At 66.0% G+C, this 110397-nt stretch carries 112 protein-coding genes, 2 rRNA genes and 1 pseudogene (1 of these 115 only partly in view); 59 read left to right on the forward strand and 56 right to left on the reverse strand.

Going from position 1 to position 110397, the window contains the following annotated elements; all coding sequences use genetic code 11:
- The 10 genes from IB255_RS14980 to IB255_RS15025 all read left to right on the forward strand — a co-directional run.
- Window positions 1–224, forward strand: a 23S ribosomal RNA gene (locus IB255_RS14980); the annotation flags it as partial.
- 134 nt (window positions 225–358) lie between these two features.
- A 5S ribosomal RNA gene (gene rrf, locus IB255_RS14985) occupies window positions 359–474 on the forward strand.
- A 77-nt stretch (window positions 475–551) separates the two neighbouring features.
- Entirely contained in the window at window positions 552–785 is a 234-nt protein-coding gene (locus tag IB255_RS14990) for a hypothetical protein (RefSeq protein ID WP_081515131.1), read from the forward strand.
- Between the two features lie 233 nt (window positions 786–1018).
- On the forward strand, window positions 1019–1990 hold the full coding sequence (gene pstS, locus IB255_RS14995) for a phosphate ABC transporter substrate-binding protein PstS (protein WP_024762034.1): 972 nt from the start codon (window positions 1019–1021) through the stop codon (window positions 1988–1990).
- A 395-nt stretch (window positions 1991–2385) separates the two neighbouring features.
- Window positions 2386–4419 carry an ABC transporter permease subunit gene (locus tag IB255_RS15000; protein ID WP_139791457.1) on the forward strand — a complete coding sequence of 678 codons (2034 nt, stop codon included), beginning with the start codon at window positions 2386–2388 and terminating at the stop codon, window positions 4417–4419.
- A 25-nt stretch (window positions 4420–4444) separates the two neighbouring features.
- Window positions 4445–6121, forward strand: a complete 1677-nt coding sequence (pstA, locus tag IB255_RS15005) for a phosphate ABC transporter permease PstA (protein ID WP_081515133.1) — start codon at window positions 4445–4447, stop codon at window positions 6119–6121.
- A gap of 52 nt (window positions 6122–6173) precedes the next feature.
- Window positions 6174–7010, forward strand: a complete 837-nt coding sequence (pstB, locus tag IB255_RS15010) for a phosphate ABC transporter ATP-binding protein PstB (protein WP_081515134.1) — start codon at window positions 6174–6176, stop codon at window positions 7008–7010.
- A gap of 85 nt (window positions 7011–7095) precedes the next feature.
- Window positions 7096–7839: a phosphate signaling complex protein PhoU gene (phoU, locus tag IB255_RS15015; RefSeq protein ID WP_045217747.1), complete on the forward strand. Its 744-nt coding sequence runs from the start codon at window positions 7096–7098 to the stop codon at window positions 7837–7839.
- 133 nt (window positions 7840–7972) lie between these two features.
- Window positions 7973–8866, forward strand: a complete 894-nt coding sequence (locus IB255_RS15020) for a response regulator (protein WP_081515135.1) — start codon at window positions 7973–7975, stop codon at window positions 8864–8866.
- Window positions 8867–8989: 123 nt separating this feature from the next.
- A complete protein-coding gene (locus IB255_RS15025) occupies window positions 8990–9889 on the forward strand; it encodes a peptidoglycan DD-metalloendopeptidase family protein (RefSeq protein ID WP_081515136.1) in 900 nt (299 codons plus the stop codon).
- Window positions 9890–10063: 174 nt separating this feature from the next.
- On the opposite strand, the gene IB255_RS15030 is transcribed toward IB255_RS15025, so the two are convergent.
- From IB255_RS15030 to phoB, 3 genes are all read right to left on the reverse strand, one after another.
- Entirely contained in the window at window positions 10064–11404 is a 1341-nt protein-coding gene (locus IB255_RS15030) for a hemolysin family protein (protein WP_081515137.1), read from the reverse strand.
- Window positions 11405–11496: 92 nt separating this feature from the next.
- Window positions 11497–12801 carry a phosphate regulon sensor histidine kinase PhoR gene (phoR, locus tag IB255_RS15035; RefSeq protein ID WP_081515138.1) on the reverse strand — a complete coding sequence of 435 codons (1305 nt, stop codon included), beginning with the start codon at window positions 12799–12801 and terminating at the stop codon, window positions 11497–11499.
- A 39-nt stretch (window positions 12802–12840) separates the two neighbouring features.
- A complete protein-coding gene (gene phoB / locus IB255_RS15040; RefSeq protein WP_054910046.1) occupies window positions 12841–13530 on the reverse strand; it encodes a phosphate regulon transcriptional regulator PhoB in 690 nt (229 codons plus the stop codon).
- Window positions 13531–13843: 313 nt separating this feature from the next.
- Between phoB and IB255_RS15045 the strand changes: the two genes are divergently transcribed.
- Window positions 13844–14209, forward strand: coding sequence for a hypothetical protein (locus IB255_RS15045; protein ID WP_081515139.1), 366 nt, complete (start codon window positions 13844–13846; stop codon window positions 14207–14209).
- A gap of 75 nt (window positions 14210–14284) precedes the next feature.
- On the opposite strand, the gene ubiA is transcribed toward IB255_RS15045, so the two are convergent.
- Both ubiA and IB255_RS15055 read right to left on the reverse strand, forming a co-directional pair.
- The gene (gene ubiA / locus IB255_RS15050; RefSeq protein ID WP_081515140.1) at window positions 14285–15175 is read right to left on the reverse strand and encodes a 4-hydroxybenzoate octaprenyltransferase; all 891 of its coding nucleotides are present in this window, start codon (window positions 15173–15175) and stop codon (window positions 14285–14287) included.
- 27 nt (window positions 15176–15202) lie between these two features.
- A complete protein-coding gene (locus IB255_RS15055; protein WP_167523300.1) occupies window positions 15203–15742 on the reverse strand; it encodes a chorismate lyase in 540 nt (179 codons plus the stop codon).
- Between the two features lie 235 nt (window positions 15743–15977).
- Between IB255_RS15055 and IB255_RS15060 the strand changes: the two genes are divergently transcribed.
- The 5 genes from IB255_RS15060 (at window position 15978) to IB255_RS15080 (ending at window position 18756) form a co-directional block, all read left to right on the forward strand.
- A complete protein-coding gene (locus IB255_RS15060) occupies window positions 15978–16145 on the forward strand; it encodes a rubredoxin (protein WP_015479573.1) in 168 nt (55 codons plus the stop codon).
- Window positions 16146–16343: 198 nt separating this feature from the next.
- Window positions 16344–16511, forward strand: coding sequence for a rubredoxin (locus tag IB255_RS15065; protein WP_017520693.1), 168 nt, complete (start codon window positions 16344–16346; stop codon window positions 16509–16511).
- Between the two features lie 84 nt (window positions 16512–16595).
- Window positions 16596–17750 carry an NAD(P)/FAD-dependent oxidoreductase gene (locus tag IB255_RS15070; protein ID WP_192210536.1) on the forward strand — a complete coding sequence of 385 codons (1155 nt, stop codon included), beginning with the start codon at window positions 16596–16598 and terminating at the stop codon, window positions 17748–17750.
- Window positions 17751–17946: 196 nt separating this feature from the next.
- Window positions 17947–18219, forward strand: coding sequence for an HU family DNA-binding protein (locus IB255_RS15075; protein WP_017520695.1), 273 nt, complete (start codon window positions 17947–17949; stop codon window positions 18217–18219).
- Window positions 18220–18354: 135 nt separating this feature from the next.
- Window positions 18355–18756, forward strand: coding sequence for a helicase (locus IB255_RS15080; RefSeq protein WP_081515143.1), 402 nt, complete (start codon window positions 18355–18357; stop codon window positions 18754–18756).
- 81 nt (window positions 18757–18837) lie between these two features.
- On the opposite strand, the gene IB255_RS15085 is transcribed toward IB255_RS15080, so the two are convergent.
- From IB255_RS15085 to IB255_RS15095, 3 genes are all read right to left on the reverse strand, one after another.
- Window positions 18838–20244, reverse strand: a complete 1407-nt coding sequence (locus tag IB255_RS15085) for an aminoacyl-tRNA deacylase and HDOD domain-containing protein (RefSeq protein WP_151188734.1) — start codon at window positions 20242–20244, stop codon at window positions 18838–18840.
- A 91-nt stretch (window positions 20245–20335) separates the two neighbouring features.
- Window positions 20336–22411 (reverse strand): ATP-dependent DNA helicase RecG, encoded by a 2076-nt coding sequence (gene recG / locus IB255_RS15090; RefSeq protein ID WP_151188733.1) that lies wholly within the window; start codon window positions 22409–22411, stop codon window positions 20336–20338.
- Entirely contained in the window at window positions 22408–23340 is a 933-nt protein-coding gene (locus IB255_RS15095; RefSeq protein ID WP_081515145.1) for a hydrogen peroxide-inducible genes activator, read from the reverse strand. The genes recG and IB255_RS15095 overlap by 4 nt, the downstream gene beginning before the upstream one ends.
- Before the next feature lie 95 nt (window positions 23341–23435).
- Between IB255_RS15095 and IB255_RS15100 the strand changes: the two genes are divergently transcribed.
- From IB255_RS15100 to IB255_RS15110, 3 genes are all read left to right on the forward strand, one after another.
- The gene (locus IB255_RS15100) at window positions 23436–24305 is read left to right on the forward strand and encodes an NAD-dependent epimerase/dehydratase family protein (protein ID WP_192210537.1); all 870 of its coding nucleotides are present in this window, start codon (window positions 23436–23438) and stop codon (window positions 24303–24305) included.
- A gap of 9 nt (window positions 24306–24314) precedes the next feature.
- A complete protein-coding gene (locus IB255_RS15105; RefSeq protein ID WP_151188731.1) occupies window positions 24315–25115 on the forward strand; it encodes a helix-turn-helix transcriptional regulator in 801 nt (266 codons plus the stop codon).
- 67 nt (window positions 25116–25182) lie between these two features.
- The gene (locus IB255_RS15110; protein ID WP_151188730.1) at window positions 25183–25806 is read left to right on the forward strand and encodes a LysE family translocator; all 624 of its coding nucleotides are present in this window, start codon (window positions 25183–25185) and stop codon (window positions 25804–25806) included.
- Between the two features lie 33 nt (window positions 25807–25839).
- Here the strand turns inward: IB255_RS15110 and IB255_RS15115 are convergent, their stop codons facing one another.
- The 6 genes from IB255_RS15115 to IB255_RS15140 all read right to left on the reverse strand — a co-directional run bounded on the left by IB255_RS15115 (window position 25840) and on the right by IB255_RS15140 (window position 31100).
- Window positions 25840–26574 carry a hypothetical protein gene (locus tag IB255_RS15115; RefSeq protein WP_081515149.1) on the reverse strand — a complete coding sequence of 245 codons (735 nt, stop codon included), beginning with the start codon at window positions 26572–26574 and terminating at the stop codon, window positions 25840–25842.
- Window positions 26575–26634: 60 nt separating this feature from the next.
- A complete protein-coding gene (locus tag IB255_RS15120; RefSeq protein WP_017520704.1) occupies window positions 26635–27015 on the reverse strand; it encodes a RidA family protein in 381 nt (126 codons plus the stop codon).
- Between the two features lie 22 nt (window positions 27016–27037).
- Window positions 27038–29146: a bifunctional GTP diphosphokinase/guanosine-3',5'-bis pyrophosphate 3'-pyrophosphohydrolase gene (gene spoT / locus IB255_RS15125; protein WP_151188729.1), complete on the reverse strand. Its 2109-nt coding sequence runs from the start codon at window positions 29144–29146 to the stop codon at window positions 27038–27040.
- Between the two features lie 60 nt (window positions 29147–29206).
- Window positions 29207–29473 carry a DNA-directed RNA polymerase subunit omega gene (gene rpoZ, locus IB255_RS15130; RefSeq protein WP_045217709.1) on the reverse strand — a complete coding sequence of 89 codons (267 nt, stop codon included), beginning with the start codon at window positions 29471–29473 and terminating at the stop codon, window positions 29207–29209.
- A 99-nt stretch (window positions 29474–29572) separates the two neighbouring features.
- The gene (gmk, locus tag IB255_RS15135) at window positions 29573–30184 is read right to left on the reverse strand and encodes a guanylate kinase (RefSeq protein WP_045217706.1); all 612 of its coding nucleotides are present in this window, start codon (window positions 30182–30184) and stop codon (window positions 29573–29575) included.
- 52 nt (window positions 30185–30236) lie between these two features.
- Window positions 30237–31100, reverse strand: coding sequence for a YicC/YloC family endoribonuclease (locus IB255_RS15140; RefSeq protein WP_081515151.1), 864 nt, complete (start codon window positions 31098–31100; stop codon window positions 30237–30239).
- 166 nt (window positions 31101–31266) lie between these two features.
- Here IB255_RS15140 and rph point away from each other — a divergent pair, with 166 nt between their 5' ends.
- Both rph and IB255_RS15150 read left to right on the forward strand, forming a co-directional pair.
- Window positions 31267–31986 carry a ribonuclease PH gene (gene rph / locus IB255_RS15145; protein WP_015479557.1) on the forward strand — a complete coding sequence of 240 codons (720 nt, stop codon included), beginning with the start codon at window positions 31267–31269 and terminating at the stop codon, window positions 31984–31986.
- Between the two features lie 49 nt (window positions 31987–32035).
- Window positions 32036–32407 carry a DUF4870 domain-containing protein gene (locus IB255_RS15150; RefSeq protein ID WP_045217702.1) on the forward strand — a complete coding sequence of 124 codons (372 nt, stop codon included), beginning with the start codon at window positions 32036–32038 and terminating at the stop codon, window positions 32405–32407.
- A gap of 73 nt (window positions 32408–32480) precedes the next feature.
- Here the strand turns inward: IB255_RS15150 and IB255_RS15155 are convergent, their stop codons facing one another.
- Window positions 32481–33260 (reverse strand): exodeoxyribonuclease III, encoded by a 780-nt coding sequence (locus IB255_RS15155; RefSeq protein ID WP_045217700.1) that lies wholly within the window; start codon window positions 33258–33260, stop codon window positions 32481–32483.
- 81 nt (window positions 33261–33341) lie between these two features.
- On the opposite strand from IB255_RS15155, the gene pyrE reads away from it, so the two are divergent.
- Together pyrE and IB255_RS15165 are read left to right on the forward strand one after the other, a co-directional pair.
- Window positions 33342–33983: an orotate phosphoribosyltransferase gene (pyrE, locus tag IB255_RS15160; RefSeq protein WP_081515152.1), complete on the forward strand. Its 642-nt coding sequence runs from the start codon at window positions 33342–33344 to the stop codon at window positions 33981–33983.
- A gap of 20 nt (window positions 33984–34003) precedes the next feature.
- Entirely contained in the window at window positions 34004–34624 is a 621-nt protein-coding gene (locus IB255_RS15165; protein ID WP_081515153.1) for a DUF4124 domain-containing protein, read from the forward strand.
- A gap of 18 nt (window positions 34625–34642) precedes the next feature.
- Here IB255_RS15165 and IB255_RS15170 read toward each other — a convergent pair whose 3' ends face one another.
- From IB255_RS15170 to coaBC, 5 genes are read right to left on the reverse strand one after another with little or no spacing between them, the layout of a single operon-like run.
- Entirely contained in the window at window positions 34643–35089 is a 447-nt protein-coding gene (locus tag IB255_RS15170) for an acyl-CoA thioesterase (protein WP_081515154.1), read from the reverse strand.
- 59 nt (window positions 35090–35148) lie between these two features.
- Window positions 35149–36054 carry an acetylglutamate kinase gene (gene argB, locus IB255_RS15175; protein ID WP_024762065.1) on the reverse strand — a complete coding sequence of 302 codons (906 nt, stop codon included), beginning with the start codon at window positions 36052–36054 and terminating at the stop codon, window positions 35149–35151.
- 20 nt (window positions 36055–36074) lie between these two features.
- A complete protein-coding gene (locus tag IB255_RS15180; RefSeq protein ID WP_081515155.1) occupies window positions 36075–38699 on the reverse strand; it encodes a phosphomannomutase/phosphoglucomutase in 2625 nt (874 codons plus the stop codon).
- A gap of 40 nt (window positions 38700–38739) precedes the next feature.
- Window positions 38740–39195 carry a dUTP diphosphatase gene (gene dut / locus IB255_RS15185; protein WP_081515156.1) on the reverse strand — a complete coding sequence of 152 codons (456 nt, stop codon included), beginning with the start codon at window positions 39193–39195 and terminating at the stop codon, window positions 38740–38742.
- Window positions 39196–39202: 7 nt separating this feature from the next.
- Complete coding sequence (gene coaBC / locus IB255_RS15190) at window positions 39203–40411, reverse strand: bifunctional phosphopantothenoylcysteine decarboxylase/phosphopantothenate--cysteine ligase CoaBC (protein WP_045217692.1); 1209 nt, start codon at window positions 40409–40411, stop codon at window positions 39203–39205.
- Between the two features lie 142 nt (window positions 40412–40553).
- On the opposite strand from coaBC, the gene radC reads away from it, so the two are divergent.
- On the forward strand, window positions 40554–41228 hold the full coding sequence (radC, locus tag IB255_RS15195) for a RadC family protein (protein ID WP_081515157.1): 675 nt from the start codon (window positions 40554–40556) through the stop codon (window positions 41226–41228).
- Window positions 41229–41238: 10 nt separating this feature from the next.
- On the opposite strand, the gene IB255_RS15200 is transcribed toward radC, so the two are convergent.
- Window positions 41239–42810: an ABC transporter substrate-binding protein gene (locus tag IB255_RS15200; RefSeq protein ID WP_081515158.1), complete on the reverse strand. Its 1572-nt coding sequence runs from the start codon at window positions 42808–42810 to the stop codon at window positions 41239–41241.
- Between the two features lie 366 nt (window positions 42811–43176).
- On the opposite strand from IB255_RS15200, the gene rpmB reads away from it, so the two are divergent.
- Both rpmB and rpmG read left to right on the forward strand, forming a co-directional pair.
- Window positions 43177–43413: a 50S ribosomal protein L28 gene (gene rpmB, locus IB255_RS15205; RefSeq protein ID WP_009614118.1), complete on the forward strand. Its 237-nt coding sequence runs from the start codon at window positions 43177–43179 to the stop codon at window positions 43411–43413.
- Window positions 43414–43425: 12 nt separating this feature from the next.
- On the forward strand, window positions 43426–43581 hold the full coding sequence (gene rpmG / locus IB255_RS15210; protein ID WP_017520721.1) for a 50S ribosomal protein L33: 156 nt from the start codon (window positions 43426–43428) through the stop codon (window positions 43579–43581).
- Window positions 43582–43708: 127 nt separating this feature from the next.
- Here the strand turns inward: rpmG and IB255_RS15215 are convergent, their stop codons facing one another.
- Window positions 43709–44071: a cupin domain-containing protein gene (locus tag IB255_RS15215; RefSeq protein ID WP_081515159.1), complete on the reverse strand. Its 363-nt coding sequence runs from the start codon at window positions 44069–44071 to the stop codon at window positions 43709–43711.
- A 300-nt stretch (window positions 44072–44371) separates the two neighbouring features.
- Here IB255_RS15215 and IB255_RS15220 point away from each other — a divergent pair, with 300 nt between their 5' ends.
- Both IB255_RS15220 and IB255_RS15225 read left to right on the forward strand, forming a co-directional pair.
- Window positions 44372–45865 (forward strand): aldehyde dehydrogenase, encoded by a 1494-nt coding sequence (locus IB255_RS15220; protein WP_192210538.1) that lies wholly within the window; start codon window positions 44372–44374, stop codon window positions 45863–45865.
- Window positions 45866–46179: 314 nt separating this feature from the next.
- Window positions 46180–47349, forward strand: coding sequence for an MFS transporter (locus IB255_RS15225; protein ID WP_081515160.1), 1170 nt, complete (start codon window positions 46180–46182; stop codon window positions 47347–47349).
- Here IB255_RS15225 and IB255_RS15230 read toward each other — a convergent pair.
- From IB255_RS15230 to dadR, 3 genes are all read right to left on the reverse strand, one after another.
- Entirely contained in the window at window positions 47346–48899 is a 1554-nt protein-coding gene (locus tag IB255_RS15230) for a phospholipase D family protein (protein ID WP_081515161.1), read from the reverse strand. The two genes, IB255_RS15225 and IB255_RS15230, sit on opposite strands and share 4 nt — an antisense overlap.
- 69 nt (window positions 48900–48968) lie before the next feature.
- A complete protein-coding gene (locus IB255_RS15235; RefSeq protein ID WP_192210539.1) occupies window positions 48969–50288 on the reverse strand; it encodes an NAD(P)/FAD-dependent oxidoreductase in 1320 nt (439 codons plus the stop codon).
- Window positions 50289–50438: 150 nt separating this feature from the next.
- Window positions 50439–50927, reverse strand: coding sequence for a transcriptional regulator DadR (gene dadR, locus IB255_RS15240; protein WP_015479539.1), 489 nt, complete (start codon window positions 50925–50927; stop codon window positions 50439–50441).
- A gap of 172 nt (window positions 50928–51099) precedes the next feature.
- Here dadR and IB255_RS15245 point away from each other — a divergent pair, with 172 nt between their 5' ends.
- The 9 genes from IB255_RS15245 to IB255_RS15285 all read left to right on the forward strand — a co-directional run bounded on the left by IB255_RS15245 (window position 51100) and on the right by IB255_RS15285 (window position 60730).
- Window positions 51100–53664, forward strand: coding sequence for a YdbH domain-containing protein (locus IB255_RS15245; protein WP_192210540.1), 2565 nt, complete (start codon window positions 51100–51102; stop codon window positions 53662–53664).
- Between the two features lie 18 nt (window positions 53665–53682).
- A complete protein-coding gene (locus tag IB255_RS15250) occupies window positions 53683–53874 on the forward strand; it encodes a YnbE family lipoprotein (protein ID WP_081515164.1) in 192 nt (63 codons plus the stop codon).
- A 14-nt stretch (window positions 53875–53888) separates the two neighbouring features.
- Entirely contained in the window at window positions 53889–54233 is a 345-nt protein-coding gene (locus IB255_RS15255) for a YdbL family protein (protein WP_081515165.1), read from the forward strand.
- Window positions 54234–54594: 361 nt separating this feature from the next.
- Window positions 54595–55890, forward strand: coding sequence for a D-amino acid dehydrogenase (gene dadA, locus IB255_RS15260; RefSeq protein ID WP_192210541.1), 1296 nt, complete (start codon window positions 54595–54597; stop codon window positions 55888–55890).
- A complete protein-coding gene (locus tag IB255_RS15265; RefSeq protein WP_081515166.1) occupies window positions 55865–56218 on the forward strand; it encodes a RidA family protein in 354 nt (117 codons plus the stop codon). Before dadA ends, IB255_RS15265 begins: the two co-directional genes overlap by 26 nt.
- A gap of 80 nt (window positions 56219–56298) precedes the next feature.
- The gene (gene alr, locus IB255_RS15270; RefSeq protein ID WP_192210542.1) at window positions 56299–57378 is read left to right on the forward strand and encodes an alanine racemase; all 1080 of its coding nucleotides are present in this window, start codon (window positions 56299–56301) and stop codon (window positions 57376–57378) included.
- A gap of 163 nt (window positions 57379–57541) precedes the next feature.
- A complete protein-coding gene (locus IB255_RS15275) occupies window positions 57542–58090 on the forward strand; it encodes a cupin domain-containing protein (RefSeq protein ID WP_024762080.1) in 549 nt (182 codons plus the stop codon).
- Window positions 58091–58262: 172 nt separating this feature from the next.
- Window positions 58263–58691 (forward strand): c-type cytochrome, encoded by a 429-nt coding sequence (locus IB255_RS15280; protein ID WP_081515168.1) that lies wholly within the window; start codon window positions 58263–58265, stop codon window positions 58689–58691.
- Between the two features lie 197 nt (window positions 58692–58888).
- Window positions 58889–60730 carry an acetyl-CoA hydrolase/transferase C-terminal domain-containing protein gene (locus IB255_RS15285; protein WP_318652761.1) on the forward strand — a complete coding sequence of 614 codons (1842 nt, stop codon included), beginning with the start codon at window positions 58889–58891 and terminating at the stop codon, window positions 60728–60730.
- 282 nt (window positions 60731–61012) lie between these two features.
- Here the strand turns inward: IB255_RS15285 and IB255_RS15290 are convergent, their stop codons facing one another.
- Window positions 61013–61588 carry a xanthine phosphoribosyltransferase gene (locus IB255_RS15290; protein ID WP_081515169.1) on the reverse strand — a complete coding sequence of 192 codons (576 nt, stop codon included), beginning with the start codon at window positions 61586–61588 and terminating at the stop codon, window positions 61013–61015.
- Window positions 61589–61892: 304 nt separating this feature from the next.
- Complete coding sequence (gene rep, locus IB255_RS15295) at window positions 61893–63902, reverse strand: DNA helicase Rep (protein ID WP_192210543.1); 2010 nt, start codon at window positions 63900–63902, stop codon at window positions 61893–61895.
- 294 nt (window positions 63903–64196) lie between these two features.
- On the opposite strand from rep, the gene IB255_RS15300 reads away from it, so the two are divergent.
- Entirely contained in the window at window positions 64197–65873 is a 1677-nt protein-coding gene (locus tag IB255_RS15300) for a putative bifunctional diguanylate cyclase/phosphodiesterase (RefSeq protein ID WP_192210544.1), read from the forward strand.
- Here IB255_RS15300 and IB255_RS15305 read toward each other — a convergent pair.
- The gene (locus IB255_RS15305) at window positions 65870–67264 is read right to left on the reverse strand and encodes a NorM family multidrug efflux MATE transporter (RefSeq protein ID WP_192210545.1); all 1395 of its coding nucleotides are present in this window, start codon (window positions 67262–67264) and stop codon (window positions 65870–65872) included. The two genes, IB255_RS15300 and IB255_RS15305, sit on opposite strands and share 4 nt — an antisense overlap.
- A 139-nt stretch (window positions 67265–67403) precedes the next feature.
- Between IB255_RS15305 and IB255_RS15310 the strand changes: the two genes are divergently transcribed.
- Complete coding sequence (locus IB255_RS15310; protein WP_192210546.1) at window positions 67404–68324, forward strand: LysR substrate-binding domain-containing protein; 921 nt, start codon at window positions 67404–67406, stop codon at window positions 68322–68324.
- 18 nt (window positions 68325–68342) lie between these two features.
- Here the strand turns inward: IB255_RS15310 and IB255_RS15315 are convergent, their stop codons facing one another.
- Together IB255_RS15315 and rclC are read right to left on the reverse strand one after the other, a co-directional pair.
- Window positions 68343–68561: a DUF2790 domain-containing protein gene (locus IB255_RS15315; protein ID WP_081515174.1), complete on the reverse strand. Its 219-nt coding sequence runs from the start codon at window positions 68559–68561 to the stop codon at window positions 68343–68345.
- 26 nt (window positions 68562–68587) lie between these two features.
- On the reverse strand, window positions 68588–69160 hold the full coding sequence (gene rclC / locus IB255_RS15320; RefSeq protein ID WP_081515175.1) for a reactive chlorine resistance membrane protein RclC: 573 nt from the start codon (window positions 69158–69160) through the stop codon (window positions 68588–68590).
- Between the two features lie 229 nt (window positions 69161–69389).
- On the opposite strand from rclC, the gene IB255_RS15325 reads away from it, so the two are divergent.
- From IB255_RS15325 to IB255_RS15340, 4 genes are all read left to right on the forward strand, one after another.
- The gene (locus IB255_RS15325; protein ID WP_081515176.1) at window positions 69390–70298 is read left to right on the forward strand and encodes an AraC family transcriptional regulator; all 909 of its coding nucleotides are present in this window, start codon (window positions 69390–69392) and stop codon (window positions 70296–70298) included.
- A 184-nt stretch (window positions 70299–70482) separates the two neighbouring features.
- Complete coding sequence (locus tag IB255_RS15330) at window positions 70483–71535, forward strand: phosphorylcholine phosphatase (RefSeq protein ID WP_081515177.1); 1053 nt, start codon at window positions 70483–70485, stop codon at window positions 71533–71535.
- 594 nt (window positions 71536–72129) lie between these two features.
- A complete protein-coding gene (locus tag IB255_RS15335; RefSeq protein WP_192210547.1) occupies window positions 72130–72606 on the forward strand; it encodes a Bro-N domain-containing protein in 477 nt (158 codons plus the stop codon).
- A gap of 426 nt (window positions 72607–73032) precedes the next feature.
- Entirely contained in the window at window positions 73033–75009 is a 1977-nt protein-coding gene (locus IB255_RS15340) for a methyl-accepting chemotaxis protein (protein ID WP_192210548.1), read from the forward strand.
- Window positions 75010–75022: 13 nt separating this feature from the next.
- Here the strand turns inward: IB255_RS15340 and IB255_RS15345 are convergent, their stop codons facing one another.
- Complete coding sequence (locus IB255_RS15345; protein WP_192210549.1) at window positions 75023–75826, reverse strand: TlpA disulfide reductase family protein; 804 nt, start codon at window positions 75824–75826, stop codon at window positions 75023–75025.
- A gap of 82 nt (window positions 75827–75908) precedes the next feature.
- The gene (locus IB255_RS15350; protein WP_081515181.1) at window positions 75909–77357 is read right to left on the reverse strand and encodes a PLP-dependent aminotransferase family protein; all 1449 of its coding nucleotides are present in this window, start codon (window positions 77355–77357) and stop codon (window positions 75909–75911) included.
- 185 nt (window positions 77358–77542) lie between these two features.
- On the opposite strand from IB255_RS15350, the gene IB255_RS15355 reads away from it, so the two are divergent.
- Window positions 77543–77773, forward strand: coding sequence for a DUF1127 domain-containing protein (locus tag IB255_RS15355; protein WP_081515182.1), 231 nt, complete (start codon window positions 77543–77545; stop codon window positions 77771–77773).
- Between the two features lie 28 nt (window positions 77774–77801).
- Window positions 77802–78290 (forward strand): RidA family protein, encoded by a 489-nt coding sequence (locus tag IB255_RS15360; RefSeq protein WP_081515183.1) that lies wholly within the window; start codon window positions 77802–77804, stop codon window positions 78288–78290.
- Here the strand turns inward: IB255_RS15360 and IB255_RS15365 are convergent.
- A complete protein-coding gene (locus tag IB255_RS15365; protein WP_081515184.1) occupies window positions 78287–79777 on the reverse strand; it encodes a YifB family Mg chelatase-like AAA ATPase in 1491 nt (496 codons plus the stop codon). The genes IB255_RS15360 and IB255_RS15365 overlap by 4 nt on opposite strands.
- A 39-nt stretch (window positions 79778–79816) precedes the next feature.
- On the reverse strand, window positions 79817–80104 hold the full coding sequence (locus IB255_RS15370; protein ID WP_081515185.1) for an accessory factor UbiK family protein: 288 nt from the start codon (window positions 80102–80104) through the stop codon (window positions 79817–79819).
- Between the two features lie 403 nt (window positions 80105–80507).
- On the opposite strand from IB255_RS15370, the gene glnK reads away from it, so the two are divergent.
- From glnK to sutA, 4 genes are all read left to right on the forward strand, one after another.
- Window positions 80508–80846: a P-II family nitrogen regulator gene (gene glnK / locus IB255_RS15375; RefSeq protein WP_003457590.1), complete on the forward strand. Its 339-nt coding sequence runs from the start codon at window positions 80508–80510 to the stop codon at window positions 80844–80846.
- Between the two features lie 42 nt (window positions 80847–80888).
- Window positions 80889–82223 carry an ammonium transporter gene (locus tag IB255_RS15380; RefSeq protein WP_081515186.1) on the forward strand — a complete coding sequence of 445 codons (1335 nt, stop codon included), beginning with the start codon at window positions 80889–80891 and terminating at the stop codon, window positions 82221–82223.
- Between the two features lie 107 nt (window positions 82224–82330).
- Entirely contained in the window at window positions 82331–82756 is a 426-nt protein-coding gene (locus tag IB255_RS15385) for a secondary thiamine-phosphate synthase enzyme YjbQ (RefSeq protein WP_081515187.1), read from the forward strand.
- 78 nt (window positions 82757–82834) lie between these two features.
- Window positions 82835–83167, forward strand: a complete 333-nt coding sequence (gene sutA, locus IB255_RS15390; RefSeq protein ID WP_045215410.1) for a transcriptional regulator SutA — start codon at window positions 82835–82837, stop codon at window positions 83165–83167.
- A gap of 141 nt (window positions 83168–83308) precedes the next feature.
- Here the strand turns inward: sutA and IB255_RS15395 are convergent, their stop codons facing one another.
- The 6 genes and pseudogenes from IB255_RS15395 to lptM form a co-directional block, all read right to left on the reverse strand.
- Complete coding sequence (locus tag IB255_RS15395; RefSeq protein ID WP_081515188.1) at window positions 83309–84001, reverse strand: HAD family hydrolase; 693 nt, start codon at window positions 83999–84001, stop codon at window positions 83309–83311.
- Window positions 83998–84903: a tyrosine recombinase XerC gene (gene xerC / locus IB255_RS15400; protein WP_081515189.1), complete on the reverse strand. Its 906-nt coding sequence runs from the start codon at window positions 84901–84903 to the stop codon at window positions 83998–84000. The genes IB255_RS15395 and xerC overlap by 4 nt, the downstream gene beginning before the upstream one ends.
- A gap of 96 nt (window positions 84904–84999) precedes the next feature.
- A complete protein-coding gene (locus IB255_RS15405) occupies window positions 85000–85701 on the reverse strand; it encodes a DUF484 family protein (protein ID WP_081515190.1) in 702 nt (233 codons plus the stop codon).
- Between the two features lie 11 nt (window positions 85702–85712).
- Window positions 85713–86543 carry a diaminopimelate epimerase gene (gene dapF, locus IB255_RS15410; protein WP_081515191.1) on the reverse strand — a complete coding sequence of 277 codons (831 nt, stop codon included), beginning with the start codon at window positions 86541–86543 and terminating at the stop codon, window positions 85713–85715.
- A gap of 13 nt (window positions 86544–86556) precedes the next feature.
- Window positions 86557–86733, reverse strand: a pseudogene (locus IB255_RS15415) (diaminopimelate decarboxylase); the annotation flags it as partial.
- 145 nt (window positions 86734–86878) lie between these two features.
- Complete coding sequence (gene lptM, locus IB255_RS15420) at window positions 86879–87019, reverse strand: LPS translocon maturation chaperone LptM (protein WP_081515193.1); 141 nt, start codon at window positions 87017–87019, stop codon at window positions 86879–86881.
- Between the two features lie 153 nt (window positions 87020–87172).
- Here lptM and IB255_RS15425 point away from each other — a divergent pair, with 153 nt between their 5' ends.
- From IB255_RS15425 to rnk, 4 genes are all read left to right on the forward strand, one after another.
- Window positions 87173–88234 (forward strand): AraC family transcriptional regulator, encoded by a 1062-nt coding sequence (locus tag IB255_RS15425; protein ID WP_081515194.1) that lies wholly within the window; start codon window positions 87173–87175, stop codon window positions 88232–88234.
- Complete coding sequence (gene cyaY, locus IB255_RS15430) at window positions 88231–88566, forward strand: iron donor protein CyaY (protein WP_024762102.1); 336 nt, start codon at window positions 88231–88233, stop codon at window positions 88564–88566. The genes IB255_RS15425 and cyaY overlap by 4 nt, the downstream gene beginning before the upstream one ends.
- On the forward strand, window positions 88544–88750 hold the full coding sequence (locus tag IB255_RS15435; protein WP_081515195.1) for a DUF1289 domain-containing protein: 207 nt from the start codon (window positions 88544–88546) through the stop codon (window positions 88748–88750). Before cyaY ends, IB255_RS15435 begins: the two co-directional genes overlap by 23 nt.
- A 181-nt stretch (window positions 88751–88931) precedes the next feature.
- Complete coding sequence (rnk, locus tag IB255_RS15440) at window positions 88932–89336, forward strand: nucleoside diphosphate kinase regulator (protein WP_081515196.1); 405 nt, start codon at window positions 88932–88934, stop codon at window positions 89334–89336.
- Window positions 89337–89379: 43 nt separating this feature from the next.
- Here rnk and IB255_RS15445 read toward each other — a convergent pair whose 3' ends face one another.
- The 3 genes from IB255_RS15445 to IB255_RS15455 form a co-directional block, all read right to left on the reverse strand.
- Entirely contained in the window at window positions 89380–92229 is a 2850-nt protein-coding gene (locus IB255_RS15445) for a class I adenylate cyclase (RefSeq protein ID WP_081515197.1), read from the reverse strand.
- Window positions 92230–92321: 92 nt separating this feature from the next.
- A complete protein-coding gene (locus IB255_RS15450) occupies window positions 92322–92555 on the reverse strand; it encodes a TIGR02647 family protein (RefSeq protein ID WP_081515198.1) in 234 nt (77 codons plus the stop codon).
- 81 nt (window positions 92556–92636) lie between these two features.
- The gene (locus tag IB255_RS15455) at window positions 92637–92918 is read right to left on the reverse strand and encodes a hypothetical protein (RefSeq protein WP_081515199.1); all 282 of its coding nucleotides are present in this window, start codon (window positions 92916–92918) and stop codon (window positions 92637–92639) included.
- Window positions 92919–93007: 89 nt separating this feature from the next.
- Here IB255_RS15455 and IB255_RS15460 point away from each other — a divergent pair, with 89 nt between their 5' ends.
- Window positions 93008–93973 carry a magnesium transporter CorA family protein gene (locus tag IB255_RS15460; RefSeq protein ID WP_081515200.1) on the forward strand — a complete coding sequence of 322 codons (966 nt, stop codon included), beginning with the start codon at window positions 93008–93010 and terminating at the stop codon, window positions 93971–93973.
- Window positions 93974–94213: 240 nt separating this feature from the next.
- Window positions 94214–95095, forward strand: a complete 882-nt coding sequence (ppk2, locus tag IB255_RS15465) for a polyphosphate kinase 2 (RefSeq protein WP_225594891.1) — start codon at window positions 94214–94216, stop codon at window positions 95093–95095.
- A gap of 4 nt (window positions 95096–95099) precedes the next feature.
- Here the strand turns inward: ppk2 and IB255_RS15470 are convergent, their stop codons facing one another.
- The 3 genes from IB255_RS15470 to IB255_RS15480 all read right to left on the reverse strand — a co-directional run bounded on the left by IB255_RS15470 (window position 95100) and on the right by IB255_RS15480 (window position 97539).
- Window positions 95100–95858, reverse strand: coding sequence for a hypothetical protein (locus IB255_RS15470; protein ID WP_081515202.1), 759 nt, complete (start codon window positions 95856–95858; stop codon window positions 95100–95102).
- A 289-nt stretch (window positions 95859–96147) separates the two neighbouring features.
- A complete protein-coding gene (locus tag IB255_RS15475; protein ID WP_081515203.1) occupies window positions 96148–96645 on the reverse strand; it encodes an outer membrane beta-barrel protein in 498 nt (165 codons plus the stop codon).
- 204 nt (window positions 96646–96849) lie between these two features.
- On the reverse strand, window positions 96850–97539 hold the full coding sequence (locus tag IB255_RS15480; protein WP_081515204.1) for a Crp/Fnr family transcriptional regulator: 690 nt from the start codon (window positions 97537–97539) through the stop codon (window positions 96850–96852).
- A gap of 74 nt (window positions 97540–97613) precedes the next feature.
- Here IB255_RS15480 and IB255_RS15485 point away from each other — a divergent pair, with 74 nt between their 5' ends.
- Window positions 97614–98138, forward strand: coding sequence for a DUF962 domain-containing protein (locus IB255_RS15485; RefSeq protein WP_081515205.1), 525 nt, complete (start codon window positions 97614–97616; stop codon window positions 98136–98138).
- 6 nt (window positions 98139–98144) lie between these two features.
- On the opposite strand, the gene IB255_RS15490 is transcribed toward IB255_RS15485, so the two are convergent.
- Window positions 98145–98948, reverse strand: coding sequence for a helix-turn-helix domain-containing protein (locus IB255_RS15490; RefSeq protein WP_081515206.1), 804 nt, complete (start codon window positions 98946–98948; stop codon window positions 98145–98147).
- Between the two features lie 128 nt (window positions 98949–99076).
- Here IB255_RS15490 and IB255_RS15495 point away from each other — a divergent pair, with 128 nt between their 5' ends.
- Window positions 99077–99478 carry a hypothetical protein gene (locus IB255_RS15495; protein WP_081515207.1) on the forward strand — a complete coding sequence of 134 codons (402 nt, stop codon included), beginning with the start codon at window positions 99077–99079 and terminating at the stop codon, window positions 99476–99478.
- Window positions 99479–99588: 110 nt separating this feature from the next.
- Here IB255_RS15495 and IB255_RS15500 read toward each other — a convergent pair whose 3' ends face one another.
- Window positions 99589–100179: a 2-hydroxychromene-2-carboxylate isomerase gene (locus IB255_RS15500; RefSeq protein ID WP_081515208.1), complete on the reverse strand. Its 591-nt coding sequence runs from the start codon at window positions 100177–100179 to the stop codon at window positions 99589–99591.
- 170 nt (window positions 100180–100349) lie between these two features.
- The gene (locus IB255_RS15505) at window positions 100350–101078 is read right to left on the reverse strand and encodes an SDR family oxidoreductase (protein WP_081515209.1); all 729 of its coding nucleotides are present in this window, start codon (window positions 101076–101078) and stop codon (window positions 100350–100352) included.
- A 107-nt stretch (window positions 101079–101185) separates the two neighbouring features.
- Here IB255_RS15505 and IB255_RS15510 point away from each other — a divergent pair, with 107 nt between their 5' ends.
- A complete protein-coding gene (locus tag IB255_RS15510) occupies window positions 101186–101749 on the forward strand; it encodes a TetR/AcrR family transcriptional regulator (RefSeq protein WP_081515210.1) in 564 nt (187 codons plus the stop codon).
- 101 nt (window positions 101750–101850) lie between these two features.
- Here the strand turns inward: IB255_RS15510 and IB255_RS15515 are convergent, their stop codons facing one another.
- The 7 genes from IB255_RS15515 to IB255_RS15545 form a co-directional block, all read right to left on the reverse strand.
- On the reverse strand, window positions 101851–102600 hold the full coding sequence (locus IB255_RS15515; protein ID WP_081515763.1) for a sulfite exporter TauE/SafE family protein: 750 nt from the start codon (window positions 102598–102600) through the stop codon (window positions 101851–101853).
- A 124-nt stretch (window positions 102601–102724) separates the two neighbouring features.
- Window positions 102725–103714, reverse strand: a complete 990-nt coding sequence (locus IB255_RS15520; RefSeq protein WP_045215470.1) for a sulfate/molybdate ABC transporter ATP-binding protein — start codon at window positions 103712–103714, stop codon at window positions 102725–102727.
- A gap of 14 nt (window positions 103715–103728) precedes the next feature.
- The gene (gene cysW / locus IB255_RS15525; protein ID WP_081515211.1) at window positions 103729–104601 is read right to left on the reverse strand and encodes a sulfate ABC transporter permease subunit CysW; all 873 of its coding nucleotides are present in this window, start codon (window positions 104599–104601) and stop codon (window positions 103729–103731) included.
- A 10-nt stretch (window positions 104602–104611) separates the two neighbouring features.
- On the reverse strand, window positions 104612–105430 hold the full coding sequence (gene cysT / locus IB255_RS15530; RefSeq protein WP_017520777.1) for a sulfate ABC transporter permease subunit CysT: 819 nt from the start codon (window positions 105428–105430) through the stop codon (window positions 104612–104614).
- Window positions 105431–105554: 124 nt separating this feature from the next.
- The gene (locus tag IB255_RS15535; RefSeq protein ID WP_081515213.1) at window positions 105555–106565 is read right to left on the reverse strand and encodes a sulfate ABC transporter substrate-binding protein; all 1011 of its coding nucleotides are present in this window, start codon (window positions 106563–106565) and stop codon (window positions 105555–105557) included.
- Between the two features lie 168 nt (window positions 106566–106733).
- On the reverse strand, window positions 106734–106916 hold the full coding sequence (oscA, locus tag IB255_RS15540) for a sulfur starvation response protein OscA (protein WP_017520779.1): 183 nt from the start codon (window positions 106914–106916) through the stop codon (window positions 106734–106736).
- A gap of 140 nt (window positions 106917–107056) precedes the next feature.
- Window positions 107057–109330: a putative bifunctional diguanylate cyclase/phosphodiesterase gene (locus IB255_RS15545; RefSeq protein WP_081515214.1), complete on the reverse strand. Its 2274-nt coding sequence runs from the start codon at window positions 109328–109330 to the stop codon at window positions 107057–107059.
- A 178-nt stretch (window positions 109331–109508) separates the two neighbouring features.
- Between IB255_RS15545 and desA the strand changes: the two genes are divergently transcribed.
- Window positions 109509–110397, forward strand: partial view of a delta-9 fatty acid desaturase DesA gene (desA, locus tag IB255_RS15550; RefSeq protein ID WP_081515215.1) — the 5' portion only. 293 nt of this gene lie beyond the right edge of the window; only the first 889 of its 1182 coding nucleotides appear in the window; it begins with the start codon at window positions 109509–109511; the stop codon falls past the right edge of the window.

Genomic DNA, 110397 nt, shown 5'->3' on the forward strand with positions numbered 1-110397 from the left:
CTCTGGTGTTCCGGTTGTCACGCCAGTGGCATTGCCGGGTAGCTATGTTCGGAATAGATAACCGCTGAAAGCATCTAAGCGGGAAACTAGCCTCAAGATGAGATCTCACTGGGAACTTGATTCCCCTGAAGGGCCGTCGAAGACTACGACGTTGATAGGTCGGGTGTGTAAGCGCTGTGAGGCGTTGAGCTAACCGATACTAATTGCCCGTGAGGCTTGACCATATAACACCCAAACAATTTGCGTGTTGTACGGTGAAGACGTAACGAACCGAAAGTTCGTGTGAACCGCAAATACCTGTCACATACCCGAATCTGGATGAGCGTGTGCACTTGCCACGAGCGTCCATAAAGAATTGCTTGACGACCATAGAGCGTTGGAACCACCTGATCCCATCCCGAACTCAGTAGTGAAACGACGCATCGCCGATGGTAGTGTGGAGTTTCTCCATGTGAGAGTAGGTCATCGTCAAGCTCCTATCCCAAGACCCCTGGTCAGCATCGCTGGCCGGGGGTTTTGCTTTTTTGGCGCGAAAAAGGACGCCGTTCGACATGGAAACGTTGATTTCTACCTTCATCCTGCTGGGTGTTCTGAGCCTGAGCGTCGGTCAGCTGCTCGCCTTCTGCCTGCTCGTGGCGCGGGCAGGGCCAGCTGCGATTCTCGCCCTGATCATCCCGGGTTTCGGCTTCTTTCTAGGGCGCCGGCACGGTATCTATAAATGGCTTCTGCTGCCTTACCTGGTGTGCATGGGCTGCTTCCTAGTCGCCATGATCATGGCCGGATGAGCGCCTGCAAATACTTGCCGCCTTAGCTGAGGGCAGGGCTCATAGCCCTCTAGAACAGCCATTTCAGCGTTATTCTCCCTTTCCTGCGGGTAGCGGTGTTCCTGTTACAAAGCCTCTGCTGCCACACTGATGGCATTTCATCCAACTGTCACATTCCAGTCATAGAGTCTTCATGCGGCCTGCCGATACTGGCCCCCGTTCCATCCAACCCCATTCTCCTTAAGGAGCAAGGCATGAAACTCAAGCGTTTGATGGCGGCCCTGACTTTTGTCGCTGCAGGCGTAGGCACCGCCAGTGCGGTAGCCGCGATCGATCCGGCCCTGCCGGACTACCAGAAAGCCAGCGGTGTGTCGGGCAACCTGTCGAGCGTCGGTTCCGACACTCTGGCCAACCTGATGACCATGTGGGCGGAAGAGTACAAGCGCCTGTACCCGAACGTTAACGTGCAGATCCAGGCCGCCGGTTCCTCCACCGCGCCGCCGGCTCTGACCGAAGGCACCGCCAACTTAGGTCCCATGAGCCGCAAGATGAAGGACGTCGAGCTGCAGGCCTTCGAACAGAAGTACGGCTACAAGCCGACCGCTGTTCCGGTTGCCGTGGATGCCCTGGCGATCTTCGTGCACAAGGACAACCCCATCAAGGGTCTGACCATGCAACAGGTCGACGCCATCTTCTCCTCCACCCGCCTGTGCGGCGGCAAGTCGGAAGTGAAGACCTGGGGTGACCTGGGCCTGACCGGCGACTGGGCCAACAAGCCCGTCCAGCTGTTCGGTCGCAACTCCGTCTCCGGCACCTACGGCTACTTCAAGGAAGAAGCCCTGTGCAAAGGCGACTACAAGCCGAACGTGAACGAGCAGCCGGGTTCGGCTTCCGTGGTTCAGTCGGTCAGCCAGTCCCTGAACGGCGTTGGCTACTCCGGTATCGGTTACAAGACCGCTAGCGTGAAGACCGTTGCCCTGGCCAAGAAGGAAGGCGGCGAGTTCATCGAAGACAACGAGGCGAATGCCCTGAACGGCACCTACCCGCTGTCGCGTTTCCTCTACGTCTACGTCAACAAGGCGCCAAACAAGCCGCTGAACCCGCTGGAAGCCCAGTTCCTGAAGATGGTGCTCTCCAAGACCGGCCAGCAGGTTGTCGTGAAAGACGGCTACATCCCGCTGCCGTCCAAAGTCGCCGAAAAAGCGATCAAGGACCTGGGTCTGTAATCAGCCCTTCAACCGGGCGGAGATCTCCGCCCGGCATGGGCTGACGCTTACTCGACCGAGCCCGCCAGCATGGCTCTGCTGGCGGGCTTTGTCGCGTCACCTCCATGTCATCTTTCTGTCATATAGGGCCGCTAGGGTGTCACTCCATGAACGACATGGCCAACTCCCCGATGACTTCTTCTCTCCCCGAGCGGATCGATTTCAATACGCCTGCCCTGCAGCGCAAGCGCCGTATCCGGGCGCTCAAGGATCGACTGACCCGTTGGTACGTCCTGGTCGGCGGGCTCGCCGTGCTGGCTGCCATTACCCTGATCTTCTTCTACCTCGCCTACGTCGTGCTGCCGCTGTTCCGCGGCGCCGAACTGGAGGCGCGTGACCCCCTCGCTCCGACCTGGCTGAAAACGGCCCAGGCGCCGCTGCTGCTGAGCATCGAAGAGCAGAACATGGTGGGCATGCGCGTCGCCGCCAACGGCGAAGTGGTGTTCTTCGACGCCAAGAAAGGCGACGAGATGGACCGCGTTTCGCTGAAGCTGCCCGCCGGCACCAGCGTCACCTCCATCGCCGAGGACCAGCCGGGTCATCCGACCGTCGCGCTGGGCCTGTCCAACGGCCAGGTGCTGGTGTTCAAGCACAACTACAAGGTCACCTACCCGGACAACAAGAAGACCATCACCCCGCACATCGACTATCCCTACGGCGAAGCGCCGATGAACCTGGATCCCCAGGGCCGTCCGCTGGAGCACGTGGCGATCGTCTCGGGTGACGACAGCCTGTTGCTGGCCGCGTCCACCGGCAGCGAGATGCTCCTGCTCGGCCTGACTCAGCAGGAAAACATGCTGACCGGCGAGAGCACCCTGCAGGAAGAACGCATCAACCTGCCGCAGATCGCCGATCCGGTGAAGGCCATCTACATGGACCCGCGCAAGCAGTGGCTCTATGTGCTCAATGGCCGCGCCCAGGCCGACGTGTTCGACCTGAACTCCCACCAGCTCAACGGCCGCTACAAGCTGCTGGATGACGCGTCCGCCGAAGTGACTGCCAGCAGCCAGCTGCTGGGTGGCATCTCGCTGATGGTCGGCGACTCCAAGGGCGGCATCAGCCAGTGGTTCATGGCCCGTGGCGAAGACGGCGAACCGCGCCTGTCCCACGTGCGTGATTTCAAGCTGGGCGACCAGCCGATCTCCAGCATCGCGCCGGAGCAGCGCCGCAAGGGCTTCCTGGCCATCGACAAGCAGGGCAACCTGGGCATTTTCCACAGCACCGCGCACCGTACGCTGCTGGTGGAGAACGTCGCGCCCTCCGCCGGCCCGATGGCCCTGTCGCCGCGCGCCAACCGACTGATCCTCGAGCAGGGCGGTGAGCTGCGTCGCTTCAGCCTGAGCAACCCGCACCCGGAAGTGTCATTCAGCGCGCTGTGGGGCAAGGTCTGGTACGAGAGCTACGACAAGCCGTCCTACGTTTGGCAGTCCACCGCCGCGACCACCGACTTCGAGCCCAAGCTGAGCCTGTCGCCGCTGACCTTCGGTACCCTGAAGGCCGCGTTCTACGCGATGATCCTCGCTGCGCCCCTGGCCATCGCCGCCGCCGTCTACACCGCCTACTTCATGGCTCCGGGCATGCGCCGCAAGGTGAAGCCGGTGATCGAGCTGATGGAAGCGCTGCCGACCGTGATCCTCGGCTTCTTCGCCGGCCTGTTCCTGGCGCCGTACGTCGAAGGCCACCTGCCGGGCATCTTCAGCCTGCTACTGCTTACCCCGCTGGGTATCCTCGCTGCCGGCCTGATCTGGAGCCGTCTGCCCGAGCGCATCCGCCTGAGTCTGCCGGCCGGGTGGGAGGCAGCGATCCTGATCCCCGTGGTCCTCGCCACCGGCGCCTTCGCCCTGTGGATGAGCCCGCACCTGGAGACCATGTTCTTCGGCGGCGACATGCGCCTGTGGATCAGCCATGACCTGGGCATCACCTACGACCAGCGCAATGCTCTGGTAGTGGGCCTGGCCATGGGCTTCGCGGTGATTCCGAACATCTTCTCCATCGCCGAAGACGCCATCTTCAGCGTGCCGCGCAGCCTGACCTACGGCTCCCTGGCCCTGGGCGCCACGCCCTGGCAGACGCTGACCCGCGTGGTGATCCTGACCGCCAGCCCGGGCATCTTCTCCGCGCTGATGATCGGCATGGGCCGCGCCGTGGGCGAGACCATGATCGTGCTGATGGCCACCGGCAACACCCCGGTCATGGACGTGAACATCTTCCAGGGCATGCGCACCCTCGCGGCGAACGTCGCGGTGGAAATGCCCGAGTCGGAGGTGGGTGGCACTCACTACCGCGTGCTGTTCCTCTCGGCACTGGTGCTGCTGTCCTTCACCTTCGTGATGAACACCCTGGCAGAGCTGATCCGTCAGCGCCTGCGCAAGAAATACGCGTCGCTCTAAGCGACGCCCGACGAGGCTACGTTCCGTGAAACAGAAACAGGAATCCGTCAAAGCGTGGTTTGCCAGCGGTTCTCCCTGGGTGTGGATGAACGCGGGTGCGGTGTCCATCGCCGTGATCATGACCATCGGCCTGCTCGCCGTGATCGCCGTGCGCGGTCTCGGCCACTTCTGGCCGGCGGACGTGATCGAAGCGACCTACACCGTCCCCGGTGAAGCGCCCAAGACCCTGATCGGCGAAGAAGTCCAGATCGAGCAGGTGCCGCGCGAACGTCTGCGCGGCGCCGGTCTGCCGGTGCCGGACAATGGTCCGGAGTTCATGACCCGCGAACTGCTCAAGCTGGGCAACCGCGACCTCTACGGCAGCGACTTCTCCTGGGTGATCGGCGAATGGCTGACCGACCGTCGTCACCCGGCAGACCTGGTCACCCTGGAGCGCCGCGAGTGGGGCAACTTCTATGGCTACCTGCTGAGCGTGAAGGAAAACGGCAAGGTGGTTGCCGAAGGTCCGAGCGCCATGGCCGAGCTGCAGACCCGTCTCAAGCGCGTCGATGAGCTCTACAGCAAGCTGTACCGGCTGGAGAAGAAGGACATTGGCGGCATCAACCATGGTCTGGAGCGCCTGCGCCTCAAGGAACGTGGCCTGCAGCTGAACAACAAGCTGGATGCCACCGCCGAGGCCGACATCGCCGCCGGCCGCGCCGAGCTGAACGCCCAGTACAAGGTGCTGGAAGAGCAGCTCAACGGCCTGCACCAGGAGTTCAACCGCGACAGTATCGTCATGCGCGACGCCACCGGCCAGCAGACCGAAATCAGCGTCGGCAAGCTGGTGCATGCCTACCAGCCGAACCAAATGGGCGTGGCCACCAAACTGAGCTTCTACTTCAAGAAGCTGTGGGAATTCCTCAGCGATGACCCGCGTGAAGCCAACACCGAGGGCGGTATCTTCCCGGCCATCTTCGGCACCGTGATGATGACCCTGGTGATGGCCGTGATCGTCACACCGTTCGGTGTGATCGCTGCCGTCTACCTGCGCGAGTACGCCCGTCAGGGCCTGCTGACCCGCATCATCCGCATCGCGGTGAACAACCTCGCGGGTGTTCCGGCGATCGTCTACGGCGTGTTCGGCCTGGGCTTCTTCGTCTACGTGCTGGGCGGCTCGCTCGACCGGATGTTCTTCCCCGAAGCCCTGCCGGCGCCGACCTTCGGCACGCCGGGGCTGTTCTGGGCCTCGCTGACCCTCGCCATCCTCGCGGTGCCGGTGGTGATCGTGGCCACCGAAGAAGGCCTGGCGCGCATCCCGCGGGCCACCCGTGAAGGCTCCCTCGCCCTGGGCGCGACCAAGGCCGAGACCCTGTGGAAAGTGGTCCTGCCGATGGCCAGCCCGGCGATGATGACCGGCCTGATCCTCGCCGTGGCCCGTGCCGCCGGTGAAGTGGCGCCGCTGATGCTGGTGGGCGTGGTGAAGCTGGCTCCGGCGCTGCCGGTGGACGGCAACTACCCGTACGTGCACCTGGACCAGAAGATCATGCACCTGGGCTTCCACATCTATGACGTCGGCTTCCAGAGCCCGAACGTCGAGGCCGCGCGCCCGCTGGTGTACGCCACCGCGCTGCTGCTGGTGATGGTGATCGCCCTGCTGAACTTCTCGGCCATCGCCATTCGTAACCGCCTGCGCGAAAAGTACAAGGCGCTGGAAAACTGATTCTGCAGGCGGCGGGCCGTGCCCGCCGCCTGGCCTCCCAAGGAGACTGAACATGCAACATGACACCGCATCCCACGGCATCGATATCGGCGCGCTCGGCCGCGGCGACCGCCATGGCATGAACCTGGAAAGCGAGACCGTCGCCCTCGAAGTGCCCGGCCTGAGCCTGTTCTACGGCGAAAAGCAGGCGCTGTTCGACGTCAGCATGAACATTCCCAAGCAGCGCGTGACCGCCTTCATCGGCCCGTCCGGCTGCGGCAAGTCGACCCTGCTGCGTTGCTTCAACCGCATGAACGACCTGGTCGATGGCTGCAACGTGAAGGGCGAGATCCTCCTGGACAGCCACAACATCTTCGCCAAGAACGTCGACGTCGCCGAACTGCGTCGCCGCGTCGGCATGGTGTTCCAGAAGCCCAACCCGTTCCCCAAGAGCATCTACGAGAACGTGGTGTACGGCCTGCGCATCCAGGGCATCAACAAGAAGCGCGTTCTCGACGAAGCCGTCGAGTGGGCGCTCAAGGGCGCTGCCCTGTGGGATGAAGTGAAGGATCGCCTGCACGAATCCGCCCTCGGCCTCTCCGGTGGCCAGCAGCAGCGTCTGGTCATTGCCCGCACCATCGCCGTGGAGCCGGAAGTCCTGCTGCTCGATGAGCCCTGCTCGGCACTGGACCCGATCTCCACCCTGAAGATCGAAGAGCTGATCTACGAGCTGAAATCCAAGTTCACCATCGTCATCGTGACCCACAACATGCAGCAGGCCGCACGTGTCTCCGACTACACGGCGTTCATGTACATGGGCAAGCTGATCGAGTTCGGCGATACCGATACCCTGTTCACCAACCCGGCCAAGAAGCAGACCGAAGACTACATCACCGGTCGCTACGGCTAGTCTCGCGGTATTGCGTGCGCGGTAGAACTTCCCGGAGAACATCACAAGCCAGCGGCCCGGCGCCTGCGGCTTTCGCGGAGCGAACATGATCAACAAAGAAAGCCTCACCCACCACATCTCGCAGCAGTTCAACGCCGAACTGGAAGATGTGCGCAGCCACCTGCTGGCCATGGGCGGCCTGGTGGAGAAGCAGGTCAACGACGCGGTCAACGCGCTGATCGACGCCGACTCGGGCCTGGCCCAGCAGGTGCGCGAGATCGACGACCAGATCAACCAGATGGAGCGCAACATCGACGAGGAATGCCTGCGCATCCTCGCCCGCCGCCAGCCGGCTGCCTCCGACCTGCGCCTGATCATCAGCATCTCCAAGTCGGTGATCGACCTCGAGCGCATCGGCGACGAAGCCTCGAAGATCGCCCGCCGCGCCATCCAGCTGTGCGAGGAAGGTGAGTCGCCGCGCGGCTACGTCGAGGTGCGCCACATCGGCAACCAGGTGCGCAAGATGGTGCAGGAGGCGCTGGACGCCTTCGCCCGTTTCGACGCCGACCTCGCACTGTCGGTTGCGCAGTACGACAAGACCGTCGACCGCGAATACAAGACCGCCCTGCGCGAGCTGGTCACCTACATGATGGAAGACCCGCGTGCCATCTCCCGCGTGCTCAACGTCATCTGGGCGCTGCGTTCGCTGGAGCGCATCGGCGACCACGCGCGCAACATCGCCGAACTGGTGATCTACCTGGTGCGCGGCACCGACGTCCGCCACATCGGCCTGACCCGCATGAAGGAAGAGGTGCAGGGCACCGCTGGCAAGGCCGACAAGGCCGAATAAGCCAGACGCCCGTACCAGAACGGACCCGGCCATCGCGCCGGGTTCGTCATTTTATGGCCGAGCGGTCCCTCACCAATGGCATGTAGCCACCCGGCAAGGCTATCCTTCGCCCTATCGTTTTCGGGAGATGCCGATGGGCAAGGTCAGTGTGCTGGTCGTGGATGACGCTCCGTTCATCCGTGACCTGGTGAAGAAGGGACTGCGGGACCATTTCCCTGGTCTGCAGATCGAAGAAGCGGTCAACGGCCGCAAGGCGCAGCAGTTCCTCGCGCGCCAGGCCGTGGACCTGATCCTCTGCGACTGGGAAATGCCCGAGCTGTCGGGTATCGAGCTGCTTACCTGGTGCCGCGAGCAGGATCACCTGAAGACCACGCCCTTCATCATGGTCACCAGCCGCGGCGACAAGGACAACGTGGTGCAGGCCATCCAGGCCGGCGTCTCCGACTTCATCGGCAAGCCGTTCTCCAACGACCAGCTGGTGAGCAAGGTGAAGAAGGCGCTGTCGCGAGCCGGCAAGCTGGAAGCCCTTGCGGCCCAGGCGCCGCAGCGCAGCCTGGTCGGCTCCATGCCCAATGACTCCCTGGCTGCTCTCACCGGTGGCAAGGCCGAGGTAGTACGCCCGGCGGCCGCGCCCGCTGCGCCGCGCCCGGCGGCTCCGGCACCGGCTGCCGCGGCTCCGGCCGCCCGCAGTGGCGCCAAGGGTCAGCAAGGCCAGCTGCGCCTGCCCTCGGCGAGCCTGCCCTGTGTGATCAAGGCGCTCAGCCTCAAGGAAGCGCTGCTGGTGGTGAAGCGCGGTACGCCGCTGCCCCAGGTGCTGGAAAGCGCCGTGCTGGACCTGGAAGAAGACAGCGACGTCGCCCGCCTCAACGGCTACCTGCATGCCGTGGCAGCGCTGGAGCCCAAGCCGGACAGCGAGTGGCTGCAACTGACCTTCCGCTTCGTCGACCGCGACCCGCAGAAGCTCGACTACCTGTCCCGCCTGATCGCCCGCGGCAGCTCGCAGAAGCACTACGTGCCCGGCGCCTGATCCGGTTACAAATCCGCCCGCCGGCAACCGGGACTGTTTCACAGGCCGACCGGCGGCAGGTCGCGACGCACGGGCGACGCTGCTAGTCTTGCCAGCGTCGCCATACCTATAACCAGAGTCGACATGCTAGGGCGCAGTATCCTCCTGTGCGGTCTTCTGGCCGCATCCGGGACGGCTTCGGCCGTGACCATCTACAAGTACACCGACGCCAATGGCGTGGTCACCTACACGGACAAGGCCGTGGCGGGTGCGGCTGTCTTCGTTTTCCGCGATCGCATGGTCGAGCACCTGGAAGAACAGGTGAAGCTGGAGACGAAGAAGCACGCCGGCGGCGAGACCCTGCAGGTGCGCAACGACCTGTACGCACCGGTGGAAGTCGAGCTGAGCGTGACCGGTGTGCAGAACGCCGTGGGCGCGCCGGAGCGGCCGATCCGCTGGGTGCTGCCGCCGCGCAGCTCGATTCGCCTCGCCACCCTGGCGCCGCTCGATCCCGCCAGGCCGCTGCGCTACAAGCCCAAGCTGCGCTATGCGCTGGGCGATCCGCGACTGACGCCGTTGTCCTACCAGTACGCGCTGCCATGGACCGGCGGGCCGTTCCGCCTGACCCAGGGCGCCAATGGCCGCTACAGCCACTTCACGCCCAAGGGCCGCTACGCCATGGATATCGCCATGCCGGTAGGCACGCCGATCATCGCGGCGCGCGGCGGTACCGTGGTGAAGGTCGAGAACGGCCAGAGCGGGCGCGGCAAGAACCCCTCCGGCAACTTCGTGCGGATACTGCATGACGACGGCACCATGGGTGTGTACCTGCACCTGATGCGCGGCTCGGTGCTGGTGCGCGAGGGCCAGCGCGTCGGTACCGGCACGCCGCTGGCGCAGTCGGGCAACACCGGTAACAGCAGCGGCCCGCACCTGCACTTCGTGGTGCAGCGCAACGTCGGTCTGGCGCTGGAGTCGATTCCCTACGACTTCTCCCAGCCGGTGGATACGCTGCCGAATTTCGCGGTGGTGAAGGGCAACTGATTCGCTTCTTTCGCGTCCGCGTGGGCACGCCTTATTGCATGCCCATGACGCATGGCGCAGACCTGTAGGAGCGGGCCATGCCCGCGATCGCGCGCATGGCGCGCTCCTGCAGTCGAGCATTTGCCAACGAAAAAGGCTGCCCGGGGGCAGCCTTTTTCATTCAGGGCAAAAGACTCAGTCGAGCTTCACCACCTTGGCGAGGACAATCTTCGGGCCTTTCATCTTCTTCACGATGATGCGCAGGCCTTCGGTATCCAGCACTTCCTCTTCTTCCGGCACGCGCTTGAGGGTGTCGTAGACCAGGCCGGCGAGGGTGTCCGCCTCGACGTGGTCCAGGTCCAGGCCCAGCAGGCGTTCCAGCTTGAACAGTGGCGTGTCGCCGCGCACCAGCAGCTTGCCGGGTTGGTAGGCGACGATGCCGCGCTCGGCCTTGCGGTGTTCGTCCTGGATGTCACCGACCAGCACTTCCAGCACGTCTTCCATGGTCAGGTAGCCGACGACCTTGTGGTCGGCTTCCTCCACCAGCGCGAAGTGCGAGCCGCCCTGGCGGAACTGCTCCAGCAGGCGGGCCAGCGGCAGGTGCTTGGTGACCATTTCCAGCGGGTGGGTCAGCTCGTCGAGGTCGAAGGACTCCGGCAGGCTGTCCAGCGTGGCCAGGGCCAGCAGCAGGTCCTTGATGTGCAGCAGGCCGATGAACTCGCCCTTCTCGCTGTCGTACACCGGGTAGCGGCTGTACTTGTGGCGGCGGATGGTGGCGAGGATGTCGTCCAGCGGGGCGCTGCGCTCCAGGAAGACCAGGTCCTCGCGGGAGTTGGCCCAGTCCACCACTTCCAGCTCGCCCAGCTCCACTGCCGAGGCCAGCACGCGCATGCCCTGGTCGCTGGGGTCGTGGGCGCGGCTGGAGTGCAGGATCAGCTTGAGCTCGTCACGGCTGTAGTGGTGCTCGTGGTGAGGGCCCGGCTCGCCTTGCCCGGCAATCTTCAGGATGGTGTTGGCGCTGGCGTTGAGCAGCCAGATCGCCGGGTACATCGCCCAGTAGAACAGGTACAGCGGCACCGCCGTCCACAGCGACAGCAGCTCCGGCTTGCGGATTGCCCAGGACTTGGGCGCCAGCTCGCCGACCACGATGTGCAGGTAGGAGATGATGAAGAACGCAGTGAAGAACGACACGCCGCGGATGACTTCCTCGGAGTGCACGCCGACCGCGGCCAGCAAGGGCTCCAGCAGCTCGGCGAAGGCCGGCTCGCCGACCCAGCCCAGGCCCAGTGAGGCGAGGGTGATGCCCAGCTGGCAGGCGGAGAGGTAGGCGTCGAGCTGGTTGTGCACCTTGCGCAGGATGGTGCCGCGCCAGCCGTGCTGGTTGGCGATGGTCTCCACGCGGGTCGAGCGCAGCTTGACCATGGCGAACTCGGCGGCGACGAAGAAACCGTTGAGCACGACGAGGAACAGGGCGAACAGGATCAGGCCGAAATCGGCGAAATAGGTGAGGAAGTTGCTACTAGGGGAAGGGTCCATGGTTCTGTTGGTTCAAGAATGGACGGACAAGAATGCGGTTCGCGGGGCCTGGCTGGCAAGCCCGTCTATACCAGAGTCGAAGTCGGACACCGTTATGCGCGGCTCTCGATCTGCTGCGGCGGGAAGTGGCAGGTGAAGCTGCTGCCCTTGCCCGGCACGCTGCTGATGTCCAGGGTGCCGCGGTGGCGCAGCAGCACGTGCTTGACGATGGCCAGGCCCAGGCCGGTGCCACCGGTGCTGGCATTGCGGCTGGAATCGACGCGATAGAAACGCTCGGTCAGGCGTGGCAGGTGCTTGGGATCGATGCCGATACCGCTGTCCTGCACGGCGAGGTGCGCGCCTTGCTCGTCGGCCCACCAGCGAATGCGGATTTCGCCTTCCTCGGGGGTGTACTTCACGGCGTTGAACACCAGGTTGGAGAAGGCGCTGCGCAGTTCGGCCTCGCTGCCCTTGAGCTTGACCTTCGAATCCGCCTCCAGGCTGATGCGATGGCTGCGCGCGCCGGACAGCGCCTGGGCGTCGTTGCGGATCGACAGCAGCATCAGGTCCACCGCCACCGGCTTGTTGTCCGCCGGGTAGTCGGTGGCTTCCAGCTTGGCCAGCAGGAGCAGGTCGTTGAGCAGGTTCTGCATGCGCCCGGCCTGCTGCTGCATCTGCTGCAGCGCGCGCGTCCAGCGCGGGTTCACGTCCTCGACGTTATCCAGCAGCGTCTCCAGGTAGCCGGCGATCACCGTCAATGGCGTGCGCAGTTCGTGGGAGACGTTGGCGACGAAGTCCTTGCGCATCTGCTCCAGCTGATGGACGCGGGTCACGTCGCGCACCAGCATCAGGTGCTCGCCGGCGCCATAGAGGGTGATGTGGAACTGCAGGCGCAGGTTGTCGTTGATCGGCGAGGAGAGCTCCAGCGGCTCGCGGTAGTCCTCGCCCTCGAAGTACTCCTTGAAGCGCGGATGGCGCACCAGGTTGGTCACCGGCTGGCCGCCGTCCTGAGGGCTCTTCAGGCCCAGCAGGCGTTCGGCGGACTGGTTCCACCACTCGAGGTTGCCGTCGCGGTCGAGCAGGATCATGCCGTCGCGCAGCGCCGCGGTGGACTCCTGCATGCGGTCGATCACTGCCTGCAGACGCCCGCGGGCGCGCTGGTTGCGCCGCTGCAGGTGGTAGATGCTGTCGAACACCTCGCCCCACAGGCCGTAGCCATCGGGCGGGGCTTCATCGGGCTGGTGGTTCTTCAGCCACTTGTGCAGGCGCAGCAGCTGCCAGGTCGACCAGCCGAGATAGCCCGCCAGCGCCACGGCGATGGCCCAGCCGTACTGGCCGGTGATCAGGCCGAGCAGCGCGCCGGCGGCTACGACTAGCAGCAGGTGGCGTATCAACACGCCACTCCAGTTCTGGGTCACGAAATTCCGTTCCTTGTGCCCGCCAGATGAGAAGCCGGGTCAGCTTTTGGTCGAGAAACGATACCCGGTGCCGCGCACGGTCTGAACCAGATTTTCGTATACCTCGCCCAGGGCCTTGCGCAGACGGCGGATGTGCACGTCGACGGTGCGCTCCTCGACGTAGACGTTGCCGCCCCAGACCTGGTCCAGCAGTTGGCCACGGGTGTAGGCGCGCTCCTGGTGGGTCATGAAGAACTGCAGCAGACGGTATTCGGTGGGGCCCATCTCGGCGGGCTTGCCGTCGATGGTCACGCGGTGGCTGATCGGGTCGAGCATCAGGCCACCGACTTCGATCGGCGTCTCGCTGTCGCCGGCACCAGTGCGGCGCAGCACGGCCTTCAGGCGGGCAACCAGTTCGCGCGGGGAGAAGGGCTTGGTGATGTAGTCATCCGCGCCGACTTCCAGACCCTGGATCTTGTTGTCCTCTTCGCCCTTGGCGGTGAGCATGATGATCGGGATGGCCGAGGTCAGCTCGTCGCGCTTGAGGCGGCGGGCCAGTTCGATGCCGGAGGTGCCCGGGAGCATCCAGTCGAGCAGGATCAGGTCCGGCTTGCGATCGACGATCACCGCGTGAGCCGTCTGGGCGCTGTCGGCCTCCAGACATTCGTAGCCGGCCATCTCCAGGGCCACGGCGATCATTTCCCGGATCGGAGCTTCGTCATCGACGATGAGGATTGTCTTGCCAACCATGCTGAGGCCTCAGAATTTCTGTAATGCGCCGCATTAGATAACGGAAATATTTCATGAATGTGACACCGCGATGGTAGCTGAGCCTCGTGCCAGAGCGCTCGTCTATGCTCATGGGGTCGCCGCGCGCTTACCACGCGGCACAAGCGGAACCCACCGGCCCGGTCGGCGGTGTGCCCGGCAGAGAGCCTGCCGGAGTCTTGCGATGACGGTAGTGAGTGCGTTGTCGACGTCCCCTGGCCGGCCCTGCCTGCATTTCCGCCCGCCTTTGCGCCGGTGCTCGCGCCGTTTCCACCTCACCAGAGGAGAAGTGTTTATGAAACTGCTATTCCCGGCCCTGGCACTGGGCCTGATGCTGCCGGCGATGTCCGCCCTGGCCGCGGCGCCCGGCATGGAGAAGAACGGCATGCTGGTCGATGCCAAGGGCATGACGCTCTACACCTTCGACAAGGACAGTGGCGGCAAGTCGATGTGCAATGGCGGCTGCGCGCAGAACTGGCCGCCCCTGATGGCCTCGGCTGACGCCAAGGCGATGGGCGACTGGACCATGATCAAGCGCGATGACGGCACCGTGCAGTGGGCCTACAAGGGCAAGCCGCTGTACACCTTCGTGCAGGACAAGAAGGCCGGCGACATGGCCGGCGAGGGCAAGATGGGCGTCTGGCACATGGCCAAGCCCTGATGTGATCCGCATTTCCCTGCAGGAGCGGGCCACGCCCGCGATCGCGCGCATGGTGCGCTCCTGCAGGGGCCCCGATCAGCGCAGGGCGAAGTCCAGCACGGTGCCGAGGAAGATCGCCAGCCCCGCCCAGTGGTTGTGCAGGAAGGCCTTGAAGCACTTCATCGGCTCGCGGTCGCGGGTCGAGTGGAACTGCCAGGCGAAGCAGCCCGCCGCCACGGCCAGGCCCAGGTAGTAAGTCAGGTGCATCGCCAGCTTGTTGCCGGCCAGGATCAGCAGCAGGAGCATCAGGCCCTGCAGGCTCAGGTTGATCACCCGGTCGGCGTCGCCGAAGAGGATCGCCGTGGACTTCATGCCCATCTTCAGGTCGTCCTCGCGGTCGGTCATCGCGTAGTAGGTGTCGTACGCGACTGTCCACAGCACGTTGGCGAAGAACAGCAGCCAGGCCACCGCCGGCAGCGTGCCGCTGGCCGCGGTGAAGGCCATCGGGATACCCCAGGAGAACGCCGCGCCCAGCACCACCTGCGGGTAGTAGGTGTAGCGCTTCATGAAGGGGTAGAGCGCCGCCACCGCCGCGCCGCCGAAGGACAGCCAGATGGTCTGCTCATTGGTGCACAGCACCAGCAGGAAACTCAGCCCCAGCAGCGTGAAGAAGGCAATCCAGGCCTCGCGCACGGTGATCTTGCCGGTCGCCAACGGGCGCGCCTTGGTGCGTTCGACGTGGCCGTCGAGCTTGCGGTCGGCGAAGTCGTTGATCACGCAGCCAGCCATGCGCATCAACACGGTGCCGAGGATGAAGATCACCAGGTTCTTCACGCTCGGCACGCCGCCGCTGGCCATCCACAGCGCCCACAGCGTCGGCCAGAGCAGCAGGTAGATGCCGATCGGCTTGTCCATGCGCGTCAGCTGGATGAAGTCCCAGGCGCGGGGATGCAGGCGGGCGAGGGGTTTGATCAGGGCGACGAACATGGCGGCCTCCGGAAAACGATCCGGGAATTATACGGGCTGTTGTTCCACGCGGTGCCACAGCGATGGCAGGAAAACCTCGGCGACCAGCACGCCCAGGCCGTCGCGGCTGAAGCAGGAGCGACGGCCCCACAGGCGCTCGGCGCGCACCTCCGCCGGCAGGCTCGCCGCTGGGTAGCGGCAGACCTCGATGGGGCCGCGCTGGAAGGCGCGGTCGCTGAACAGCAACTCACCCAGGGAGCGCGTGCCGAGCAGGCGCAGGTCGAAGCCCGAGCCTTCCAGCGCCGAGCGCGCGGCGACGCTGCGGGCGAATACCCAGGGTGTGCCGTGGCCTTTCAGGTAGACCTCGCGCACCCAGCCCTGGCTGCCGTCCGGCACACCCAGCGCGGCGCACTCGTCGGTACGCAGGCGATGCCAGCCCTCGGCCAGCGGCTGCACGGCGAAGTTATCGGCGGAGAGAGCCGTCAGCCGGCGCGTCAGCGAGCCTTCGTCGAACAGCCAGTCCACGACCTGGGCGGCGGGAGCGGGATGCAACTGGGCGGAAGTGAGCCAGCGGGGCGGATGGATCAGGGCGGCTTCGGGCACGGCTTGGACTGCGGTTGGCCAGGGACGCGGCAGCTTAACATGGCGCCTTTGCGCGGCCGATTGCGTTGTCCGCAAGAGTGCATTACGCCAGACCCCACCAAAGGTTTGGCCAGCCGCCCGGCGTTTTCCATGGGGCTTGCGCCGCAAGCCCATCGCCAGTACAAAGCCGGACATTGGATGCACCGACGTCCAAGCGACAAGAACATGAGGGTGATAGCTGATGAAGAAGTGGCAGTGCGTGGTTTGTGGCCTGATCTATGACGAGACCAAGGGCTGGCCGGAAGAGGGCATCGCCGCCGGTACCCGCTGGGAAGACGTGCCGGAAGACTGGCTGTGCCCCGATTGCGGCGTCGGCAAGCTGGATTTCGAGATGATCGAGATCGGCTGATCCCGCCCGGATCGATTCCCGCGACGGCGGCCTTCGGGCCGCCGTCTGCGTTTGCGCACCCCGCAAGCCCGCGCCTGACGCGGTAGACTGGAGGCGCGCCGGGTTGACCCTGCTGACGGAGCCCGGCGTCGCGCCCGCCGTTGGCCGGTGCGCGCCGATACGTTAGCTTCACCGGGCAATCGCAGGAGGGCTTGGCTGATGCGCAAATGGCAATGCGTGGTCTGTGGCTTCATCTACGACGAGGCACTGGGCCTGCCGGACGAGGGCATCGCCCCCGGCACGCGCTGGGAGGACATCCCGGCGGACTGGGTGTGCCCGGATTGCGGCGTGGGCAAGATCGATTTCGAGATGATAGAAATCTCCTGAGCCCCTGCCCGAACGAATTCATGCGGCGACTCCACGGTCGCCGCGCCGTCTTTACGAAATGGCGTGTTTTGAGGTGAGAGAGCAATGAGCGACAACGCACCGCTGGTGATCATCGGAACCGGCCTCGCCGGCTACAACCTCGCCCGCGAGTGGCGCAAGCTGGACAGCGAGACGCCGCTGCTGCTGATCACCGCCGACGACGGACGCTCCTACTCCAAGCCGATGCTCTCCACCGGCTTCTCCAAGGACAAGGACGCCGACGGCCTGGCCATGGCCGAGGCGGGCGCCATGGCCGACCAGCTCAAGGCGCGCATCCTCACCCATACCCGTGTCACCGGCATCGATCCGGGCCACCGGCGCATCTGGATCGGCGAGGAAGAGATCCACTACCGCGACCTCGTGCTGGCCTGGGGCGCCGAAACCATTCGAGTGCCGGTCGAGGGCGACGCCCAGGACCTGATCTTCCCGATCAACGACCTGGAAGACTACGCGCGCTTCCGCAGTGCCGCCGCCGGCAAGCGCTGCGTGCTGCTGCTGGGCGCCGGCCTGATCGGCTGCGAGTTCGCCAACGACCTCTCCAGCGGCGGCTACCAGCTCGACGTGGTGGCGCCCTGCGAGCAGGTCATGCCCGGCCTGCTCCATCCGGCCGCCGCCCAGGCGGTGCAGCAGGGGCTGGAAGGCCTCGGCGTGCGCTTCCACCTCGGCCCGGTGCTGAACAGCCTGGTGCGCGCTGGCGACGCCCTGGAAGCGCACCTCTCCGATGGCCAGGTGATCCCCTGCGACCTGGTCGTCTCCGCGGTCGGCCTGCGCCCGCGCATCGACCTGGCCGCCGCCGCCGGCCTGGATATCAATCGCGGCGTGATGGTGAACCGCGAACTGCGCACCTCCCACGCCAACATCTATGCCCTGGGCGACTGCGCCGAGGTCGACGGCCTCAACCTGCTCTATGTGATGCCGCTGATGTCCTGTGCCCGCGCGCTCGCGCAGACCCTGGCCGGCAAACCGACGCCGGTGGCCTACGGCGCCATGCCGGTGACCGTGAAGACGCCGGTGTGCCCGCTGGTGGTATCGCCGCCGCCGCGTGGCAGCGAGGGCGAATGGCGGGTGGAAGGCTCTGGCCCGGACCTCAAGGTGCTTTGCCGGGATACCGCCGGTCGATTGCTCGGCTATGCCCTGACCGGGGCCGCCGTGAGCGAAAAACTCTCCCTGAACAAGGAGTTGCCGGCACTACTGGCGTGACAGGCGTCGCCAATGGCGTTTTTGCCTTGGGAAAGTGCCCGCAAATTGTCAGACGATACTGGCGTACCAGCTTTCGGCGTGCCATTCTCCCCCCGTCTGCCGCAGCCTAGAGCCTGTACGGCAAGCCTGCGGTGCCTTGGGCGCTGTTGGGAAGACAGCACGGACACAACAACAACAAACCGTCAAAGAGGCATTTATGCGTAAACCAGAACTCGCCGCCGCGATCGCCGAGAAGGCCGACCTCACCAAAGAACAAGCCAACAAGGTGCTGAACGCGCTGCTGGATGAAATCACTGGCGCGCTCAACCGCAAGGACAGCGTTACCCTTGTCGGTTTCGGTACCTTCGTTCAGCGCCACCGTGGCGCCCGTACCGGCAAGAACCCGCAAACCGGCCAGCCGGTCAAGATCAAAGCCAGCAATACCGTTGCCTTCAAACCGGGCAAGGCGCTGAAAGACGCCGTCAACTGATCGCGTCTGACCCGGAGCCAGAGCGGCTCCGGGTTGCCTCCTCCAGTTACATAATCCCTCCAAAAGACCGGATGTAGTCCGTTTTCAAACTGGCTACAATGCGCAGACTATTGTCTCGAACGTCGAGGTTTGTGCATGAAATTCCGTCTACTCCTGTGGATGCTCGGTCGCCTGATGGCCAAGGCCAGCCGCGAAAACCCGGCGTTCCAGAAGCAGCTCGAAGGCAAGGACCTGGTGTTCCAGCTCCACACGCTCGACGGCAAGGTCGCTCGCCACTACATCGTCAAGGACCTCAAGGTCAGCGCCCGTCGCGGCACCCATCCGCAGCCGGCCTTCGCGCTGGGCTTCAAGGACGGCGCCTACGGCTTCGCCACCATGACCTCGAAGAACCCGCAGCTGGCCTTCATGCAGGGTATCCAGAACAAGGACATCCAGATCCAGGGCAACCCCGGCCTGGTGATCTGGTTCCAGGGCCTGGTGAAGTACCTCAAGCCGAAGAAGAAAGCCGCGCCGGGCAGCGACAAGAAAGCCGCCTGAGGCGCTTTCGACGAACAGAAAAAAGGCCCTTCGAGGGGCCTTTTTCATGTCTGCATCGCGACGGCTTCAGCGTTGGTACATTCAATGCGCGGGATTGAACTGGCTGGCCAGCTCGCGCAGCACCGCTTCGGCGTCGAGCACCTTGCGCACGGCGTCTTCGGCCTTCTCGCGGGGGATGTCCAGGCGATCCAGCAGGTCCTGTGGAATGTCGGTCTCCGGGCCGCTACCGATGCCGTGGTTGCGCAGCAGGCGGGTCGCCAGACAGACCAGGTTGGCGTAGGCCGAGCAGTCGCCGGCGTAGGACGGGTCGTGCTGGAAGCGCAGCGCGGTGTAGATCTCTTCCGGCATGTCCCAGGTGCGCATCAGCCAGGCGCCGATCTGCTCACGGGTGATGCCCAGCAGGTGCTGCTCGACGAGGTTGTGCTCGACGTGCGGGTTCACCTCCAGATGCCGGCAGATCAGCGAGAAATGCGGCGGGAAGATGTGTGCCAGGACCAGGTAGCCGATGCTGTGCAGCAGGCCGCCGAGGTAGGTCAGGCCGGCTTCCGGGCGCTCGGCGCGCGGTACGGCACGAGTCAGGCCCTCGATCACCGCGGCGGTGTAGATCGCCTGGTGCCAGTAGGGCGTGGCGTGCTGCGGCTGGTCCTTGGGCAGGCTCAGGGTCTTGCCCAGGGCCAGGCCCAGGGCGAGGTTGATCACCAGGTCGAAGCCCAGTACTCGGACGATGGCGTCCTCCACCGAGCGGATCTTGCCGGGCGCGGCGTAGTAGGGCGAGGCCGCCCAGCTGACGACCTGCGCGGCCAGCGCCGGGTCGGTCTCCACCACGCCGGTGATGTCGTCCACGGTGGCGTTGGGGTCGACGCGCAGCTTGATGATCTTTTGTGCGGTTTCCGGCAGCGGCGGAATCTCGATGGTTTCCTCGAGGCGCTGCTGGATGCGGCGGGCGGTGAACGCCTGCACGGCCTGGGTGATTTCCTTGCGGTCGTCGTCCGGGCGGTCGAGGTTCGGCCGGATCGATTCCAGCGTCACGCCGAAGCGCGCCGCGCTGGCTTTCTCCAGCAGGCTGCGGAAGGACGCGGTGGGAATCTCCAGCAACGTGCCGGCTGCGCCGGACTCGATCAGCAGCTGGGGTTCCTGCAGCAGGCGCTCGTCATACAGGCACGGCGAGCTGGTCAGCGGCGGCAGCGCCGGCAGGCGGCCGAGCTGGTGCTTGCCGAGCATGCGCTCCAGGCGATCGGGCTTGACCGCCACCAGCTTGCGGCCGGTGAGTTCGGCCAGGCGGTTCAGGTCCAGCAGCTGGCTTTGCGGGAACAGCACCAGCAGGGTGCCGACGGCATCTTCCAGCAGGCTGGCCTGTACCCGGCGCGAGGCCGCAAGCGTAGTGACATCGCAGACTTCGCGAGACGGTATGCCCAGCTTGGCGAGCAGCTGCAGGATGACCTCGGGGGCCTGCGAGGAGTCGGATGGGGCGCGTGCGGCGTCGCTCATGAATGTGATCCGGTTATCAACGGCTGGGTCGGAGTATAACCACGCAGTCAGCGTGACCGAGCAGTCAACTGACCGATGAAAGTGAAATAGATCACACTTGTCCGTATTGCTGCCCGTGTCTCAGCCAGCGTGCCAGCAACGGGCTGACCGATTGCGGCCAGTGTGCCAGCAGGGCCTGGGCGGCATCGCGCACCGCCGGCAGCAGGTCGGCGTCGCGCATCAGGTCGGCCACCTTGAATTGCAGCAGGCCCGTCTGGCGGGTGCCGAGCATTTCGCCGGGGCCGCGCAGCTCCAGGTCCTTTTCGGCGATGACGAAGCCGTCGCAGGTCTCGCGCATGATCCCCAGGCGCTCGCGGCCGATCTGCGACAGCGGCGGGTGGTAGAGCAGCACGCAGTGGCTCGCCGCGCTGCCCCGGCCGACGCGGCCGCGCAACTGGTGCAACTGAGCCAGGCCCAGGCGCTCGGGGTTCTCGATGATCATCAGGCTGGAGTTGGGCACGTCCACGCCGACCTCGATCACCGTGGTGGCGACCAGCAACTGCAGCATGCCTTCCTTGAAGGCTTCCATGACCACGGCCTTGTCCGCCGGCTTCATGCGCCCGTGGATCAGGCCGACGCGCAGTTCGCCCAGCGCCGAGGAGAGTTCTTCGTAAGTGGTTTCCGCAGCCTGGCAGGTGAGTTCTTCGGATTCCTCGATCAGCGTGCACACCCAATACGCCTGACGGCCTTCGGCGCAGGCGGCGCGCACCCGCTCGATCACTTCGATTCGGCGGCTGTCGGCCACCAGCACGGTGTTTACCGGGGTGCGGCCGGGCGGCAGCTCGTCGAGGATCGAAGTATCGAGGTCGGCGTAGGCGCTCATTGCCAGGGTCCGCGGAATGGGCGTGGCGGTCATGATCAGCTGGTGCGGGCAGAGCCGGCCATCGACGCCTTTCTGGCGCAGGGCGAGGCGCTGCTGCACGCCGAAGCGGTGCTGTTCGTCGATGATCACCAGGGCCAGGCGCTTGAACTTCACTTCGTCCTGGAACAGCGCGTGGGTGCCGACGATCATTGGCGCGCCGCCGGCGATCTGTTCCAGTGCGCTGGCGCGGGCCTTGCCCTTGAGCTTGCCGGCCAGCCAGGCGACTTCGATGCCCAGCGGTTGCAGCCACTTGGTGAAGTTGAGGAAGTGCTGCTCGGCGAGAATCTCGGTCGGCGCCATCAGCGCCACCTGATAGCCGGCTTCCAGCGCCTGCAGGGCGGCGAGGGCGGCGACCACGGTCTTGCCGGCGCCGACGTCGCCCTGCACCAGGCGCAGCATGGGTTCGGGCTGGGCGAGGTCGTAGGCGATCTCCGCGCCGACGCGCTGCTGCGCGCCAGTGGGCTTGAAGCCGAGGTTCTTCAGGTACAGCGCCGGCAGGCGCTTGGCCGGCGGCAGCTGCGGCGCGGCCTGGGAACGCACGCTCTCGCGCAGGCGTTGCAGCGACAGCTGGTGAGTCAGCAGTTCCTCGAAGGCGAGACGGTGCTGGGCCCAGTGGCGGCCTTCGGCGAGTTCTTCCAGGTCGGCGTCCGGCGGTGGCCGGTGCAGGTAGCGGATGGCTTCGTCCAGCGGGCCCAGGCGGTAGTCGCGGGCCAGTTCCGCCGGCAGCCAGTCCGGCAGGCTCGACGGGCCCAGGCGCGCCAGAGTCTGCTCGCTGAGCTGGCGCAGGCGCTGCTGGGTGAGGCCTTCGGTGGTCGGGTAGATCGGCGTCAGCGTCTGCTCCACCGGCGCCGCGGCGGCGTCGGTGAGCGAGCGGTATTCGGGGTGGTAGATCTCCAGCCCCGAAGCGCCGGGGCGAGCCTCACCGTAGCAACGCAGGTGCGTGCCGCGCTTGAGGTTCTCCTTCTGCGCCTGGCTGAAGTGGTAGAAGCGCAGGCTCAGGGTGCCGGTACCGTCCTGCAGGCGCACCAGCAGGCTGCGCCGCTTGCCCATCACCACGTCGGAGCCGGAGACCACGCCTTCGACCACGGCATCCTGCCCCGGACGCAGGGCGCCGATAGGGGTGATGCGGGTGCGGTCCTGGTAGCGCAGCGGCAGGTGGAAGAGGATGTCCTGGAGATTCTCCAGGCCGACCTTCGCCAGCTTCTCTTCCAGCGCGGCGCCCACGCCCTTGAGCGCGGTGACCGGGACGTTCGACAGATCGGTCATGCCGGTTCGGCTTCACCCTTGACGGTCGGCTTGGCGACCGAGCACAGGCGGATCGAGTCGGCCAGCACCTCGATGGCGCGCGGGCGCGGGAAGCTCGCGCGCCAGGCGATGGCGACTGTGCGGAAGGGCACTGGCGCGCTGAACGGGCGCACTTCCAGCACGCCCGGCGCGTAGTGGTGGCTGTCCACGGCGGAGAACGGCAGCACCGACACGCCAAGGCCGGAGGCTACCATGTGGCGGATGGTTTCCAGCGAGCTGGATTCCACCGTGGTGTGCCTGTTTTCGCCGCCCTTGTGGGTGGTCGGGCAGGCTTCGAGCACCTGGTCGCGGAAGCAGTGGCCTTCGCCGAGCAGCAGCAGGCTCTTGTCGTTGAGCAGCTCCGGGTCGATGGTCTTCTTCGCGGTCCATTGGTGGTCCGCCGGCATCAGCACGTAGAAGGGCTCGTCGAACAGCTGCAGGGTCAGCACGTCGGCTTCCTGGAACGGCAGCGCGATGATGATCGCGTCCAGCTCGCCGGTGCGCAGCTTGTCGCGCAGGATGTGGGTGAAGTTTTCCTCGATGTACAGCGGCATCTGCGGGGCGACCCGGTGCAGCTGCGGGATCAGGTGCGGGAACAGGTACGGGCCGATGGTGTAGATCGCACCGACCTTGAGCGGCGAGGTCAGCTGGTTCTTGCCGGCCTGGGCCAGTTCACGGATGCCCTGGGCCTGCTCGAGGACCTTCTGCGCCTGCGCCACGATGCCTTCGCCGACCGGGGTCAGGCGCACTGCACTCTTGCTGCGCTCGAAGATCAGTACGCCGAGCTCGTCTTCCAGCTTCTTCACGCCCACCGACAGGGTCGGCTGGCTGACGTGGCAGCGCTCCGCGGCGCGGCCGAAGTGTTGCTCCTGGGCAAGCGTGACGATGTAGCGCAGTTCGGTAAGGGTCATGGCGACTAAGTCCGTTGAGGTGGCCCAAGCATAGCGGCTGCACCGTCGCGAACCAACCGCGCTAAACTGCCGAGCTTTGATTCGCGGAGCCAAGCATGAGCAAGAGCACCTTCCCCAGCCTGATGATCGTCGGTTGCGGCGATGTCGGCAGCCGCCTGGGACGCCAACTGGCCGCCCGCGACTGGCGCGTCCACGGCCTGCGCCGCAACGTGGCCGCGCTGCCGCTGGAAGTGCTGCCGGTGGCCGGCGACCTGGGCCAGCTCCAATGCCCGGACACCTGGCCGGTGGGCAAGCTGGACTACCTGGTGTTCTGCGCCGCCGCGACCCAGCACGATGAAGCCGGCTATCGCGCCGCCTACGTCGAAGGCCTGCGCAACACCCTGGGCTGGTTGCAGCAGCGTGGACAGCTGCCCAAGCGCCTGCTGTTCGTCTCCAGCAGCGGCGTCTATGCCCAGCGCGATGGCGAATGGATCGACGAGACCTCGCCCGCCGAAGCCCAGAGTTATTCGGGCAGCGTGATGCTCGAGGCCGAGCAGGTGGCGCTGCAGAGCGGCATACCCGCCAGTGTCGTGCGTCTCACCGGTATCTACGGCCCCGGCCGCGAGTGGCTGCTCAAGCAGGTGCGCGAGGGCTACCGCGTCGCCAGCGAGCCGCCGCTGTATGCCAACCGTATCCACGCCGAGGACGCCGCCGGCCTGCTCGCCGCGCTGCTGGAAGCCGACCGCAGCGGTGTCGCGCTGGAAAACTGCTACATCGGCGTCGACAACGACCCGGCGGCGCTGCACGACGTAGTCGGCTGGCTGCGCGCGCATCTGGGCGTCACCCACTGGGCCGACGAGCAGACCGTGCGCCGCGCCGGCAGCAAGCGCTGCAGCAACGCCCGCGCCCGCGCGCTGGGCTGGGAGCCGCGCTACCCGAGCTTCCGCGAAGGCTACGCGGCGATCCTCGCCGGCAAGCAGGACTAAAAGGGGCTGATGGACGCCAATCGACTGCTGGCGCGCCCCTGGTTACCGGGGGTGGAGTTGTTCCATGCGGACTTCTCCGGCCAGCCGTTCGGGCGGCACAGTCACGATGCCTTTGCCATCGGCGCCATCCTGCACGGCGCTGGTGGTTATCAGTGCCGCGGCGCGCACCACGTGCTGCCGGCCGGCACCCTGTCGCTGATGAACCCGGAGGAGCCGCACACTGGCAATGCCGAGTCCGAGCGGCTGGTCTATCGCATGCTCTACATCGAAGAATCGCGCCTGCTCCCGCTGCTGGGCCGCAAGCAGTTGCCGCGTGGCTTCCAGGCGCTCAATCCGCACGATGACGGGCAGGTGGCGGAGGCGCTGCGGCGCGTCGCCACGGAGTTCGAGCGCAACGACGCGCTGGCGCTGGAGAGCGAACTGCTGGCGCTGCTGGAGTTGGTGTTCGTTCGCCACGGCGGCATGCGCCCGACTGCCTCGGCGTCGCGTGACGGCAGCGTCACTACCAAGCTGCGCGACTACCTGGAAGCGCATTACCGCGAGGCGGTCAGCCTCGAAGCGCTGGCTGAGCTGCTGCAGCGCCATCCGCGCCACCTGATCGAAGCCTTCCGCAACGCTTACGGCGTGCCGCCGCACACCTACCTGCTACAGCGGCGCATCCGCGAGGCCAAGCGCCTGCTGGTGGCCGGCGAGAAGCCGCTGGAGGTCGCGCTGACCCTGGGGTTCTACGACCAGGCGCACTTCTCTGGCACCTTCCGCCGCTTCACCGGCGTTACGCCCGGTCGCTTCCTGCGCGCCACGCGCACCTGACTTTCTTCCAAGACCGGCAAACCCCGGCGCTTCCAGACTGCGCGACGCCGCTATCCGGGAGATCACCATGTTCGCCGCCTTCGCGCTGGTCGCCAGCACCCACTTCGCCGCCCTGCTGTCACCGGGGCCGGACTTCTTCCTGCTGATCCGCGCCGCGCTGCTGCGCGGTCGTCGCCATGCCGATGGCTGCGCGGCGGGCATCGCCCTGGCCAATCTGGCGAGCATGCTGCTGGTGCTGTTCGTTCTCGGTCTGTTGCCGGAAGTGGCCAGCCACGGGCTGCGGGTGGTGCAGTTGCTGGGTGGCGTCTACTTCGTCTGGCTCGGCGCGCAGGCGTTGAGGGCGCGGCGCGAGCTGGAGATTCCCACTGATCTGGGGCTGCAGCGCAGCGGAGGATTCCTGCGCGGGATGCGCGAGGGCCTGCTTGCCAGCAGCCTGAACCCCAAGCTGCCGATCTTCTACACCGGGCTGTTCGGCGTGCTCGGGCAGTTCCACCTGCCGGGCTGGGCACTGGGAGTCTGCGTGCTGTGGATGGGCGCGGTGGTGCTGCTATGGGACATGGCGCTGGTGCGCCTGCTGGATCGCCCGCGCTGGCGCGGCTGGCTGAAGCGCCGGGTCACGGCGCTGGACCGCCTTTGCGGCGGCCTGTTGCTGGCGCTGGGTGGCTGGCTGCTATGGAGCGGGCTGCGCTGACGGCTGTCATTCGCGCCCGCCCGCTCGTGCGGATCAGTCGCGCTCCAGGGTCCAGACCTTGTTGCCGGGCGCGTACTGCGGCATCTCGTCGGACTGGGCGCGGTTCACCGCTTCGAACAGCTCCAGCTTGTCGCCGTCGCGCTCGAAGAGGAATTCGCGGCCCTGCTGGCCCTGTTGCAGCCAGATGCTGTCGTTGTCGCCGCTCATGGCCGCGCAGTCGCCGGCCAGGCACAGCGCGTAGCGATCGAAGCCGGGCATGCCTTCGAGGCTGCCATTGGCGGCGAACTTGACCTTGCTGCCCTTGCCTTCGCCTTCCTCGATGATCCAGGTGCCGTTCAGGTAGGCGGCGTAGAGGGCGTTCTCGAAGGTGCTGCCGGCGGGGCTCTGCGCGGCGGGCTGCTCCTTGGGACGCAGGAAGCGCTGCTCGGGCCAGTTGTCGCTGCCCACCTGCACCAGCTCCTTGCCGTCCAGCTCCAGGGATTCCTGGTTGCTGCCGTAGAAGTCGACGCGGTAGTGCTTGGGATCTTCGGCGCTCAGCTGGCCTTCGCCGAGCTCGAAGCCGTTGCTGAAGGTCGCCTGGCTGGCCTTGGTGTCCAGCTTCCATTCCAGGTTCGGGCCGTAGGCCAGCAGCGCCTCGCGCAGCTTGCCACCCTTGCCGGCGGCATCGATGGCGGCCTGGTTGACCCAGACGCCGGAAGGGTCGGACGGGGTGCCGGCGCAGCCGGTGAGCAGGCCGATCAGGGCGCTCAGGATCAGGGCGCGACGCATGTTTGCTCCTTGCAGACAAAGGAACGGGGCCGCTGGGGCCCCGTAGGTGTTTCGCAGTGCTTATTCCAGGACGACGATGGCGTCCATCTCGACCTGGGCGCCCTTGGGCAGGGCGGCAACGCCGATGGCGGCGCGGGCCGGGTAGGGCTGGACGAAGTACTTGCCCATGATCTCGTTGACCTTGGCGAAGTGCGACAGGTCGGTGAGGAAGATGTTCAGCTTGGCGACGTCGTGCAGGTAGCCACCGGAAGCTTCGATGACGGCTTTCAGGTTCTCGAACACCTGGACGGTCTGCTCTTCGAAGCCCTCGACCAGTTCCATGGTTTTCGGGTCCAGCGGGATCTGGCCGGAGACATAGACGGTGTTGCCAGCCTTGATCGCCTGGGAGTAGGTGCCGATGGCGGCCGGGGCTTTGTCGGTGTGGATAACGGTCTTGGTCATGTCGACTCCTAACGGGGTGGGATCAGCTGCGCATGCGGGTGATGCGGATCACGCCCTTGAGCGCGCGCAGCTTCTTGATGACGCGGGCCAGGTGCACACGGTCATGCACGCTGACGACGAGCTGGACCACGCTGATGCGACCGTCGCGCTCGTCCATGCTGATCTTCTCGATGTTGCCGTCGGCGGCGTTGACGCTGGTCGCCAGCAGGGCGATCAGGCCGCGCTGGTGTTCCAGCTCGACGCGCAGTTCGACGTTGAATTCGCCGGTGACATCCTTGGCCCAGCTGAGCTGGATGCACTTTTCCGGATTGTGGCGGATTTCGCTGATGTTCCGGCAGTTCTCCAGGTGCACGACCATGCCCTTGCCGGCCGACAGGTGGCCGACGATCGGGTCGCCGGGGATCGGCGTGCAGCACTTGGCGTAGCTGAGCACCAGGCCTTCGGTACCGCGGATCGCCAGCGGCCCTTCGGCGCTGGGAGCCTGCTCGCCTTCGCTGGACAGCAGGCGGCGCGCGACCACGTAGGCCATGCGGTTGCCCAGGCCGATCTCTTCGAGCAGGTCCTCGAAGACTTCCATGCGGTATTCGTTGAGCACGCCCTGGATGCGTTCCTGAGGGATCTTCTCCAGGTGGCTGTCGAAGCCGGCCAGCGTCTTGTTCAGCAGGCGCTCGCCGAGGTTGATCGACTCGGAGCGGCGCTGCAGCTTGAGCGCGTGGCGGATGTGCGTGCGCGCCTTGCCGGTGACCACGAAGTTGAGCCAGGCCGGGTTCGGCCGGGTACCCGGTGCGGTGACGATTTCCACCGTCGCGCCGCTCTGCAGCGGTTCGGACAGCGGCGCCAGGCGGCGGTTGATGCGGCAGGCGATGCAGCTGTTGCCGACGTCGGTGTGCACCGCGTAGGCGAAGTCGACGGCCGTGGAGCCCTTGGGCAGCTCCATGATGCGGCCCTTGGGCGTGAAGACGTAGACCTCGTCCGGGAACAGGTCGATCTTCACGTTCTCGATGAATTCCAGCGAGTTGCCGGCGCGCTGCTGCAGTTCGAGGATGCCCTTCACCCACTGGCGGGCGCGGGCATGGGTGCCTTTCTGCGCTTCCTCTTCGCTGGACTTGTACAGCCAGTGCGCGGCGATGCCGTGGTTGGCCATCTCTTCCATCTCACGGGTGCGGATCTGGATCTCGATGGGCACGCCGTGCATGCCGAACAGCGTGGTGTGCAACGACTGGTAGCCGTTGGCCTTGGGAATCGCGATGTAGTCCTTGAAGCGACCGGGGAACGGCTTGTACAGGTTGTGCACGGCGCCGAGCACGCGGTAGCAGGTGTCGACCTTGTCGACCACGATGCGGAAGGCGTAGACGTCCATGATCTCGTTGAACGCCTTGCGCTTGCCGCGCATCTTCTTGTAGATGCTGAACAGGTGCTTCTCGCGGCCCAGGACCTGGCCTTCCATGCTTTCGCGGGCGAGGCAGTTGACCAGCGATTCCTGGATCTTGCCGACGATCTCGCGGCGGTTGCCACGGGCCTTCTTCACCGCCTGGCGGATGCGCTCGGAGCGCATCGGGTGCATGGCCTTGAAGCCCAGGTCCTCGAATTCCACGCGCATGCTGTGCATGCCCAGCCGGTTGGCGATGGGGGCGTAGATTTCCAGGGTTTCCTTGGCGATGCGCCGGCGCTTCTCGCCGGACAGCACTTCCAGGGTGCGCATGTTGTGCAGGCGGTCGGCCAGCTTCACCAGGATCACGCGGATGTCGCGCGCCATGGCCATGGCCATCTTCTGGAAGTTCTCGGCCTGCGCCTCGGCCTTGGACTCGAAGTTCATCTGGGTCAGCTTGCTGACCCCGTCCACGAGTTCCGAGACGGTTTCGCCGAACTGCGCGGTGAGCGCTTCCTTGGCGATGCCGGTGTCCTCGATCACGTCGTGCAGCATGGCCGCCATCAGGCTCTGATGGTCCATGTGCATGTCGGCGAGGATATTGGCGACGGCGAGCGGATGGGTGACGTAAGCCTCGCCGCTGCGGCGGCGCTGCCCGTCGTGGGCCTGCTCGGCGTAGTAGTAGGCGCGGCGGACCAGGTTGACCTGGTCCGGGCCCAGATAGCTCGACAGACGATCGGCGAAGGCATCTATGCTCGGCATGGGTTCACCCCCTGCCGAGCGGTACGTCGCAGTGCACCGATTCGTCGGCCGGACATAGACTTACAGGGCCTCGTTGTTGGCCTCGTCTTCGAAGGCAGCGAACAGCGGTTCTTCTTCAACCACGTCCTCCAGCAGAACGATTTCGTTGTCGATCAGGCCGGAAGCGATTTCGCGCAGGGCGACGACGGTGGGCTTGTCGTTTTCCCACGGTACCTTCGGCTCTTTGCCGCCGGTGGCCAGCTGACGCGAACGCTTGGTGGCGAGCATGACCAGCTCGAAACGGTTATCGACGTTGTCCAGGCAGTCTTCAACGGTGACGCGGGCCATGGTGTTCCTCGTACTGAAATGTAGGCCCGGAAAATGCCGGGCGGACTGGATAGTCTAAAAAATCGCCAATCTTTATGGAAGTGCCTTCTCTCGGCGACTTCAGGCCAACAGGCGTTGCAGCAGCTCGGTGTGACGCTGCTGCTGGGCATCCTGACGGAGCTGGCGGGCGCGGAAGATCGCCTTGAGGTCTTCCAGCGCGTGGGCGAAATCGTCGTTGATCACCAGGTGATCGTATTCCACATAGTGGCTCATTTCGCTGACGGCTTCCTGCATGCGCCGCTCGATCACCTCGTCGCTGTCCTGGCCGCGGTTGGTCAGGCGCTGGCGCAGGGCTTCCTGGGTCGGCGGCAGGATGAAGATCGACTGCGCCTGGGGCATCAGCCGGCGTACCTGCTGCGCGCCCTGCCAGTCGATCTCCAGGATCAGGTCGTTGCCTTCGGCGAGGGTCTTCTCGACCCAGCGCTGAGAGGTGCCGTAGAGGTTGTCGAAGACCTGCGCGTGCTCGAGGAATTCGTTGCGCTCGAGCATGGCGCGGAAGGTGTCGTGGCCGACGAAGTGGTAGTTCACCCCGTCCACTTCGCCCGGGCGCATGCCGCGGGTGGTGTGGGAGACGGAGACGCGCACGCTGGGCATGGCGTCGAGCAGGGCCTTGACCAGGCTGGTCTTGCCGGCGCCGGACGGGGCGGAAACGATGTAGAGGGTGCCGGACATGGCGCTTTCCTGGAGTTGCGGTTGACTGTGGTTGAAGCCGGATGCGTCCGGCTTACTCGATATTCTGGACCTGTTCGCGCATCTGCTCGATCAGGACCTTGAGGTTGACCGCGGCCTGGGTGGAGCGCGGGTCGAATGCCTTCGAGCCCAGCGTGTTGGCCTCGCGGTTGAGTTCCTGCATCAGGAAGTCCAGGCGCCGGCCGGCGGCGCCGCCCGCCTTGAGCACGCGGCGTACTTCGGTGACGTGGGTGGTGAGGCGATCCAGCTCCTCGGCAACGTCGCTCTTCTGCGCCAGCAGGACCATTTCCTGTTCCAGGCGCTGCGGGTCGAGCTCGGCTTTCATCTCGGTGAAGCGGTCGAGCACCTTCTGGCGCTGGTTGGCGAGCATTTCCGGGACCAGCTGGCGCAGGTTGGCCACGTCTTCCTGCATGGCTGTCAGGCGCTCGTCGATAATCTTCGAAAGCTCGGCACCTTCGCGGGCGCGGCCGGCCTTGAGTTCATCCAGGGCCTGGGTGAAAGCGGCCAGCGCGCTGGCGTTGAGCGCCTGCGGATCGGCGGCATCGCCCACCAGCACGCCGGGCCAGGCCAGCACGGCCAGCGGATCGAGCGGGGCGGGGTTCTTGATCAGGTCGGCGACGGTCTCGGCGGCGGCGACCAGTTGCGCGGCGCGCTCGCGGTCGACCTGCAGCGCCTTGCCGGCGTTTTCCTCGTTGAAGCGCAGGGTGCATTCCACCTTGCCGCGCGACAGGCCCTGGCGCAGCGCCTCGCGCACCGCGCCTTCGAGGTCGCGGAAGGCTTCGGGCAGGCGCAGGTTGGGCTCGAGGTAGCGGTGGTTGACCGAGCGCAGCTCCCAGCTCAGGGTTCCATGGGTGCTGGCGCGCTCGACGCGGGCGAAGGCGGTCATGCTGTGGACCATGGAGTCACCTCTCTGAATGGGCTGGGAAAACGGCCGACAGGTCGTCGGAAACCGGTAATTGTACCCCAGCGTAGCGCGCCGCAGCACGCCGGCGGTGGTTGCGCCCGTCCGCTGGCCTCTATAATGGCGGACATTCCCCCGCCAGTAATCTGTACAGGATGCCTCCATGAACCGTCCCAGTGGCCGCGCCGCCGACCAACTGCGCCCGATCCGTATCACCCGCCATTACACCAAGCACGCCGAGGGCTCCGTGCTGGTCGAGTTCGGCGACACCAAGGTGATCTGCACCGTCAGCGCCGAATCCGGTGTGCCGCGCTTCCTCAAGGGCCAGGGCCAGGGCTGGCTGACCGCCGAATACGGCATGCTGCCGCGTTCCACCGGCGAGCGTAACCAGCGTGAGGCCGCGCGCGGCAAGCAGGGTGGTCGCACCCTGGAAATCCAGCGCCTGATCGGCCGCTCCCTGCGTGCCGCGCTGGACCTGTCCAAGCTCGGCGAGAACACCCTGTACATCGACTGCGATGTGATCCAGGCCGACGGCGGCACCCGCACCGCTTCGATCACCGGCGCCACCGTGGCGCTGATCGACGCCCTGGCCGTGCTGAAGAAGCGTGGCGCACTCAAGGGCAACCCGCTCAAGCAGATGGTCGCCGCGGTTTCCGTGGGCATGTACCAGGGCGAGCCGGTGCTGGACCTGGACTACCTGGAAGACTCCGCCGCCGAGACCGACCTGAACGTGGTCATGACCGATGCCGGTGGCTTCATCGAAGTCCAGGGCACCGCCGAGGGCGCCCCCTTCCAGCCGGCCGAGCTCAATGCCATGCTGGAACTGGCGCAGCAGGGCCTGCGCGAGCTGTTCGAACTGCAGCGCGCCGCGCTGGCAGACTGACCCGGCGGGCGGCCAGCCCGCCCGATCTTCAAGTGCAAGGAGCGAAAGGATGAGCGACGAAGTACCGGTACAGCAGGTTCAGCCGAGCCAGGAAGCCCGTCAGTGGGCGATGTTCTGCCACTTTGCCGCCTTCCTTGGCTTCATTTTCCCCTTCGGCAACCTGCTCGGGCCGCTGATCGTCTGGCAGATCAAGCGTGAATCGGACCCGTTCGTGGACCGTCAGGGCAAGGAAGCGCTGAACTTCCAGATCACCGTGAGCCTCGCGGTGGTGGTCAGCTGCCTGCTGATGCTGGTGGTGATCGGCTTCTTCCTGCTGGGCCTGGTGAGCATCGGCGCACTGGTGCTGACCATCATTGCCGGGATCAAGGCCAATGAAGGGCTGGATTACCGCTATCCCTTCACCTGGCGTCCGCTCAAGTAAGCGCGCTCCAGACGCGAAAAAGCCGGCGCGAAGCCGGCTTTTTTCTGTCCGCCTCGCGGCGGTGCGACAGGACTCAGATGCTCAGGGTCCAGTCGTAATCGACGATCAGCGGCGCATGCTGGGAGAAGCGCGGCTGGCGCGGCAGCTTCGCGCTGCGCACGAAGCGGCGCAGACCCGGCGTGAGGATCTGATAGTCGAAGCGCCAGCCCAGGTTGAGCAGATCGGCCTGTTCGCTGTCCGGCCACCAGCTGTACTGGTCGCCTTCGCGATTGACCTCGCGCAGGGCGTCGACGTAGCCCATGGTGCCGAAGATCTCATCCATCCAGCCACGCTCCGGCGCCATGAAGCCCGGCGATTGCTGGCATTCGCGCCAGTTCTTCACGTCCAGCTTCTGGTGCGCGACGTACAGCGAGCCGCAATAGATGTATTCGCGGCGCTTGCGGCGCTGCTTGTTCATGTACTGGGCGAAATCGTCCATGAACTTGAACTTGTGGTTCAGGTTCTCATCCCCTTCCTGCCCGGTAGGCAGCAGGAGAGTGGCGATACTCACCTTATCGAAATCGGCTTGCAGGTAGCGCCCGTAACGATCGGCCATCTCGAAACCCAGGCCGCTTATGACAGCCTTGGGTTGCAGACGACTATAGATTGCGACGCCGCCCTGACTGGGCACTTCGGCATCGCAGGCGTACAGGAAGTAGCCATCCAGTTGGTAGGACGGGTCATCCAGATCGAAAGCGGAGGCGCGGGTATCCTGCAAGCAGATCACGTCGGCATTCTGGGCTTGCAGCCAACTGAGCAAACCACGCTCGGCTGCAGCCTGAATACCATTCACGTTCACACTGATGATCCGCATAAATGGCCCCCAAAATCACGTGTGTGTATGATACCCGAGCTCAAACGGTTTAGCTAAATTCATACCGGCCGGTTCTTACCCATGCAGCCATATCAGCGCGATTTCATCCGCTTCGCCATCGAGCGCGGCGTTCTTCGTTTCGGCGAATTCACCCTTAAGTCCGGGCGCACCAGTCCGTACTTCTTCAATGCGGGCCTGTTCAACTCAGGCGTTGCGCTGTCCCAGCTGGGTCGTTTCTACGCCAGCGCGGTGGTCGACAGCGGCATACCTTTCGACGTGTTGTTCGGCCCGGCCTATAAAGGAATTCCGCTGGCGGCCGCTACAGCCATTGCGCTGGCGGAACAGCACGGCCTCGACCTGCCCTGGTGCTTCAACCGCAAGGAAGCCAAGGACCACGGCGAAGGTGGCACGCTGGTCGGCGCACCGCTGGCCGGTCGCGCGCTGATCATCGATGACGTGATCACCGCCGGCACCGCGATCCGCGAAGTCATGCAGATCATCGACGCGCAGGGGGCCCAGGCCGCCGGCGTACTGATCGCGCTGAACCGCCAGGAGCGCGGCAAGGGTGAGCTGTCAGCGATCCAGGAAGTTGAACGGGACTTCTCGATCCCGGTCGTAAGCATTGTCTCGCTGGAGCAGGTGCTGGAGTATCTGGCCGGTGACGGGCAGCTCAAGCAGCATCTCGCGGCCGTCGAGGCCTATCGGGCGCAGTACGGTATCTAACCGGAACAAGGGTGTCGGGCATGGCCAAGCAGGGTGCTTACCGCTACAGGGTGTTGATGGGGCTTCTGGGGGCCATGCTCGCAGGCCAGGCGGCAGCTGCCGGCCAACCGACCAGCCAGGTCGAGCTGTACCGCTACGTCAATGACAAGGGCATCACCGTCATCGACCGCCTGGGCGTCCCGCCGGAGTACATCGGCAAGGGCTACCAGGTGCTTAACGACCAGGGCCGGGTGATCCGTGAGGTGCCGCCGGCACCGACCGCCGCCGAGATCGAGCAGCGCAAGGCGGACGCCGCGCGTGCCAGTTCCGACCAGCAACTGATGCGCATGTACACCAGCGTGGAGGACGTCGACCGTGCCCGCGACCGCAAGCTGGCTGAGCTCGACGGGCTGGCCAGCGTGGCCAAGGGCAACCTGCAGTCACTGAAAACGCAGCAGGCCAACCTGCAGGCCCGCGCTGCCGATCAGGAACGCGCCGGGCGCCCAGTGCCGGATGACCTGGTCGCGCAACTGAGTAACCTGCGCAGCGATGAGCAACGCCTGCAGCAGGACATCGCCCGCTATCAGCAGCTGCGCACCCAGGCGCAGAGCAGCTTCGCCTCCGACCGGGCGCGATTCGCCCAGATTTCCGGCGGTAACTGAGGCAGACGCTCGCCGCGCTTACTGTTGCGGCGAGACGCGCTCGAATTCGTTGATCTTCCCGCGCAGCCAGTCCGGCAAGGGCTGGCTTGTCCGGTCTTCGCCGGCATAGGCGTAGATCAGCTCCCCCAGCGTCAGCAGGGTTTCATCACACCAGATCGACACCTGGAAGGTCAGGCTGCTGCGGCCCAGCCGACTGACGCGCACGCCCATTTCCAGCCAGTCGTCGAAGCGCGCGGGCGCCAGGTATTCCAGGGTGGTCTTCACCGCGAACAGATCGCCGCCGCCGCGCAGCAGGTCAGCCGGGTAGCTTACGCCCAGGTGGCGGTAGTACTCGGTGGTGGCGACATCGGCATAGGTCAGGTAGTTGCCGTTGAAGACGATTCCCTGCGGGTCCACCTCCGACCAGCGCACGCGCAGGTCGTGGAAGAAGCTGAAGTCGTTGCGGGATACGGGGGATGCGGTCATTCCAGACTCCAGACGGAAAGACACCCGCGTGGATCGCTCCAGGCGGGTGTCATTTTCGATCAGCGCTGCTTGCGATTGGTGATCAGGGTGCCGACACCGCTGTCGGTGAAGATCTCCAGCAGCACGGCGTTGGGCACGCGGCCATCGATGATGTGCGCGCTGGTCACGCCGCCCTGCACCGCTTCGAGGGCGCAGCGGATCTTCGGCAGCATGCCGCCGTAGATGGTGCCGTCGGCGATCAGCTCGTTGACCTGCTCGGTGGTCAGGCCGGTGAGGACCTGGCCCTGCTTGTCCATCAGGCCGGCGATGTTGGTGAGCAGCATCAGCTTCTCGGCCTTCAGCGCCTCGGCCACCTTGCCGGCCACGAGGTCGGCGTTGATGTTGTAGGACTCGCCGTTGGCGCCCACCCCGATCGGTGCGATGACCGGGATGAAGTCACCCTGCACCAGCATGTTCAGCAGGTCGACGTTGACCCCGGTGACTTCGCCCACGTGACCGATGTCGATGATTTCCGGCTTGGTCATCTCCGGCGTCTGGCGGGTGACGGTGAGCTTCTTCGCGCGGATCAGCTCGGCGTCCTTCCCGGTCAGGCCGATGGCGCTGCCGCCATGACGGTTGATCAGGTTGACGATGTCCTTGTTGACCTGGCCGCCGAGGACCATCTCCACCACGTCCATGGTCTGCGCGTCGGTGACGCGCATGCCATCGATGAAGTGGCTCTCGATCGACAGACGGCTGAGCAGGTCGCCGATCTGCGGACCACCACCATGGACCACCACCGGGTTGATGCCGACGGCCTTCATCAGCACCACGTCGCGGGCGAAGCTGTTCTTCAGCTCGTCCGTTTCCATGGCGTTGCCGCCGTACTTGATCACCAGCGTCTTGCCGACGAAACGGCGGATGTAGGGCAGGGCTTCGGCAAGGACGCGGGCAACCTGGGCGGCGTCATCGCGGCTCTGGGTCATGGTGGGCTCCGGCATAGAGGTCAAAAGGGCAGGCTGAGGGCGGGATCGACCGCTTTCAGCTGGGTGCGGAACACTTCCTTGATGCGTTCCAGTTCTTCCTGGGAATCCGCCTCGAAGCGCAGGACCAGCACCGGAGTGGTGTTGGACGCGCGAACCAGGCCCCAGCCTTTGGGGTAATCCACACGCACGCCGTCGAGGGTGGTGAGGTTGGCTTCACCCCACTGGCCACGGGCCTGCAGCGCCTCGATCAGGGCGAACTTGCCCTCGTCGGTGACGGTGATGTTGATTTCCGGGGTGGAGATGTCCATCGGGAACGCGGAGAACACGCGTTCGGCATCGCGCTTGTCCAGGCTGATGATTTCCAGCAGGCGCGCGGCGCTGTAGATGCCGTCGTCGAAGCCGTACCAGCGTTCCTTGAAGAAGATGTGGCCGCTCATCTCGCCGGCGAGCAGGGCGCCGGTTTCCTTCATCTTCTTCTTGATCAGCGAGTGGCCGGTCTTCCACATCACCGGGCGACCGCCGTAGCCGCTGATCAGCGAGATCAGGCGACGGGTGCATTTGACGTCGAAGATGATGTCGGCGCCCGGGTTGCGCGATACCACGTCCTTGGCGAACAGCATCAGCAGGCGGTCGGGGTAGATGATGGTGCCTTCGTTGGTCACCACGCCCACGCGGTCGCCGTCGCCGTCGAAGGCCAGGCCCAGGTCGGCGCCGGTCTCTTTCACCTTGGCGATCAGGTCTTCCAGGTTCTCGGGCTTGCCCGGGTCCGGGTGGTGGTTGGGGAAGGTGCCGTCGACATCGCAATACAGCGGAATCACGGTGCAGCCCAGGGCTTCGATCAACTGCGGGGCGATTACGCCGGCCACGCCGTTGCCACAGTCCACCACCACTTTCAGCGGCTTGGCCAGGGCGATGTCGTCGCGGATCTGCTGGAAGTAACGCGGCAGGATGTCGACCTGCTGCACGCTGCCCACGCCGGAGGCGAGGTCGCCATTCTGGATGCGTTCGCGCAGGGCCTGGATCTGCTCGTTGGCCAGGGTCTCGCCGGCGACGACGATCTTGAAGCCGTTGTAGTCCGGCGGGTTGTGGCTGCCAGTGAGCATCACGCCCGACTTGCCTTCCAGGACGTTGGCCGCGTAGTACAGGACCGGAGTCGGCACCATGCCGACGTCGGTGACCTGGCAGCCGCAGTCGAGCAGACCCTGGATGAGGTGCTGGACCAGTTCGGGGCCGGACAGGCGGCCGTCACGGCCCACGGAGACGCACGGCTCGCCGCGCGCAAGGCTTTCGGAACCGATCGCACGGCCGACCCAGTAGGCGGTCTCGGTGGTCAGGGTGTCGCCGACCACGCCACGGATGTCGTAGGCGCGGAAGATGCTGGCGGGCAGCTGCGGGGCTTTAGGCGTGCTCATAGCGGGTGTTTGCTCCAATCCCAGGAGATCCTGGTCTTCATCAAGAATGTCGATGTCCAGAATGTCGGTGTTCTGGAACAGCGGATCGACCAATGGCGTTTCAGTGGCAGCGGCCGGGGCGCTGGCAGCGGCGACAGCCGGAACCGGCTGGGCGGCGGCTGCAGGCGCGGCGGGAGCGCTGGCACTGGGTGTTTCGGTCTTGCGACGCGGCTGGCGGGCCAGCGCCTGAGCCAGCGCCTGCAGGCTCGGCAGGCTCAGCTCAGGAGCTTTGGCAGTGCGTTGGCCGGCGAGTTCCTGAATGAACTGCCCCAGGCCCTGGGCATCTTTGCTGACCCGGCGCTGCATCGCACTTTGCGCAAGATAGAGGCCGAGCAGGCCGCCCACCAGCGCGAGCAGCGCAGCGATGCCCAGCAGGGTCGGAGAGTACAGCGGATTGGTGAGGGTCGGGCCGGGGGTGAAGCTCAGCTTCCAGTTCGGGTTGCCGCTGGCGATGCTGAGCGGCGCAACTTCACTGGCTTGGCCGCGCTGCAGCAGTACCTGCGCCGGCGAGTTGCCGAACTGCTGGGAAAGCTGCAACTGGCCGATATCGGCGGACATCGGCGGCAGGCTGCCGAGCAGGCGCTGCAGGTCGACGACCAGCAGCAGCGAACCCTGGATCGAGTTGTCCGCACCGCGCAGCGCGGTGGGGCTGTAGACCAGCCAGCGGGTGCCGACCTTGTAGGCTTCCGGTGCCACGGCCTGGCCGCTCTCGACGCGGTGCAGCATGTCCAGCGCGGCATAGTTGAGCGGGCCGGGGCGGGAGGTGTCCTGCACGGCCTGCCCGCTGGCGTTCAGGTGGACATCCACCAGTCCATCAAGATGCCCCTGGGTGAGTGCCTTTTCCAGCGCGGCGATGCGCGCCGGGTCATTGCTCTGCAGGGTCGGCAGCAACTGCGAGTCGCTCGCCATGGCGCGGCTGTCCGCGGCCAGCAGGCTGAGTGACTGGCGCAGCGCGCCGGCCTGGCTTTCCGACCAGGCGCTGCTGACCTGCGCGACGTGGGCCTTGTCCGCCTGGCCGAACAGGCTGAACCAGAGCAACGCGCCGGCCGCCGCTACACCGCCGACGGTAAGGGCCAGGGAGGGCAGCAGCGGTTTGAGGTCGACCTTGGCCGCCGGCCCCTTGACTGGCTTCTCCGCCGGCACGAGTTCCGGCAGTTCGGCGCTGTCCTTGGCAGTGCGTTGGAAAAGTTTCATGCAACGTCTCCTCGGCGATTCATCCTGAAAGGGAAAGGGGTCAATGGCTGCCGGAGTGACCGAAGCCGCCGGCGCCGCGCTGGCTCTCGTCGAAGGACTCGACCAGCTCGAAGTGCGCCTGCACCACCGGCACCAGCACCAGCTGGGCGATGCGTTCGCCAATGGCGATCTTGAAAGCCGTCTGGCCGCGGTTCCAGCAGGAGACCATCAGCTCGCCCTGGTAATCCGAGTCGATCAGGCCGACCAGGTTGCCCAGCACGATGCCGTGCTTGTGGCCCAGGCCCGAGCGCGGAAGGATCAGCGCAGCCAGGCCCGGATCGGCGACGTAAATGGACAGGCCGGTGGGGATCAGTACGGTCTGGCCCGGTTCGAGGACGCAGTCCTCCTTGAGCATGGCGCGCAGGTCGAGGCCGGCGGAACCGGGAGTTGCGTACTGCGGCAGCGGGAAGTCGCTGCCCAGGCGGGGATCGAGGATCTTGGCTTGCAGGGAATGCATTGAGTTCTCAGTGTTGATTGATGCGTTCGGCGATGAAGGCGATCAGCTGGCGGGCGATCTTGCCCTTGCTGGTCTGGGCGAACGCAGTCTTGTGCAATTCGCGGTCGATGACCGTGATGGCGTTCTCTTCACTATTGAAGCCGATGGACGGATTTGCGACGTCATTGGCGACGATCAGGTCGAGATTCTTGTCCTTGAGCTTGCGCGAGGCGTACTCGAGCAGGTTCTCGGTCTCCGCGGCGAAACCGACGCTGAAGGGCCGGTCCTCGCGCAGCGAGAGGGTGGCGAGAATGTCGGGATTGCGCACCAGCTGCAAGAGCAGGCCGTCACCGGTGGTGGGGTCTTTCTTGAGTTTCTGCGTGGCGACCAGTTCCGGGCGGTAGTCGGCCACGGCGGCGGAGGCGATCAGGATGTCCGCCGGCATCGCGGCTTCGCAGGCGGCGAGCATGTCGCGGGCGCTGACCACGTCGACGCGGCTCACGCGGTCCGGGGTCGGCAGGTGCACCGGGCCGGTCACCAGGGTCACGCGGGCGCCGGCTTCGGCGGCCGCTTCGGCCAGGGCGAAGCCCATCTTCCCGGAGCTGTGGTTGGTGATGTAACGCACCGGGTCGATGTTTTCCTGGGTCGGCCCTGCGGTGATCAGGATGTGCTGGCCGGTCAGGGCCTTGAACTCGAAGCAGTCGGCGGCCAGTTGCGCCAGCTCTTCGGCCTCGAGCATGCGTCCCGGACCGACGTCGCCGCAGGCCTGGCTGCCGGCGGCGGGGCCGAAGAAGTGCAGGCCGCGCGAGCGCAGCAGCTCGGCATTCACCTGGGTGGCCGGGTCGCGCCACATGGCCTGGTTCATCGCCGGCGCCAGTGCGACCTGCGCGTCGGTGGCGAGCACCAGGGTGGTCAGCAGGTCGTTGGCCACGCCCTGGGCCAGACGCGCCATGAGGTCGGCGGTGGCGGGGGCGATCAGCACCAGATCGGCCCAGCGGGCCAGCTCGATATGCCCCATGGCTGCTTCGGCGGCGGGGTCGAGCAGGTCCAGGTGCACCGGGTGCCCGGACAGGGCCTGGAGGGTGAGCGGGGTGATGAACTCGCGGCCGCCCTGGGTCATCACGACACGCACCTCGGCGCCCTGGTCGCGCAACCGGCGGACCAGTTCGGCGCTCTTGTAGGCGGCGATACCGCCACCGACGCCCAGAACGATGCGTTTACGATAGAGCCGCTGCATAGGCCAGCCTTAAATACGGAAATGGATGACGCGCGCTGAAGCCGATGACGCCTCCCCAGGCCTCCGGCTGCGCGCAGCGAGGGGGCTAAGATAGCACAGCGCCTGCGCCGGAACAGCGGGCGGACCAGACCTGGGAGGTTGCGTGAGAATTCTCGATTGGCCTGTGTCGGAGCGGCCCCGTGAACGCTTGCTGGAACAGGGGGCGGCGAGCCTCAGCGATGCCGAATTGCTGGCCATCTTCCTGCGCACCGGTGTCACCGGTTGCAGTGCCGTGGACCTCGCGCGCCGGCTGCTGGTCGAGTTCGGCAGCCTGCGCGCGCTGCTGGAAGCCGATCTCGAGGCGTTCTGCAGCCATCGCGGGCTGGGGCCGGCCAAGTTCACCCAGCTCCAGGCGGTGCTGGAGATGAGCCGCCGGCACCTGGCCGAGGACATGGATCGTGGCCCCGCCCTGGAAAGCCCGCAGGCGGTGCGCGACTTCCTCAAGGCACGCCTGCGCCACGAACCCCACGAGGTGTTCGCCTGCCTGTTCATGGACAACCGCCACCGCATGCTGGACTTCGAGGTGCTGTTCCGCGGCTCCATCGACAGCGCCAGCGTCTACCCCCGGCAGATCGTCAAGCGCGCCCTGGCGCACAACGCTGCCGCGCTGATCCTGGCGCACAACCACCCCTCCGGGATCGCCGAACCGAGCCAGTCCGACGACCTGCTGACCCGTCGCATCGTCCAGGCGCTGGCGCTGATCGATGTGCGGGTGCTCGATCACTTCATCGTCGGTGACGGCGAGCCGCAATCCATGGCCGAGCTGGGGATGCTCTAGCTCCGCTGCGCTACAGCTGCACCTTCGAATAGTCCTGGCGACCGAAGGGGTTCACTACGTAGCCCTTCACGTTCTGGCGGGTCAGCGCCGAGGCAGTCGGGTGCGCCAGCGGCAGCCACAGCGCCTGGTCGTGGATGATCTGCTGCGCCTGGTGATACAGCTCGCTGCGCTTGGCCTGGTCGGCCACCGCCTTGCCCTGGCTGATCAGGCCGTCGAGCTTCTCGTCGCAGTAGCGCGCGAAATTCAGCCCGGATTTCACGCTGGCGCAGGAGAATTGCGGGGTGAGGAAGTTGTCCGGGTCGCCGTTGTCGCCGGCCCAGCCCATGAACAGCAGGTCATGCTCGCCGGCCTTGGCGCGGCGGATCAGCTCGCCCCATTCGATCACGCGGATTTCGGCCTGGATGCCGATCTGCGCCAGGTCCGCCTGCAGCAGCTGTGCGCCGACGCTGGGGTTGGGATTGAGCAGGCTGCCGGAGGGGCGGGTCCAGATGGTGGTCTTGAAGCCTTCCTTGTGCCCGGCCTCGGCCAGCAGCGCGCGGGCCTTGTCCAGGTCGCGCGGGTAGCCGGGGATGTCCTTGGCATAGCTCCAGGTGTTGGGCGGGTAGACGCCGTCGGCGGCGGTGGCGCTGCCGGCGAACACGCTCTTCAGGTAGCTGCCCTTGTCGAAAGCGAGGTTGATCGCCTGGCGCACCTTGGGATTGTCCAGCGGCGGGTGCTGGCTGTTGATGCCGACGAAGGCGGTCATGAAGGCCGGGGTCTGTTCGACCTTGAGTTCGGCGCTCTTCTGCGCCGCCTCGACGTCCAGCGGCTTGGGCGACAGGGCGATCTGGCATTCGCCGCGCTTGAGCTTCTGCAGGCGCACGCTGGCGTCCGGGGTGATGGCGAACACCAGGTTATCCACAGCCGGCTTGCCGCCGAAGTACTCGGCGTTGGCGACATAGCGCACCACGGCGTCTTTCTGGAAGCGCTTGAAGACGAAGGGACCGGTGCCGATCGGCTGGGCGTTGAGCTTCTCCGGGGTACCGGCCTTCATCAGATGGTCGGCGTACTCGGCGGAGTAGATGGAGGCGAAGCCCATGCTGAGCATCGCCAGGAAGGTGGCGTCCGGGTGGTTGAGGCTGAAACGCACGTGGTGCTCATCGACCTTCTCCACGGCCTTGACCAGGCTTGGCAGCTGCATCGACTGGGCGTGGGGGAAGCCGCTCTGCGCGACCTTGTGCCAGGGTTGGGCCGGGTCGAGCATGCGCTGGAAGCTGAACACCACGTCGTCGGCGCCCAGTGCGCGGCTCGGCTTGAAGTAGTCGGTGTGGTGGAAGGCCACGCCGTCGCGCAGCTGGAAGTCGTAGGTCAGGCCATCGTCGGAGACTTTCCAGCTTTCGGCCAGGCTCGGCACCACTTCGCCGCGGGCGGCGTCGAAGTCCACCAGGCGGTTCATCAGCACGTCGGCCGAGGCGTTGGTGGTGGTCAGCGAGTTGTACTGGACCACGTCGAAGCCTTCGGGGCTGGCTTCGGTGCACACGCTCAGCGAGGCGGCGCTGGCGAGGGCAGGGGAAAGAAGGAGGGCAAGAAGGGCAAGACGCATGACGAACTCCGTGTGAGCTGGCAAGATGCCCATCCGCGAGGCTGGGCGGGGTCATGCAAGGCTGTTGGCAGCCTCGAAGGAGCTACCCTAGACCAAGCCGCCGCCCGTCACAACGATGACAGGCGACGAACGGCACCAGTGCCGCGGCCCGCGGGGGCTGGCATCGGCTTTTTCGAGTCATGCTTTCCCTTGCAGCTGGAAGTGTCTTTCTGATATAAAGCTGCGCTCTTTTCTGGGGCCCTGCTCTGATCCTGCGACTCGATCGCGGCGAAGCGGCAGTTAAGACCCCGGTGAAACTGAGAATCCTATTGAGTTAAGCAGCCAACCCATGCCGGGTTTGGCATGTGGTTTACAGAGGGCTGAGCCATGTCGAGAGTTTGCCAAGTGACCGGTAAGGGTCCGGTTACCGGGAACAACATTTCCCACGCACACAACAAAACCCGCCGCCGTTTCCTGCCGAACCTGCAGCACCACCGTTTCTGGGTTGAATCCGAGAAGCGCTTCGTGCGTCTGCGCGTTTCCGCCAAAGGCATGCGTATCATCGACAAGCGTGGCATCGAGGCCGTTCTGAACGACCTGCGCGCCCGCGGCGAAAAATTCTAAGGAGCTGCAGTCATGCGCGAACTGATCCGTTTGGTGTCCAGCGCCGGTACCGGCCACTTCTACACCACCGACAAGAACAAGCGTACCAAGCCTGAGAAAATCGAGATCAAGAAGTACGATCCGGTTGTTCGCAAGCACGTGATCTACAAGGAAGCCAAGATCAAGTAATTGATCTTCGCCCTTGTGAAGAAACCCGCCCCTCGTGGCGGGTTTTTTCTTGCCTGCGATTTTCCCTGGCGAAGATTGCGGGCGAAAAAAAGCCCGCCGATCGGCGGGCTTTTTCGTGTTCGGCGGGTCAGGCCTTCTGTTCGAAGATCACGTAGACCTTGCGGCAGGGCTCCAGCACTTCCCAGGTGCCGCTGAAGCCGGCCGGAATGACGAAGCGGTCGCCGACGCGCACGGTCTTGGCGCCGCCATTGGCGTCGCGGATCACCGACACGCCCTGGAGAATCTCGCAGTACTCGTGCTCGGTGTAGCTGACATTCCAGTGGCCCGGCTCGCCTTCCCAGATGCCCACGTTGAACTGGCCACACTCGCTGGCGTAGTGGTTGCGCACGTTCTGCGCCGGGTCGCCCTTGATGATGCGGTCCGGGGCGGGGCGGTAGTGTTCGGGGGCGGTGGTGGCCTGGGCGAAATCGACGATCTGCTCGACGTTCATGGCGGTCTCGGTTCTTTAGAGTTGTTGGCGAGAGTGCGTGCGGGCACGCGCAGCGCTGTTGGATATTTACTCCGAAGCGGCTGTCGGAAAACCATCAGCCGACGAATCAGGGCAGTCTATGTTTAATAAAACGAACGTGACAAGGCCATTTGGCCGCTTAGTGTAAAAAATATTGAAAATTGGCGGCCTCCGGTTTAGGGTTGCCAACAGCATGCGTTTGCTCCGCCTTGCGGAATTTTTGACAGCGCGCCCGCCGGGCGCCTGCACCTGATAAGTACATTAATAAGAGGACACGTTGTCATGGGTACCCTCACTCGCGCCGATTGGGAAGCTCGCGCCAAGGACCTGAAGATCGAAGGCCGCGCCTTCGTCAACGGTGAATATGTCGACGCCGCATCCGGCGCCACCTTCGATTGCATCAGCCCCGTGGATGGCCGCTTCCTGGCCAAGGTCGCCAGCTGCGACCTGGCCGATGCCGAAAGTGCCGTGCAGGTCGCCCGTGCCGCCTTCGATTCCGGCTCCTGGTCGCGCCTGGCCCCGGCCAAGCGCAAGAAGGTCATGATCCGCTTCTCCGAGCTGCTGCTGGAGAACGCCGAGGAACTGGCCCTGCTGGAAACCCTCGACATGGGCAAGCCGATCAGCGACTCGCTGAGCATCGACGTGTCCAGCGCCGCCAACAGCCTGCGCTGGAGCGGTGAAGCGATCGACAAGATCTACGACGAAGTGGCCGCCACCGCCCACAACGAACTGGGCCTGGTTACCCGCGAGCCGGTCGGCGTTGTCGCTGCCATCGTGCCGTGGAACTTCCCGCTGCTGATGACCTGCTGGAAACTCGGCCCGGCGCTGTCCACCGGTAACTCGGTGATCCTCAAGCCTTCCGAGAAGTCCCCGCTGACCGGCATCCGTATCGCCCAGCTGGCCATCGAGGCCGGCATCCCGAAAGGCGTATTCAACGTCCTGCCGGGCTTCGGCCACACCGTCGGCAAGGCCCTGGCCCTGCACATGGACGTCGACACCCTGGTGTTCACCGGTTCGACCAAGATCGCCAAGCAGCTGATGGTCTACGCCGGCGAATCCAACATGAAGCGCGTCTGGCTGGAAGCCGGGGGCAAGAGCCCGAACATCGTCTTCGCCGATGCTCCGGACCTGAAAGCCGCTGCTGAAGCTGCCGCCAGCGCCATCGCCTTCAACCAGGGCGAAGTCTGCACCGCCGGCTCGCGCCTGCTGGTGGAGAAGTCGATCAAGGCCGAGTTCGTGCCGATGGTCGTCGAAGCCATCAAGGCCTGGAAGCCGGGCAACCCGCTGGACCCGGAAACCAACGTCGGTGCGCTGGTCGACACCACCCAGATGAACAACGTGCTGAGCTACATCCAGGCTGGCCACGACGACGGCGCCAAGCTGGTGGCCGGCGGCAAGCGCACTCTGGAAGAGACTGGCGGCACCTATGTCGAGCCGACCATCTTCGACGGCGTGACCAACGCCATGCGCATCGCCCGTGAAGAGATCTTCGGCCCGGTGCTGTCGGTGATCGAGTTCACCGATGCCGAAGAAGCCGTACGTATCGCCAACGACACCCCGTACGGCCTGGCAGCCGCGGTGTGGACCAGCGATCTGTCCAAGGCTCACCTGACCGCCAAGGCACTGCGTGCCGGCAGCGTGTGGGTGAACCAGTACGACGGCGGCGACATGTCCGCTCCGTTCGGTGGCTTCAAGCAGTCCGGCAACGGCCGCGACAAGTCGCTGCACGCGTTCGACAAGTACACCGAGCTAAAAGCCACCTGGATCAAACTCTAAGGTCGGTTCGGAGGGGCTGCGCGTCGGCCATGCTGCGTTGAGAACGAATTTTGGCTGCTCATTTACGGACGTTGTTCATACGAGCGTAGGTGGCGCACCAAAATTCGTTCTCGCCTTGCCTGGCTCTAGCTCGCGCCCTCCGTGGCGAACTTAGCGATTCAGGCTGGTACAGGTCGGCCCCGAGTCAGGGGCCGGCTCTGACAAAGAGCCACACCCGCGGCCGGGTTTCCCTCAGGGAAGCCCGGCCGCTGTGCATTGCGCATCGGGCACCCCTCGCGCCTGGCGTGCGCTCCGGATGGAACGGGAGAAAGACAATGCGTTGGGGACCGTATTTTGCTGTGTGTGCTGCCGTCATCAGCATCGGTCTGGCCCTGGGCCTGACCATGCCGCTGGTCTCGTTGCGCCTGGAAGGCTGGGGCTATGGCAACTTCGCCATCGGCGTCATGGCGTCCACCCCGGCCGTGGGCGTGCTGCTGGGCGCGATGATTGCCGGGCGCCTCGCTGCGCGGGTCGGCACGCCACGGCTGATGCGCCTGTGCCTGCTTTCCGGAGCCTTCTCGGTCGGCCTGCTGGCGCTGTTGCAGAGCTACCCGATCTGGTTGTTCCTGCGCCTGCTGATCGGCGTGCAACTGACTGTCGTGTTCATCCTCGGAGAAAGCTGGATCAACCAGCTGGCCATCGAGAAATGGCGCGGCCGCCTGGTCGCTCTGTATGGCACCGGCTATGCACTGAGCCAGCTGTCCGGCCCGGTGCTGCTGACGTTCATAGGCACCGCCGACAACCTCGGCTTCTGGTTCAGCGTCTGCCTGCTGGTGGGCGGCTCCCTGCTGCTGCTCGGCCGTGCCGGCGCGCCCAGGGTCGACCCGCACAGCGCCAACGGGCGCGGGCTGTTCGCCTTCTGCGGCCAGCTCCCGGCGATCGCCTGGGCGGTGGTGCTGTTCGCCGGCTTCGAGGCGATGATCCTCACCCTGCTGCCGGTCTACGGCATCCAGCAGGGCTTCACCCAGGCGGTAGCGCTGGCGATGGTCAGCACGGTGGTGGTCGGCGATGCGCTGCTGCAGCTGCCCATCGGCTGGCTGGCCGATCGCATCTCGCGGCAGACGCTGTTCAAGGGCTGCGGCATCGTACTGTGCGCGAGCAGCCTGGCCATGCCGCCACTGCTCCACCACATCGCCATCTGGCCGGTGCTGGTGCTGTTCGGCGCCAGTGCGGGCGGGCTGTTCACCCTATCGTTGATCCTTATTGGCGAGCGCTATCGCGACGATGCGCTGGTGCGCGCCAACTCACACATCGCCCAGCTCTGGGGCATCGGTTGCCTGATCGGGCCGCTGGCCACCGGAGCGGCCAGCCAGTGGATCAGCGGCCACGCGCTGCCGCTGGTGATGGCGCTGGGGGCGGTCGGCTTCGTGATCCTGGTGAGCCTGCGCGGATTGCCGCCGGTGATGCGTTCGACCGACGCGGAGCTGCAGCAGGAGCGCTCCTAGAGCATCTTCTCCAGCCCGATGGCGCCGGCGATCCATGCGTTGAGCCGACGCCAGGCGTTGCCCGGTTCGCGGTCCAGCGCCACCAGCTTGCCGCCGCGCTCCTCGATCCAGACCAGCTTTGGCGGGTCACTGTTGGGGGCAACCTTCACCTGGTAGCTGACGCTCGGCGACATGCTCGCCAGCGCCAGGCGGCGTACCTGGTCGGCCAGTTCCGGGCTGTCGACGATGATGCCGACCTCGGTGTTCCACAGCACCGAGCGCGGGTCGAAGTTCAGCGAGCCGACGAACACCTTCCGCTGGTCGAACACCGCTGCCTTGCTGTGCAGGCTGGCGCTGCTAGACCCGCGCACCATCCAAGGTGCGCCGGACAGGCGCTGGTCCGGATCGGCGCGCAGCTCGTAGAGCTTCACCCCGTGCTCCAGCAGCTCCAATCGATAGGGCGCATAGCCGGCGTGCACGGCCGGCACATCAGTCGCCTCCAGTGAGTTGGTCAGCAGGCGCACGCTGACGCCGCTGTCGGCGCGCTGGGTCAGGTAGTCGACACCGGCGCTGGTCGGTACGAAGTAGGCCGAGACCAGGATCAGCTCCTTCGACACTCCGTCGAACAGCGGCTGCAGCTGGGTGCTGAGCAGGTACTCGCCCTTCGGATCGCCGTGGTCGAGGACTTTCAGCGGGGTGTCCCAGACTGCCTTGCCCGGCGCCCAGACCAGTTCGTCCAGCCAGTTCTGCAGGTGCGGGCGGTCGCTGTTGCGGTTGAGCCGGGCGATGTAGCTGGAACTCTTCACCCGCTCCTTCGCCAGGTAGTGGTCCAGCTTGCGGCGCATGCGGTTGAGCTCGTCGAGGTCCGGGTCACCCCACAGGTAGTCCTCGATGGGCCGGCTGATGCGGCTGTTCCAGTACTGGTCGAAGCTCTGCCCCAGCGACTGCGCCACCGGGCCGACGCCCATCAGGTCGAGGTCGCTGAAGTTCATCTCGGCCTTGGCGTCGAAGTACTCGTCGCCCAGGTTGCGGCCGCCGACGATGGCCACGCTGTTGTCCGCCAGCAGCAGCTTGTTGTGCATCCGCCGGTGCTGTTCGGAGAGGTTGAACAGCCGCCCGAGGTTGCGCGTGACGCCGGTGCTGCGGCCCAGGTGCAGCGGGTTGAACAGGCGCACCTGGATGTTCGGGTGGGCGGCGAGCGTGCCCAGCTCGTAGTCCCAGCCGTCGCTGCTGGTGTCGTCGATCAGGATGCGCACGCGCACGCCGCGGTCCGCCGCGTGCAGCAGCTCGCGGATCAGCGCGCGGGTGGTGAGGCCGTCGTGGACGATGTAGTACTGCACGTCGAGGCTGCGCTGCGCCTTGCGGATCAGCTCGGCGCGGGCGAGGAAGGCGTCGACGCTGGAGGCCAGCAGGTGGAAGCCGGATTGCCCGGGATGGGCGGCGGCCTGTTCGCTGATCTGGTTGTCCAGCCGGGTGCCCTGCACCGGCAGCACGTGCGAAGGCTCGGGCGGCGGCGCGCTGGCGCAGCCACCCAGGGCCAGCAGGATCAGCAGGAACAGGCGTGGAAGCAAGGATGAGTCTCCGACAAGCCCGCCGGTGACGGGCTGCGGAAGATTCTAGCCGGTGGATCGCGCAGGCGGTCAGCCGCCGAAGGTTTCCTTGAAGCGGTACCAGGCCATCCCCAAGGCCAGCAGTGGCGAGCGCAGCAGCTTGCCGCCGGGGAAGGTGATGTGCGGCACCTTGGCGAACAGCTCGAAGCCGCTGCCCTGCTGGGCGGTGATGGCTTCGGCGAGCAGCTTGCCGGCCAGGTGCGTGGCGTTCACCCCGTGGCCGGCGTAGGCCTGGGCGAAATACACATTGGGCTGGTCGGGCAGGCGGCCGATCTGCGGCAGGCGGTTGGCGCCGATGCCGATCATGCCGCCCCACTGGTAGTCGATGCGCACGTTTTCCAGGTGCGGGAATACCTTGAGCATCTTCGGTCGCATGTAGGCGGCGATGTCCGCCGGGTCGCGCCCGGAGTAGTGGCAGGCACCGCCGAACAGCAGGCGGTTGTCGGCGGAGAGCCGGTAGTAGTCCAGCGCCACGCGCTGGTCGCACACGGCCATGTTCTGCGGCAGCAGGGCGCGGGCCTGTTCCGCGGACAGCGGTTGGGTGGCGATCACGTAGCTGCCGGCGGGCAGAACCTTGCCGTCGAGGTAGGGGTTCAGGCCGTTCTGGTAGGCATTGCAGGCGATCACCAGGGACTTGGCGCGCACGCTGCCCTGGGCGGTGCGCACGCGTACTTCGCTGCCGTAGTCGATGCCGGTGACGGCGGAGTTCTCGAACAGCCTCACGCCCAGGCTCTGCGCCGCGGCAGCTTCGCCCAGGGCCAGGTTGAGCGGGTGCAGGTGGCCCGAGCCCATGTCCACCATGCCGCCGACGTACTGGTCGGAGCCGACGATGGAGCGCATCTGATCCTGCGGGATCATGCGCAGTTCGTGGCGATAGCCGAGGCTTTTCAGCTCGTCGAAATCTTCCTGGAAGCCTTCGACGTCCGAGGGCTTGTTGGCCAGGTCGCAGTAGCCCCAGGTCAGGTCGCAGTCGATGGCGTATTTTTCGACACGCTGGCGGACGATCTCCACCGCTTCCAGGCCCATCAGCTTCATGGCGTGCACGCCAGCGGCGCCCACTGCCGGCTCGAACTGCTCCAGGCCGTGGCCGACACCGCGGATCAACTGGCCGCCGTTGCGACCGCTGGCGCCCCAGCCGATCTGGTGCGCTTCCAGTAGGATCACCGAGAGCCCGCGCTCGGCCAGTTCGATGGCCGTGTTCAGCCCGGAGAAACCACCGCCGATGATGCACACGTCGGCCTTTTCCTCGCCCGCCAGGGGCGGTACTTCGAGGCGGCGATTGACGCTCGCGGCGTAGTAGGACGGGGCGTGGCGGTCGGTGTGCACCGGCTGGTGAACGCGGGCGTTCATGTGCGATATCCTGATTTTTGTGTTGTTAAAATTTTACGCAGGATAAACGCCGACTTCCCGCGCAGCCAATAGCCGCACGGGAAAAAACGCCGGGAGGTCGTAAATAAATCTGTTGAGCTTGCCGCGAACGGCGGGGAATCTGCCGGCTATTCAGTCAGGAATGGGCAGGGTGAGGCTTTCCTTCACCTCTTCCATCACGATGTAGCTCTTGGATTCGCGCACGTGGGGCAGCTTGAGCAGGATGTCGCCCAGCAGCTTGCGGTAGGAGGCCATCTCGGAGATGCGCGCCTTCACCAGGTAGTCGAAGTGGCCCGACACCAGGTGGCACTCCAGCACATGGGGCAGCTTGAGCACCGAGCGGCGGAAGTCCTCGAAGGTGTCGCCGGACTTGTAGTCCAGGCTGATCTCGACGAACACCAGCAGGCTGGCCTTGAGGTACTGCGGATTCAGCCGGGCGTTGTAGCCCATGATGATTCCCTCGCGCTCCAGCCGGCGCACGCGCTCGGTGCACGGCGTGGTGGAGAGGCCGACGCGCTCGCCCAGTTCGGTGAAGGAGATGCGGCCTTCCTCCTGCAGGATGCGCAGGATGTTGCGGTCGATCTTGTCCAGTTCGCGGCGGCTTTGATGCTGGGTTCTCATGGGTATGACTCTGAAGTCGAGCGATGAGCTTTGGGGGAATGTCGGCAATATAGTCGGTTGTGCAGGGAATATCACTGGCAACCCTTGAACTTCCCGCGTTGGACGGCCAGCCTGTAGGCCAACGCTTCGGTCTTTTGGGACGAAGTCGGTCATTTTTTGCAGAGGCTTTCGCATGTCGCTTCCCCGCCTGCGCACCGTTCTCCTGCTGCTGTTGCTGCTCCTGGCAATGGCGGTCGGCGCGGCGTGGCTGGCGGTTCCGCGCCTGCTGGCGAATGCCGGGGTCAGCGTCGAGCAGTGGCAGGGGCTGGGCATTTCCCGCGAGGGTCTGACGCTGCAGCGCCTGGCCCTTCAGCGGCAGACACCGGATGGCGCGCGCCTGGCGATCCAGTTGCAGGACCTGCGCGTCGGCTGGCCCGAGCATGAAGACGGGCGCTGGCGCCTGAAGGAGCTGGCTGCCCGCAGCATCGACATCCGCCAGTGGCCGGGGCAGGGCGCGCCGGAAGCAGATGCCGGGCTGCCGGATATCACCCAGCTCAACCGCTGGCTGGCTCTGCTGCCCGGACGGCTGGCGCTGGAGCGCGTCGCCGTCGAATTGCCCTGCGCCCGCGAGCAACGCTGCACGCTCAATGGCAGCGCGCACTGGCAGCAGATCCAGGGCGGCGCCGCCGCACTGGGCGGCGAGCTGCGCCAGGGCGGACAGCAACTGGCATTCAACGGCCTGCTGCAACCGGGTGATGGTCAGTGGCGCCTGCACCTGGACAGCTACCTGGACAACGAGCCGCTGCTTTCCCTGGATTCCAGCTGGGCGCCGACCAGCCGCCAGCTCAGCGGCAACATTGCCAGCCCCGCCGTGCCACCGGTGCAGGCGGTGCGCAACTGGCTGGGCATGTGGTTGCCGACACCGAACCTGCCGTTGCCGATCCCCGAGGCCGGGCGCCTGCGCCTGAGCTGGGACACCCAGCTGGCCGGCGACGCCGCCTGGCCGGACTGGCCGGGCCTGCGCGATGGACGCGGCAGCATCGATCTCTCCCTGCAGCTACCGCAGCTCTGGCCGCTGCCGGGTGCGGGCAACCTGCAGGGTGATCTGCGGCTGATCGCCAGTGCGACCGATATCGGCTGGCGGCCCTCGGTGGTCAGCGGCGACCTGCGCCTTTCCGATCTCTACGGCGACTGGCTGCAGGCGCTGCCGGTCGGCCTGCGCCCGGCGCGCCTGACCCTGCACCTGGAGCCCGGTGTAGAAGAGGAAGTCGGCAGCGTGCGCGCCGATCTGCGTGCGGTGGGGGCCGCCGACCTGCGCCTGCGCTCCCGCGTGGCCTTGCTGGAGGCGACCCCGCTGGCGCTGCAACTGAGTGATGCGCGGCTGGAAGGGAAGATCCCGCACCTGGAGCTGGCCGGCCTGCGCGGCGACAACAGTCGCATCGACCTGAGCTTCGACGGCCGGATCGATCAGCAGTCGGCGAGTTTCAATCTGGCCGATGGCGCACAGTTGCAGGTCGGCACGCTGACCGGACCGCAGTCGCTGAAGGCCAGCAAGCTTGCCGCCACGCTGGGTAAAGGCGCGCTGAACCTGGGGTACGCCAGTGACCTGCGGGCCACCCTGCAACTCGATGCCCCGCTGAAACTGGCCGTGGGCGAGTTGCGCCAGTCCCACGTCAAACCGCTGTCCTGGAATGCCATGGGCACACTGGCGGCGAGCCTCGACGCCCAGCAGTTCAAGGGCCGGCTGCTCAACAGCGGTGGTCTGAATGCCGAGGTCGACCTGGGTAACTCGGCGAAACAAGGCGTTGCCCTGGTCGCTCGGCAGCCGGAGTTCTTCCTGCGCACCGGCAACCCGCTGGAGAAGTCCCTGGGCGACTGGCCGGGGCTGCTCAGCCTGAACAATGGCAAGGCGAGCTTCGACCTGAACTGGCGCCTGCCACCGGGCGCCGCCGCGCAGAGCCTCGACCTGAACCTGCGCGGCAGCGGGCTGGAGGGCGTCTACGATCGCAGCGAGGTGCATGGCCTCGACCTGCAGGCGAAGTTCGCCCTGAAGGGCTCGCAGATGCAGCTGCAGCTGCCGCAGGTAAGAGTCGCCACGCTGAACCCCGGCGTCACCCTCGGCCCGCTGTCCCTGCAGGGTAATTACAAGGCCTCGCTGGCGGCGCCCCTGGCGGGCCGGATCGACTGGCAGCAGGCGGAGCTGGGACTGTTCAAGGGCCGCGCCTGGCTGCCGGCCGGGGCCGTGGATCTTTCTGCGCTGGGGCAGGGTCTTACCCTGAAGCTGGAGGGGCTGGCCCTGGAGGCGATCCTCGCGGCCTATCCGGCGGAGGGCCTTTCCGGCAACGGCATCATCGACGGCAACCTGCCGCTGGGCCTGCACGAGGGCAAGCTGGTGATCCGCAATGGCGAAGTGGCCGCGCGGCAACCTGGCGTGCTGCAGTTCCGTTCGCCGAAGATCCAGTCGCTGGGCCAGAGCAACCCGGCCATGCAACTGGTGGCCACCGCCATCGACGATTTCCGCTACGACAAGCTGAGCAGCCGCGTGGATTATGATGAATCCGGCAAGCTGCTCCTCGCCCTGAGCCTGAGCGGGCGCAATCCCGAACTGGAGCAGGGCCGGCCGATCAACCTCAACGTCAACCTGGAGGAGAACGTGCCCAAGCTGCTCACCAGCCTGCAACTGAGCGACCGGGTCAGCGACACCATCCGCAAGCGCGTGCAGGAACGCCTGCGCAACGACCCGGCCGCCGCGCCATGACCGCAAGGAGAACCTGAAATGCGCCTCCGCGCCCTATTCGCCCTACTGCTCCTGGCCGGCCTTGCCCAGGGCTGCACGCCCACCGTGCAGCTGGCAGCGCCCAAGGAGCCGATCAACATCAACCTCAACGTGAAGATCGAGCACGAGATCTATATCAAGGTCGACAAGGCGCTCGACGGCATCATCAACGAGAACAGTGGCCTGTTCTGAGAAGGAGCCTTTGCATGAGATTGCACCGCAAACTGGGCGTCGCGCTGGTCGCCCTCTGCCTGAGCCTGCCGGTCATGGCCATGAGCCTGGAGCAGGCGATGTCCGCGCTGGGCAGCGCCAAGTCCCAGGGGCTGGTCGGCGAGCAGGCCGACGGATACCTCGGCGTCGTGAAGAACGGCGGTGATGCCGCCGATGTCGCCGCGCAGATCAACGCCGCGCGCCGCGCCGAGTACCAGAAGGTCGCCAGCCAGAGTGGCGCCACCCTCAAGGACGTGGAATCCCTGGCCGGCAAGAAGGCCATCGAGCGTACGCCGTCGGGGCAGTACGTACAGGTCAATGGTCAGTGGGTGCGCAAGTAAGCCTGCCAAGGGGATTTCCCTGCCTGTCGCCGCTTGTCGGGGCAGGCGGGGACGGTCCGCCCGATAGCAGGTAAATCCCGTCCGCCATGAGGCCGGCGCGAGAAGTTCTGGCCGATCCCCTTCCGTTCGCTATTTCCTCTGGATCTGGTGAAATTTTCGCCAGATACTCGACCATCCGGTCTCGGGTAAAAAAGCGCTATTACTGGTGGATGTCCCTCCGTGAAAGCGACTTTTGCCAGGAATTTTCGTCAAAACACGCATCGCAATCAGTGAATATCGCTGAGCCTGACTTCCTATACTGCGCGCATCTACGTTCAGAATAAGAAACGTCCGCGCCCCCGGCGCGACGTAGGAGGCAAAGATGCGCGTTCTGGTGCTTGGCAGCGGTGTGATCGGTACCGCCAGTGCTTACTATCTCGCCCGTGCCGGCTTCGAAGTGGTCGTCGTCGACCGCCAGCCCGGCCCGGCCCTTGAAACCAGCTTCGCCAACGCCGGCCAGGTGTCCCCTGGCTACGCCTCGCCCTGGGCTGCCCCGGGCATCCCGCTCAAGGCCATGAAATGGCTGATGCAGACCCACGCCCCGCTGGCCATCAAGCTGACCGGCGACCCCAGCCAGTACACCTGGATGTGGCAGATGCTGCGCAACTGCAACGCCAAGAGCTACGCGGTGAACAAGGAGCGCATGGTCCGCCTGTCCGAGTACAGCCGCGACTGCCTCGACGAACTGCGTGCCGAGACCGGCATCACCTACGAAGGCCGCTCCCTGGGCACCACCCAGCTGTTCCGCACCCAGGCCCAGCTGGACTCCGCTGCCAAGGACATCGCCGTCCTGGAAAGCACCGGCGTGCCCTATGAAGTGCTGGATCGCGCCGGCATCGCCCGCGTCGAGCCGGCCCTGGCCAAGGTGGCCGACAAGCTGGTCGGCGCCCTGCGCCTGCCCAACGACCAGACCGGCGACTGCCAGATGTTCACCACCAAGCTGGCCGAGATGGCCAAGGCCCTGGGCGTGGAGTTCCGCTTCGGCCAGGATATCCAGCGCCTGGACTTCGCCGGCGACCGCATCAACGGCGTCTGGGTCGATGGCCAACTGGTCACCGCCGACCGCTACGTGCTGGCGCTGGGCAGCTACTCGCCGCAGATGCTCAAGCCGCTGGGTATCGACGCCCCGGTCTACCCGCTCAAGGGTTACTCGCTGACCGTGCCGATCACCAATCCGGACATGGCGCCGACCTCGACCATCCTCGACGAGACCTACAAGGTCGCGATCACCCGCTTCGACCAGCGCATCCGCGTCGGCGGCATGGCGGAAATCGCCGGCTTCGACCTGTCGCTGAACCCGCGTCGCCGCGCCACCCTGGAAATGATCACCACCGACCTCTACCCGGAAGGCGGCGACGTCAGCCAGGCGGAGTTCTGGACCGGCCTGCGCCCGGCCACCCCGGACGGCACCCCGATCGTCGGCGCCACCCGCTATCGCAACCTGTTCCTCAACACCGGCCACGGCACCCTGGGCTGGACCATGGCTTGCGGCTCGGGCCGCTACCTCGCCGACCTGATGGCCAAGAAGCGCCCGCAGATCAGCACCGAAGGCCTGGACATCTCCCGCTACGGCTCTGCCTCGGAGGTCCACGATGGCCATCCTGCGCCTGCACACTAACCAGCGGATGAGCCAGGTCGTCGTCCACAATGGCACGGTGTACCTCGCCGGCCAGGTGGCGGACGACCTCTCCGCCGGTGTCGAGCAACAGACCCGCGAAGTCCTCGCCAGCGTCGAGCGCCTGCTCGAAGAAGCCGGCACCGACAAGTCGCGGGTGCTCTCGGCAACCATCTACCTGAAAGACGTCGCCGCCGACTTCGCCGGCATGAACGGCGTCTGGGACCAGTGGGTCCCGCAGGGCTGCGCCCCGGCGCGCGCCACCGTCCAGGCGGCGCTGTGCTACCCGGAGATCCTCGTCGAGGTCTCCATCGTCGCCGCACTGCCCTGATCGTTTTGCGTGGCCCGGCCGGAGCGCCGGGTTTTTTTCGTCCGTCGCTTCTGCTCCACACACCATAAGAGAGCCTCGCCATGCGTCCCGCCCGTGCCCTGATCGACCTCGCCGCCCTGCGCCACAACTACCGCCTGGCCCGTGAAGTGACCGGCGCTCGAGCGCTGGCAGTGGTCAAGGCCGATGCCTATGGCCATGGCGCGGTGGTCTGTGCGCGTGCGCTGGAGGCTGAAGCCGATGGCTTCGCCGTGGCCTGCATCGAGGAAGCGCTGGAACTGCGCGAAGCCGGCATCCGCGCGCCGATCCTGCTGCTCGAAGGCTTCTTCGAAGCCAGCGAGCTGGAACTGATCGACGCCCATGACTTCTGGTGCGTAGTGCACTCGGCCTGGCAGCTGGAAGCCATTGAGCGCGCCCGTCCGAGCAAGCCGCTGACCGTCTGGCTGAAGATGGACTCGGGCATGCACCGCGTCGGCTTCTTCCCGCAGGACTACGCCGCCGCGCTGGCACGCCTGAAGGCGCTGCAGCACGTGGCCAAGGTCGTGCTGATGAGCCACTTCTCCCAGGCCGACGAGCTGGACTGCGCGCGCACCGAGGAGCAGGTCGCCGCCTTCCAGGCCGTGCGCGAAGCCGCAGGCCAGGGCCACGAGATCAGCCTGCGCAACTCTCCCGGCATCCTCGGTTGGTCCGATGTGCCCAGCGACTGGGTGCGCCCCGGCATCATGCTCTACGGCGCTACCCCCTTCGAACAGGCGCACCCGCTGGCTGACCAGCTGCGTCCGGTAATGACCCTGGAATCCCAGGTCATCAGCATCCGCGAACTGCCAGCCGGTGAGCCGGTGGGCTATGGCGCGCGCTTCATCGCCGACCGCCCGGTACGCGTCGGGGTGGTCGCCATGGGTTACGCCGACGGCTATCCGCGCCATGCGCCGGACGGCACGCCGGTGTTCATCGACGGCAAGCCCAGCCGCATCATCGGTCGCGTGTCCATGGACATGCTCACCGTGGACCTGACCGACCTGCCCAGCGCAGGCCTGGGCAGCCGCGTGGAACTCTGGGGCCCGAACGTGCCCGCCAGCCAGCTCGCTGCCCTGTGCGGCAGCATCCCCTATCAGCTGTTCTGCAACCTCAAGCGCGTCCCGCGGGTCTACGCAGGCGAGTGACGGATACCGCCCGTAAAGTTTGCGCAGGATCGGCGGGCGATCTGTTGTAAATACTGAACGGTGTTGCCATGATACGTGGCACTTGGAACCCGCTCGGCTCAAGCCGTTGCGGGTTCTGCCTTTCAGAGCCTGCCTGATCACAAGAATAAGGAGGACCCCACCCTTGGACGTCGGTGCTCGTCTGCAAGCCATCCGTAAGCTCAAAGGTTTGTCCCAGCGCGAACTCGCCAAACGGGCGGGTGTTACCAACAGCACAATCTCGATGATCGAGAAGAACAGCGTCAGCCCCTCCATCAGCTCGCTGAAGAAAGTGCTGGGTGGTATTCCGATGTCCCTCGTGGAGTTCTTCTCCCTGGACCTGGAACAGAGCAGCAACACTCCTGTGGTCTACAAGGCAGACGAACTCAGCGACCTGTCCAGCGGCTCGATCATCATGAAGCTGATCGGCAAGGACTACCCCAGCCGCGCCATCACCCTGCTCGACGAGACCTACCCGCCAGGCTCTGACACCGGTGACGACATGTACGCCCACGAAGGCGAAGAGACCGGCGTACTGGTCGAAGGTCGCCTGGAGCTGACCGTCGGCGACGAGACCTTCGTCCTCGAATGCGGTGACAGCTACTATTTCGACAGCACCAAGCCGCACCGCTTCCGCAATCCGTTCGAAGCCCCGGCGCGGCTGATCAGCGCGACCACACCGGCAAATTTTTGAACAGCCGGTAGGACCGGCCAGATCAGCTGCGACCTAATGCCGCAAACGCCGGCTAGGTGGCGCAATTGTTTCGAGCTTCCCGGCTTTGCCGTTATACTTGCGCCCGCTCGCGCGGCCCGAGACTGTGACTGCACCGCGACCGGGCGTGATAAGCCACGATGAGGGTGAAAGGGTGAACCTGATTAGAAAAATCCTGGCAGCCCAAGCTGCCGTACTGGCCCTGTGGGCAGTGAGCGTTCAGGCCGCGACCAACGATGACGCCATTGCCAAGCGTCTCGAACCTGTCGGCAAAGTCTGCGTCCAGGGCAAGGAATGCGAAGGCGTTGGCGCCGTAGCTTCTGCCGGTGGTGGCGGTGCTCCGCGTTCGGGTGAAGAGATTGTCGGCAAGGTCTGCACCAACTGCCACGGCAGCGGCCTGCTGGGCGCGCCGAAAGTCGGCGACAAGGCTGACTGGGGCAAGCGTGCGAAAGAGCAGGGCGGCCTCGACGGCCTGCTGGCCAAGGCCATCTCGGGTGTCAACGCCATGCCGCCCAAGGGCACTTGCGCTGATTGCTCCGATGACGAGCTGAAAGCTGCGATTCACCACATGTCCGGCCTGTAATAGCCGACCTGTGCGAAAAGCCGCCCAAGGGCGGCTTTTTCATGCCCGCGATTTGTCACCTGGTGCGTCGCGGGAGCAACTTCTGCGCAAAGCCGGTCCAAACTCCTGTCGTTGAAACGAACCAGGAGGGATGCCCGGTGCAATCCTGCTCGATCGAAACTGCCGTCGAAGAACTGCTGCAACGCCTGGACGAGCACATCCGCCTCGGCCTGCCGCTCGGGCTGGGCAAGCCCAACCAGCTGGCCAACGCGCTGTACCGGCACATCCGCGAGAACCCGCGCCGACAGCTGACGCTCTATACTGCGCTGTCACTCGGCCGTCCGCAGGCCGGCGGCGAGCTGCAGCGGCGCTTCCTCGAACCTTTCGTCGAGCGCATCTACGGCGACTACCCCGAACTCGACTACCTGCACGACCTGCGCAGCGGCAGCCTGCCGGAGAACATCCGCGTCGAGGAGTTCTACCTGCAGCCCGGCAGCCTGCTGGACAGCGCCCCGGCGCAGCAGAACTACATCAGCTGCAACTACAGCCACGTGGCGCGCGATATCAACGCCAAGGGCGTCAACGCCGTTGCCCAACTGGTGGCCCGCGACCCGGCGCGACCGGGCAAGCTCAGCCTGGCCTGCAACCCGGACATCACCCTCGACCTGCTGCCGATGCTGCAGCGTCGCCGCGCGGCCGGCGAAACCATCGTCACCATCGGCGTGGTCCACGACCAGTTGCCCTACATGCCCGGCGACGCCGAGGTGGACGAGGACTTCTTCGACCTGCTGGTGGATGCGCCGGGCGACAGCAGCACGCTGTTCTCCACGCCCAACCTGCCGGTTGGCCTGCAGGACCATTGCATCGGCCTGCACGCCAGTGCTCTGGTGCGCGATGGCGGCACGTTGCAGATCGGCATCGGCTCCATGGGCGACGCCCTGGCCTCGGCGCTGCTCACCCGCCAGCGCGACAACGACGGTTACCGCGCGCTGCTCGACGGCCTCGACTCTACCGCCCGGCACGCCGGGTTGATCGAGCGCGACGGCGGCCTCGGCGAGTTCGAACAGGGCCTGTATGGCTGCAGCGAAATGTTCGTTCCCGGCCTGCTGGCGCTGGCCGAGGCAGGCGTGCTCAACCGGCGGGTCGCGGCACGGCCGGGCTCGTCGCCCAGCGAACCGGGCGTCTGGCTGCATGGCGGCTTCTTCCTCGGCCCGCAGGCCTTCTACCGACGCCTGCGCGAAATGCCTCGCGAGGAACTGGCCGGAATCGGCATGACCGGCATCGGCTTCGTCAACAACCTCTACCGCGACGAGGAGCTCAAGCGCGAGCAGCGCCGCGACGCGCGTTTCATCAACAGCGCCTTCACCGTCACCCTGCTGGGCGCCGGCGTGGCCGACCAACTGGAGGACGGCCGCGTGCTCAGCGGCGTCGGCGGGCAGTACAACTTCGTCGCCCAGGCCCATGAGCTGGAGGGCGGGCGCTCGATCCTGATGCTGCGCAGCTGGCGCGAATCCGAAGGCGAGCTGAGCTCCAACATTGTCTGGAGCTACGGCCACACCACCATCCCCCGGCACCTGCGCGACATGGTGGTGACCGAGTACGGCGTGGCCGACCTGCGCGGCAGGAACGACGCCGAAGTGATCGCCGCGCTGCTGGCCATCGCCGACTCGCGCTTCCAGGACGAGCTGATCACCCAGGCCCAGGAAGCCGGCAAGCTGCCGAAGGATTTCGAACTGGACGAGCGCTACCGCAACAACACCCCGGAGCGCCTGCGCGAAGCGACCCGGGGGTTGCGCCAGTTATTGCCGGAGTTCCCGCTGGGCTGCGACTTCACCGAGCACGAGCGCGACCTGCTGCGAGCGCTGGGCTGGCTGAAGAGCAAACTGCGCCTGAGCGAGATTCTCGAACTGGGCAAGGCGACCCTGGACGCGCCGGAGCCGGAGGCTTTCCCGGAGCATCTGGAGCGCATGGGGTTGGCGAAGCCGGCGGGTTTGCGCGAGGAGTTGTACCAGCGCCTGGTGCTGGCTGGCCTGAAAGCCAGCGCCGAGCAGTCGTCGTAGGGGCGGACCTTGTCCGCGAATCCATCCCGACGTACAGCCGCCTGCCGGAGGATCGCGGATAAGATCCGCTCCTGCGTGGAAGTCCTGCGCAAGGGGCCGTTTCGTAGGGCGAATAACGCGCCAGCGTTATCCGCCGCGAAGGCACTGGCGGATAACCTGTTCCAGGTTATGCGCCCTACGTCTGGGGCCCAGCGCCAGGGCGACCTTGGAGGGACCCTCCTGCCAGGTATGAAAAAAGGCGGGCCCTGTTCGGCGCCCGCCTTTTTCGTGAATCGCGGTGGATCAGTCCTCGAGGAACTCGACCTGACCATTGGCCAGGGACTTCACGCGAGCCAGGGATTCCACGCGGTAGCCTTCGCTTTCCAGCAGGGCGCGGCCTTCCTGGAACGACTTCTCGATGACGATGCCCAGACCGGCGACGCTGGCGCCCGCCTGCTGGATCAGGTCGATCAGCGCCTTGGCGGCATGGCCGTTGGCGAGGAAGTCGTCCACCACCAGCACGTGGTCGGCGGCGGTCAGGTGCTTGGCGGAAATGGCGATGGTGCTTTCGGTCTGCTTGGTGAAGGAGAAGACCTTGGAGATCAGCAGGTCGTTCTTCAGCGTCAGCGACTGGAACTTGCGGGCGAAGATCACCGGGATGCCCAGCTCGAGGCCGGCCATGACCGCCGGGGCGATGCCCGAGGCTTCGATGGTGACGATCTTGGTGATGCCCTGGTTCTTGAAGCGTTCGGCGAACTCGTGGCCGATCAACTTCATCAGCGCCGGGTCGATCTGGTGGTTGAGGAAGGCGTCTACCTTGAGGACCTGTTCGGAAAGAACGATGCCTTCGCTGCGAATTTTGTCTTTGAGAGTGTTCACGGGGGTTGCTTCCGAAAGCGGCTGTCGCTGATGAAGCGCGTAATTCTACAACGCCATAGCCCCTCTGCGCGACGTTCCGACCAATGCAATTACTGATCGAACGGACAGTTTTTCGATGGGCGGGAGTATGGGTGGTTGCCTGTAGAGGAATCCGTGCCGAGGCTTTTCCCTCACCCCAGCCCTCTCCCGGAGGGAGAGGGAGCCGTCCGAATCGGCTGACGCTCTGGTGTCATCCTGCACCGAACAGTCCCCTCTCCCGCTTGCGGGAGAGGGTTAGGGTGAGGGGCTCTTGCAAGTGAAACAGTCAGCGCTTGAGCATCGCCCGGATATCCGCCAGTGCCGAGTTGCCCTTGGCCACCTTGACCTCCTGCGGCGCGTCTTCCAGGCCTTCCCAGACCAGGTCCTCGGGCGGCAGCTCGTCGAGGAAGCGGCTGGGCGAGCAGTCGATGATCTCGCCGTACTGCTTGCGCTTGGCGGCGAAGGTCATCGCCAGGTTCTTTTTCGCCCGGGTGATGCCCACGTAGGCCAGGCGCCGCTCTTCCTCGATGGTGTCGGCCTCGATGCTGGAGCGGTGCGGGAGGATTTCCTCTTCCACGCCGAGAATGAACACGTAGGGGAATTCCAGGCCCTTGGAGGCGTGCAGGGTCATCATCTGCACGCCGTCGGCGCCTTCTTCCTCTTCCTGCTGGCGCTCGAGCATGTCGCGCAGCACCAGCTTGGCGATGGCCTGCTCGATGGTCATGTCGCCTTCTTCGTCGCGTTCCAGGGTGTTCTTCAGCGCTTCGATGAGGAACCAGACGTTGCCCATGCGGAAGTCGGCGATCTTGTCGCTGGAGGCGTTCTGCCGCAGCCAGTTCTCGTAGTCGATGTCCATCACCATGCTGCGCAGCGCACCGATCGGGTCGCTGCCGGCGCACTGCTCTCGGACCTTGTCGATGAAGCGCTTGAAGCGCTGCAGGCGCTCGATGTAGCGGGCGTCCAGATGCTCGGACAGGCCCAGCTCGCCGGAGGCGTTGAACATCGAGCAGCCGCGCTCGGTGGCGTAGTTGCCGAGCTTCTCCAGGGTGGTGGAGCCGATCTCCCGGCGCGGCACGTTGATTACCCGGAGGAAGGCGTTGTCATCGTCCGGGTTCACCAGCAGGCGGAAATAGGACATCAGATCCTTCACTTCCTGGCGTCCGAAGAAGCTGGTGCCGCCTGACAGGTGATAGGGAATCTGGTGGTGCTGAAGTTTCAGCTCGATCAGCTTCGCCTGATAGTTACCCCGGTAGAGGATGGCGAATTCGCTGTAGGGCCGCTGCGTCTTCAGGTGGATGGTGAGGATTTCCATCGCCACCCGCTCGGCTTCGGACTCCTCGTTGCGGCAACGGATCACCCGGATCGGGTCGCCTTCGCCCATCTCGCTCCACAGCTGCTTCTCGAACACGTGGGGGTTGTTGGCGATGAGGATGTTCGCGCATTTGAGGATGCGGCTGGTGGAGCGGTAGTTCTGCTCCAGCATCACCACCTTCAGCGAGGGGAAGTCTTCCTTGAGCTGCATCAGGTTTTCCGGGCGCGCGCCGCGCCAGGCGTAGATCGACTGGTCGTCGTCGCCCACCACCGTGAAGTGCGCGCGCTGCTGCACCAGCATCTTCACCAGCAGGTACTGGCTGGCGTTGGTGTCCTGGTATTCGTCCACCAGCATGTAGCGCACGCGGTTGCGCCACTTGTCGAGGATATCCGGGTGCTCCTGGAACAGCTTCACCGGCTGCAGGATGAGGTCGTCGAAGTCCACCGCGTTGTACGCCTTGAGCGTGCGCTGGTAGTGCAGGTAGACCATCGCAGCGGTCTGTTCCTTGGGGTTGCGCGCCTTTTCCAGCGCCTCTTGCGGAAGGATCAGGTCGTTCTTCCAGCTGCCGATCAGGCCCTTGATCTCGTCCAGACCGTCATCGCCGGAATATTCCTTCTGCATGATGTCGGTCATTAGCGCCTTCACATCGCTCTCGTCGAAGATCGAGAAGCCGGGCTTGTAGCCCAGGGCCGCATGTTCCTTGCGGATGATGTTCAGGCCCAGGTTGTGGAAGGTGGAGACGGTCAGGCCTTTGCCCTCGCCGGGGCGCAGCAGGGTGCTGACGCGCTCCTTCATCTCGCGGGCGGCCTTGTTGGTGAAGGTCACGGCGACGATGTACTGGGCGCGGATGCCGCACTGCTGGACCAGGTAGGCGATCTTGCGGGTGATCACGCTGGTCTTGCCGGAGCCGGCGCCGGCCAGCACCAGGAGCGGGCCGCCGACGTAGTTCACGGCCTCTTGCTGCCGGGGATTGAGTCGGGACATGAAAGGCGGGGGTCTGTAGTGGAGCGGGCGCGTATTCTAGCAGGCCGTGCCGGGCGTCGGGGTGCCGCTCGGAATAGCGGCGATCTGTGACACGATCGTACTTATGTGTTTTGGATAAATCTGTACATGTATTAGGCTTGTGACAGCATTACTTGAAGAAAACTCTTAAGAGTTTCTCTGAAGTTTCGTCTACATCCGTGGGATGTCCGGATGGCGTCGCTTCAAAACCGGGAGAAGTGGGCGCAGGGATGGTGCCTGGAGTTTCTCCCCTTTTTAGAGATACATGGGGGTCGCTTGGCAGCGTCGGTCGAACCAACGCGCCTGCTCCTGCTGGCGGAAGCGCCGCAGTGGGCCCAGCTACTGCGCGGGCATCTGGCCGCGTTGGGGCAGGGCTATTCGCTGATCACGGCCCCGTCCTGGCAGGCCGCCAGCAGCCTGTTCGATGAAGATCAGGTCGGCCTGGTGCTCGCCACGCCCGGCAAATTGCCGTCCGCCCACCAATGCCACCTGCCGCTGGTCCTGCTGCTGGAGCGCGAGCCCGCGCAAGAGCCGGTCGGCGTCGCCGATTACCTGGTGGCCGAATCCCTCAGCGTCGAAGTCCTGCGCCGCACCCTGCGTTACGTGCGTGAGCGCACCTCGCTGCAGAACACCCTGCAGAGCCTGGCCGAACAGGACCCGCTGACCGGCATCGCCAACCGCCAGGGCTTCCAGACCCTGCTCGCCGCCCGTCTCAGCGAGAGCGAAGGTCGCGGCCTGGCGCTGGGCCACCTGGACCTGGACAACTTCCGCCACGTCAACGACGCCCTCGGCCACCAGGCCGGCGACCGCCTGATCCTGCAGGTGGTGGCGCGCCTGAAGGCGCACCTGGACAACGGCGACGACATTGCCCGCCTGGGTAGCGACGAGTTCGCCCTGCTGCTGGACACCCGCCGCGACCCGGCGCGGGTGGAGAAGATTGCCGAGCTGATCGTCGAATCCCTGGGCGAACCCTACTGGGTCGAGGGCGAAAGCCTGTTGCTGGGCTGCAGCCTGGGTGTGGCCCATGCCCGCGCCGGCGAAGCTGCCGACCCGCTGTTGTGGCACGCGCACATTGCCATGCAGCAGGCCAAGTCGCGCCAGGGCTGCACCTTCCACGTCTTCGACGAACGCATCAACCGCGGTGCCCGCAGCCTGGCCGACCTGGAAAGCGAACTGCGCCGGGCGTTGCGCCGCGACGAACTGGAACTGCACTACCAGCCGCGCCTGGACCTGCACAGCGGGCAGATCGTCGGCCTCGAAGCGCTGGTGCGCTGGCGCCACCCCGAGCGCGGCCTGCTGACGCCGGGCGACTTCGTGCCGCTGGCCGAGGAAAGCGGGCTGATCGTGCCGCTGGGCTACTGGGTCATCTCCCGTGCCCTGCGCGACATGCAATGGCTGCGCGGGCGTGGCCTGCCGCCGCTGCACATGGCGGTGAACCTGTCGTTCCGCCAGTTCCAGGACAGCCAGTTGCTGCCGACCCTGGAGCGCCTGATCCGCGAGCGCGGCGTCGACGCCCAGTGGCTGGAGTTCGAACTCACCGAAACCGCCGTGATGCGCCGCAGCGACCAGGTCCAGCAGACCATGCAGGCCCTCGGCCGCCTGGGCGTGCGCTTCTCGCTGGACGATTTCGGCACCGGCTTCTCGTCCTTCGTGCACCTGAGCAGCCTGCCCATCACCCTGCTGAAGATCGACAAGAGCTTCGTCGGCGACATGCACGAGCGCCCGGAAAACCTGCAACTGGTGAAGGCCATGATCAACCTGGCGCACAACCTGAACCTGGAAGTGGTCGCCGAGGGCGTCGAGACCATCACCCAGCAGGACGAGCTGCGTCAGTTCGGCTGCGACCAGGTGCAGGGCTACTGGATCAGCCGCCCATTGCCGCTCGCGGAGCTGGCGCGGTTCCTGGTGTTCGGCGCCAACCGCGCGCTGCGCCTGCAGGACTCGGTCAGCTAGCGGTCAGCCAGCACAGCCAGGCCCGCGCCGGCCGTGTGCGGGCGCAGCAGGCGCGAGGTCTTAGCCTCGAACGCCAGCGTCAGCCCGATGGCCGCGCAGGCCAGCCCGGAGGCCAACCCCCACCACACGCCACTCGGCCCCCAGCCCAGCGGGAAGGCCAGCAGCAGCGCCATCGGCACGCCCACCAGCCAGTAGCCCGCCAGCCCGACGAGGAAGGTGGTGCGCGCATCCTTCAGGCCACGGATCGCGCCCATGGCGATGCACTGGGTGCCGTCGAACAGCTCGAACCACGCGGCGATGGCCAGCAGGCTGACGGCCAGCTGCACCACCTCGCGGTTGGCCGGGTCGTGGTGGTCGATGAACAGGCCGATGACCAGCTCCGGCGCGAGCCAGAACAGCGCGGCGAAGGCGAACATGCAGCTGGCGCCGAAGCCGATGCCCAGCCGGCCGGCGCGGCGCGCCTCGAGCAGCCGGCCGGCGCCGTAGTGCTGGCCGATGCGGAAGGTCACCGCGTAGGAAATCCCCATGGGCACCATGAAGGCCACGTACACCGACTGGATGGCGATCTGGTGCGCCGCCAGCGCGGTGCTGCCGATCACGCCCATGCACAGGGTCGCCACGGTGAACATGCCCGACTCCACCGCGTAGGTGCCGCCGATGGAAATGCCCAGGCGCAGGGATTCGCCGATCACCGTGAAGTCCGGCTTCGACAGCCCGGTCAGCAGCGGGTAGGGCGCATACCCCCGGTGCCAGCGCAGGTACAGGGCGAAGATCACCGGCAGCGCGTTCATCACCACCGCAGTGACCATGCCGATGCCCGCCAGCCCCAGGCGCGGCAGGCCGAACAGGCCTTCGATGAAGGCGTAGTTGAGGGCGAAGTTGGCCAGCGCGCCGACCAGGCTGATGGCCATGACCGGGCCCGGCCGTTCGATGGCGCTGGTGAAGCCGCGCAGCACCATGAAAGCCATGTAGCCGGGCAGGGCGAAGACGATGCTGTGCAGAAAACTCATGGTGCCCGCGACCGTTTCCGGCGCCTGGCCGAAGGCGATCAGGATCGGCCCGAGGTTCCACAGCAGCAGGCCCGCCAGCAGCGCCAGCGCGCCACCGATCCACAGGCCGGCCTGGGTCGCTTCCACCACGCCGCGCGCGTCCTTCGCGCCATGCCGGATCGCCACCAGGTTGCCGGTGGCCGCCACCACGCCGACGCAGAAGGTCGACACCAGCGCATAGGTCGACGCGCCCAGCCCGCCAGCGGCCAGCGCCTCGCGGCCGAGCTTGCCCATCATCACGGTGTCGGTGAACACCATGGCCACGTAGGCCAGTTGCGCGGCGATCAGCGGGCCGGCGAGGCGAAGGATGGCGGCAAGTTCGTCACGGTACAGGCGTTTCATGAGTCAGGCTCAGCAAGCGGCAGCTGCCGCATTGATAGGGAGCCTTCCATTCTCTGGCTGCTGTGGGGCCGGGCACAAAAGGATAAATGCGATGCCATACATGAGTCATACTCATGCATGCCGCCTTTTGGAGCCCACCATGAACCGCCAGTTGCCGCCCCTTTACGCCCTGCGCGCCTTCGAGGCGGCCGCCCGGCATGCGTCCTTCACCCGCGCCGCCGAGGAACTGGCGATCACCCAGAGCGCGGTGAGCCGGCACATCAAGACCCTGGAAGAACACTTCGCCTGCCGCCTGTTCCAGCGCCGCGGCCGCCAGCTGGAGCTGACCGAAACGGCGCGGATGCTGCTGCCCGGACTGCGCGATGGCTTCGATGCACTGGAGCGCGCCTGCGCCAGCCTGCGCGCTGAAGAAGGTGTGCTGCGCCTGAAGGCGCCCTCGACCCTGACCATGCGCTGGCTGCTGGCGCGGCTGAGCCGGTTCCGCATGCAGCACAGCGATATCGAGGTGCAACTGACCAGTGCCTGGATGGACGTGGACCGCGTGGATTTCGTCCATGAGCCCTTCGATTGCGCGGTGCTGCTCAGTTCCGGGCACTTCCCGCCGGACTGGGAGGCCACCCTGCTGTTCCCCGAATGGCTGATTCCCGTCGGTGCGCCTGCGCTGCTGGCGGACGGCCCCTGGGACGCCGGGCGGCTGGCCGCCGCCGAGCTGCTGCACCCTACGCCCGACCGCCGTGACTGGCGGCGCTGGCTGCAACGCATGGGTCTGGGGGAGAAGGTGTCACTCAAGGGCGGGCAGGTGTTCGACACGCTGGAGCTGGGTATCGTCGCCGCGACCCGCGGCTACGGGGTTTCCATCGGCGACCTGGTGATGGTCGCCGAGGATGCCAACCAGGGCCGCCTGGCGCTGCCCTGGCCCGCCGCGGTGGCCAGCGGCGAGAGTTACTACCTGGTCTGGCCCCGCGCGCGTCGGCATCAGGAGCGGCTGCGCCGGTTGCGCGACTTCCTGCAGGCCGAGGTGCAGGCCATGCAGTTGCCGCCGGTGGACCTGCTCGACTGAGTCCGGCGGCGCGACGGATCAGTCGCCGCTGCAGCCATTGGCCCACACCTGGTAGTGCAACTCGTGCTGCTGGGCCTGGGCGTCTTCGTAGACCATGGTCACCGGCACGATGCCGCATTCCTGCTGGGTATCGGTGATGGAAATGACCCGGTGCACGTCGGGCCTGTCGTGGGCCGGCACGGTACCGCAGGCGGCGACGAACAGGGTGGTGAGGATCAGGGCGATCAGCGCTTTCATGGCATGTTTCCTTCAGAAGAGTTGAATCAGGCGCGTTCGTGCAGCAGCGAGCGGGCGGAGTCGGCCATCACCAGCAGGCCGCCGGCGAGCATCAGGGTGTCCTTGAGCACCAGCCGGCCCGCGCCGGACAGGTAGGGGAAGCCGTGCTGCGCATCACCCAGCGCCGACACCCAGGCCTCGGGCGTGGTGATCAGGAAGCTCAGCGTCACCAGCGGCGTGCCGAACGACAGGAAGCCGCCGAGCAGGCCCAGGCGCCGTGACAGCGGGTTGAGCAGCACCAGCAGGGCGATGCTCAGCTCCACCACGCCCAGCCCCTTGGAGAATCCGTAGGTGTTGTTGGCGGTCTGCCAGGCGCGCTTCTGCACATCCAGCTCGCCCTCGTGGGTGAGGTGCGCGCGGTAGTCCTCGGGGTGCTCGTAGAAGAACGACATGAACGGGCTGTTGGCGACGAAGGGCGTGATGCTGTCGGCTTCGTAGGGCACGAATTTCAGCGCACCGATCCAGATGAACACCACGGCGATGGCGACGCGCATCAGGTTGGCGCCGACGTGGTCGAGGCGGCTGAGTGCCTGCAGGCCCTGGGTGATGGGAGAGGTCATGGGGAACTCCTTGAGAGTCGGTTGAAATCAGGAGTGCCCATTGTCGGAATCGCGCCGCTGCGCTTCTTTCGCGTTGTGCTCGGGTTTTTGTCGGTGGGTCTCGGATGCGTTTTCACCGGCCCCTGGCCCCGCACCAAGGGAGTACGCAAGCGAGAAAGAAGGGGGTAGTCGCGTTTACTTGGCTGATCCCGCGCGTAATCTGTAGGCCCTTTCCTGCGTGTGGAACGCCATGAACTCCATCGACCGCCTGATCCAGCTCGCCGGCCTGCGCGGCAGCCTCGACCTGCGCTGCCAACTCCAGGGCGACTGGGCGCTCGACCATGAACAGGCACCGGGCGGCGTGGCGCAGTACCACATCCTGTTGTCCGGGCGTTGCCAGGCAGAAATGCCTGACGGCCAGGTCCTTCAGCTGAAAGCCGGCGACATCCTGGTCTTCCCCCGCGGTGGCGCGCACCTGCTGCGCAGCCAGGGGCCGAAGGTCAGCCCGGTGCCCGCCCAGGTCAGCCAGGACGGCCTGCTGCCGGTACACCGCATCGGCAGCGAAGGCGAGGCACTGGATATCCTCTGCGGCAGCTTCCACTACCAGCGCGACTCGCTGCTGATCGGCGCGCTGCCGGCGTTCCTCAACATCTCCAGCCAGGAGCTGGGCCTGAGCGAGCAACTGGCCGCGCTGGTCGGCCTGCTGCGCGGCGAGGCGGACGGCAACCAGGCGGGCGCGCGCTTCCTGGTCGACGCGCTGTCTTCGGCCCTCTTCACCCTGATCCTGCGCGTCTACCTGCAGGAGTACGTCCCCACCAGCGGCACCCTGGCGCTGCTCGCCGACAAGCGCCTGAGCCGCGCCTGGCAGGCAATGCTCGACGACCCCGCCCACGAGTGGACCATCGAGGCGCTGGCCGAGCGCGCCAGCATGTCCCGCGCCACCTTCATGCGCCTGTTCACCCAGGTGGCCGGGCTGTCGCCCTGGGCGCTGCTGACGAAAGTGCGCATGGAACTGGCCTACCGCCTGTTGAGCAGCTCGCAGCTGAGCCTCAGCGACATCGCCGCCCAGGTCGGCTACCAGTCCCAGGCGTCCTTCACCAAGAAGTTCAAGGAAACCTACGGCGACGCCCCCGGTCGCCTGCGTCGCGCGGTGAACTAGACCAGCTGTCGTCGCTAGCCAAGCCGCATGGCGCGTATGGACATGTCCTGGCGCCTTCGCGACGGTTCACGTCGCTGCCGTCGCAGAGCTGAAACAGCGCTTTGCTAGGGTCATTGCTGGACTAGTCCAGTGAAGGCCCGCCATGGGCCTTCCCCATACCCACAAGACCACTCGGGGGAATTCCATGAAGCCCATGCGCACCTTGCTCGCCGGCCTGATCCTGGCCGGCCTCGCCAGCACCTCTTTCGCCGCCACCGAACTGAAACACTGGCCGGCGCCGGCCGCCAAGCAGCTCGATGCCCTGATCGCCGCCAACGCCAACAAGGGCGCCTTCGCGGTCTTCGACATGGACAACACCAGCTACCGCTACGACCTCGAGGAATCGCTGCTGCCCTTCCTCGAAATGAAAGGCGTGCTGACCCGCGAGAAGCTCGACCCCTCGCTCAAGCTGATCCCCTTCAAGGACGTCAACGGCCACAAGGAAAGCCTCAACAGCTACTACTACCGCCTTTGCGAAGTCGATGACCTGGTCTGCTACCCCTGGGTCGCCCAGGTGTTCTCCGGCTTCACCCTCAAGGAGCTCAAGGGCTACGTCGACGAACTGATGGCCTACGGCAAGCCGGTGCCCAGCACCTACTACGAAGGCGACGTGGTCAAGACCATCGAGATCAACCCGCCCAAGGTCTTCACTGGCCAGACCGAGCTGTACAACAAGCTGATGGAGAACGGCATCGAGGTCTACGTGATGACCGCCGCCCACGAGGAACTGGTGCGCATGGTCGCCAGCGATCCCAAGTACGGCTACAACGTGAAGCCCGAGAACGTCATCGGCGTCACCACCTTGCTCAAGGACCGCCAGAGCGGCGCCCTGACCACCGCACGCAAGCAGATCAGCGAAGGCAAGTACGATCCCAAGGCCAACCTGGACCTGGAGATCACCCCCTACCTGTGGACCCCGGCGACCTGGATGGCCGGCAAGCAGGCGGCGATCCTCACCTACATCGACCAGTGGAAGAAGCCCATCCTGGTCGGCGGCGATACCCCCAGCAGCGATGGCTACATGCTGTTCAACGGCACCGCCGAGAACGGCGTGCACCTGTGGATCAACCGCAAGGCCAAGTACATGGACCAGCTCAACGGCATGATCAAGAAGAATGCCGAAGCCCAGGCCAAGCTCGGCCAGCCGGTCACCGCCGACAAGAACTGGGTGATCGTCACCCCGGAAGAGATCCAGTAGGCGCGTAGCGCTTGCGCAGGAGCGCGGGCGTTCTGGTAGGGCGCTTAACGCGCCAGCGTTATCCGCCGTGGTGCTATCGGCGGATAACCCGTTCCGGGTTATGCGCCCTACGGTTCTGCGGACCGGCTCCGGACTCACACTGTAGGAGCGGGCCATGCCCGCGATCGCGAGCATGGCTCGCTCCTACAGGGGAAGTCTGGCGCAGGGGCTTTCGCGTGGAAATGCCCGATGGCCTCGCAGTTCCTGAAGGCCAACGCGCCAATCCGGTAAATCCTCTGCGGGATGCTGGGGAAGGTCCCTACACTTTTCCGGCGTTGCGGTCCTACGAGTCCACTGCTTAGCGTTCCGCCCTGCCACAGTGTCATTGTGGCCGGGCGTGGAAACCCGTGCAGTGTTGTTGTCGCTATATACAGGAGCAATCCGGCACCCCTTCGGTGCCGGGTTCGCTTTGCTGTCCATGGCGGGCCGTGTGAGGCGGACTTCTGTCCGGCCGGCTTTGTGACAACATTGCGCTGGTTTCCACCCTTGCACGGTCCGCCTCCCTCCTTCGGCAGTTTCGGGCGGCGGCTTCTTGAATGAGCAAGGAGCTACAGCATGAACCTTTCGATTTCCCCGGCCGACGACGGCCTGATCCCGACCCTGTTCGTCCGCTACAACCGGCAACTGCGCGCCCTGCTGATCGAGCAGCAGGCGTGGTTCGCGGTGCGCGACCTGAGCAAGCTGATCAACCGCCCCGTCGACGCCCATCTCATCGGCCGGCTCGACCACGACCAGTCCCGCCGCGAACGCCTTGCCGGCAATGCAGAACCGGAACTGCTGGTCAGCGAGAGCGGCCTCTACGCCCTGCTGCTGATCTACTGCCACCACCCGGAAAACCGCAGCCTGCGCCAATGGCTGACCAACGAGGTTGTGCCCGCCTTGCGTGACCAGTTCAACCACGACTCCCGCCTGCCGCGCCGGCGCATGCAGCTCCTGCTCGGCGAATCGCTGCCGGTGATGGACTGGCAGGGCAGCCTGTGGCTGCGCTGGCGCGACGCCGTCGGCCTGATGGAAAACCACCTGCGCGTGTAAGGATACGCTTTCGTAGGATGGGTGGAGCGCAGCGATACCCATGCTGTCGGTGCACGGAGATCGATGGGTATCGCTGCGCTCCACGCCATCCTGCGTCGTGCCTCCGGTCACTCCTGTAGGGCGCATAACGCGCCAGCGTTATCCGCCGTGGGGCTTGCGGCGGATAACCCGTTCCGGGTTATGCGCCCTACGGCCCTGCACTCCACACCATCCTGCGGACTGACTCCGGATTCACACTGCAGGAACGCCGTTGCCCGGACTGGAACCCCCGCCCCAAGCCAAATCCGGGTGAATGACTCAAGTATTGTCACGCGCCGCCGATAGCCTGTGCAGACCGGCGAACCACGCCGGCACTCCCCTCGAACCGAAGCAGGCCGCTCCTCGAACAACGGGCGACGGCCCGCCGTTGCGTGCAGAAGCAGAAAAATGAACCAGCCCCGATCCCGCATCGCCCTGCAGTTGGCGATGGCCCTGGCCGTGCTCCTGATCCTGTTGATCAGCGGCAGCACGCTGTTTGCCTTGCGCTCGCTAGACAGCGCTACCCTGACTACCCGCGAAGAGCACCTCGCCAGCGAAGCGCGCCTGCTGGCGGACCAGCTGGAAACCTTCCACGGCACCCTGCGCGAGAGCACCCAGCGCCTCGCCGGCCTGTTCGAGAAGCGCTTCGCTGCCGGCCTGCAAGCGCACACCGATGAGCGCGTGCCGGTCGCCGCACTGCAAGCCCCGGCGCTGTACCTGGGCGATACCCGCCTGAATGGCGACTTCACCCTGGTCGACGAATTCCGCCAGCTCACCGCCGGCGTCGCCACCGTGTTCGTGCGTGATGGCGACGACTTCGTGCGCATCACCACCTCGCTGATGAAGCAGGACGGCAGCCGCGCCATGGGCACCGTGCTGGACCACAACAGCCCGGCCTACCCGCTGCTGATGCGTGGCGAGAGCTACGTCGGCCGCGCGCTGCTGTTCGACCGTTTCTACATGACCCAGTACACCCCGGTGCGCGACGGCAGCGGGCGGGTGATCGCCGTGCTGTTCGTCGGCTTCGACTACACCGACGCGCAGAAACGCCAGTTCGACAACCTCGGCCGCTTCCGCCTCGGTCAGGGGGGCTCGCTGGCGCTGCTGGACGAACAACACCACTGGCTGGTGCAGCCGGCCGGCGCGCGCAATCCCGAGCGCGCCGCCGACAGCCTTGCCAGCCTGCTGGACAACCCCGGCCGTGGCCGCTTCTGGAGCGACGGCCAGGATGACTTCTACAGCGTGGCGCAGCCCTTCGCCGGCGGCCCCTGGACCGTCGTCGCGAGCATGCCCAAGGACGAGATCCGCGCGGTGACCTGGCGCGTCGGTGGCCAACTGGCCATGGGCAGCCTGATCGCCATGCTGCTGGCGGTGATCGCCACCACCTGGCTGCTGCAGCGCCGCCTGCGTCCGCTGGGCGACCTGGTGCGCCAGGCCCATGCGCTGGGCGCCGGCGACCTGGGCGCGCGCCTGTCGGTCGCCAGCCGTGACGAGATCGGCGACCTGGCGCGCAGCTTCAACCAGATGGGCGAGGCACTCTCCAGCATGGTCTCGCGGGTGCGCGGCGCGGCGGAGGAAGTGGGGCATTGCTCGCGTTCGCTGTCGGGTCTTTCCAGCGGCGCCTATGCCGGCATGGAGCAGCAGTCCGGCGAGATCAATAGCATGGCCGGCGCGGTGGAAGAGTTCAGCGCCACCTCGATGGACATTGCCGACAACATGCGCAGCACCGAACGCATGGCCAGCGAAAACACCAGGCAGACGCGCATCGGCCTGCATTCCATGGACGATGCCTCCGCCTCGCTAGCGCAGATTGCCGGCGCGCTGCAGCAGACCGTGGAGCGGGTCAACCGCCTCGGCGCGCGCTCCCAGGAGATCGGCAGCATCGTCGGGGTGATCACTTCGATTGCCGAGCAGACCAACCTGCTGGCGCTCAACGCCGCCATCGAGGCCGCCCGTGCCGGCGAGCAGGGCCGCGGCTTCGCCGTGGTCGCCGATGAAGTGCGCAGCCTGGCGGCGCGCACCCAGGCCGCCACCACGGAAATCTCGCAGATGATCGGCGCCATCCAGCAGGACACCGGCAGCGCCACGGAGACCATCGAGCAGGGCAGCCAGCTGATGCAGCACGGGCTGGCATTGAACGAGAAGGTCGCCGCGGCACTGGCGGAAATCTCCCAGCAGAGCAGCGCGGCCGGCGAGCAGTTCGCCGCCATCACCACCGCGACCCAGGAGCAGAGCCGCACCGCGACGCTGCTCAGCAGCAACCTGCAGGGCATCGCCCAGGCCAACAGCGAACAGCGTCAGGTGGTGGCCGATCTGGCGCAGACCGTGCGCGAGCTGGACAGCCTGGCCGCCGGCCTGCGCGACGAGGTCGGGCGCTTCCGCTGAAGCGCCGGGCGGGTCAGTCCTTGAGCTGGCCCAGCCCGTACTCCAGGCTGGCGGCGGATAGTTCGCCCATCTGGCTGTGCTTCAGGCGCCCCTGGGCGTCGTAGAACAGCGTGGTGGGCATGCCGTAGGAGCCGGTGGCCTGGCCGAGGCGGTTGCCGCTGTCGAGCAGCACCGCCGCTTCGCTCAGGCCCTGGTCGCGCAGGAAGCGCTGCACGGCTTCGGCATTCTCGCCCTGGTTGACCAGCAGGAAGCGCACATCGCTGCGCTGCTGCTGGGCGGCCTCCAGCACCGGCATCTCGCGTCGGCACGGCGGGCACCAGGTTGCCCAGAGGTTCACCACCATGGGCCGGCCATCCAGCGCGCGCAGGTCCACGGCGGTACCGCGCAGGTCCATCACCGTGAGTTCGGGAATCTGCTGGCTGCGGTCCAGCGCCGAGGTCACGGCCTTGCCGCCACCCCACAGGCACACACCGACCACGGCCGCGACGGCCAGCGGGCGGCGCAGCTCTGTCCGCTTCCAGGCCAGCAGCGCGCCGATCAGTGCGGCGGCGATCACTCCCGGCAGGGCGAGAAAGCCGCCATCGCGGATGTCGACGATGCTCAGCGGCGTCGCCGCGTACTGCTCGAAGTAGCGCGCGACAAAGGCCAGCCGCGCCATCAGCAGGCCACCGAGGAACATGGCAAACAGTGCGCCTTCGGGGTTGGCGCCGCGCTTGCGCCCGGCCAGCCAGCCGGCCAGCAGGGCGCCGAAGAAGCCGAGGTAGAGCAGCACGTGGGGCAGGGGAAGGGCCAGCGGGCCGAGGGTGAGACTGGTCAAAGCGGGTGCCTGGCAAAAGGAAACCAAGGTACAGCAGGGCGCCGCCACGGGGCAGCGCCGGGCTGTGGATAAATGTTTCGTCTCAGGCGGGCAGTGGCTCGGCCTGTTGCTCGCGCAGCTCGGCGGTCAACCGCTTGGCGCAGGCGCCGACCTTGCGCACGGCATCCTCGATCACCGCCAGGTCGCGGTTCGAGTAGTTCATGCGGATGCAGTTGCGGTACTTGCCCGAGGCGGAAAAGATGTTGCCCGCCGCCACCTGCACGTTGTCGCGGCGCAGCTCCTGGTTCAGCCGCACGCTGTCGAACAGCGGGTCGAACTCGACCCAGAGCATGAAACCGCCGCGCGGCCGGGTGACCCGCGCGCCCTCGGGGAAGTAGCGGCCGACCCATTCGGTCATCAGGTCGCGGTGGCGCTGGTACTGCGCGCGCATGCGGCGGATGTGCGGCTCGTAGTGGCCGCCGCCGACGAACTCGGCCAGCGCCATCTGCGGTTGCGGCGCGCAGGTGCCGCTGGCGATGTACTTGAAGTGGAGGATGCGGTCCAGGTAGCGCCCCGGCACCACCCAGCCGGTGCGCAGGCCGGGCGCCACGGTCTTGGAGAAGGAACTGGCCAGCAATACGCGGTCGTCGGTGTCGAAGGACTTGATGCTGCGGGGGCGCGGATAGGCGTAGGCCAGCTCGCCGTAGACATCGTCCTCGAGGATTGGCACGTCATAGCGTGCCGCGAGCGTAAGCAAAGCGCGCTTGCGCGCGTCGGGCATGATGTAGCCCAGCGGGTTGTTGCAGTTGGGGGTGAGCAGGATGAGCTTCACCGGCCACTGTTCCATGGCCAGTTCCAGCGCCTCCAGGCTGATGCCGTTGGTGGGGTCGGTGGGGATTTCCAGCGCCTTCAGGCCATAGGCCTTGAGCGCCTGCATGGCGCCGTGGAAGCTGGGTGAATCGATGGCGATGATGTCGCCCGGCTCGCAGATGGCGCGCAGGGTGATGGCCAGCGCCTCCTGGCAGCCGGTGGTGATGACGATCTCGCTGGGCGGCACCTGGCAGCCGGAATCCAGCATCAGCCGGGCGATCTGCTCGCGCAGCGGCAGCGAGCCCTGGATGCCTTCGTAGCCGAGGCTCTGCAGGTCGGTGCGGCGTGCGGCGTGCACCATCGCCCGCTGCAGCGGCTTGAGCGAGGGGCTGGCAATGTCCGGCGTGCCGCGCCCGAGCTGAACGAAATCGCCGCCGGGCGCGCGGCGCACCTGTTCCAGCACCTGGTCCCACTGCGACACGTCTACCGGCCGTTGCGCCGGGCGGGTCATGGCCGGCATCGGTGGCAACTCGCGGCGCTCGGGTACGAAGTAGCCGGACTTCGGCCTGGGCTCGACCAGCCCGGAGTCCTCCAGCACACGGTAGGCCTGCTGCACGGTGCTGATGCTGACACCGTGCTCCTCGCTCAGCGCGCGCACCGAGGGCAGGCGGTCGCCGGGACGGTACAGGCCCTGCTCGATGCGCTCGCCGAGGGTGGCGGCCAGCTGCGCGTAGCGTTTCATGACAGATCTCCCGTGCCGGACAGACTCGGCGGAATGCAGTACAGATCGGGAAAAAATACGCCATTCAGAAGGATTTCGCTCGAGTCTGTATGGAAAAAACTTAACCGCGTTGAATCTGTAATGATTTCCGCCGATTCGTCACGCTAGTCCCACGTTCGAAAGAGCTCGACTGGAGGAGTGACGACATGAGCGGCCTGAGCGATGTGCGGCTGACCCTTTACCAACAGGAACTGCTGGAGATCCCCGGCGTGCGTGAAGCTCCGCGCGCCCCGCAGGAAAGCCGCTGGCAGCAGTTCTGGCGCCGCGTGCGTACCCGCAAGCAGCTGCTGGAGCTGTCCGATGCGCAGCTGAAGGATATCGGCGTCACCCGCGAGCAGGCGGTGATCGAAGCGATGCGGCCGTTCTGGCGCTGCTGACCGGAAACTGACCCATCAGGGAGTGTTTATGAGCGAGACGCGCGCTGCTGCGTTTGAAAGGATCGCCGCCGAACTCGGCTACGACTTCAGCGGTGAAATGAAGATCGGCGGCAACTACGTGCCTTTCCTCATCGAAGGAAACCAGGTGCACGTCAGTGGGCAGATTCCGCGGGTGGGTGATGAAATCGTCGTCATCGGCCGGGCGGGCAGTGAAGTTTCAATGGCCGATGCCCAACTGGCTGCCAAGGTCTGCGTGATGCGCGCGCTGGCCTTGCTGCGGCAGGCGCTGGGTGATCTCGACCGGGTGCGCAGAGTGTTGCAGCTCAACGTGTTCGTACAGTCGGCAGAGCACTTTACCCAACTGAGCGAGGTGGCCGACGGCGCATCGGCGGTGCTGTACGAGGTGCTGGGGGCGGCCGGTGTGCACACGCGCACTTCGGTTGGCGTCTATCAGTTGCCGAAGAACGCCACGGTCGAGCTGAATCTGCTCGCCGTCGCGCACGACCTGCCGGGCTAGTGCCCCGCGCGGTACTGCAGCGCCTCGGCGAGGTGCGGGCGGGCAATGTCGTCTGCCTGCTGCAGGTCGGCGAGGGTGCGGGCGACCTTGAGAATCCGGTGCAGGGCGCGCAGTGACAGGTTCAGGCGCTCGCCGGCCTTCTCCAGCCAGGCCTGGTCTTCCGGGCTCAATGCACAATATTGGTGCATCTTCTTCAGGGTCAGAAAGGCGTTGGCGCAACCCTGCCGGGTAAGCTGGCGCTGGCGCGCGGCGGCGACCTGCACAGCCAGCTCGGCGCTGCTGGTGCTCGGCCCGCTGGGTGCGAGGCTGGTGCTTTCCCGGCTGACGGTGAGGTGCAGGTCGATGCGGTCCAGCAGCGGCCCGGAGAGCTTGGCCCGGTAGCGCTGGATCTGTTCCGGCGAGCAACGGCAACGGCCGCTGGGGTCGCCCAGATAGCCACAGGGGCAGGGGTTCATCGCCGCCACCAGCTGGAAGCGCGCCGGGAAGCGCACGCGGCCATTGGCGCGGGCAATGACGATCTCGCCGCCTTCCAGCGGCTCGCGCAGCACTTCCAGGACCTTGCGATCGAATTCCGGCAGCTCGTCGAGGAACAGCACGCCTTCGTGGGCCAGGGTGATTTCCCCCGGCTGCGGACGACTGCCACCGCCGACCAGTGCTGGCGCTGAGGCGGTGTGGTGCGGCTGGCGGAAAGGCCGCTGCGGCCAGTGGGTCAGCGGCCCGCGCCCGGCCACGGAATGGATCGCCGCCACCTGTAGCGCCTCGTCTTCATCCAGCGGCGGCATCAGGCCGGGCAGGCGGCTGGCGAGCAGCGTCTTGCCGGTGCCGGGCGGCCCGCTGAACAGCAGGTTGTGGGCGCCGGCGGCGGCCACCAGCAGCGCACGCTTGGCGGCGGCCTGGCCCTGCACTTCCGAGAGGTCGGGGTAAGGCGGCGTTACTCGCATCAGGCCGTTGGCCTCAAAGGGGCGCAGGCGTTCCTGGCCGCTGAAGTGCGCGGCCAGCTCCAGCAGGTGGCCGACGGCGTAGACGGTCAGGCCGCTGGCGAGGCTGGCCTCCTCGGCGTTCTCCTTCGGCACCACCAGCGCGCGTCCGGCAGCACGGGCTGCCAGCGCGGCGGGCAGTACACCGGGGACCGGCCGCAGCGTACCGGAGAGCGCCAGTTCGCCCAGGCATTCGAGCCCATCCAGCCCGGCGGCATCGGCCAGCTGGCCGCTGGCGGCGAGGATGCCCAGGGCGATGGCCAGGTCGAAGCGCCCGCCGTCCTTGGGCAGGTCGGCCGGGGCGAGATTCAGGGTGATGCGGCGGTTGGGGAAGTCGAAGCCGGAGTTGAGCAGGGCGCTGCGCACGCGGTCCTTGCTCTCCTTCACGGCGCCTTCGGGCAGGCCGACCAGGGTCAGTGACGGCAGGCCGTTGGCGAGGTGCGCCTCGACGGTGACGCCGGGCGCTTCCACGCCGACCTGGGCGCGGCTATGGACGATGGCGAGGGACATGGATCACTCCTGGATTCCATGCCGCCCGCCAGGCGGGGCTTACTCTTCGGCGGCGGGGGCAGGTGCGGCGGTGTCGGCGGGCGAGAGTCTGGCTTCCATCTCCGCGACCTTCGCTTCCAGCGCCTCGAGGCGTGCGCGGGTGCGCGCGAGGACGACCATCTGGCTGTCGAATTCGTCGCGGCTGACCAGGTCGAGCTTGCTGAAGGCGCTCTGCATCAGAACCTTGAACTGGGCTTCCAGCTCGGCCTTCGGCAGGGGCGATTCGCCACCGAACAGACGTCCGGCTTGTTGGCTGATGGCATCGAGGAAGGCTTTGGGCGGCAGCATGGTTCATGGGTTCCGGATTGAATCAGAGCGCAGTCTATCACGCAGCCGGCGCTGGCTGCGGCGCGCCGGGTTGCACGCTTTTTGAGCAGTGTGCCCGCTCTGCGTGCGCGCTTTCGGTGCGCCAGGGCAGCGCTGGCGATTCGCCAGGAAGCCCTGTTTCAGGCCAAGTGCCTGATGCCACGGGCATTTTCACGAACTGGCAAGCTTCATGCTTTGGGGCAGATATGGCGTGCACCGATGCAGTTCCGGTGCGGCAGGCGAGGCGGTGGATTGCTTCGATCAAGGCAGTCGGAGTGCTGAGGTAGGGCGGCCGGCGCATTACAAAAGCCAGACACTGCGCTTAGACTTGTCTCCGGGTTCGTTCTTCCTGGGGCGGGTCCACCAAAACACGGGAGAGAGTTACATGAAGCTAGTCACAGCCATCATCAAGCCGTTCAAGCTGGACGACGTTCGTGAGTCGCTGTCCGAGATCGGCGTGCAGGGCATCACTGTGACCGAAGTCAAAGGCTTCGGCCGGCAGAAGGGTCACACCGAGCTGTACCGTGGCGCGGAATACGTTGTCGATTTCCTGCCGAAGGTGAAGATCGACGTCGCCATCGCCGATGACCAGCTGGATCGTGTTATCGAAGCCATCACCAAGGCCGCCAACACCGGGAAGATCGGTGACGGCAAGATCTTTGTCGTAAATCTGGAACAGGCCATTCGTATCCGTACCGGCGAAACCGGCACCGACGCGATCTAAGCCAAGCCCACACCGAACCCCCACGCCCCAGGAGAAACAACAATGACTCTGCGCAAATACGCAGGGCTAGGCGCCCTATTGCCCCTCGCAATGCCCGGTCTGGCCTTGGCCGACGAGGCTGCGGCCCCCGTCCTGAACAGCGGCGACACCGCCTGGATGCTGATTTCCAGCGCCCTGGTGCTGCTGATGACCATCCCTGGCCTGGCGCTGTTCTACGGCGGCATGGTGCGCGCCAAGAACGTCCTGTCGATCATGATGCAGTGCTTCGCGATCACCGCGCTGATCAGCATCCTCTGGGTCGTCTACGGCTACAGCCTGGCCTTCGATACCGTCGGTATGGAAAAGGGCGTGGTCAACTTCGCTTCCTTCGTCGGCGGACTGGACAAGGCCTTCCTCAGCGGCCTGACCACCAGCGGACTGACTTCCGCCGCCGCGCTGTTCCCTGAGAGCGTCTTCGTGATGTTCCAGATGACCTTCGCGATCATCACGCCGGCCCTGATCGTCGGCGCCTTCGCCGAGCGCATGAAGTTCTCGGCCATGCTGATCTTCACCGCGCTGTGGTTCACCCTGGTCTACGCACCGATCGCCCACATGGTCTGGAGCGGTGACGGCGGCCTGATGTGGGACTGGGGCGTGCTGGACTTCGCCGGCGGCACCGTGGTGCACATCAACGCCGGTATCGCTGGCCTGGTGGCGTGCATCGTCCTCGGCAAGCGCAAGGGCTACCCGACCGCTGCCATGGCCCCGCACAACCTGGGCTACACCCTGATCGGCGCCGCCCTGCTGTGGATCGGCTGGTTCGGCTTCAACGCCGGTTCCGCCGCTGCCGCCAACGGCACCGCCGGCATGGCCATGCTGGTCACCCAGATCGCCACCGCCGCCGCCGCCCTGGGCTGGATGTTCGCCGAGTGGATCACCCACGGTAAGCCGAGCGCCCTGGGCATCGCTTCGGGCGTGGTTGCCGGCCTGGTCGCCATCACCCCGGCTGCCGGTACCTGTGGCCCGATGGGCGCCATCGTCATCGGTCTGTCCGCTGGCGTGATCTGCTTCTTCGCTGCCACCAGCCTCAAGCGCGCCGTCGGCTACGACGATTCCCTGGACGCCTTCGGCGTGCACGCTGTCGGCGGTATCGTCGGCGCCCTGCTCACCGGCGTGTTCGCAGCCCCGGCACTGGGCGGCTTCGGCACCGTGACCGACATCGGCGCGCAGCTGTTCACCCAGTTCAAGGGCGTGGCCTTCACCATCGTCTACACCGGTATCGTCAGCTTCGTGATCCTCAAGGTCCTGGACCTGGTCATGGGCCTGCGCGTCTCCGAGGAAGAGGAAACCGTGGGTCTGGACCTCTCCCTGCACAACGAGCGCGGTTACAACCTGTAAGGGTTCGCGCAAGTTCGACGAAGGGCGCCCTCGGGCGCCCTTTGTTTTTTCGATCAGCACGCTAGAATGCGCGCGCATCACCGTTAGCGACGCAAGGATTGCCCGCCATGTGGCAGCAGAAGACCATCACCCTGCGCCCTCGACCGCGAGGTTTCCATCTGGTCACCGACGAGATCCTGGCCGCGCTGCCGGAGTTGTCGAAGTGCCGGGTCGGCCTGCTGCACCTGCTGTTGCAGCACACCTCCGCTTCGCTGACGGTCAATGAGAATGCCGACCCCTCGGTGCGCCGCGATTTCGAGCGATTCTTCAATCGCCTGGTGCCCCAGGGCGAGAGCGGCTATGAACATGACTACGAAGGTCCGGACGACCTTCCGGCGCATTTCAAGTCGAGCCTGCTGGGCTGTCAGCTGACGCTGCCGATACAGGAGGGAGGCTTGGCAATGGGCACCTGGCAAGGTATCTATCTGGGCGAGCACCGCGACCACGGCGGGCCGCGAAAGATCGTGGCGACCTGGCAGGGCGAGCTTGTATGAATTTTTTCCGGCGGCGTTCGTCAAAGCGCGCAGCTGGGCTATAACTAACGTGCTTTGCAGCACCACAGAGGTTGAACAATGAGCGACGAAGAACTGGAACAGGACGAGCTGGACGGCGCTGACGAGGACGATGGCGAGGAACTCGCCGCAGCGGACGACAGCGACGCCGAAGCAGACAGCGGCGATGGGGATGAAGCCCCTTCTCCCAAGGGCGGTGGCAAGAAAGCCAAGGCCGCTGCGGAAGAAGAGGAACTGCCCTCGGTCGAAGCCAAGCAGAAGGATCGTGATGCACTGGCTCGCGCGATGGAGGAATTCCTCACTCGCGGTGGCAAGGTGCAGGAGATCGAGCCGAACGTCGTGGCCGACCCGCCCAAGAAGCCGGATAGCAAATACGGCAGCCGCCCTATCTGATATCTGACTCGACATGAAAAGCCCCGCCGTTCCGTGAGGAGCGGCGGGGCTTTTTCATGTCCGCGTATGTCTGGCGGCCGCTCCTACAAATCGTAGGGCGCATAACGCGCCAGCGTTATCCGCCTACGGCCTGGTCCGCACCTACAGATTTGCTAGAACGCCGGGCAGCTCGGAGAGGTTGTGGATGATCGCGCTGGGCGCCTCTTCGCCGTCCCATGCCTTGCGCGCCGGGTTGAACCAGATCGCCTTCATGCCCGCGCGACGCGCGCCGGCGATGTCATCGCTGGGGTGGTCGCCGATGTGCACGGCGTGTTCCGCCGCCACGCCGCCGCGCTTGAGTGCTTCCTGGAACGGGTGTGGATCAGGTTTGCCGACGCCGAGTTCTTCCGCGCACAGGGCGAACTGGAAGTAATCGGCCAGGCCCAGGCGGCGCACGTCGGCGTTGCCATTGGTGAGCACGCCGAGGATGAAGCGGTTGGCCAGTTGCTCCAGGGTCGGGTGCACCTCGGGGAACAGCGCCACCTGGTGTCGCGCGTGGAGGAAGGTCTGGAACCCGGCTTCGGCCAGGTCGCTGGCCTCGGCTTGTGGATAACCCGCGTCGAGCAGGGCGTGGAACAGGATGCGCCGGCGCAGTTCGCTCAGGCGGTGCCGGAGCATCGGGTCCTGCTCCATCAGCCGCGAGCGAATCGCCCACAGGTGTTCGATGGGCACCGGGCCCAACTGCGTGGCATTCACTGCCAGCCAGTCGCGCAGGGTGGCTTCCGCGCTGTTCATCACCGGGGCGACGTCCCACAGCGTGTCATCGAGGTCGAAGGTGACCAGACGGATACTCATTCTTCTGCTCCGGGTTTACGGCGTGCCCGTGGGTGCGCCTGGTCATAGACCGTGGCGAGGTGCTGGAAGTCCAGGTGGGTGTAGATCTGCGTGGTGGCGATGTCGGCGTGGCCGAGCAGCTCCTGCACTGCGCGCAGGTCCTGGGAGGACTCCAGCATATGACTGGCGAAGGAGTGCCTCAGCATGTGCGGATGCAGGTGCTGGCCCAGCTCGCGCACACCGGCTTCGCGCACGCGCAGCTGGATCGCGCGGGGCGTCAGGCGCTTGCCGCTGCGGCCGATGAACACGGCGTTGTCCTGTGGCGAGGCGAGGGCGCGCAGCGGCAGCCAGTTTTCGATGGCCTGCCGCGCGGCGCGGCCGACCGGCAGTTCGCGCACCTTGTTGCCCTTGCCGTGCACGCGCACCAGGCCGTCCTTGAGGTCCAGCCACTCCAAGTCGAGGCCGACCAGTTCGGAGAGGCGCAGGCCCGAGGAATAGAACAGCTCCAGCAGCGCCTGGTCGCGGCGGGCGATGAAATCGTCCTCGACACCACCGTCGAGCAGTTGCGCGGTGCGGTCGGTGTCCAGGGTGCGCGGCAGCTTGCGTGCGCCCTTGGGCGCGGCGAGGCCATCGGCGGGGTTGTGCCGGCAGCGGCCTTCGCGGATCAGGTACTGGTACAGTCCGCGCGTGGCCGACAGCAGGCGCGCCAGGCTGCGGCTGGCGAGGCCCTGCTGGTGCAGGCGGGCGACGAACATGCGCAGGTCGCGCACCTGCAGCTCGGGCCACTCGTTCAGCGAGGACTTTTCGCAGAGCGCGGCGAGGCGCAGCAGGTCGCGGCGATAGCCGTCGAGGGTATGGACGGACACCTGGCGTTCGCTGCGCAGGTGTTCCAGATAAGCGTCGATGCCAGCTTCAAGTGTCAACGAAAGGCTCCAGGCTGCAGGTCGCAGGCTTCAGGCAAAAGCACTCGGCCCGCTGCATTCGGCCTGTCGCCTAAAGCCTGCAGCTTGCCGCCGCTTTCAGCGCACCGAGCGCAGTGGCGTGGAGAAGCGCGGCAGGGTCCGCGCGAGGACTTCGGCGACGTAGCCCAGGAACAGGGTGCCCAGCGAGCTCTTGTAGTGCTGCGGGTCGGGGCTGCCGATCGCCAGCACACCGTGCAGGCCCTGGAAGGTCAGCGGTACCACGGCGGCGGAGCCGACCTGCTCGCGTTCGCTTTCGCAGAACAGGAAGGCCAGCTCGTGGGGGCGCAGCACGCCGCAGACGGTCTTGCCGCCCGACAGCAGGCCGCCGATCGCCTGGTGCGCCTCGGCGCTGCTCACCGAACGGCCCACCGGCAGGTTGTTGTCGCTGAACAGGATCAGGCTGACGTAAGGCACGAGGAATTCGTGGCGCAGACTGTCTTCCGTCGTGCTGACGATTTCCTCGAGGCTGGTGGCGTCGAGCAGGTCGAGCACCAGGCGGCGGGTCTTGTCGAACAGCCGGTCGTTGTCGCGGGCCACGTCCATCAGCTGCGACAGCCGATGGCGCATCTCGATGTTGCGCTCGCGCAGCAGGCGTACCTGGCGCTCCACCAGCGACACGGCGTCGCCCGGCTGGTGCGGAATGCGCATCTCCGGGATCAGCTCGTCATGATCGACGAAGAATTCAGGGTGCCGGCGAAGATAGTCGGCGACCTGTTCGGCTTCGAGCGTAACGGTGGGGTCCTGCGGAGTATCGGTCATAAGCGTCCCGGTTATAGACGTACCTGGCCTTCGAACACCCGCACGGCGGGCCCGGTCATCATAACGGGCTGACCCGGTCCTGCCCACTCGATGGACAACCGTCCGCCGGGAAGGTCGATCTGTACCGGCGATTGCAGCCAGCCCTGGCGGATGCCGGCGACCGCGGCGGCGCAGGCGCCGGTGCCGCAGGCCAGCGTCTCGCCGGCGCCGCGTTCCCAGACGCGCAGGCGCGCCTGGTGCGGATTGACGATCTGCAGGAAGCCGATGTTGGCCTTCTGCGGGAAGCTTTCGTGGATTTCCAGCTTCGGCCCCAGGGTGCGCACCGGAGCGCTGTCCACGTCATCCACGCGCAGCACGCCGTGCGGGTTGCCCATGGAGATGGCCGCCAGCTGGTACTGCTGGCCGTCCACTTCAAGGGGGTAGCTCAGCGCTTCGGCACCGGCCTGGAACGGCACCTGCTCGGGTTGCAGGCGCGGCGGGCCCATGTCGACGGTGACCTGGCCATCGTTGGCGATGGTCAGCTCGATCATGCCGCCCTTGGTTTCCACGCGGATGGTCTTCTTCGCGGTCAGGCGCTTGTCGACCACGAAGCGGGCGAAGCAGCGCGCGCCGTTGCCGCACTGTTCGACCTCGGTGCCGTCGCAGTTGAAGATGCGGTAGCGGAAGTCGGCGTCCGGCGTGCTTGGCGGCTCGACGATCAGCAACTGATCGAAGCCGACCCCGAAGTTGCGGTCGCCCCACTGTTTGACGTGGCGTGGTTGCACATGGGCGTGCTGGCTGACCAGGTCCAGGACCATGAAGTCATTGCCCAGCCCATGCATCTTGGTAAAACGCAGAAGCATCGTCGTCTCGGCCTCAGTCCGGCAGCAGGCTTTCGCCGGCGAACAGCTCTGGTCGTGTTCCGTGGCGACGCACCCAGTGCGCGGCCGAGCTATCCACCAGCACCTCGGCGGCGCGGCCCCGGGTGTTGTAGTTGGAATTCATGACGAAACCATAGGCGCCGGCCGAACGCACGGCCAGCAGGCCGCCTTCTTCGCGGACGGGGTTGCGGAGTCGGGCGAGGAGCTCGCCGTTACCGCTTTGCGGCATGCCGAAGCGCCCGGCGATTGCCGGCGACGGCAGGTCTGCCGCGAACAGTTGCCCGTCGCGGACGTCGAAGGCGTCCATGGGAACGCCCTCAGAGACCGTAGCGGTCCTTGCTGTGCTCGCTCTTGGCCTTCTGGTCGTCCGGCAGGTACAGCGGGCCTTTCTGGCCACAGCCGGCCAGCGCGGCGGTGAAGACGGCGAGCGCGACGAAGGGAAGCAGCAGTCGCTTCATGGCGGAATCCTTGTAATAAAGCGTCAATGGGTCCGGAGTATACCGACCCCCCGCCGGCTTGCCTATTCAAGCGGACTCCCGCCCGGCGGGGCTTGCGGCTCGCACCGAAAGGGCCGGTGGCCCTATGATGGCGGGCAAAAAATGGAATGCCTGATGGACTATCGCGATCCCCTGCCCAGTTCGGTGTCGGTGGCCTACCTGCAGGGCCTCGTGGAGCATCTGCAGCGCCAGGGCGTGGACCCGGCGCAATTGCTGGCGACGGTGCACCTGGAGCCCTCGATCCTCGCCCAGCGCGACCAGCGCATCGCCGCCAGCGCCTACCTGGAGCTGGTGGGCGCCGGCGTGCGCCTGAGCGGCGACGACAACCTCGGCCTGCACCTGGGCGAGGCGGTGCGCCCCGGCTACTACGGCGTGCTCGGCTACCTGATCATGAGTTGCGCGACGCTCTCCGACGCCCTGCACCGCCAGGCGCGCTATGCCTCGCTGGTGGGCAACCTGGGCCGCGTCGAGCTGGCCGACGAGCCGCCGCGCGCCGGTTGTGAGGCGCTGGTGAAGCACAGCTGGGAGCCGCTGCTGCCGCAACAGCAACGACAGATGAGCGAAGAGACGCTGGCCGGCTGGGTCAGTTTCGGCCACTGGGTCAGCGGCGTGGACGAGGTGCCGTTCGAGGTGCGTTTCAGCCACAGCGCCCCGGCGGATGTCAGCGAGCACGAGCGCATCTTCCGCTGCCCGGTGCTGTTCGATCAGCCGGACAACGCCCTGGTCTTCCCCAGGCGCCTGCTTTCGCTACCGCTCGGCCAGGCCGACGCCCAGGTGCAGCGCACCCTGGATGCCTACGCCGAACGCCTGCTGGTGGAAATCAACAAGGGCGACACCGTGCTCGACCGCGCGCGCCTGGAGCTGGCGCGCCAGCTGCCGGAGCAGGGCGCCGACCTGGAACGCCTGTCGCAGACCCTGGCGCTGAGCCCGCGCACCCTGCAGCGGCGGCTGCGCGACACCGGCCTGTCGTTCAGCCAGCTGGTGGACGAAACCCGCCAGCAACTGGTGCTGCACTACCTGCGCGACCCGGCGCTGGACACCGCCGACATCGCCTACCTCCTGGGCTTCAGCGAAGCCGGCTCGCTCGCCCGCGCATTCCGGCGCTGGACGGGGCAGAGTCTGGGCGAATACCGGCGTAAACTGGTGCCTTTGACTGATCCCGAGGACGATGCATGAGCACTTTGAGCGAAGCCCGCTTCCATGACCTGGTGGACGCTGTACAGGTAACGGTGGAGGACGCCTTCGACGACAGCGACCTGGACCTGGACCTGGAGAACTCCAGTGGCGTGCTGACCGTGCGCTTCGAGAACGGCACCCAGCTGATCCTCAGCCGCCAGCCGGCGCTGCGCCAGCTGTGGGTGGCGGCGCGCTCCGGCGGCTTCCATTTCGACTACGACGAATCCGGCTCGCTGTGGATCTGCGATAGCACCCGCGAACCGCTGGGCGCGCTGCTCAATCGCGCGACCCTGGAGCAGGCAGGTGAGGATGTCGACTTCCCCGGCATCTGAGCCGCGGGCCAGCGTCGCCTCGCCCTGCTGCCGGCGCTGTTGCCTGGACGACGCGGACATCTGCGTCGGCTGCGGGCGCACCCTGGGCGAGATCCTGGAGTGGAACGAGGCCGACGGCGAGCGGCGCCTGGCGATTCTGGCGGACTGCGAAAAGCGCCGAAACAACCATCGGCCGAAGTGGTGACTGGTCGGTGTTGCTTATTTTCTGTGCTGTGTTAGTGTCCGGGAAAACCCCGCCTTGGGCGGGGTTTTTCTTTTTTCGGATTTCATTACGTTCGATCCCCGAACGTCTTTACTGCCAGAACACCCAGGGCCCCGAACGCGCGAGCGTCCGGGGCTCTCCTGTAAGGAGACTGCCAACCATCATGACCACGACTCCCATCACCGTGACTCGACTCGACCTGCAACGTCTGGAGCGCATGCTCGACAGCCTGGATGAGTACGGCCCCGCGGCCGAGGCGCTGGAGGCCGAACTGGCCCGCGCCACGGTGGTCGGCCACGACGAGATACCGCCGGGCGTGGTCACGATGAACTCCACCGTGCGCTGCCGCGAAGAGGGCAGTGGCAAGGAATACCACCTGACCCTGGTCTACCCGGCTGGCGTCGGCGGTGAAGGCAAGGTCTCGATTCTTGCTCCGGTCGGCACTGCGCTTCTCGGCCTGACCACCGGCCAGAGCATCGACTGGCCGGTACCCAGCGGCAAGACGCTGAAGCTGACCCTGCTGGAAGTGGAATACCAGCCGGAAGCGGCCGGCGACTTCGATCGCTGAGTTCCCCTTCGGGAACCTCCCTCCCCGGGCGTCCGGCTGGTCTTCAGGCCTCGGCCAGCGCCCGGTTCAGCGCCTGCTCCAGGCTCTGCTTGTAACGCAGGAAGTGCACCGTCTGCAGTTCCCCGCCCTCACGCATGGCCGACAGGTCCAGGTCGGTGATGTAGCAGGGGTAGCGCTCCTGCCCGCGTCGGCGGTCGAGGATGTGCCGGGCGGCGGCCTGGAACAGCTCGTTGCCGAACTCCAGTTCCGAGAATTCGCGGTGGTTGCAGAACAGCGTGGTGCGCGCGCGCTGGCCTTCGCCCGGTTCGACGATCGCCTGCACGTTGTAGAACGGCAGGGCTTCCAGCGGTTGTGGCGCGTTGCGTCGCTCGATGCGTTGGGCGCGCTGGTGGCCGTTGGTCACCACTTCGTAGAAGAGGATGTCGGCGCCCACCGGGCCCTGCGCTTCCAGTAGCGAAATCACTGCGTTGCGGCGGTACTGCACCGATTGCAGGAAGCGCTGCAGCGGTAGCAGCAGGCCTTCCTCGGTGTCGTATTCCTGGCGGCGCCGCCAGAGGGCGTTGCGCTCGTCGAGGATGGTGATTTCCGCGCTGCCTTCATCCAGGCGGTAGAACACCTGAACGGTATTGGCCCGGCCCAGTGGCAGGATCATGGCGAGGTCGTCGCCCTCCAGCGCGTGCCGGTCCAGTTGCAGGAAGCCGCTGTCGTCCTGGGTGTCGCCCAGGTGCTCGACCAGCGCTGGCAACCCGTCGATCACCCGATGGCTGACGCTGCCCGGCACCAGGTGCAGCAGGTGGAAGTGCTGGCGCACCTGCAACAGGTAGCGCCCGCCCTTGCCGCTGGCGAGTTGGGCATGGGCGTCGCGGAACAGGTCTTCCACACGCTGGGCGATGGCCGTGGCGCGGTTGCGGCAGAAGCAGCGCACCAGCAGGCGCGGCGGCGGGGCGTCGGAGGGCACGCTGTTGAGGAATTCGCGCAGGCAGTCGAGCAGCGCGTGCGGGCCTGCGTAGCGGCTGACCAGCAGTTCGTTCCAGCTGTTCAGGGTGATCTGGTCGAGGGTCAGCACCAGGTTGTCGCGCACGCCGGAATAGCCGAGCGAGTCGGTGCGCTCGGTGGTCATGTGCACGTTCATCTGGCTGTGCTGGCGCAGCGGGTCGACACCGACGTTCACCAGCAGCAACACCTGCGAAGGCACCGCGCTGCGCAGCAGGGCGCTTTCCGGCACCTCGTCGAGCGGCAGCGGAACGGCCTGCTGCAGGCAGCCCAGCAGGTTCTGCAGCTCGAACTCGGTCAGGTCGCTGCTGCCCGGTTGCAGGGACAGCCGCGTGGTGGCATCGATCACCCCGTTGCGGTGGCTCCAGGTGAGCAGTTCCATGAGGTCGCGGGCGCGGCGCAGCGGGGCGAAGTCGGCCATTTCCTGCAGCGACAGGTTGCCGCCGAACAGCGCCCAGTACGGTGGCTTGCCCGCCTCGCCGCCGGGCAGCTGGGCGAGGGTGAGGATGTCTTCGGCCATGTCCGGGGCGATGCCCGGGTTGATGAATTCGACCTTGCCGGCCTTGCGCTCGAAGGCGGCATACAGACGCCGGCCGAGGATGCCCATGTCCCGCGGGTTGATGCCGCTGGCTGCGTGTTGCAGGCGGGCGAACTGCGAGAGGAAGCGGTAGCTGTGGGTCAGTTCGTTGACCAGCGCGCGGCGCTCCAGCAGTACCTGGCGGACCTTCCACTGGCTGCGGCTGTCGAGCTGGGCGAAGGCGCGGCTGTCCCACTTCCAGGGCGCCGAGACGCGCTCCATCACCTTGCGCTGCCAGCTCTTGTGACCCTGGCGCGGCGGGCGGCTGAGCTTCTTGCCGACCTTCAGGTAGAGGCAGCGGCGGATCAGCTCCAGGCGCTCGGTTTCGCCGCGCTCCTTGAGGTATTCCTCCAGGCGGCGGTAGAGCATGACGTAGGGGTCCAGCTCCTCCACATCCAGGCGCCCGGCGTAGATCGCCTGTTTGTAGCGCAGGCTCAGGCAGGACACCTGCGGGTGTTCGCTGGCGTAGACCTCGGTGAGCAGCAGCTTGAGCACCGACTTGTAGGGCGACTCGATGCCCTTGAACAGCTGCCACATGCCGGCGCCGATGAATTCGCCCGGCGGGATGCGCGCCAGGTGGCCGAGGTCGAGGACGTCATCGGCGCGGATGAAGCGCTTGTTCAGCAGCGTCTGGCAGTACTCGGCGTAGCGGTTCTCTTCGTAGACCGGCACCAGCCACCACAGCGGGGTGCGGCCGCCGAGCCAGATGGCGGTGCGGTAGAACTCGTCCAGCAGCAGGTAGTGCTGGCTGGTGCCGCAGTCGTCGGAGGTCAGCCGGGCCTCGCGGGCGCCCTGGGTGTAGTGCTGCGGGTCGACGAGGAAGCAGTGCACCTCGGCGCCCTGGGTGGCGGCCCATTGTTCGAGCAGCTCGCACTTGCGGCGCAGCTCCGCCAGCTCCCGCTCGGTGAGGTCGGAGGCGTGGCAGACCCAGAGGTCCAGGTCGCTCTGCTCGGCCTGGGCGACGGTGCCCAGGCTGCCCATCAGGAACAGCCCGTGGATCGGCAGCGGCGGGTTGCCGCGTCGGGTCTTGTAGCTGAAGGAACGGGTCAGGCGCTGGGCTTCGGCGAGGATGTCGTCGTCCGGGACGAAGTTCGACAGCCCGGCGGGCGTGCTGGCCGACACGTAGCCGGGCAGCAGCGGATGGTTCACGTCCAGCAGCAGTGGCAACAGCTTCAGGACAAGCTGCTGGCGCGTGGAAAGCGCTTCGCTGGCCCGATGCAGCCGCGCGGCGTTGACCTTGAGGAAGCGTTGACGCAGCTGCGTCAGCACCTTTCGGTCGATGCCGTCGTCGATGTCCGGGCGGATCTCGGGGGTGAGCGTCATGGCGTACTGCTGTCTGGCCAGCGGCGCCGCATCAGGGAATGCGGCGCTCGGAAGTGTGCCAGTTTATCGCCCGCTCACGGGGGAACTTGAGGTCAGCTGCGCAGGATGCCGAGCAGGACCTGGGCGTGCTCGGCGGCGTCAAGCCCCAGACCGGTGAGATAGCCGCCGTCCTGCTTGTCGATCAGGCCCTTGGCGTGAAGCCGGCCGGCAGCCGCCACGGCTTCGGCGGAAGCATCGTGGTGGACTTTCAATCCCGCCTGGCTGTTCTCCAGGTCAAAGAGCGCCAGCAGGTCCAGTTCCTCAACCATTTCTTTCGTGAAAGCCATTCGCCTAACTCCCGATGGTCAATGAGGCTTCAGTGTAGTCTCAAGTCAGACCGGTTCGGCAAGCGCTGTTATGCCGCTGTCTCATTCGGCAACAGTGCCATCGGGCAGGGTCGGCAGCGCGCGCAGGGCCTGTTCGTACCACTCGCCGTTGAACGGGCGGTCCTCGGCCAGCATCGCCTCGATCTCGTGGGCGAGCACCAGGGCCATCAGGTGCAGGGCGTCCTCGCGTTCGTAGCCGACCAGGGTCAGCTTGTTGAACACCGCGCGGGCGGCCGCCGGGCTCTCGCTCTCGATCTGGTTCTCGATGGCCTGGATCAGGGTGTCTTCGGCGAAGGACTCTTCGCCATCGTCTGGGTCTGTCATCACATTGCTCTCCGGCGGACTTGTGAAGCCGCCCGAAGTTGGCCAACCTGCGGGGCAACTTCAGGTGCGTAAAAGGATCGTCGGGCGACATGATCACCTATTACACCCTTGTCGGCGACCGCCTGGTGCGCCACAACGGCAGCGAGTGCCACGGCATGCCCAAGGACACGCTGTGGATCGATCTGTTCCAGCCCACGGCGCAAGAGGAGCAGTTGCTGGAGTCGATCATCGCGGTGGATGTGCCGACCCGCGAGGAGATGGCCGAGATCGAAGATTCCTCGCGCTTCTACGAGAGCAACGGTGCGCTGTACATGACCACCAGCGTGGTCGGTGGCATCCGCGAGCACAATCCCACTGTCTCGGAAGTCACCTGCGTGCTGACCCCGCACTGGCTGGTGACGGTGCGCTATACCGACCTGCTGGCCTTCCGTACCTTCGAGACGCGCACCCAGCGCGGCGGCTGCGAGGGTCGCAGCGACCAGCTGTTCGTGACCCTGATGGACAGCGTGGTGGACCGCATCGCCGACGTGCTGGAGATCGTCCAGAAGCAGCTCGACAGCCTGGGCACCAGCATCTTCCGCGAGGGCCCGGCCAGCGAGAAGGCCGACCTGCAGGAAGTGGTCAAGCAACTGGGGCGCAAGAACTCGCTGCTGTCCAAGCTCAACGAGAGCCTGCTGAGCATCAGCCGGCCGCTGTCGTACTTCCGTCAGGGCAGCAACGGCTGGATCAGCGACGAGGTGAAGCTGGGCATGAAGTCGGTGGAGCGCGATGTACGCTCGCTCAGCGAGTACCAGACGAAGATGGCCGGGGAAATCACCTTCCTGCTGGACGCCACCCTGGGTTTGATCAACATCGAGCAGAACAGCATCATCAAGGTGTTCTCCATCGCTGCCGTGCTGTTCCTGCCGCCGACCCTGGTGGGCACGGTGTACGGCATGAACTTCGCGCACATGCCGGAGCTGCAATGGCTGGCCGGCTACCCCATGGCGCTGGTGGCGATGGTCATCTCGGCGATCATTCCCTACTACTGGTTCAAGTACAAAGGCTGGCTCTAGGCGGGTTGATGCGGGTCAAGAAAGGCTTGCGGCACGGGTAGCACAGTGGAGGGCCGTCCCCACGTCTCACAGGAGGAGACCATGGCCCAGCAGCCCAAGCCCCGGCAGCCCATTTCCCAGGAGAGCCTGCCGCCACCCGAAGCCAGCAAGCCCGCCGCCGCGGCGCTGCCCGAAGCGACCACCGAGGGCGGTGCGCAGATCCAGGCACAGAGCCAGGGCCCGGTCGCGCTGACCGTCGCCATGGCCCCGCGCGGCAGCAACGAGGACTCCGGCTCCGCCCAGTTGCCCGCCAGCTATCCCTACCGCAAGCGCCTGCAGCGCAGGGAGTACGAGAAGGCCAAGGCCGAACTGCAGATCGAGCTGCTGAAGGTGCAGAACTGGGTGAAGGAGACCGGCCAGCGCATCGTCCTGCTCTTCGAGGGCCGCGACGCCGCCGGCAAGGGCGGCACCATCAAGCGTTTCACCGAACACCTCAACCCGCGCGGCGCCCGCGTGGTGGCGCTGGAGAAGCCCAGCGACGCCGAGCGCGGCCAGTGGTATTTCCAGCGCTACATCCAGCACCTGCCCACGGCCGGTGAAATCGTCTTCTTCGACCGCTCCTGGTACAACCGCGCCGGGGTCGAACGGGTGATGGGCTTCTGCTCGCCGCGCCAGTACCTGGAGTTCATGCAGCAGACGCCGGAGCTCGAGCGCATGCTGGTGCGCAATGGCATCCACCTGTTCAAGTTCTGGTTTTCGGTGAGCCGCGAGGAGCAGCTGCGCCGCTTCGTCTCGCGCCGCGACGATCCGCTCAAGCACTGGAAGCTGTCGCCGATCGACATCCAGTCGCTGGACCGCTGGGACGACTACACCCAGGCCAAGGAGGCGATGTTCTTCCACACCGACACCGCCGACGCGCCCTGGGTGGTGGTCAAGTCCGACGACAAGAAGCGCGCGCGGCTCAATTGCCTGCGGCACTTCCTGCACAGCCTGGATTACCCGGACAAGAACCCGAAGATCGCCCGTGCCCCGGATGCGCTGCTGACGGGCCGTGCCGCGCTGATGGACCGCGATGAGCTGGAGCGCCCGGCGCAGGCAATGGTCCCGGTGCAGATACCAGAGCCGGAAGCCATCCCGGCCTGAGGCGCTACTGCTGGCTGATCAGCATGAGCTGGCCGGAGACCGCGCGGGCGTTGCGATCGACGATGATCGGCGCCCAGGGCCGGCCGGAAGCGCTGACGCCGCTGTTGCTCTTGCTGTTCATGTCCAGAAGCGCCTTGCTCAGGTACTCCCAGCGGGTGCGCAGTTTCTTGGTCGCGTCGCTGTCGGGCAGCTGGTCGATGCGCTGGGTCAGCAGCGGCACCAGTACGCCCTCGTCCTGGCCGAGGTATTCCTGCGGCTGCTCGCGGGCCAGCTCCAGGCCGCTGATATAGGCGCGCCCCAGGTACTGGGTGGCGAGGTACTCCACGCGCACCGGCAGCTCCCACAGCGGAATCTGGCTGGCGTCGGCGGTAGCGGGGACGAAACGTTCGATCTGGGTGAGCAGATCGCGCAGGGAGCGGCTCAGGTCCTGGTTGTAGCGCCAGGGCATATCTTCTTCCTTGGGGCCGTAGGAAACGCCGTTGCGAATCTGGGTAACGAACTCCGCATGGGCCTTGCGCAGGGCATCGTCAGCCTTGGGGTAGGCCTTGACGGCATTGTCCAGCGTGGCCAGGTCCTTCTCCAACTGGGCGGCGTGACCTTCCTGGAAGCCTTCGCCGCGCAGCAGCAACAGGCTGTTGATCGAGCGGCAGGTATAGACCTGCAGGGTCTGCAGCTGCAGTTCCTCGCTGGGGAGGTTGGCCTGGGCGGCGAGGGCGAAGAGTCCGAAACAGCACAGCATGAACCCACGAACGATATCGAACATGGCGGAGGCGTCCTTATTGTTATTGTGAGCCGCGCGATTCGCCGGATGTGTGTCTTTTTGGCGCCAGAAACGCAGCTATCCCTAGGCTAGCCGCGAACGAAGCCGCTGCAACCGACCGAAAGAGTGATTTGTGCAGGTGATGCCTGGTGCGGACGACGCCGGGGTGCGGGGGATTCTTTGTACGGGGGGCTCTGTACGGGTGAAGGTGCCGGCGGAAGGTCAGGAGGGGGGGAGGACTGCTCTGGGGAGAGAGCCGGACCTTCCACCGGGCTTGAGGGGCAGGCTGGTGTCAGAAGCGCCAGTAGGCGGAAAGGGTGGTCTGGTCGAGGTCGATGTCGCCGACGTCCAGGTATTCCTGCTCCAGGCGCACGCCCAGGCCGCCAATCACGTCCAGTTCGCCGCCGAAGCCGTAGAGTGGGTCCACGTCGTCGGACTTGCCGGCGGCGTCGTCATCGGCGTGCCAGGCATGCACGCCGGCAATGCCGTACAGGCGGATGCGCTGGCCGATGGGGAAGCCCAGGTGCACGTTTGCTTGCAGTGATTCGCCGTCGAAGTGCTTTTTGCCGTCGCTCATGTCGCCGAAGTCGACCACCGCGCCTTCCAGGGACAGGTAGTTGTTCAGGCGGTAGCCGGCGTACAGCTTGTAGCTGTCGTCCTGGTCATCGAAGGAGCGGTCGTCGATCTCGAGGCGGGTGACGCCGCCACCGACGTAGAGGCCGCTGTCGTCGGCCATCGCCAGGGCCGGGGCGGTCAGGGCGAGGGCGCAGAGGAGTTTCGAAAGGCGCATAGGATTCCCTTGCGGCCGACGTGGAGAGCCGGCCGCCTTGCTGTCTTGCGGAGGGTTGGGTGCCGCTCTGGTGCGGGCCTTTCGGCGGCTGCGCGGCGGCGGGGGCATTAGAGCGGGGCGGCAGCCTGCGCGACCATCGAAGCTTGTCGAGAGTCGTCTGGCTTTTGTTCTAGAGGCTGCCGTTCTGGAGGCTGTCGGCGAGCGTCAGGCGTGGGCGGCCTGGCGCAGGCGTTCGCGGTCCAGTATCTCGATGCCGCCATAGCTCAAGCGCACGATGCCCTGGGCTTCCAGCTCCTTGAGGATCTGGTTAGTGGTCTGCCGCGACAGCGACAGCATGGCCGCCAGTTGCTCCTGCGGCAGGTGCAGTTCGCGCTTGGCGGTGGCCGACTCGCCGTAGCCCTCGGCGATCATCAGTAGGCGCCGGGCCAGGCGCGGCGCCGCCGGCAGCAGCGACAGCTCCTCCAGCACGGCGAAGGTGATGCGCAGTTTGTGGCTCATCAGCAGGGCGAAGTCGCGCCAGTACTCCGGGTGCTGCGCCAGCAGCGCCTGTAGCGGCGCCAGGGGCACCTGCAGCAATACGGTGGCGCCCTCGGCGTAGGCGTCGTGGGTGCGCGGCTGGCCGTCGAACAGGCAGATCTCGCCGAACCAGTTGGGCGCTTCGACCAGGGCCAGCAGCGCTTCCTTGCCGGTCTCGCCGACCACGCTGACGCGCATCGCACCTTCCACCACGCAGTACAGGCCGCAGGGCGCATCGCCGCGGGCGAACAGACGCTGGCCGGCGGGCAGGCGGCGCACCACGGCGGCGTCGCACAGGGCCTGGCGCAGCCCCTCGGGGAGGGTCTGGAACCAGCGGCCATCTTGCAGGCAGGCGAGGTAGGGCTTGGCGTCGGTCATGGGCAATGTCGGCTAGCTGACAGAGTGGCAAGGCACAGATCGCCATCATGCCAGTACCTTGCGGGAGAACAACAATGAAAACTCTGGTCGATCACCTTGCCCAATATGCCGCCTACCACCGTGACCGGCGGAACATCGTCAGCCATTTCATCGGGATTCCGATGATCGTGCTGGCCATCGCCACCCTGCTGTCGCGCCCCGGTTTCGAGTTGGCCGGCCTGCTGGTCTCGCCCGCCACGTTGCTGGCGCTGGCCTCGGTGGTCTTCTACCTGCGCCTGGACCTGCGTTTCGGCCTGCTGATGACCGCGCTGCTGGCGCTGTCGCTGTGGCTGGGCGCCGGCTTTGCCGCCGGCAGCACCGCCTACTGGCTCACCTGGGGTATCGGCCTGTTCGTCGTGGGCTGGATCATCCAGTTCGTCGGCCACTGGTACGAAGGGCGCAAGCCGGCGTTCGTCGATGACCTCACCGGGCTGATCGTCGGCCCGCTGTTCGTCGCCGCCGAAGCGGCCTTCCTGCTGGGCCTGCGCGATGAAGTGCGCCACGCCGTGGAAGAGCGCGCCGGCCCCACCTGCATCCGCGAGAAGAAGGCGACCGCCTGATCCGCCTTATTCCGTACCGCTGAGCTGGCGCAGGATGCGCGCGCTGTCGGGGTCGGCCGGGAAGAAGGTTTCCAGGGCCAGCTCCGACAGTGTCACGTCCACCGGTGTGCCGAACACCGTGATGGTGCCGATCAGGCTGCACACGCCCAGCTCTGTCTGCAGTTGCACCGGGATCAGCACCATGTCGCCGCTGGCTGCCTCGTCGTAGGGCGGTGCCGGGTAGCCTGCCACTTCGTCGCGCAACGCCGCCAGCGCGGGGTCGCCGCTGGCTTCGAAGTCGCGCTGCAGGCGCTCCACCACATGCGCCTTCCACGGCCCGAGATTGAGAATGCGCGGTGCCAGGCCCTTGGGGTGCAGGCTCATGCGCAGCACGTTGATCGGCGGCTGCAGCAGTTCCGGGTCGACGCCGATCAGGAAAATGTCCACCGTGCGGTTGGACGCCAGCAGGTTCCAGTGGCGGTCTACCACCATCGCCGGGTTTGGCTCGTGGGCCTTGAGCAACTGGTCGATGGCCTGCCGGGCTACCGTCAATGCCGGGTCGTCCAGGCCCTTCTCCGAGTACACCGGGGCGTAGCCGGCGGCGCTGAGCAGGCGGTTGCGTTCGCGCAGGGGGATGTCCAGCTGTTCGGCCAGGTGCAGGAGCATCTCGCGGCTGGGCAGGGCGCGGCCGGTTTCGACGAAGCTCAGGTGGCGCGTGGAAATCTCCGCGTCGCAGGCGAGGTCGAGCTGGCTGAGCCGGCGGCGCTGGCGCCATTGGCGGAGCAGGGCGCCGACTGGTTGGGCCGGGTTTTCGTGGGCTGATCTGTTCATGGCTTCGAACGATAGACCTGCTGCCCGGTAACGGCCATTACCTGGCAGGTAATCGACGCCCCTACGTCCCGGGCGGATTCTTCAGCCACACGCCGCCAACCGGTGGCGACCCCTGAAGGAGCTTCGCCATGACTCTGCTGCAATCCTCACCGCTGCTTCGCCTGACCCTGAAAGTCGATGCCATCGCCGGTGGCGCCATGGGCCTGCTGATGGCCCTCGCCGCGCAACCGCTGGGCGAACTGCTGGGCCTGCCCTTCGTGCTGTTGCTGGTGGCCGGCATCGTGCTCCTGCCGCTGGCGCTGGTGCTCTACTGGATGAGCAATCAGAGCGTTCTGTCGCGCACCGGCGTCTGGGCGGTCATCGCCCTGAACGCGCTGTGGGTGGTGGAGAGCGTCGCCCTGCTGGTGACCGGCTACGTGCAGCCGACCGCCCTGGGCTACGCCTTCGTCGTAGGCCAGGCGCTGGTGGTCCTGCTGCTGGCCGAACTGGAGTTCTTCGGTCTGCGCCGGTCGGCTGTCCTGGCCTTGTGAATGCAACAACAGGAGGGCGCATAACGCGCCAGCGATATCCGCCGGACAGGAGCCGGCGGATAACCTGTTCCAGGTTATGCGCCCTACGGTGCTGCGGGATGCGCAACGCCTTATGCCAAGGCTTCGCGGACGAAATCGAGGCGATCCTGGCCGAAGAACATCTCGTCACCGACGAACATGGTCGGTGCACCGAACATCCCGCGCTTGATCGCCGCCTCGGTGTTGGCCTTCAGCGCATCCTTCACTTCCTGCTCGGCGGTCAGCGCCAGCAGCGCCTGCGGGTCGAAGCCCGCCTCAGCCAGCAGCGGGCCGAGCACCGCCGGGTCGCCCAGGTTCAGCGCGTCCACCCACATGCCCTTGAACACGCAGGCCAGCAGCGCTTCGAAGCGTTCCGGCTGGCGCAGCTGCACGCCGGTGGCGGCGCGCATCAGGGTGAGGGTGTTGATCGGGAAATGCGGGTTCATCTTCAGCGGCACGCCGTAGCGGCGGGCGAAGCGCAGCATGTCGATCATCGTGTAGCGGCCCTTGGCCGGGATGGCGATGGGCGAGGCATTGCCGGTGGCCTGGAACACGCCGCCCAGCAGCACCGGGCGATAGACCAGCCCGGCTCCTGCCTCGGCGCAGATCGCTGGCAGCTGGGTATACGCCAGGTAGGAAGTCGGGCTGCCGAAATCGAAGTAGAACTCGACGGTCTTGCTCATGAGTGGCTCTCTCTTTTTTGTAGGTTCGCAAAATCGACAGACGACCTTGCGAGCTAGAGCCAGGCTAGGCGGAGTCCAGCAGGGGCGCGGAGTTTACGTTTGTAAATGAGCAGACCCTGCTGGATTCCAACGACGCCTGGCCGACGCGCAGCTAGTCGTCTTTCGATTTTTTACCAGCGCTCGATCCAGGGGCGCAGGTCCAGTTCGAAGGTCCAGGCATCGCGCGGCTGGGAGTGCAGGTACCAGTAGCTGTCGGCGATATGCTCGGGATCGAGAATGCCGTCCTGGTCCTTCAGCGCGTAGCGCTCGGGGAAGGTCTCACGGATGAATTCGGTATCGATGGCGCCATCGACGACAACGTGGGCGATGTGCAGGCCCATCGGTCCCAGCTCGCGGGCCATGCTCTGGGCCAGTGCGCGGATGCCGTGCTTGGCTCCGGCGAAGGCGGCGAAGCCCGAGGCGCCGCGCAGGCCGGCGGTGGCGCCGGTGAACAGGAGAGTACCGCGCTGGCGCTTGACCATGCGCTTGGCCACTTCGCGGCCGGTGAGGAAGCCGGAGAAGCAGGCCATTTCCCAGATCTTGAAGTACTTGCGCGCGGTCTCTTCGAGGATGCTGCAGGGCACGTTGGCGCCGATGTTGAAGACGAAGGCCTCGATGGGGCCGATGTCGCGCTCGATGGTTTCCACCAGCTCGATCACCGCCTCTTCCTTGCGCGCGTCGGAGGCGAAACCGTGGGCCTCGCCGCCTTCGGCGCGGATCTGCTCCACCAGCGGCTGCAGCTTGTCGGCCGAGCGCCGGGTGACGCAGGCGACGTAGCCCTCGCGGGCGAAGCGGCGGGCGATGGCGCCGCCGGTGGCATCGCCGGCGCCGATGACCAGGACGACTTTCTTGTTCGACATGCTCGTTTCCTCTGCGGGGTGCGCGAAAGTTGGTAAACGGTCGTTAGGTAAACGAACGTTATGTTAATCTGCGAGACATCGTCAACCGCTTCGCCGGAGTCGCCCCGATGCGCTACTCAGCCACCCACAAGGAAGAAACCCGCCAGCGCCTGCTCGACAGCAGCGGCGCGCTCGCCAAGCAGGGTGGCTTCGCCACCTCCGGCGTGGACGGGCTGATGAAGGCGGTGGGCTTGTCCGGCGGGGCGTTCTACAACCACTTCGGGTCGAAGGACGAACTGTTCGCCGCCATCGTCGAGCGCGAGTTGCAGCAGAGCGTCGAGCGCCTCGCGGCCAAGGGCAAGGTGCTCGATCGTGCGCGCCTGGAGCGCGGCCTGAAGCGCTACCTGAGCGTTACCCACGTGCAGGACGCTGGCGCCGGTTGTGCGATTCCGGCGCTGGGCGCGGAGATCGCTCGCGCCGATGAGTCCGTGCGGCAGAGCGCCGAGGATGCGCTGCTGGAGTTGCAGCAGGCCTGGGGCGAGGCGCTGGGTTCGCCGGAAGACGCCTGGGCGTTGCTGGCGCAATGCGTCGGCGCGCTGGTGGTGGCGCGGATGGTTGCCAGCGAGAAGACGCAGAAGGCGATCATCGAGTCGAGCCGGGAGTTTTTGCTGCGTCATCTCGACGAGCAGTGAGGTGCTATCCCGTAGGGCGCATAACCCGGCACGGGTTATCCGCCGGGATGGCGGATAACGCCGTAGGCGTTATGCGCCCTACGCAAGCCAATCAGCGCGGGTCAGAGACCGCGGATGGCAAGGTCGGCGCCGAGCAGGAGCAGTCCGCCGAAGAAACAGCGGCGGAACGCCAGCGGGCTGATCCGCGAGCGCAGCCAGGTGCCCAGGTACATGCCCGCCAGTGCCGGCAGCAGCGCCATCAGCGACAGGCCGAGCACATCCGCCTGCAGCAGCGAGCCGTGCTGGCTGAGGGTGATCGCCAGGGCCAGGGTCGAGACGGTGAAGGACAATCCCAGTGCCTGCACCAGGTCGTCCTTCTCCAGCCCGAGAGCCTGCAGGAACGGCACGGCGGGAATCACGAAGACGCCGGTCACGGCGGTGACACCGCCGGTGATCACGCCGATCAGCGGCGACAGCCAGCGCTCGTGTTTCGGTGCCACGCTGAAGCGCTTGTTCGACAGCCCCAGCAGCGCGTAAAGAATCAGTGCCACACCCAGCAGCGGTGTCGCCGCCGGCCAGTTGCGTCCTGCCAGCAGCCAGCCCACCAGCAGGGTGCCGATGACTATGCCGACCAGCATGCCCCACATCCGCTTGAGCAGCCCGAGGAAGCGCGGCCCGGCGGCGAGCTGCCAGATGTTGGTGACGGTAGAGGGTACGACGAGAATCGCGGCTGCCTGCATCGGCGGCATCACCAGCCCGAGCAGCCCGACGGCGACCGTGGGCAGGCCGAGGCCCACCACCCCCTTCACCAGGCCGGCGAGGAGGAAGGTGAGGATGATCAGTTCGAGGTGCTGGGGGAGGGCGTCGAACATGGCCGGGCCTTGCGTGAAAAGGACCGGGGCAGGATACGGAAGATCGAGGGTCGACGCGAACCTGCAGGAGCGGGCCATGCCCGCGATCACGTCCATGGGACGCTCCTGCAGGTCTACGGATGCATCAGATATTCGCCACCGGCTGGTAGGCCTTCGGCTTGAAGTACAGCGTCTCGCCACGGGCCAGCCCGGTCAGGCTGTCGTGGTCCTTGACCACTTCGGCCTCGATCAGCTCGTCCTGGCCGTCGACCTTGAGGGTCACGCGGGTGATCGCGCCCAGCGGGCGGATGTCGCGGACTTCGGCGGCGCGGTGCTCGGCCACTTCGGAGCGCGACAGCGAGATTTCGTGCGGGCGGAACAGCACGTGCTCGTCACCGCCGATGTGCAGGCGGTTGGAGTCGCCGAGGAAGTGGTAGACGAAGTCGCTGGCCGGGTTCTCGTAGACCTCGCCAGGGGAGCCGATCTGCTCGATCACGCCCTTGTTCATCACCACGATGCGGTCGGCGACTTCCATCGCTTCTTCCTGGTCGTGGGTGACGAACACGGAGGTCAGGTTGATCTCCTCGTGCAGGCGTGCAAGCCAGCGGCGCAGCTCTTTACGCACCTTGGCGTCGAGGGCGCCGAAGGGTTCGTCGAGCAGCAGGATCTTAGGCTCCACCGCCAGTGCACGGGCCAGCGCGATACGCTGACGCTGGCCGCCGGAGAGCTGCTCCGGGTAGCGGTCGGAGAGCCAGTCCAGCTGCACCATGTTGAGCAGTTCGTGGACTTTCTCGGCGATGCGCGCTTCGCTCGGGCGCTCCTTCTTGGGCTTCATGCGCAGGCCGAAGGCTACGTTGTCGAACACCGTCATGTGGCGGAACAGTGCGTAGTGCTGGAACACGAAGCCGACATTGCGATCACGCACGTCGTGCTGCGAGACGTCCTCGCCGTGGAACACGATGTTGCCCACGTCCGGGGTTTCCAGGCCGGCGATGATGCGCAGCAGGGTGGTCTTGCCGCAGCCGGACGGGCCGAGCAGGGCGACCAGCTCGCCGCTGTGGATGTCGAGGTTGATGTCGTTCAGCGCCTTGAAGGCGTTGAAGTTCTTGCTGACGTTACGGATCTCGATGCTCATGGCGTGGCTCTCACTTATTCATCGTCAGCTTTGACTTTGGTGCGGGACAGGCGCGACTCGCTCCACTGCTTGAGCAGCAGGATGACCAGGGCCATCAGCAGCAGCAGGGTGGCGACGCTGAAAGCGGCGACGTGGTTGTATTCGTTGTAGAGGATTTCGACGTGCAGCGGCAGGGTGTTGGTGACGCCGCGGATGTGCCCGGAGACCACCGACACCGCGCCGAACTCGCCCATGGCCCGCGCGGTGCACAGCACCACGCCGTAGATCAGGCCCCATTTGATGTTCGGCAGGGTCACGTGCCAGAACATCTGCCAGCCATTGGCGCCGAGCAGGCGCGCGGCCTCTTCCTCCTGGGTGCCCTGTTCCTGCATCAGCGGGATCAGTTCGCGGGCGACGAAGGGGAAGGTGACGAAGAGGGTGGCCAGGACGATGCCGGGCACGGCGAAGACGATCTGGATGTCGTGGTCCGACAGCCACTCGCCGAAGTAGCCCTGGGCGCCGAACAGCAGCACGTAGATCAGGCCGGCGATCACCGGGGAGACCGAGAACGGCAGGTCGATCAGGGTCACCAGGATGCTCTTGCCGGGGAACTCGAACTTGGTCACGCACCAGGCGGCGGCGATGCCGAACACCAGGTTCAGCGGCACCGAGATGCCCACGGCGATCAGTGTCAGCTTCAGCGCGGCGAGCGCGTCGGGTTCCAGGATGGCTTCGAAGAAGGTGCCGAAGCCCTGCTTCAGCGCTTCACTCAGAACGACGAACAGCGGCAGCAGCAGGAACAGGGCGAAGGCCAGCCAGGCCAGCGCGATCAGGGCGCGGCGGCCCCAGACATTACCCCGGCGAGCAGCGTTGGCAGCGGCCGCGGCGGAAAGGCTTGCGGTACTCATGGCGCGCTCCTCAGGGTGTTTCGATGCGGCGTTGCAGCAGGTTGATCAGCAGCAGCAGGACGAAGGCGACGACCAGCATCAGCACGCCGATGGCGGTGGCGCCGGTGTAGTCGTACTGGTCCAGCTTGACCATGATCAGCAGCGGCAGGATCTCGGTCTTCATCGGCATGTTGCCGGCGATGAAGATCACCGAGCCGTACTCGCCGACGCCGCGGGCGAAGGCCAGGGCGAAGCCGGTCAGCCAGGCCGGCAGCAGCGCCGGCAGCAGCACATGGCGGAACACCTGCAGCGGCTTGGCGCCCAGGCAGGCGGCGGCTTCTTCCACTTCACGCGGGATATCGGCCAGTACCGGCTGCACGGTGCGCACCACGAACGGCAGCACCACGAAGGTCAGCGCCAGGGTGATGCCCAGTGGGGTGTAGGCGATCTTCAGGCCGATCTCGGTGGCGAAGCGGCCGACCAGGCCGTTGGGCGCGTACAGCGCGGTGAGCGCGATGCCGGCCACGGCGGTGGGCAGGGCGAAGGGCAGGTCGATCATCGCGTCGATGATCTTGCGTCCCGGGAAGCGGTAGCGCACCAGCACCCAGGCCAGCAGGGTGCCGATCACGCCGTTGATCAGGGCGGCGATCAGCGCGGTGCCGAAGCTCAGCTTGAGCGCGGCGATGACCCGCGGCGCGGTGATGATGGTCCAGAACTGATCCCAGGAGAGCTGGGTCGTCTTGAGGAACATGGCCCCCAGCGGAATCAGCACCAACAGGCTGAGATACACCAGGGTGTAGCCCAGAGTCAGCCCGAAGCCGGGTATGACCGGGGAGATGCGTCGCGACATTGTCTGTCCTTTCTCATGAACGCGTTGAGCCCCCGCCATGGGGCGGGGGTTTTCCTTTTCGCCCAGGCTGTGCACCGGCCTGCGCGGATCGGGACGCCCGGCGCAGGGCCGGGCGGGTGGCGCACTACTGCGCCTGGTAGATCTTGTCGAAGATGCCGCCGTCGTTGAAGAACTTGGGCTGCGCGACTTTCCAGCCGCCGAAGTCCTTGTCGATGGTCACCAGGTTGAGTTTCGGGAACTGGTTGGCGAACTCGGCAGCGACCTTGGCATCACGCGGGCGGTAGAAGTTCTGCGCGGCGATGCGCTGGCCTTCTTCGCTGTACAGGTACTTCAGGTATTCCTCGGCGACCTTGCGGGTGCCTTTCTTGTCGACGGTCTTGTCGACCACGGCCACCGGCGGCTCTGCCAGGATGGACACGGACGGAACGACGATCTCGAAGTTCTCGCCGCCCTGTTCCTTCTTGGCCAGGAAGGCTTCGTTTTCCCAGGCCAGCAGCACGTCGCCAATGTTGTTGTTGACGAAGGTGATGGTCGAGCCGCGGGCGCCAGTGTCCAGAACCGGCACGTGCTTGTACAGGTTCTGCACGTATTCCTGGGCTTTCTCGTCGCTACCGTATTCCTTCTTCGCCCAGGCCCAGGCGGCCAGGAAGTTCCAGCGGGCGCCGCCGGAGGTCTTCGGGTTCGGGGTGATGACTTCCACGCCCTGCTTGGTCAGGTCGGCCCAGTCCTTGATGCCCTTGGGGTTGCCCTTGCGCACCAGGAACACGATGGTCGAGGTGTAGGGGGTGCTGTTGTCGGGCAGGCGGGCCTGCCAGTCGGCGGGCAGCAGCTTGCCCAGCTTGTTCAGTTCGTCGATGTCGCCGGCCAGGGCCAGGGTCACCACGTCGGCCTTCAGGCCGTCGATCACGGCGCGGGCCTGTTTGCCCGAGCCACCGTGGGATTGCTGCACGGTCAGGTCGTCACCGCCTTGGGCCTTCCAGTGCTTGATGAAGGCGGCGTTGTAGGCCTGGTACAGCTCGCGGGTCGGGTCGTAGGAAACGTTGAGCAGTTGGGTCGCGGCGGAGACGGGGCCTGCGACCACAGTGGATATCAGTGCGCTGGCCAGTGCGGCCAGGGCGAAACGGCGGATGGACATGTGCAGCTCCTGAAAAAAATGCAGTTCTTTATGTTTGTTTGGCAGGGTCTTTCGGGGGCGATCTCAGCCACGCATTCGTGGCTGGCTGCTGCAGTACCGGTGGGGCAGGGCGGTCATGGCGACGCTCCGGTGGTCCAGTCATGCCCCTTGATAAAGGGGCGCGTCGGCTCAGGCAGGCTTGCCGGGGCTCTGCTGCAGGCGGAATTTTTCCTTGCGCTCGATCTGCACGACCTGGCCGTTGTGCACGGTGATCTCGACGGCGCCGAAACGCAGGCCACGCAGGGCGCTCTGCACTTCGCGCAGGATGTTGGCTTCGTCCTGGCCGTCCAGGCTACGGAGGGTTGCGCTCATGGGTATCTGCTCCTAGTGGGTTTACCACCGGCCGTTTCATCGACGGCGCGTGCGGTGTGAGCGCATCTTAGGCAGGAGCTGGATATTCTTAAAAATACTGTTTAAGAATTTTTATATATCCGAAAGTTTTTAGCGCGATTTCATGCGGGGTCGCGCGGCAATTGCGCGAGCAGGACGTCGGCCGGCTGCGGGGCGCCGTACCAGTAACCCTGGCCGAAATCGCAGGCGTGGGTGAGGAGGAAGGCGGCCTGGTCGGGCCGCTCGATGCCCTCGGCGACCACCTGCAGGCCCATGCTCTGGCCCAGGGCGATCACCGCGCAGGCGATGGCGGCGTCCTCGGATTCGTCCGGCAGGCCGGCGACGAAGCCCTGGTCGATCTTCAGCTTGTGCACCGGCATGCGCTTGAGGCGCATCAGCGAGGAGTAACCGGTGCCGAAGTCGTCGATGGCCAGGTGCACGCCCAGCAGGCGCAGTTGGCAGAGCAGCTCCAGGGCCTGGTCGAAGTTCTCCATCACCGCGCTTTCGGTGACTTCCAGCTCCAGGTGATGCGGCTCCAGGCCGCTCTGCTCCAGCGCCAGGGCCACACGCTCTTCCAGGCCGCCACGACCGAACAGCCGGCTGGAGACGTTGACCGCGATGAAGTCCAGGTCGGCGCCGGCGTCCAGCCACTGGCGCATCTGCCGGCAGGCCTGGTCGAGTACCCAGGCGTCGATGGCGGTGATCAGGCCGCTTTCCTCGGCCACTGGGATGAACTCGCTGGGCGGAATCAGTCCCTGGCTCGGGTGCTGCCAGCGCACCAGCGACTCGACACCGACCATGCGGCCGGTGGCCAGGTCGTGCACCGGCTGGAAGTACAGGCGCAGTTCGTCGTGGTCCAGCGCGTGGCGCAGCGCCGATTCCACCTGCACGTGGGAGCGCGCGCGGGCGGTCAGCTCGGGGGTATAGAAGGCGTAGAGGTTGCGCCCGCTGGCCTTGGCCTGGAACAGCGCGGCGTCGGCGTGCTGCAGCAGGTGGTCGACGTTGCGCGCGTCCTCGGGGAACAGGCTGACGCCCAGGCTCACCGACATGTAGATGATCTGTTCATTGACCTCGAAGGGCGCGCTCATCGCTTCCAGCAGGCGCTGGGCGAGGCTGCTGGCGTGGTGCGGCTGCTGGCTTTCGAGAACCACGGCGAACTCGTCGCCGCCCAGTCGCGCCAGGGAGCAGCGTTCGTCCAGGCAGTCTTCCAGGCGCTTGGCCACCGCGCGGATGAGCAGGTCGCCGATGGTGTGGCCGAGGCTGTCGTTGATGTGCTTGAAGTGGTCGAGGTCGATGCTCAGCAGTGCGCCACCGTTCTGTTCGCGCTCGGCACGGGCCAGCGCCTGCTCGATGCGCTCGCGCAGCAGCAGGCGGTTGGGCAGGCCGGTCAGCGGGTCGTGGTGGGCGAGGAAATCCAGTTCGTGCTGCGAGCGCTTGAGGCTGCTGAGGTCGGAGAACACCGCGACGTAGTGGGTCAGTTCGCCCTCGTCATTACGCACGGCGCGGATGTGCTGCCATTGCGGGTACACCTCGCCGCTCTTGCGGCGGTTCCAGATTTCGCCGCTCCACACGCCGTTCTCGTGCAGGGCGGCCCACATGCGCTGGTAGAAGGCGTCGTCCTGGCGGCCGGACTTGAGCAGCGAAGGCTCGCCGCCGAGCACGTCCTCGGCGCTGTAGCCGGTAATGCGCGAGAAGGACGGATTGGTGTGCACGATCACGCCGCGCGCGTCGGTCACCAGCAGGCCTTCCTGGGTCGCCTCGAACACGGCGGCGGCCTGGCGCAGGTGGTCTTCGTTGCTGCGCTGATGGGTGATGTCGCGATTGACGCCGGTCAGGCGCAGCGGGCGGCCGTCCTCACCGCGGGTCAGGCGGCCACTGCTGCGAACCCAGCGGTAGGTGTCGTCGCTGTGGCGGATGCGGTAGACGCACTCCAGACGCGTGCTCAGGCCCTGGAGGCAATCCTGGTGAAGGGCCAGGACGCGCGCGCGGTCCTCCGGATGCAGGCGATTTTCCCACAGCAGCAGGTCATCGCTCAGGTGCTCCAGGGGCAGGCCGAGCAGGTTGGCGTAGCCGGAGGAATAATGGACGCGCTGGGTTTCCAGGTCCCAGTCCCAGATGCCGTCCTCGACCACCGCGAAGGCGCGGCTCAGGCGTTGCTCCTTGTCGGCCAGCGCGGCGAAGGCGGCGTGCTGCCGGCGAAAGTGCCGCCAGAGCAGGAAGAACAGCACGAGCGAGGTGATAGCCAGGAACAGGTACTTCTTCACCTCCATCCAGTGCATCAGCGAAGCGGGATCGATGAGCAGCTTTTGTAACCATTGGTCACTGAGCAGCACCCAGAGGGAGCCCAGGGCCAGGTACAACAGACTGATGCGCAAGGCGCTGAGGCGAGGATTCATGCGGTAGTGGGTTGGATTTATTGGCTGTGCAGTATAAATGATGGCCACGTGGCCACATTCGTATCTAAAAGACCGGATGGTAATCCGGACCTGCTTGGTGATAATGCGGCTGTCTTTTCCCGGTACAGCGCGCCCAGCAGGGCGTAGTTCTACCCCCTTCCGAGGTACAGTATCGCCTATGTGGTACAACGGTTTCCTTGACCTGTCGCCCTGGCAACTGGTGGCAGTCACCCTGGTCCTGACGCATATCACCATCGTCAGCGTCACCGTCTATCTGCACCGCTACTCGGCGCACCGCGCGCTTGAGCTGCATCCGGCGCTGCAGCATTTCTTCCGTTTCTGGCTGTGGATGACCACGGCCATGAACACCCGCGAGTGGACCGCCATCCACCGCAAGCACCACGCCAAGTGCGAAACCGCCGAAGACCCGCACAGCCCGGTGTACAAGGGCCTGGGCACCGTGCTGCGCACCGGCGCCGAGCTGTATCGCAAGGAGGCGGAGAACCCCGACACCCTGCGTATCTACGGCAAGAATTGCCCGGAAGACTGGATCGAGCGCAACGTCTACTCGCGCTACCCGATCGGCGGCATCGTGCTGATGGCGATCATCGATCTCGCGCTGTTCGGCGTGCTCGGCATGACCGTCTGGGCCGTGCAGATGATGTGGATCCCCGTGTGGGCCGCTGGCGTCATCAACGGCCTGGGCCACGCCGTGGGCTACCGCAACTTCGAATGCCGCGACGCCGCCACCAACCTCGTGCCCTGGGGCATCCTGATCGGCGGTGAGGAACTGCACAACAACCACCACACCTACCCGAACTCGGCGAAGCTGTCGGTGAAGAAGTGGGAGTTCGACCTGGGCTGGGCCTGGATCAAGGTGTTCAGCTTCCTGCGCCTGGCCAAGGTTGCCCGCGTGGCACCCATCGCGCACCGCGTGGAAGGCAAGGGCAACCTGGACATGGATACCGCCATGGCCATCCTCAACAACCGCTTCCAGATCATGGCCCAGTATCGCAAGCTGGTGATCGGCCCGCTGGTGAAGCAGGAACTGGCCAAGGCCGACGAGT

Origin of the sequence: Pseudomonas sp. PDM22, assembly GCF_014851965.1 — a bacterium.
GTDB lineage: Bacteria > Pseudomonadota > Gammaproteobacteria > Pseudomonadales > Pseudomonadaceae > Pseudomonas.

Coding starts and splice junctions, on each gene's coding strand:
- IB255_RS15450 (WP_081515198.1), bottom strand. CDS start 92,555: ATGGCTTTCACGAAAGAAATGGTTGAGGAACTGGACCTGCTGGCGCTC.
- IB255_RS15545 (WP_081515214.1), bottom strand. CDS start 109,330: ATGAATCCTCGCCTCAGCGCCTTGCGCATCAGTCTGTTGTACCTGGCC.
- IB255_RS15215 (WP_081515159.1), bottom strand. CDS start 44,071: ATGAACGTCGAGCAGATCGTCGATTTCGCCCAGGCCACCACCGCCCCC.
- IB255_RS15085 (WP_151188734.1), bottom strand. CDS start 20,244: ATGAGCGACGCCGCACGCGCCCCATCCGACTCCTCGCAGGCCCCCGAG.
- IB255_RS15225 (WP_081515160.1), top strand. CDS start 46,180: ATGCGTTGGGGACCGTATTTTGCTGTGTGTGCTGCCGTCATCAGCATC.
- IB255_RS15405 (WP_081515190.1), bottom strand. CDS start 85,701: ATGACCGATACTCCGCAGGACCCCACCGTTACGCTCGAAGCCGAACAG.
- IB255_RS15060 (WP_015479573.1), top strand. CDS start 15,978: ATGAAGAAGTGGCAGTGCGTGGTTTGTGGCCTGATCTATGACGAGACC.
- IB255_RS15200 (WP_081515158.1), bottom strand. CDS start 42,810: ATGCGTCTTGCCCTTCTTGCCCTCCTTCTTTCCCCTGCCCTCGCCAGC.
- IB255_RS15065 (WP_017520693.1), top strand. CDS start 16,344: ATGCGCAAATGGCAATGCGTGGTCTGTGGCTTCATCTACGACGAGGCA.
- coaBC (WP_045217692.1), bottom strand. CDS start 40,411: ATGCAGCGGCTCTATCGTAAACGCATCGTTCTGGGCGTCGGTGGCGGT.
- IB255_RS15350 (WP_081515181.1), bottom strand. CDS start 77,357: ATGAAACGCTACGCGCAGCTGGCCGCCACCCTCGGCGAGCGCATCGAG.
- IB255_RS15120 (WP_017520704.1), bottom strand. CDS start 27,015: ATGACCAAGACCGTTATCCACACCGACAAAGCCCCGGCCGCCATCGGC.
- gmk (WP_045217706.1), bottom strand. CDS start 30,184: ATGTCCGGCACCCTCTACATCGTTTCCGCCCCGTCCGGCGCCGGCAAG.
- IB255_RS15535 (WP_081515213.1), bottom strand. CDS start 106,565: ATGTCCATCCGCCGTTTCGCCCTGGCCGCACTGGCCAGCGCACTGATA.
- IB255_RS15480 (WP_081515204.1), bottom strand. CDS start 97,539: ATGACCGACGCCAAGCCCTACCTCGCCTGCCTGCAAGATGGCCGCTGG.
- rep (WP_192210543.1), bottom strand. CDS start 63,902: ATGTCCCGACTCAATCCCCGGCAGCAAGAGGCCGTGAACTACGTCGGC.
- IB255_RS15455 (WP_081515199.1), bottom strand. CDS start 92,918: ATGACAGACCCAGACGATGGCGAAGAGTCCTTCGCCGAAGACACCCTG.
- IB255_RS15475 (WP_081515203.1), bottom strand. CDS start 96,645: ATGCGCCTTTCGAAACTCCTCTGCGCCCTCGCCCTGACCGCCCCGGCC.
- IB255_RS15030 (WP_081515137.1), bottom strand. CDS start 11,404: ATGGACCCTTCCCCTAGTAGCAACTTCCTCACCTATTTCGCCGATTTC.
- IB255_RS15385 (WP_081515187.1), top strand. CDS start 82,331: ATGTGGCAGCAGAAGACCATCACCCTGCGCCCTCGACCGCGAGGTTTC.
- oscA (WP_017520779.1), bottom strand. CDS start 106,916: ATGAGCGCAACCCTCCGTAGCCTGGACGGCCAGGACGAAGCCAACATC.
- IB255_RS15155 (WP_045217700.1), bottom strand. CDS start 33,260: ATGCGGATCATCAGTGTGAACGTGAATGGTATTCAGGCTGCAGCCGAG.
- IB255_RS15445 (WP_081515197.1), bottom strand. CDS start 92,229: ATGACGCTCACCCCCGAGATCCGCCCGGACATCGACGACGGCATCGAC.
- lptM (WP_081515193.1), bottom strand. CDS start 87,019: ATGAAGCGACTGCTGCTTCCCTTCGTCGCGCTCGCCGTCTTCACCGCC.
- rnk (WP_081515196.1), top strand. CDS start 88,932: ATGACCACGACTCCCATCACCGTGACTCGACTCGACCTGCAACGTCTG.
- alr (WP_192210542.1), top strand. CDS start 56,299: ATGCGTCCCGCCCGTGCCCTGATCGACCTCGCCGCCCTGCGCCACAAC.
- IB255_RS15495 (WP_081515207.1), top strand. CDS start 99,077: ATGACTCTGCTGCAATCCTCACCGCTGCTTCGCCTGACCCTGAAAGTC.
- IB255_RS15380 (WP_081515186.1), top strand. CDS start 80,889: ATGACTCTGCGCAAATACGCAGGGCTAGGCGCCCTATTGCCCCTCGCA.
- IB255_RS15485 (WP_081515205.1), top strand. CDS start 97,614: ATGAAAACTCTGGTCGATCACCTTGCCCAATATGCCGCCTACCACCGT.
- phoB (WP_054910046.1), bottom strand. CDS start 13,530: ATGGTTGGCAAGACAATCCTCATCGTCGATGACGAAGCTCCGATCCGG.
- IB255_RS15490 (WP_081515206.1), bottom strand. CDS start 98,948: ATGAACAGATCAGCCCACGAAAACCCGGCCCAACCAGTCGGCGCCCTG.
- spoT (WP_151188729.1), bottom strand. CDS start 29,146: ATGCCGAGCATAGATGCCTTCGCCGATCGTCTGTCGAGCTATCTGGGC.
- IB255_RS15520 (WP_045215470.1), bottom strand. CDS start 103,714: ATGAGCATCGAGATCCGTAACGTCAGCAAGAACTTCAACGCCTTCAAG.
- IB255_RS15220 (WP_192210538.1), top strand. CDS start 44,372: ATGGGTACCCTCACTCGCGCCGATTGGGAAGCTCGCGCCAAGGACCTG.
- IB255_RS15460 (WP_081515200.1), top strand. CDS start 93,008: ATGATCACCTATTACACCCTTGTCGGCGACCGCCTGGTGCGCCACAAC.
- IB255_RS15070 (WP_192210536.1), top strand. CDS start 16,596: ATGAGCGACAACGCACCGCTGGTGATCATCGGAACCGGCCTCGCCGGC.
- IB255_RS15095 (WP_081515145.1), bottom strand. CDS start 23,340: ATGACCCTTACCGAACTGCGCTACATCGTCACGCTTGCCCAGGAGCAA.
- ubiA (WP_081515140.1), bottom strand. CDS start 15,175: ATGTTCGTCGCCCTGATCAAACCCCTCGCCCGCCTGCATCCCCGCGCC.
- IB255_RS15505 (WP_081515209.1), bottom strand. CDS start 101,078: ATGTCGAACAAGAAAGTCGTCCTGGTCATCGGCGCCGGCGATGCCACC.
- IB255_RS15510 (WP_081515210.1), top strand. CDS start 101,186: ATGCGCTACTCAGCCACCCACAAGGAAGAAACCCGCCAGCGCCTGCTC.
- IB255_RS15395 (WP_081515188.1), bottom strand. CDS start 84,001: ATGAGTATCCGTCTGGTCACCTTCGACCTCGATGACACGCTGTGGGAC.
- rpmB (WP_009614118.1), top strand. CDS start 43,177: ATGTCGAGAGTTTGCCAAGTGACCGGTAAGGGTCCGGTTACCGGGAAC.
- IB255_RS15045 (WP_081515139.1), top strand. CDS start 13,844: ATGAAACTGCTATTCCCGGCCCTGGCACTGGGCCTGATGCTGCCGGCG.
- IB255_RS15105 (WP_151188731.1), top strand. CDS start 24,315: ATGGACGCCAATCGACTGCTGGCGCGCCCCTGGTTACCGGGGGTGGAG.
- rpoZ (WP_045217709.1), bottom strand. CDS start 29,473: ATGGCCCGCGTCACCGTTGAAGACTGCCTGGACAACGTCGATAACCGT.
- IB255_RS15235 (WP_192210539.1), bottom strand. CDS start 50,288: ATGAACGCCCGCGTTCACCAGCCGGTGCACACCGACCGCCACGCCCCG.
- glnK (WP_003457590.1), top strand. CDS start 80,508: ATGAAGCTAGTCACAGCCATCATCAAGCCGTTCAAGCTGGACGACGTT.
- dut (WP_081515156.1), bottom strand. CDS start 39,195: ATGCATTCCCTGCAAGCCAAGATCCTCGATCCCCGCCTGGGCAGCGAC.
- IB255_RS15140 (WP_081515151.1), bottom strand. CDS start 31,100: ATGGTCCACAGCATGACCGCCTTCGCCCGCGTCGAGCGCGCCAGCACC.
- rpmG (WP_017520721.1), top strand. CDS start 43,426: ATGCGCGAACTGATCCGTTTGGTGTCCAGCGCCGGTACCGGCCACTTC.
- cysT (WP_017520777.1), bottom strand. CDS start 105,430: ATGTCGCGACGCATCTCCCCGGTCATACCCGGCTTCGGGCTGACTCTG.
- phoU (WP_045217747.1), top strand. CDS start 7,096: ATGATCAACAAAGAAAGCCTCACCCACCACATCTCGCAGCAGTTCAAC.
- IB255_RS15425 (WP_081515194.1), top strand. CDS start 87,173: ATGGACTATCGCGATCCCCTGCCCAGTTCGGTGTCGGTGGCCTACCTG.
- pyrE (WP_081515152.1), top strand. CDS start 33,342: ATGCAGCCATATCAGCGCGATTTCATCCGCTTCGCCATCGAGCGCGGC.
- IB255_RS15325 (WP_081515176.1), top strand. CDS start 69,390: ATGAACTCCATCGACCGCCTGATCCAGCTCGCCGGCCTGCGCGGCAGC.
- IB255_RS15115 (WP_081515149.1), bottom strand. CDS start 26,574: ATGCGTCGCGCCCTGATCCTGAGCGCCCTGATCGGCCTGCTCACCGGC.
- IB255_RS15110 (WP_151188730.1), top strand. CDS start 25,183: ATGTTCGCCGCCTTCGCGCTGGTCGCCAGCACCCACTTCGCCGCCCTG.
- cysW (WP_081515211.1), bottom strand. CDS start 104,601: ATGAGTACCGCAAGCCTTTCCGCCGCGGCCGCTGCCAACGCTGCTCGC.
- IB255_RS15500 (WP_081515208.1), bottom strand. CDS start 100,179: ATGAGCAAGACCGTCGAGTTCTACTTCGATTTCGGCAGCCCGACTTCC.
- IB255_RS15150 (WP_045217702.1), top strand. CDS start 32,036: ATGAGCGACGAAGTACCGGTACAGCAGGTTCAGCCGAGCCAGGAAGCC.
- IB255_RS15470 (WP_081515202.1), bottom strand. CDS start 95,858: ATGTTCGATATCGTTCGTGGGTTCATGCTGTGCTGTTTCGGACTCTTC.
- IB255_RS15180 (WP_081515155.1), bottom strand. CDS start 38,699: ATGAAACTTTTCCAACGCACTGCCAAGGACAGCGCCGAACTGCCGGAA.
- argB (WP_024762065.1), bottom strand. CDS start 36,054: ATGACCCAGAGCCGCGATGACGCCGCCCAGGTTGCCCGCGTCCTTGCC.
- IB255_RS14990 (WP_081515131.1), top strand. CDS start 552: ATGGAAACGTTGATTTCTACCTTCATCCTGCTGGGTGTTCTGAGCCTG.
- dadA (WP_192210541.1), top strand. CDS start 54,595: ATGCGCGTTCTGGTGCTTGGCAGCGGTGTGATCGGTACCGCCAGTGCT.
- IB255_RS15365 (WP_081515184.1), bottom strand. CDS start 79,777: ATGTCCCTCGCCATCGTCCATAGCCGCGCCCAGGTCGGCGTGGAAGCG.
- IB255_RS15025 (WP_081515136.1), top strand. CDS start 8,990: ATGCTAGGGCGCAGTATCCTCCTGTGCGGTCTTCTGGCCGCATCCGGG.
- IB255_RS15100 (WP_192210537.1), top strand. CDS start 23,436: ATGAGCAAGAGCACCTTCCCCAGCCTGATGATCGTCGGTTGCGGCGAT.
- IB255_RS15255 (WP_081515165.1), top strand. CDS start 53,889: ATGAGATTGCACCGCAAACTGGGCGTCGCGCTGGTCGCCCTCTGCCTG.
- dadR (WP_015479539.1), bottom strand. CDS start 50,927: ATGAGAACCCAGCATCAAAGCCGCCGCGAACTGGACAAGATCGACCGC.
- IB255_RS15020 (WP_081515135.1), top strand. CDS start 7,973: ATGGGCAAGGTCAGTGTGCTGGTCGTGGATGACGCTCCGTTCATCCGT.
- IB255_RS15435 (WP_081515195.1), top strand. CDS start 88,544: ATGTCGACTTCCCCGGCATCTGAGCCGCGGGCCAGCGTCGCCTCGCCC.
- recG (WP_151188733.1), bottom strand. CDS start 22,411: ATGACCGATCTGTCGAACGTCCCGGTCACCGCGCTCAAGGGCGTGGGC.
- IB255_RS15315 (WP_081515174.1), bottom strand. CDS start 68,561: ATGAAAGCGCTGATCGCCCTGATCCTCACCACCCTGTTCGTCGCCGCC.
- IB255_RS15250 (WP_081515164.1), top strand. CDS start 53,683: ATGCGCCTCCGCGCCCTATTCGCCCTACTGCTCCTGGCCGGCCTTGCC.
- ppk2 (WP_225594891.1), top strand. CDS start 94,214: ATGGCCCCGCGCGGCAGCAACGAGGACTCCGGCTCCGCCCAGTTGCCC.
- rclC (WP_081515175.1), bottom strand. CDS start 69,160: ATGACCTCTCCCATCACCCAGGGCCTGCAGGCACTCAGCCGCCTCGAC.
- IB255_RS15335 (WP_192210547.1), top strand. CDS start 72,130: ATGAACCTTTCGATTTCCCCGGCCGACGACGGCCTGATCCCGACCCTG.
- IB255_RS15080 (WP_081515143.1), top strand. CDS start 18,355: ATGAAATTCCGTCTACTCCTGTGGATGCTCGGTCGCCTGATGGCCAAG.
- IB255_RS15355 (WP_081515182.1), top strand. CDS start 77,543: ATGAGCGGCCTGAGCGATGTGCGGCTGACCCTTTACCAACAGGAACTG.
- IB255_RS15515 (WP_081515763.1), bottom strand. CDS start 102,600: ATGTTCGACGCCCTCCCCCAGCACCTCGAACTGATCATCCTCACCTTC.
- IB255_RS15370 (WP_081515185.1), bottom strand. CDS start 80,104: ATGCTGCCGCCCAAAGCCTTCCTCGATGCCATCAGCCAACAAGCCGGA.
- cyaY (WP_024762102.1), top strand. CDS start 88,231: ATGAGCACTTTGAGCGAAGCCCGCTTCCATGACCTGGTGGACGCTGTA.
- IB255_RS15305 (WP_192210545.1), bottom strand. CDS start 67,264: ATGAAACGCCTGTACCGTGACGAACTTGCCGCCATCCTTCGCCTCGCC.
- IB255_RS15170 (WP_081515154.1), bottom strand. CDS start 35,089: ATGACCGCATCCCCCGTATCCCGCAACGACTTCAGCTTCTTCCACGAC.
- dapF (WP_081515191.1), bottom strand. CDS start 86,543: ATGCTTCTGCGTTTTACCAAGATGCATGGGCTGGGCAATGACTTCATG.
- IB255_RS15310 (WP_192210546.1), top strand. CDS start 67,404: ATGAACCGCCAGTTGCCGCCCCTTTACGCCCTGCGCGCCTTCGAGGCG.
- pstB (WP_081515134.1), top strand. CDS start 6,174: ATGCAACATGACACCGCATCCCACGGCATCGATATCGGCGCGCTCGGC.
- IB255_RS15330 (WP_081515177.1), top strand. CDS start 70,483: ATGAAGCCCATGCGCACCTTGCTCGCCGGCCTGATCCTGGCCGGCCTC.
- IB255_RS15360 (WP_081515183.1), top strand. CDS start 77,802: ATGAGCGAGACGCGCGCTGCTGCGTTTGAAAGGATCGCCGCCGAACTC.
- IB255_RS15340 (WP_192210548.1), top strand. CDS start 73,033: ATGAACCAGCCCCGATCCCGCATCGCCCTGCAGTTGGCGATGGCCCTG.
- rph (WP_015479557.1), top strand. CDS start 31,267: ATGAACCGTCCCAGTGGCCGCGCCGCCGACCAACTGCGCCCGATCCGT.
- pstS (WP_024762034.1), top strand. CDS start 1,019: ATGAAACTCAAGCGTTTGATGGCGGCCCTGACTTTTGTCGCTGCAGGC.
- IB255_RS15245 (WP_192210540.1), top strand. CDS start 51,100: ATGTCGCTTCCCCGCCTGCGCACCGTTCTCCTGCTGCTGTTGCTGCTC.
- IB255_RS15075 (WP_017520695.1), top strand. CDS start 17,947: ATGCGTAAACCAGAACTCGCCGCCGCGATCGCCGAGAAGGCCGACCTC.
- sutA (WP_045215410.1), top strand. CDS start 82,835: ATGAGCGACGAAGAACTGGAACAGGACGAGCTGGACGGCGCTGACGAG.
- IB255_RS15265 (WP_081515166.1), top strand. CDS start 55,865: ATGGCCATCCTGCGCCTGCACACTAACCAGCGGATGAGCCAGGTCGTC.
- IB255_RS15165 (WP_081515153.1), top strand. CDS start 34,004: ATGGCCAAGCAGGGTGCTTACCGCTACAGGGTGTTGATGGGGCTTCTG.